At 64.4% G+C, this 112,152-nt stretch carries 102 protein-coding genes and 1 pseudogene; 61 read left to right on the top strand and 42 right to left on the bottom strand.

Annotated features, from left to right (window positions below; genetic code table 11):
• Window positions 1–36: 36 nt before the first annotated feature.
• Entirely contained in the window at window positions 37–669 is a 633-nt protein-coding gene (locus tag VC352_RS10540; protein ID WP_322979512.1) for a LysE family translocator, read from the top strand.
• Window positions 670–682: 13 nt separating this feature from the next.
• On the opposite strand, the gene VC352_RS10535 is transcribed toward VC352_RS10540, so the two are convergent.
• Window positions 683–1,534, bottom strand: coding sequence for a MurR/RpiR family transcriptional regulator (locus VC352_RS10535; RefSeq protein ID WP_322979511.1), 852 nt, complete (start codon window positions 1,532–1,534; stop codon window positions 683–685).
• 212 nt (window positions 1,535–1,746) lie between these two features.
• Here VC352_RS10535 and VC352_RS10530 point away from each other — a divergent pair, with 212 nt between their 5' ends.
• The 6 genes from VC352_RS10530 (at window position 1,747) to VC352_RS10505 (ending at window position 7,245) form a co-directional block, all read left to right on the top strand.
• The gene (locus VC352_RS10530) at window positions 1,747–2,784 is read left to right on the top strand and encodes a spermidine/putrescine ABC transporter substrate-binding protein (RefSeq protein WP_322979510.1); all 1,038 of its coding nucleotides are present in this window, start codon (window positions 1,747–1,749) and stop codon (window positions 2,782–2,784) included.
• A 74-nt stretch (window positions 2,785–2,858) separates the two neighbouring features.
• The gene (locus tag VC352_RS10525) at window positions 2,859–3,965 is read left to right on the top strand and encodes an ABC transporter ATP-binding protein (RefSeq protein WP_322979509.1); all 1,107 of its coding nucleotides are present in this window, start codon (window positions 2,859–2,861) and stop codon (window positions 3,963–3,965) included.
• Window positions 3,965–4,852 carry an ABC transporter permease gene (locus tag VC352_RS10520; protein WP_322979508.1) on the top strand — a complete coding sequence of 296 codons (888 nt, stop codon included), beginning with the start codon at window positions 3,965–3,967 and terminating at the stop codon, window positions 4,850–4,852. The genes VC352_RS10525 and VC352_RS10520 overlap by 1 nt, the downstream gene beginning before the upstream one ends.
• Complete coding sequence (locus VC352_RS10515; RefSeq protein WP_322979507.1) at window positions 4,849–5,709, top strand: ABC transporter permease; 861 nt, start codon at window positions 4,849–4,851, stop codon at window positions 5,707–5,709. Before VC352_RS10520 ends, VC352_RS10515 begins: the two co-directional genes overlap by 4 nt.
• Window positions 5,702–6,784, top strand: a complete 1,083-nt coding sequence (locus VC352_RS10510; protein ID WP_322979506.1) for a P1 family peptidase — start codon at window positions 5,702–5,704, stop codon at window positions 6,782–6,784. The genes VC352_RS10515 and VC352_RS10510 overlap by 8 nt, the downstream gene beginning before the upstream one ends.
• A gap of 155 nt (window positions 6,785–6,939) precedes the next feature.
• A complete protein-coding gene (locus tag VC352_RS10505; protein ID WP_322979505.1) occupies window positions 6,940–7,245 on the top strand; it encodes an NIPSNAP family protein in 306 nt (101 codons plus the stop codon).
• Window positions 7,246–7,394: 149 nt separating this feature from the next.
• Here VC352_RS10505 and VC352_RS10500 read toward each other — a convergent pair whose 3' ends face one another.
• Window positions 7,395–8,315, bottom strand: a complete 921-nt coding sequence (locus VC352_RS10500; protein ID WP_322979504.1) for a LysR family transcriptional regulator — start codon at window positions 8,313–8,315, stop codon at window positions 7,395–7,397.
• 464 nt (window positions 8,316–8,779) lie between these two features.
• On the opposite strand from VC352_RS10500, the gene VC352_RS10495 reads away from it, so the two are divergent.
• The 6 genes from VC352_RS10495 to VC352_RS10470 all read left to right on the top strand — a co-directional run bounded on the left by VC352_RS10495 (window position 8,780) and on the right by VC352_RS10470 (window position 16,284).
• On the top strand, window positions 8,780–10,273 hold the full coding sequence (locus tag VC352_RS10495; RefSeq protein ID WP_322979503.1) for an aldehyde dehydrogenase: 1,494 nt from the start codon (window positions 8,780–8,782) through the stop codon (window positions 10,271–10,273).
• 78 nt (window positions 10,274–10,351) lie between these two features.
• Window positions 10,352–11,725, top strand: coding sequence for an aspartate aminotransferase family protein (locus VC352_RS10490; protein WP_322979502.1), 1,374 nt, complete (start codon window positions 10,352–10,354; stop codon window positions 11,723–11,725).
• A gap of 183 nt (window positions 11,726–11,908) precedes the next feature.
• Window positions 11,909–12,895: an ABC transporter substrate-binding protein gene (locus VC352_RS10485; RefSeq protein ID WP_322979501.1), complete on the top strand. Its 987-nt coding sequence runs from the start codon at window positions 11,909–11,911 to the stop codon at window positions 12,893–12,895.
• A gap of 176 nt (window positions 12,896–13,071) precedes the next feature.
• Window positions 13,072–13,875, top strand: a complete 804-nt coding sequence (locus VC352_RS10480; RefSeq protein WP_119694039.1) for an ABC transporter permease — start codon at window positions 13,072–13,074, stop codon at window positions 13,873–13,875.
• Entirely contained in the window at window positions 13,863–14,696 is an 834-nt protein-coding gene (locus VC352_RS10475) for an ABC transporter ATP-binding protein (RefSeq protein WP_322979500.1), read from the top strand. The genes VC352_RS10480 and VC352_RS10475 overlap by 13 nt, the downstream gene beginning before the upstream one ends.
• Window position 14,697: 1 nt before the next feature.
• Complete coding sequence (locus VC352_RS10470) at window positions 14,698–16,284, top strand: GMC family oxidoreductase (RefSeq protein ID WP_322979499.1); 1,587 nt, start codon at window positions 14,698–14,700, stop codon at window positions 16,282–16,284.
• A 7-nt stretch (window positions 16,285–16,291) separates the two neighbouring features.
• Here VC352_RS10470 and VC352_RS10465 read toward each other — a convergent pair whose 3' ends face one another.
• Entirely contained in the window at window positions 16,292–17,221 is a 930-nt protein-coding gene (locus tag VC352_RS10465) for a DMT family transporter (RefSeq protein WP_322979498.1), read from the bottom strand.
• A gap of 103 nt (window positions 17,222–17,324) precedes the next feature.
• On the opposite strand from VC352_RS10465, the gene VC352_RS10460 reads away from it, so the two are divergent.
• Window positions 17,325–18,236: a LysR family transcriptional regulator gene (locus VC352_RS10460; protein WP_322979497.1), complete on the top strand. Its 912-nt coding sequence runs from the start codon at window positions 17,325–17,327 to the stop codon at window positions 18,234–18,236.
• Between the two features lie 273 nt (window positions 18,237–18,509).
• Here VC352_RS10460 and VC352_RS10455 read toward each other — a convergent pair whose 3' ends face one another.
• Window positions 18,510–19,283 carry a helix-turn-helix transcriptional regulator gene (locus tag VC352_RS10455; RefSeq protein ID WP_322979496.1) on the bottom strand — a complete coding sequence of 258 codons (774 nt, stop codon included), beginning with the start codon at window positions 19,281–19,283 and terminating at the stop codon, window positions 18,510–18,512.
• Window positions 19,284–19,387: 104 nt separating this feature from the next.
• Between VC352_RS10455 and VC352_RS10450 the strand changes: the two genes are divergently transcribed.
• From VC352_RS10450 to VC352_RS25410, 3 genes and pseudogenes are all read left to right on the top strand, one after another.
• The gene (locus VC352_RS10450) at window positions 19,388–20,605 is read left to right on the top strand and encodes an MFS transporter (RefSeq protein ID WP_322979495.1); all 1,218 of its coding nucleotides are present in this window, start codon (window positions 19,388–19,390) and stop codon (window positions 20,603–20,605) included.
• A 29-nt stretch (window positions 20,606–20,634) separates the two neighbouring features.
• Window positions 20,635–21,261 (top strand): DUF998 domain-containing protein, encoded by a 627-nt coding sequence (locus tag VC352_RS10445; RefSeq protein ID WP_322979494.1) that lies wholly within the window; start codon window positions 20,635–20,637, stop codon window positions 21,259–21,261.
• A 56-nt stretch (window positions 21,262–21,317) separates the two neighbouring features.
• Window positions 21,318–21,443 (top strand): annotated as a pseudogene (locus VC352_RS25410) (NIPSNAP family protein); the annotation flags it as partial.
• Window positions 21,444–21,459: 16 nt separating this feature from the next.
• Here the strand turns inward: VC352_RS25410 and VC352_RS10435 are convergent.
• Complete coding sequence (locus tag VC352_RS10435; RefSeq protein ID WP_322979493.1) at window positions 21,460–22,089, bottom strand: class I SAM-dependent methyltransferase; 630 nt, start codon at window positions 22,087–22,089, stop codon at window positions 21,460–21,462.
• Window positions 22,090–22,446: 357 nt separating this feature from the next.
• On the opposite strand from VC352_RS10435, the gene VC352_RS10430 reads away from it, so the two are divergent.
• A complete protein-coding gene (locus tag VC352_RS10430; RefSeq protein ID WP_322979492.1) occupies window positions 22,447–23,691 on the top strand; it encodes an MFS transporter in 1,245 nt (414 codons plus the stop codon).
• 618 nt (window positions 23,692–24,309) lie between these two features.
• On the opposite strand, the gene VC352_RS10425 is transcribed toward VC352_RS10430, so the two are convergent.
• Window positions 24,310–25,539, bottom strand: coding sequence for an acyl-CoA dehydrogenase family protein (locus tag VC352_RS10425; RefSeq protein WP_322979491.1), 1,230 nt, complete (start codon window positions 25,537–25,539; stop codon window positions 24,310–24,312).
• Window positions 25,536–26,495 carry an aliphatic sulfonate ABC transporter substrate-binding protein gene (locus VC352_RS10420; RefSeq protein WP_322979490.1) on the bottom strand — a complete coding sequence of 320 codons (960 nt, stop codon included), beginning with the start codon at window positions 26,493–26,495 and terminating at the stop codon, window positions 25,536–25,538. The genes VC352_RS10425 and VC352_RS10420 overlap by 4 nt, the downstream gene beginning before the upstream one ends.
• A 621-nt stretch (window positions 26,496–27,116) precedes the next feature.
• Between VC352_RS10420 and VC352_RS10415 the strand changes: the two genes are divergently transcribed.
• From VC352_RS10415 to VC352_RS10395, 5 genes are all read left to right on the top strand, one after another.
• Complete coding sequence (locus tag VC352_RS10415) at window positions 27,117–28,436, top strand: OprD family porin (protein ID WP_322979489.1); 1,320 nt, start codon at window positions 27,117–27,119, stop codon at window positions 28,434–28,436.
• Between the two features lie 214 nt (window positions 28,437–28,650).
• Window positions 28,651–29,643: an aliphatic sulfonate ABC transporter substrate-binding protein gene (locus tag VC352_RS10410; RefSeq protein ID WP_322979488.1), complete on the top strand. Its 993-nt coding sequence runs from the start codon at window positions 28,651–28,653 to the stop codon at window positions 29,641–29,643.
• A gap of 3 nt (window positions 29,644–29,646) precedes the next feature.
• A complete protein-coding gene (locus VC352_RS10405) occupies window positions 29,647–30,477 on the top strand; it encodes an ABC transporter permease (RefSeq protein ID WP_301406476.1) in 831 nt (276 codons plus the stop codon).
• Window positions 30,474–31,205, top strand: coding sequence for an ABC transporter ATP-binding protein (locus VC352_RS10400; protein WP_322979487.1), 732 nt, complete (start codon window positions 30,474–30,476; stop codon window positions 31,203–31,205). Before VC352_RS10405 ends, VC352_RS10400 begins: the two co-directional genes overlap by 4 nt.
• A gap of 394 nt (window positions 31,206–31,599) precedes the next feature.
• Window positions 31,600–31,974 carry a hypothetical protein gene (locus VC352_RS10395; protein ID WP_322979486.1) on the top strand — a complete coding sequence of 125 codons (375 nt, stop codon included), beginning with the start codon at window positions 31,600–31,602 and terminating at the stop codon, window positions 31,972–31,974.
• Window positions 31,975–32,341: 367 nt separating this feature from the next.
• Here the strand turns inward: VC352_RS10395 and VC352_RS10390 are convergent, their stop codons facing one another.
• Entirely contained in the window at window positions 32,342–33,679 is a 1,338-nt protein-coding gene (locus VC352_RS10390; protein ID WP_322979485.1) for a hypothetical protein, read from the bottom strand.
• Between the two features lie 728 nt (window positions 33,680–34,407).
• On the opposite strand from VC352_RS10390, the gene chrA reads away from it, so the two are divergent.
• From chrA to VC352_RS10355, 7 genes are all read left to right on the top strand, one after another.
• Window positions 34,408–35,742: a chromate efflux transporter gene (gene chrA / locus VC352_RS10385; protein WP_322979484.1), complete on the top strand. Its 1,335-nt coding sequence runs from the start codon at window positions 34,408–34,410 to the stop codon at window positions 35,740–35,742.
• Window positions 35,743–36,014: 272 nt separating this feature from the next.
• The gene (gene kdpF, locus VC352_RS10380; RefSeq protein ID WP_017676012.1) at window positions 36,015–36,104 is read left to right on the top strand and encodes a K(+)-transporting ATPase subunit F; all 90 of its coding nucleotides are present in this window, start codon (window positions 36,015–36,017) and stop codon (window positions 36,102–36,104) included.
• Window positions 36,105–36,114: 10 nt separating this feature from the next.
• On the top strand, window positions 36,115–37,803 hold the full coding sequence (gene kdpA / locus VC352_RS10375; protein ID WP_322979483.1) for a potassium-transporting ATPase subunit KdpA: 1,689 nt from the start codon (window positions 36,115–36,117) through the stop codon (window positions 37,801–37,803).
• A gap of 13 nt (window positions 37,804–37,816) precedes the next feature.
• The gene (gene kdpB / locus VC352_RS10370; RefSeq protein WP_322979482.1) at window positions 37,817–39,874 is read left to right on the top strand and encodes a potassium-transporting ATPase subunit KdpB; all 2,058 of its coding nucleotides are present in this window, start codon (window positions 37,817–37,819) and stop codon (window positions 39,872–39,874) included.
• Between the two features lie 120 nt (window positions 39,875–39,994).
• Entirely contained in the window at window positions 39,995–40,552 is a 558-nt protein-coding gene (gene kdpC / locus VC352_RS10365) for a potassium-transporting ATPase subunit KdpC (protein WP_322979481.1), read from the top strand.
• Between the two features lie 10 nt (window positions 40,553–40,562).
• Window positions 40,563–43,211, top strand: a complete 2,649-nt coding sequence (locus tag VC352_RS10360; protein WP_322979480.1) for a sensor histidine kinase KdpD — start codon at window positions 40,563–40,565, stop codon at window positions 43,209–43,211.
• Window positions 43,211–43,903: a response regulator gene (locus VC352_RS10355; protein ID WP_322979479.1), complete on the top strand. Its 693-nt coding sequence runs from the start codon at window positions 43,211–43,213 to the stop codon at window positions 43,901–43,903. Before VC352_RS10360 ends, VC352_RS10355 begins: the two co-directional genes overlap by 1 nt.
• A gap of 39 nt (window positions 43,904–43,942) precedes the next feature.
• Here the strand turns inward: VC352_RS10355 and xopAW are convergent, their stop codons facing one another.
• The 3 genes from xopAW to VC352_RS10340 all read right to left on the bottom strand — a co-directional run bounded on the left by xopAW (window position 43,943) and on the right by VC352_RS10340 (window position 46,651).
• Window positions 43,943–44,731 carry an EF-hand domain-containing protein gene (gene xopAW, locus VC352_RS10350; protein WP_322979478.1) on the bottom strand — a complete coding sequence of 263 codons (789 nt, stop codon included), beginning with the start codon at window positions 44,729–44,731 and terminating at the stop codon, window positions 43,943–43,945.
• Window positions 44,732–44,822: 91 nt separating this feature from the next.
• Window positions 44,823–45,908 (bottom strand): ATP-binding protein, encoded by a 1,086-nt coding sequence (locus VC352_RS10345; protein WP_322979618.1) that lies wholly within the window; start codon window positions 45,906–45,908, stop codon window positions 44,823–44,825.
• On the bottom strand, window positions 45,905–46,651 hold the full coding sequence (locus VC352_RS10340) for a response regulator (protein WP_416340137.1): 747 nt from the start codon (window positions 46,649–46,651) through the stop codon (window positions 45,905–45,907). Before VC352_RS10340 ends, VC352_RS10345 begins: the two co-directional genes overlap by 4 nt.
• A 284-nt stretch (window positions 46,652–46,935) precedes the next feature.
• On the opposite strand from VC352_RS10340, the gene VC352_RS10335 reads away from it, so the two are divergent.
• The 10 genes from VC352_RS10335 (at window position 46,936) to cysW (ending at window position 55,547) form a co-directional block, all read left to right on the top strand.
• A complete protein-coding gene (locus VC352_RS10335) occupies window positions 46,936–47,574 on the top strand; it encodes a peroxiredoxin (protein WP_037002297.1) in 639 nt (212 codons plus the stop codon).
• A 9-nt stretch (window positions 47,575–47,583) separates the two neighbouring features.
• Window positions 47,584–48,177: an NADPH-dependent FMN reductase gene (gene ssuE / locus VC352_RS10330; RefSeq protein ID WP_322979476.1), complete on the top strand. Its 594-nt coding sequence runs from the start codon at window positions 47,584–47,586 to the stop codon at window positions 48,175–48,177.
• A gap of 84 nt (window positions 48,178–48,261) precedes the next feature.
• Window positions 48,262–49,227: a sulfonate ABC transporter substrate-binding protein gene (locus VC352_RS10325; protein ID WP_322979475.1), complete on the top strand. Its 966-nt coding sequence runs from the start codon at window positions 48,262–48,264 to the stop codon at window positions 49,225–49,227.
• 58 nt (window positions 49,228–49,285) lie between these two features.
• Window positions 49,286–50,434, top strand: a complete 1,149-nt coding sequence (gene ssuD / locus VC352_RS10320; RefSeq protein WP_322979474.1) for an FMNH2-dependent alkanesulfonate monooxygenase — start codon at window positions 49,286–49,288, stop codon at window positions 50,432–50,434.
• Between the two features lie 226 nt (window positions 50,435–50,660).
• Window positions 50,661–51,455, top strand: coding sequence for an aliphatic sulfonate ABC transporter permease SsuC (gene ssuC / locus VC352_RS10315; RefSeq protein ID WP_322979473.1), 795 nt, complete (start codon window positions 50,661–50,663; stop codon window positions 51,453–51,455).
• On the top strand, window positions 51,452–52,267 hold the full coding sequence (gene ssuB / locus VC352_RS10310) for an aliphatic sulfonates ABC transporter ATP-binding protein (protein WP_322979472.1): 816 nt from the start codon (window positions 51,452–51,454) through the stop codon (window positions 52,265–52,267). The genes ssuC and ssuB overlap by 4 nt, the downstream gene beginning before the upstream one ends.
• Window positions 52,268–52,357: 90 nt before the next feature.
• Window positions 52,358–52,573 carry a TOBE domain-containing protein gene (locus VC352_RS10305; RefSeq protein ID WP_003242436.1) on the top strand — a complete coding sequence of 72 codons (216 nt, stop codon included), beginning with the start codon at window positions 52,358–52,360 and terminating at the stop codon, window positions 52,571–52,573.
• Window positions 52,574–52,751: 178 nt separating this feature from the next.
• Window positions 52,752–53,768 carry a thiosulfate ABC transporter substrate-binding protein CysP gene (gene cysP / locus VC352_RS10300; protein WP_322979471.1) on the top strand — a complete coding sequence of 339 codons (1,017 nt, stop codon included), beginning with the start codon at window positions 52,752–52,754 and terminating at the stop codon, window positions 53,766–53,768.
• A gap of 115 nt (window positions 53,769–53,883) precedes the next feature.
• On the top strand, window positions 53,884–54,723 hold the full coding sequence (cysT, locus tag VC352_RS10295; RefSeq protein WP_183892947.1) for a sulfate ABC transporter permease subunit CysT: 840 nt from the start codon (window positions 53,884–53,886) through the stop codon (window positions 54,721–54,723).
• A complete protein-coding gene (cysW, locus tag VC352_RS10290) occupies window positions 54,720–55,547 on the top strand; it encodes a sulfate ABC transporter permease subunit CysW (RefSeq protein ID WP_322979470.1) in 828 nt (275 codons plus the stop codon). Before cysT ends, cysW begins: the two co-directional genes overlap by 4 nt.
• A gap of 7 nt (window positions 55,548–55,554) precedes the next feature.
• Here cysW and VC352_RS10285 read toward each other — a convergent pair whose 3' ends face one another.
• Window positions 55,555–57,843: a putative bifunctional diguanylate cyclase/phosphodiesterase gene (locus tag VC352_RS10285; RefSeq protein ID WP_322979469.1), complete on the bottom strand. Its 2,289-nt coding sequence runs from the start codon at window positions 57,841–57,843 to the stop codon at window positions 55,555–55,557.
• Between the two features lie 171 nt (window positions 57,844–58,014).
• Between VC352_RS10285 and desA the strand changes: the two genes are divergently transcribed.
• The 3 genes from desA to VC352_RS10270 all read left to right on the top strand — a co-directional run bounded on the left by desA (window position 58,015) and on the right by VC352_RS10270 (window position 61,963).
• Window positions 58,015–59,205, top strand: a complete 1,191-nt coding sequence (gene desA / locus VC352_RS10280; protein ID WP_322979468.1) for a delta-9 fatty acid desaturase DesA — start codon at window positions 58,015–58,017, stop codon at window positions 59,203–59,205.
• A gap of 105 nt (window positions 59,206–59,310) precedes the next feature.
• Entirely contained in the window at window positions 59,311–60,282 is a 972-nt protein-coding gene (locus tag VC352_RS10275; protein WP_322979617.1) for a sensor domain-containing diguanylate cyclase, read from the top strand.
• 421 nt (window positions 60,283–60,703) lie between these two features.
• Window positions 60,704–61,963, top strand: a complete 1,260-nt coding sequence (locus tag VC352_RS10270) for an OprD family porin (protein WP_322979467.1) — start codon at window positions 60,704–60,706, stop codon at window positions 61,961–61,963.
• 73 nt (window positions 61,964–62,036) lie between these two features.
• Here VC352_RS10270 and VC352_RS10265 read toward each other — a convergent pair whose 3' ends face one another.
• On the bottom strand, window positions 62,037–62,372 hold the full coding sequence (locus VC352_RS10265; protein ID WP_322979466.1) for a DUF2388 domain-containing protein: 336 nt from the start codon (window positions 62,370–62,372) through the stop codon (window positions 62,037–62,039).
• Window positions 62,373–62,464: 92 nt separating this feature from the next.
• On the bottom strand, window positions 62,465–62,707 hold the full coding sequence (locus VC352_RS10260) for an NfeD family protein (protein WP_322979465.1): 243 nt from the start codon (window positions 62,705–62,707) through the stop codon (window positions 62,465–62,467).
• 199 nt (window positions 62,708–62,906) lie between these two features.
• Between VC352_RS10260 and VC352_RS10255 the strand changes: the two genes are divergently transcribed.
• Window positions 62,907–63,545, top strand: a complete 639-nt coding sequence (locus VC352_RS10255) for a murein L,D-transpeptidase catalytic domain family protein (protein WP_322979464.1) — start codon at window positions 62,907–62,909, stop codon at window positions 63,543–63,545.
• Here the strand turns inward: VC352_RS10255 and VC352_RS10250 are convergent.
• Both VC352_RS10250 and VC352_RS10245 read right to left on the bottom strand, forming a co-directional pair.
• A complete protein-coding gene (locus tag VC352_RS10250; RefSeq protein ID WP_322979463.1) occupies window positions 63,520–65,304 on the bottom strand; it encodes a GspE/PulE family protein in 1,785 nt (594 codons plus the stop codon). The two genes, VC352_RS10255 and VC352_RS10250, sit on opposite strands and share 26 nt — an antisense overlap.
• Window positions 65,305–65,400: 96 nt before the next feature.
• Window positions 65,401–65,727: a hypothetical protein gene (locus VC352_RS10245; protein ID WP_322979462.1), complete on the bottom strand. Its 327-nt coding sequence runs from the start codon at window positions 65,725–65,727 to the stop codon at window positions 65,401–65,403.
• Between the two features lie 127 nt (window positions 65,728–65,854).
• Here VC352_RS10245 and VC352_RS10240 point away from each other — a divergent pair, with 127 nt between their 5' ends.
• On the top strand, window positions 65,855–66,322 hold the full coding sequence (locus VC352_RS10240) for an Lrp/AsnC family transcriptional regulator (RefSeq protein ID WP_322979461.1): 468 nt from the start codon (window positions 65,855–65,857) through the stop codon (window positions 66,320–66,322).
• Here the strand turns inward: VC352_RS10240 and VC352_RS10235 are convergent.
• Both VC352_RS10235 and VC352_RS10230 read right to left on the bottom strand, forming a co-directional pair.
• Window positions 66,319–66,999, bottom strand: a complete 681-nt coding sequence (locus VC352_RS10235; protein WP_322979460.1) for a DUF502 domain-containing protein — start codon at window positions 66,997–66,999, stop codon at window positions 66,319–66,321. The genes VC352_RS10240 and VC352_RS10235 overlap by 4 nt on opposite strands.
• Window positions 67,000–67,078: 79 nt before the next feature.
• Complete coding sequence (locus VC352_RS10230; RefSeq protein WP_322979459.1) at window positions 67,079–68,434, bottom strand: inorganic triphosphatase; 1,356 nt, start codon at window positions 68,432–68,434, stop codon at window positions 67,079–67,081.
• A 113-nt stretch (window positions 68,435–68,547) separates the two neighbouring features.
• Between VC352_RS10230 and VC352_RS10225 the strand changes: the two genes are divergently transcribed.
• The 4 genes from VC352_RS10225 (at window position 68,548) to argA (ending at window position 73,149) form a co-directional block, all read left to right on the top strand.
• Window positions 68,548–69,225, top strand: coding sequence for a TIGR00153 family protein (locus VC352_RS10225; protein WP_322979458.1), 678 nt, complete (start codon window positions 68,548–68,550; stop codon window positions 69,223–69,225).
• A 39-nt stretch (window positions 69,226–69,264) separates the two neighbouring features.
• The gene (locus tag VC352_RS10220; RefSeq protein WP_322979457.1) at window positions 69,265–70,536 is read left to right on the top strand and encodes an inorganic phosphate transporter; all 1,272 of its coding nucleotides are present in this window, start codon (window positions 69,265–69,267) and stop codon (window positions 70,534–70,536) included.
• A gap of 68 nt (window positions 70,537–70,604) precedes the next feature.
• Window positions 70,605–71,771, top strand: a complete 1,167-nt coding sequence (argE, locus tag VC352_RS10215) for an acetylornithine deacetylase (RefSeq protein ID WP_322979456.1) — start codon at window positions 70,605–70,607, stop codon at window positions 71,769–71,771.
• 79 nt (window positions 71,772–71,850) lie between these two features.
• Window positions 71,851–73,149 carry an amino-acid N-acetyltransferase gene (gene argA, locus VC352_RS10210; protein WP_322979455.1) on the top strand — a complete coding sequence of 433 codons (1,299 nt, stop codon included), beginning with the start codon at window positions 71,851–71,853 and terminating at the stop codon, window positions 73,147–73,149.
• Between the two features lie 219 nt (window positions 73,150–73,368).
• Here the strand turns inward: argA and rmf are convergent, their stop codons facing one another.
• The 4 genes from rmf to VC352_RS10190 form a co-directional block, all read right to left on the bottom strand.
• Window positions 73,369–73,569, bottom strand: coding sequence for a ribosome modulation factor (gene rmf / locus VC352_RS10205; protein ID WP_322979454.1), 201 nt, complete (start codon window positions 73,567–73,569; stop codon window positions 73,369–73,371).
• Window positions 73,570–73,677: 108 nt separating this feature from the next.
• A complete protein-coding gene (gshA, locus tag VC352_RS10200) occupies window positions 73,678–75,258 on the bottom strand; it encodes a glutamate--cysteine ligase (RefSeq protein WP_322979453.1) in 1,581 nt (526 codons plus the stop codon).
• A gap of 102 nt (window positions 75,259–75,360) precedes the next feature.
• The gene (locus tag VC352_RS10195; RefSeq protein ID WP_322979452.1) at window positions 75,361–75,747 is read right to left on the bottom strand and encodes a PaaI family thioesterase; all 387 of its coding nucleotides are present in this window, start codon (window positions 75,745–75,747) and stop codon (window positions 75,361–75,363) included.
• Complete coding sequence (locus VC352_RS10190; RefSeq protein ID WP_322979451.1) at window positions 75,744–78,071, bottom strand: Tex family protein; 2,328 nt, start codon at window positions 78,069–78,071, stop codon at window positions 75,744–75,746. Before VC352_RS10190 ends, VC352_RS10195 begins: the two co-directional genes overlap by 4 nt.
• Window positions 78,072–78,274: 203 nt before the next feature.
• Here VC352_RS10190 and ompR point away from each other — a divergent pair, with 203 nt between their 5' ends.
• The 3 genes from ompR (at window position 78,275) to VC352_RS10175 (ending at window position 84,269) form a co-directional block, all read left to right on the top strand.
• Window positions 78,275–79,012 (top strand): two-component system response regulator OmpR, encoded by a 738-nt coding sequence (ompR, locus tag VC352_RS10185; RefSeq protein ID WP_322979450.1) that lies wholly within the window; start codon window positions 78,275–78,277, stop codon window positions 79,010–79,012.
• Between the two features lie 76 nt (window positions 79,013–79,088).
• Window positions 79,089–80,405 carry an ATP-binding protein gene (locus VC352_RS10180; protein ID WP_322979449.1) on the top strand — a complete coding sequence of 439 codons (1,317 nt, stop codon included), beginning with the start codon at window positions 79,089–79,091 and terminating at the stop codon, window positions 80,403–80,405.
• Between the two features lie 99 nt (window positions 80,406–80,504).
• The gene (locus tag VC352_RS10175) at window positions 80,505–84,269 is read left to right on the top strand and encodes an EAL domain-containing protein (protein ID WP_322979448.1); all 3,765 of its coding nucleotides are present in this window, start codon (window positions 80,505–80,507) and stop codon (window positions 84,267–84,269) included.
• Window positions 84,270–84,275: 6 nt separating this feature from the next.
• Here VC352_RS10175 and VC352_RS10170 read toward each other — a convergent pair whose 3' ends face one another.
• Genes VC352_RS10170 through VC352_RS10160 form a run of 3 tightly spaced genes read right to left on the bottom strand, consistent with a single transcriptional unit; the run spans window position 84,276 to window position 86,508 of the window.
• On the bottom strand, window positions 84,276–85,172 hold the full coding sequence (locus VC352_RS10170; protein WP_322979447.1) for an LD-carboxypeptidase: 897 nt from the start codon (window positions 85,170–85,172) through the stop codon (window positions 84,276–84,278).
• Window positions 85,169–86,074: a 30S ribosomal protein S6--L-glutamate ligase gene (gene rimK, locus VC352_RS10165; RefSeq protein ID WP_322979446.1), complete on the bottom strand. Its 906-nt coding sequence runs from the start codon at window positions 86,072–86,074 to the stop codon at window positions 85,169–85,171. The genes VC352_RS10170 and rimK overlap by 4 nt, the downstream gene beginning before the upstream one ends.
• Window positions 86,071–86,508 (bottom strand): ATP-dependent zinc protease, encoded by a 438-nt coding sequence (locus VC352_RS10160; RefSeq protein ID WP_322979616.1) that lies wholly within the window; start codon window positions 86,506–86,508, stop codon window positions 86,071–86,073. The genes rimK and VC352_RS10160 overlap by 4 nt, the downstream gene beginning before the upstream one ends.
• 136 nt (window positions 86,509–86,644) lie before the next feature.
• Here VC352_RS10160 and VC352_RS10155 point away from each other — a divergent pair, with 136 nt between their 5' ends.
• Window positions 86,645–87,073, top strand: a complete 429-nt coding sequence (locus VC352_RS10155) for an RNA-binding S4 domain-containing protein (protein WP_322979445.1) — start codon at window positions 86,645–86,647, stop codon at window positions 87,071–87,073.
• A 39-nt stretch (window positions 87,074–87,112) separates the two neighbouring features.
• Here the strand turns inward: VC352_RS10155 and VC352_RS10150 are convergent, their stop codons facing one another.
• Window positions 87,113–87,907, bottom strand: coding sequence for a phosphatase PAP2 family protein (locus VC352_RS10150; RefSeq protein WP_322979444.1), 795 nt, complete (start codon window positions 87,905–87,907; stop codon window positions 87,113–87,115).
• 216 nt (window positions 87,908–88,123) lie between these two features.
• Between VC352_RS10150 and hslO the strand changes: the two genes are divergently transcribed.
• The 3 genes from hslO to VC352_RS10135 all read left to right on the top strand — a co-directional run bounded on the left by hslO (window position 88,124) and on the right by VC352_RS10135 (window position 92,874).
• Window positions 88,124–89,011, top strand: a complete 888-nt coding sequence (gene hslO / locus VC352_RS10145; RefSeq protein ID WP_322979443.1) for an Hsp33 family molecular chaperone HslO — start codon at window positions 88,124–88,126, stop codon at window positions 89,009–89,011.
• Window positions 89,012–89,180: 169 nt separating this feature from the next.
• Entirely contained in the window at window positions 89,181–90,722 is a 1,542-nt protein-coding gene (locus VC352_RS10140) for a phosphoenolpyruvate carboxykinase (protein ID WP_322979442.1), read from the top strand.
• Window positions 90,723–90,951: 229 nt separating this feature from the next.
• Window positions 90,952–92,874, top strand: coding sequence for an ATP-dependent DNA helicase RecQ (locus VC352_RS10135; protein ID WP_322979441.1), 1,923 nt, complete (start codon window positions 90,952–90,954; stop codon window positions 92,872–92,874).
• A 55-nt stretch (window positions 92,875–92,929) separates the two neighbouring features.
• On the opposite strand, the gene VC352_RS10130 is transcribed toward VC352_RS10135, so the two are convergent.
• From VC352_RS10130 to VC352_RS10115, 4 genes are read right to left on the bottom strand one after another with little or no spacing between them, the layout of a single operon-like run.
• Window positions 92,930–93,526 (bottom strand): ABC-type transport auxiliary lipoprotein family protein, encoded by a 597-nt coding sequence (locus VC352_RS10130; RefSeq protein WP_322979440.1) that lies wholly within the window; start codon window positions 93,524–93,526, stop codon window positions 92,930–92,932.
• The gene (locus VC352_RS10125) at window positions 93,523–94,440 is read right to left on the bottom strand and encodes an MlaD family protein (RefSeq protein WP_322979439.1); all 918 of its coding nucleotides are present in this window, start codon (window positions 94,438–94,440) and stop codon (window positions 93,523–93,525) included. Before VC352_RS10125 ends, VC352_RS10130 begins: the two co-directional genes overlap by 4 nt.
• The gene (locus VC352_RS10120) at window positions 94,441–95,226 is read right to left on the bottom strand and encodes an ABC transporter ATP-binding protein (RefSeq protein WP_322979438.1); all 786 of its coding nucleotides are present in this window, start codon (window positions 95,224–95,226) and stop codon (window positions 94,441–94,443) included. It lies immediately after the preceding gene.
• Window positions 95,223–96,365, bottom strand: coding sequence for an ABC transporter permease (locus tag VC352_RS10115; RefSeq protein ID WP_322979437.1), 1,143 nt, complete (start codon window positions 96,363–96,365; stop codon window positions 95,223–95,225). Before VC352_RS10115 ends, VC352_RS10120 begins: the two co-directional genes overlap by 4 nt.
• Before the next feature lie 226 nt (window positions 96,366–96,591).
• Between VC352_RS10115 and VC352_RS10110 the strand changes: the two genes are divergently transcribed.
• Window positions 96,592–96,759, top strand: a complete 168-nt coding sequence (locus tag VC352_RS10110; protein WP_322979436.1) for a hypothetical protein — start codon at window positions 96,592–96,594, stop codon at window positions 96,757–96,759.
• A 223-nt stretch (window positions 96,760–96,982) separates the two neighbouring features.
• Here the strand turns inward: VC352_RS10110 and VC352_RS25405 are convergent, their stop codons facing one another.
• On the bottom strand, window positions 96,983–97,213 hold the full coding sequence (locus tag VC352_RS25405) for a hypothetical protein (protein WP_416340136.1): 231 nt from the start codon (window positions 97,211–97,213) through the stop codon (window positions 96,983–96,985).
• 188 nt (window positions 97,214–97,401) lie between these two features.
• On the opposite strand from VC352_RS25405, the gene VC352_RS10100 reads away from it, so the two are divergent.
• Window positions 97,402–98,565, top strand: a complete 1,164-nt coding sequence (locus VC352_RS10100; protein WP_322979435.1) for an iron-containing alcohol dehydrogenase — start codon at window positions 97,402–97,404, stop codon at window positions 98,563–98,565.
• A gap of 84 nt (window positions 98,566–98,649) precedes the next feature.
• Window positions 98,650–99,087 (top strand): thioesterase family protein, encoded by a 438-nt coding sequence (locus VC352_RS10095; protein WP_322979434.1) that lies wholly within the window; start codon window positions 98,650–98,652, stop codon window positions 99,085–99,087.
• A 39-nt stretch (window positions 99,088–99,126) separates the two neighbouring features.
• Here the strand turns inward: VC352_RS10095 and VC352_RS10090 are convergent, their stop codons facing one another.
• The 5 genes from VC352_RS10090 to yrfG all read right to left on the bottom strand — a co-directional run bounded on the left by VC352_RS10090 (window position 99,127) and on the right by yrfG (window position 104,448).
• A complete protein-coding gene (locus VC352_RS10090; protein ID WP_322979433.1) occupies window positions 99,127–99,564 on the bottom strand; it encodes a hypothetical protein in 438 nt (145 codons plus the stop codon).
• 77 nt (window positions 99,565–99,641) lie between these two features.
• A complete protein-coding gene (locus VC352_RS10085; RefSeq protein ID WP_322979432.1) occupies window positions 99,642–101,972 on the bottom strand; it encodes an FdhF/YdeP family oxidoreductase in 2,331 nt (776 codons plus the stop codon).
• Window positions 101,969–102,784, bottom strand: a complete 816-nt coding sequence (fdhD, locus tag VC352_RS10080) for a formate dehydrogenase accessory sulfurtransferase FdhD (RefSeq protein WP_322979431.1) — start codon at window positions 102,782–102,784, stop codon at window positions 101,969–101,971. Before fdhD ends, VC352_RS10085 begins: the two co-directional genes overlap by 4 nt.
• Before the next feature lie 93 nt (window positions 102,785–102,877).
• On the bottom strand, window positions 102,878–103,777 hold the full coding sequence (locus VC352_RS10075; protein ID WP_322979430.1) for a LysR family transcriptional regulator: 900 nt from the start codon (window positions 103,775–103,777) through the stop codon (window positions 102,878–102,880).
• 8 nt (window positions 103,778–103,785) lie between these two features.
• Window positions 103,786–104,448 (bottom strand): GMP/IMP nucleotidase, encoded by a 663-nt coding sequence (yrfG, locus tag VC352_RS10070; RefSeq protein ID WP_322979429.1) that lies wholly within the window; start codon window positions 104,446–104,448, stop codon window positions 103,786–103,788.
• A 126-nt stretch (window positions 104,449–104,574) separates the two neighbouring features.
• Here yrfG and nudE point away from each other — a divergent pair, with 126 nt between their 5' ends.
• Both nudE and cysQ read left to right on the top strand, forming a co-directional pair.
• The gene (nudE, locus tag VC352_RS10065; protein ID WP_322979428.1) at window positions 104,575–105,141 is read left to right on the top strand and encodes an ADP compounds hydrolase NudE; all 567 of its coding nucleotides are present in this window, start codon (window positions 104,575–104,577) and stop codon (window positions 105,139–105,141) included.
• Complete coding sequence (cysQ, locus tag VC352_RS10060) at window positions 105,138–105,956, top strand: 3'(2'),5'-bisphosphate nucleotidase CysQ (protein ID WP_322979427.1); 819 nt, start codon at window positions 105,138–105,140, stop codon at window positions 105,954–105,956. The genes nudE and cysQ overlap by 4 nt, the downstream gene beginning before the upstream one ends.
• A gap of 78 nt (window positions 105,957–106,034) precedes the next feature.
• Here the strand turns inward: cysQ and VC352_RS10055 are convergent, their stop codons facing one another.
• The 6 genes from VC352_RS10055 to VC352_RS10030 all read right to left on the bottom strand — a co-directional run bounded on the left by VC352_RS10055 (window position 106,035) and on the right by VC352_RS10030 (window position 112,151).
• Window positions 106,035–107,939 (bottom strand): beta-ketoacyl synthase, encoded by a 1,905-nt coding sequence (locus tag VC352_RS10055; protein ID WP_322979426.1) that lies wholly within the window; start codon window positions 107,937–107,939, stop codon window positions 106,035–106,037.
• A gap of 385 nt (window positions 107,940–108,324) precedes the next feature.
• The gene (locus VC352_RS10050; RefSeq protein WP_322979425.1) at window positions 108,325–109,596 is read right to left on the bottom strand and encodes a dihydroorotase; all 1,272 of its coding nucleotides are present in this window, start codon (window positions 109,594–109,596) and stop codon (window positions 108,325–108,327) included.
• A complete protein-coding gene (locus tag VC352_RS10045; RefSeq protein WP_011920651.1) occupies window positions 109,596–110,603 on the bottom strand; it encodes an aspartate carbamoyltransferase catalytic subunit in 1,008 nt (335 codons plus the stop codon). Before VC352_RS10045 ends, VC352_RS10050 begins: the two co-directional genes overlap by 1 nt.
• Before the next feature lie 10 nt (window positions 110,604–110,613).
• Window positions 110,614–111,117, bottom strand: a complete 504-nt coding sequence (gene pyrR, locus VC352_RS10040) for a bifunctional pyr operon transcriptional regulator/uracil phosphoribosyltransferase PyrR (RefSeq protein ID WP_322979424.1) — start codon at window positions 111,115–111,117, stop codon at window positions 110,614–110,616.
• A gap of 30 nt (window positions 111,118–111,147) precedes the next feature.
• A complete protein-coding gene (ruvX, locus tag VC352_RS10035; RefSeq protein ID WP_099522898.1) occupies window positions 111,148–111,585 on the bottom strand; it encodes a Holliday junction resolvase RuvX in 438 nt (145 codons plus the stop codon).
• Entirely contained in the window at window positions 111,582–112,151 is a 570-nt protein-coding gene (locus tag VC352_RS10030) for a YqgE/AlgH family protein (protein ID WP_322979423.1), read from the bottom strand. Before VC352_RS10030 ends, ruvX begins: the two co-directional genes overlap by 4 nt.
• Window position 112,152: the final 1 nt, after the last annotated feature.

Below are 112,152 nucleotides of genomic sequence, written 5' to 3'. Positions count from 1 at the left end.
AACACCAGGCATTCCTTCAACGACGGAAGGTGAACCATGCAGGAAATGATCGCGCTCGCGGGTATCGTGATGGCTCTGGGGTTGGGCGCTGCCAGCCCCGGGCCGAGCTTCGTGATGGTCGCCCGAGAGGCAGTGGCAACCTCACGCCTCAATGCGCTGGCGGCTGCACTGGGTATGGGCTTTGGCGGGTTGCTGTTCGCCACGGCGGCGCTGCTCGGGCTGCAGGCGTTGTTCCAGGCCGTGCCGCTGGCGTACCTGCTGCTCAAGGTGCTCGGTGGCCTCTACCTGGCCTACCTGGGCTACCGCATATTTCGTGGCGCGCGCGAGCCCCTGGCGCTCGCGGTCACGGACGAAACGACCAGCCGTCCGTTGCGGCGATCCTTTCTGCTGGGGTTGAGCACTCAGGTCAGCAACCCGAAAACGGCCATCGTCTATGCCAGCGTGTTCGCCTCCTTTCTCCCAGGAGCCGTGTCCTGGACACTGGCGCTGGGCTTGCTGCTCAGCGTGTTCCTGGTCGAGTTCGGCTGGTACGCCGTCGTCGCCACGCTGCTGTCGGCCAGCGCCCCACGCCGGGCCTACCTGCGCAGCAAGGTGTGGGTCGACCGGCTGGCAGGGGCGATCATGGTGGGCTTGGGCATTCGTCTTATCGCTGGCGCTGCCAGGCCTTAACCGAACGACCTTACTAACTGCGATACAGCTTGAGGCTCTCGACTCGCGCCCGGTAGGCGCCGAGGCGTTCCTTGAGCTGATCCTTGTGGGCGCTGGCGACACAGTGCAGCAGCACGTTCAGGGCGCTGGTCAGGCCGCCGGTGGATTCGAGGATCAGCCCGGTCTTGGTCTTCATGGTGACGATGTATGGCGTGTCGATATGCTTGGCGATGCCGTATTCGTCGGTGAACACCACCAGGTCGGTGTTCTGCTGCAGGCAGTTGTTGGCGAAGGCGATGCCGGCGTCGGCGTAGGGCGCGATGTCGATGAGGATCACGCAGCAGCGCTGGTTGTGGCTGTCCAGCCACTGGCCGAGCACGCCGCTGTAGAGGTCGAGAAATTCCACCCCCGAGCGCACCAGGGCCAGGCGGTTGGCGAAGTCCTCGGCCAGCCCACGAATGGTCTGGAAGCCGCAGACGAATACCCGTTCGGCATCGCCCACGCGCGCCACGATATCGCGCCAGTGCTGGCTGCCGAGCAGTTCGGCGAAGGCGCGCAGCGCTTCGATTTCCTCGTTGAGGTGGGCCACCAGGTCTTCCGGTTGCTCGACCCGCTCGATCAGCGCCGGGTTGAGCAGCGATTGCACGCGCACTTCGTCGCGCAGCTCGTCCTTCAGGCTCTTCAGGCCCTTGTAGCCGAGCCGGCGCAGGAAGCGGCTGACCGTATTGGGGCTGACCCCGCTCTTGGCTGCCAGAGTGGCGCCGTTCTCGAAGGCCAGGGTTTCCAGGTTGGCCTGGATGTAGACCCACAGGGTGCGCTCGGCCGGCGTCAGCTTGCCTTCCAGGTGTTGCATCTTGCCATCGAGCATGTCCGATTCCCCTGCCATGCCAAATCGTTCTGACATTTAAATGTCAGTATATTGATCTTTGGAAGAAATATATTCTACTCTGCAGTCGTAACGCAAAGAGCTGTCGATTGGCCGCTGTTTGGGTGAGAGAGCCAGCAGAAGTCTTTCCACCTCGTCGCCGACGCTCGCGCTTCCTGCCGCAACAAGCAAATGTCGCGCCCTGCGCGGCCACAACAGTGGAGAACAGGAACATGCCCATACTGCGTCATCTCGCCCTGTGCGTCGCGCTTGGCAGCGGCCTCGTCACCGGCGCCGCCCAGGCCGCCGAAGAACTGCGCCTGTACAACTGGGGCGACTACATCAACCCCGAGGTGTTGACCCGTTTCACCGCCGAGACCGGCATCAAGGTGTCGCTCGACACCTACGGCAGCAACGAAGAGATGCTGGCCAAGCTGCAGGCCGGCGCCAAAGGCTACGACATCGTCTTCCCCTCGGTGCACATGCACGACACCATGGCCGCCCTCGGGCTGCTGGAGAAGACCGACATCAACCAGGATGCCGCCTTCGCCAATATTGATCCGGCCTTCCTGCGTTCCAAGTCCGACCCCACGGGCGAATACTGCATGCCCTACGCCTGGGGCACGGTGGGCATCTTCTACAACAAGAACAAGGTCTCCAAGCCGATCGAGAGCTGGGACGACTTCTTCGCCGAGGCCAAGGCCGGCAAGAAGGTGATCATGCTCGATGATATGCGCGAGACCCTCGGCGTCGGCCTGATCAAGGACGGCAAGTCGGTCAACAGCACCGACCCGGCCGAGCTCAAGCAGGCCGCCGCCTGGCTGATCGAGCGCAAGCCGCTGATATCCGCGTTCACCTACGACAGCGTGCCGATGGTGCAATCCGGCGACGCCGCCGCCTCGCACTATTTCGTCGGCGCCATGATGTACGTGAAGCAGGATCCGCAGAACCTCGCCTACGTCATCCCCAAGGAAGGCGCGACCATGTACCAGGAGGACATGTGCGTGCTCAAGAGCGCGCCGAACAAGGCCAACGCCAAGCGCTTCATGAGCTTCTTCCTGCAGCCGGAGATCGCCGCGCTGAACACCGCGCAGCAGATGAACGGCACGCCGAACAAGGAAGCGCTGAAACTGCTGCCGGCCGAGTTGCGTGACAACCCGCAGGTCAACCCGCCGGCCGATGTCATGGCCAAGCTGCAGATCTTCCAGGATCTGGGCAAGGGCCTGAAGCAATACGACCGGGTGTGGACGCGGGTGCGTACCGCCAACTGAGCCCGCCAGGTCGCGGCTGAAGCCCTGTAGGAGCGGCTTCAGCCGCGATTACTCCGATATTGATGGAGCCCTCCATGACCGCTTTCACCCAAACCGCGCCGGTGGTCGAGATCCGGGGCGCGGTGAAGCACTACCGTGCGCCGGAAGGTCACCTGGTGCGTGCCCTCGATGGCCTCGACCTGGCTGTCGGCAGCAATGAATTCGTCACCCTGCTGGGGCCGTCCGGCTGCGGCAAGACCACCTTGCTGCGTACCATCAGCGGCTTCGAACAACTCGATGGCGGCGAGCTGCTGATCCAGGGTCAGCCGATGAATCTGGTGCCGCCGCATAGGCGCCCGGTGCATACGGTGTTCCAGAGCTACGCGCTGTTTCCGCACATGAGCATCGGCGACAACGTCGGCTATGCGCTGGACGTGCGCGGCGTCGCCAAGGCCGAGAAAATTCAGCGCGTCGGCGAGGCACTGGAAATGGTCGGCCTGGGCGGCATGGAGCGGCGCAAGCCCGGCCAGCTCTCCGGTGGCCAGCAGCAACGTGTGGCGCTGGCCCGTGCCATCGTCGACCGCCCGGCACTGCTGTTGCTCGACGAGCCGCTGTCGGCCCTCGACCGCCAGTTGCGCCAGGCCATGCAGCGCGAGCTGAAGAACCTGCAGCACGAGCTGGGCATCGCCTTCGTCTTCGTCACCCACGACCAGGAAGAAGCGCTGACCATGAGCGACCGCATCGTCGTGCTCAATGGCGGCCATATCCAGCAGATCGGCGCCCCGGCGGAGATCTACCACCGCCCGGCCAACGCCTTCGTCGCCGGTTTTATCGGCGAGAGCAACCTGTTCGACGTGCACGTCGGCTCGATCGACGACGGCATCGCCTACCTGCTCGACAGCCAGGGCGACCTGTTGCAGGCGCACCACCCCGACCTGTGCGTCGGCCAGTATGCCCAGCTCATACTGCGCCCCGAGCAATTCCACCTGCAGTGCCCCGGCGAGGGCTTCGCCGCGCTGGAAGGGCGCCTCGAGCAGCTGCTGTTCATCGGCAAGGACTTCGAATTGCTGCTGCGCACCAGCCACGGCCGCCTGGTCAAGGCGGTGCTGCGTGACGCCGCGCCGCAACGCCTGCGCACCGGCGACAACGTGCAGCTCTGGTACGGCCTGGAGGCCGCGCACCTGATCCCCGGAGGTGCCTGATGCTAATGCGCGAGCGCCTGCGCCTGGTCGGTCTGCTGACCCCGGTGACGCTGATCATCGGTGTGTTCTTTCTCGCCCCGCTGACCATCATGGCCGTCTACAGCCTGCTCGAACCGGGGCTCTACGGCGGCGTCGAGTGGAGCTTCTACCCGGACAACTTCGGCCGTGTGCTGGGCTGGGCCGATGGCACCAACGAGGAGTTCGATCCGGTCTACCTGGAGATCATCCTGCGCTCGTTCAAGCTGGCCGCGCTGACCGTGCTGGCGACCCTGGCGCTGTGCTACCCGGCAGCCTTCTGGGTGGCGCGCCAGCCTGAGCGGATGCGCAACTTCTGCCTGTTCCTGATCACCCTGCCGTTCTTCACCAGCCTGATCGTGCGCCTCTATGCCTGGCTGCTGATCCTGCGCCCTAGCGGCGTGATCAATACCGCGCTGGCGGCACTGGGCTTCTACAACCCGGTGGAGCTGATCTACACCGAGACGGCGGTGCTGATCGGCATGACCTACATCTTCATCCCGTTCATGTTCATGCCCGTCTACGCCAGCGTCGAGAAGCTCGACAAGCGTCTGCTGGAAGCCTCGGCGGATCTCGGCGCGAGCCGCTGGCAGAGTTTCTGGAAGGTGATCTTCCCGCTCACCCTGCCGGGCATCGCTGCCGGCTCGATCATCGTCTTCATCCCCAGCCTGGGTAACTTCATCGTGCCGTCACTGCTCGGCGGCGCGCGCGTGCTGATGATCGGCAGCCTGGTCGAGCAGCAGTTCCTCGCCGCGCGCAACTGGCCGTTCGGCGCCGCCCTGGCGATGCTGCTGATGGCCGCGGTGCTGGTGTGCCTGGTGCTCTACGTGCTGGCGCAGGGGCGCAACAGCGCACAGGAGGCCAGCCGATGAGCACCTTGTTCGCCAACCTCGGGCGCCGTCTGCTGGGCGGCTACAGCCTGGCCTTCTTCGTCTTCCTGTACCTGCCGATCGGCCTGATCGTCGCCTACTCGTTCAACAGCAACCCGATCAACATGATGATCTGGGACGGCTTCAGCCTGGACTGGTATCGCTCGCTGTTCGGCCTGTCCACCAACCTCAGCGAGAACGCGCTGTACGTCGAATCCACCGACCAGTTGCTGGCAGCGTTGCGCACCAGCCTGGTGGTGGCGCTGACCACCACGGCGATCTCCACGGTAATCGGCACGCTCACCGCGCTGGCGATTGCGCGCTATCGCTTCCGCTTGCAGACGTTCTACCGGGTGTTGCTGTTCATGCCGATGCTGATGCCCGACATCGTGCTCGGCATCGCCCTGCTGATCTTCTTCGTCGGCGTCGGCATGCCGCTGGGCAAGGGCTCGATCATCATCGGCCACTGCACCTTCCTGATCAGCTACGTGTTCCTGATCGTCAGCGCACGCCTTGCCGGTATGGACACGCGCCTGGAGGAGGCCTCGGCCGATCTCGGGGCCTCGCCCTGGACGACCTTCCGCCGGGTGACCCTGCCGCAGATCCTGCCCGGCGTGATCGGCGGTGCGCTGCTGGCGTTCATCATCTCGATGGACGACCTGGTGATCACCTACTTCATCGCCGGTGTGGACTCCACCACGCTGCCGGTCTTCATCTACGGCATGATCCGCCGCGGCATAAAGCCGGAGATCAACGCCATCGCCACCCTGCTACTGATCGCCTCGCTGCTGATCGCCGCCCTCGGCCTGTACCTGCGCAACCGCAAGCCTGCCACTTCCCAGGATGACTCCCATGGCTAAACCTCGCGCCCGCGAACTCGGCCTGCCGCTGCCCGGCACCCCCGGCCCTTGCAACGCCATCACCGACGTGCCCGGCGTGCTGGTCGGCTACCGCACCCTCGATGGCGTGGCCGACAACGGCCGGCGCATCCAGACCGGCGTCACCGCCATCCTGCCGCGCGGTCGCGATAGCGAGCCGCAGCCGGTGTGGGCGGGCTTCCATGCGCTCAACGGCAATGGCGAGATGACCGGTACGCACTGGATCGAACACGGCGGCTACTTCGTCGGCCCGCTGTGCATCACCAACTCGCACAGCGTCGGTATCGTCCACCACGCCGCCGCGCGCTGGACGATCCGCCAGTACGCCGATTCCTGGCAGCGCGAGCACCTGTGGGCCATGCCGGTGGTGGCCGAGACCTATGACGGGGTGATCAACGACATCAACGGCCAGCATGTCAGCGAGGCTGATGCCCTGGCTGCGCTCGATGCGGCAAAGGGCGGCGCCATCGCCGAAGGCAACGTCGGCGGCGGCAACGGCATGATCTGCTACGGCTACAAGGGCGGCACTGGCAGCGCCTCGCGCCTTGTCGAAATCGACGGCCAGACCTACACCCTCGGCGCCCTGGTGCAGGCCAACCATGGCCAACGCGCCTGGCTCAAGGTCTGTGGCGTGCCGGTCGGTGAGCGGTTGGAAGATGAACTGCCGGCCGGGCTGGAGCGCGAGCGTGGCTCGATCATCGTCATCCTCGCCACCGACGCGCCGCTGCTGCCGCACCAGCTCAAGCGCCTGGCGCAGCGCGCCGGCCTCGGTATCGCCCTGGCCGGCACGCCGGGTGGTAACAACTCCGGCGATATCTTCCTCGCCTTCAGCGTGGCCAACCCACGGCCCTTGCCGCAGGTGTCGCAGACGCGGCTGAACCTCGACTACCTCAACGACGAATGTTTCGACGCCCTGTACCTGGCCGCCGTGCAGGCTACCGACGAGGCGGTGCTCAATGCCATGCTCGCTGCTGAGGATTCGCCGATGCAGAAGCCCGAAGGGATGTGCCGGGCCATCGATGGCGAGCGTTTGCGCCAACTGGTGGTCGGGGCGTGATGCGTAGCCCGGATGCAATCCGGGGGACAGGCGATACCGAGTCCCTGGATTGCATCCGGGCTACGTGAAGCGCGCTCGCGCTTGAGCAGGTGCGCCGTTCGCCGCAGCGTGTTTAGATCGCGTGCTTATCGAACCTGCCTGCAAGGAAGGACAGCATGATCACCTGCTATCTGCGCTATATCGTCGATCCCTACAAACTCAAGGAATTCGAGCACTACGCCAAGCTGTGGATCCCCTTGGTAGAGCGCTTCGGCGGCACGCACCACGGTTACTTCCTGCCGTCCGAGGGCGCCAACGACGTGGCCCTGGCGCTGTTCAGCTTCCCCAGCCTGGCCGAATACGAACGTTATCGTCAGGACTCCTTCGCCGACGCCGAGTGTCAGGCGGCCTTCCGCTACGCCGAAGAGACGCGCTGCATCCTCAGCTACGAGCGCAGCTTCTTCCGGCCTGTGTTCGAGTAGGCGGGCTAGCAGGCTGTTGAAAAACTACCTGCGTTGGCAATACTGCGTTAAAAACAGCCTCAAAATGCTCATTTACAACACGTAAACTGCGCTTTTTCGGCTGTTTTTGCCTTGTCTTGCCTGCCTCGCCTACGTTTTTCAACGGCCTGCTAGGCTGCGACTTCGCGCTTCTCGCCCAGTTCCGCCTTGCAGTAATCGACGAACAGCTGCGCCGGCTTGGTCAGTTGCGCGCGCTTGAGCCAGGCGGCGACCAGGCCGGAGCCGGTGACGTCTTCGGTGATGCTCACGCACACCACCTGCTTGCCGTCATAGGTGGTGTTGCAGTGAGGGCGGGTGACCAGCACGGAGAAGCCGAAGCCCTGGCCGACCATGCCGCGCACCATCTCGATGGAGGGTGAACTGAACACGATGTTCGGCGACAGGCCCAGTTCCTCGAAGATGCTCACGAAGTAGTTCCGGCTCGGCAGCACGTCGAGCAGGATCATCGGGTCGAGCACCAGGTCGCGCAGCGACACCTGCGCCTGGGCAGCGAAGCGGTGGCCTTCAGGCAGCAGCGCGTAGGGCCGCTGTGGCGGCATCAGCGGTTCGGTCTCGATGGTGCCGTCCAGGTCGTGTTCGTAGAAGATCGCCAGGTCGAAGCGGCCGGCGGTCAGGCCCTGCACCAGCTCGTGCTGTTCGCCGTCGTGCAGGCGGATTTCCACGCCCGGGTAGCGCTGGCGAAAGCCGGCGATCAGGCGCGGCAGGTAAAGCGGGGCGACCGTCTCGAAGCAGCCGATATCGATCTGCCCGGCGACCACATCGTTGTCGGCCAGGGCGTTCTGTTCGAACTCGTGCGCCATGCGCAGCAGCTCCTGCGCCTTGCGGTAGAAGCGCGCGCCACTGGGGGTGAGCGACACGCCCTGGGCATGGTGGCGGATGAACAACTGCACGCCGAAGCTCTCTTCCAGGCCCTTGATCGCCGTGGAGATGGACGGCTGGGCGATGTACAGCTTGCGCGACGCCTCGGCGACGCTGCCGCACTCGACGGTGGTGACGAAATACTTGAGTTGACGCAGGGTGTAGGCAGCCACGCAAGGAACCTCGGACGATCTTCTTCTGGCTCTCACCATACCCGCAGATCAGGGGGCGGTAGGCGAGCATCTTGTTTGCCAGTGGCCATATTTTTTATGGCTCCGGGCGGGGGATGCCTTGCAAGAGTCGTACTCGGTGCGGGTAGTGGGCGTGTGAATCATTTGGTGGGCTGAAGCCCACCCTACGTGCTGAAGCGGATCGCCGCCCGGCCCACCCTACCGGGGTGTGGGGCGGGCTGAAATGGTGCGTGGTGTGGGGCGGTTTGGTGTGCTTCGCGTCAGGCGTGGCGCGGCCTGGCGGCGCGTCGTTGGGTATTTGCACAAGGAGTTGGCGGGCTGCACTGCCTTGGTGCGGGTGTGACCATCTTTTTCGTATGTCCCGGCGACATTTTTAATATTTTTCCTATCTTCGGGCTTGCGCCACCATCAGTTCCGCAACCGCCAAACGGTACAAGGGGACTGTGGTGTACGAACTCAGCGACTGGCAGCAACGCGCCCGGCAGCAAGCCTTCATCGAACAGGCCATCATCGGTGGTCGCCGTGTGGCGGCGCAGTCCGGCGCCACCTTCGCGGCCATCAACCCGGCCACCGGCCAGGTGCTGGCGCAGGTCGCCGCCTGTGGTGAGGCCGAGGTCGAACTGGCCGTGCGCAGCGCCCGCCAGGCCTTCGAGGCGGGCGTCTGGTCGCAGCGCACCCCGGGCGAACGCAAGCAGGTGCTGCTGCGCCTGGCCGAGCTGATCCTGGCCCATCGCGACGAACTGGCGCTGCTCGATTCGCTGAACATGGGCAAGCCGGTGATGGATGCCTGGAACATCGACGTGCCCGGCGCTGCCGGCGTGTTCCGCTGGTACGCCGAGAGCCTCGACAAGCTCTACGACGAGGTCGCGCCCAGTGCGCGCAACGTGCTGGCCACCATCACCCGCGAAGCGCTGGGCGTGGTCGCCGCCGTGGTGCCGTGGAATTTCCCCCTGGACATGGCCGCCTGGAAGCTGGCGCCGGCCCTGGCCGCCGGCAACTCGGTGGTGCTCAAGCCCGCCGAGCAGTCACCGTTCTCCGCCCTGCGTCTGGCCGAACTGGCGTTGCAGGCCGGTTTGCCGGAAGGCGTGCTGAACGTGGTGCCGGGCCTCGGCGAGAGCGCCGGCAAGGCCCTGGGCCTGCATATGGATGTCGACTGCCTGGCCTTCACCGGCTCCACCGAGGTGGGCAAATACTTCATGGGCTACTCGGCGCAGTCCAACCTCAAGCAGGTGTGGCTGGAGTGCGGCGGCAAGAGCGCCAATCTGGTGTTCGCCGATTGCCAGGATCTTGATCTGGCCGCCGAGAAGGCCGCCTTCGGCATCTTCTTCAATCAGGGCGAGGTGTGCTCGGCCAACTCGCGCCTGCTGGTGCAGCGTTCGATCCACGATGAGTTCGTCGAGCGCCTGCAGGCCAAGGCGCACGACTGGCTGCCCGGCGACCCGCTCGACCCGGCCAGCCGTGCCGGTGCCATCGTCGAGGCGCGGCAGACCGCGCGCATCATGGAGTTCATCAACGGCGCCCAGGCCGACGGTGCACGCCTGGTCTGCGGCGGCCAGCAACTGACCGTGGGCGGCTCGGATAACTTTATCGCGCCGACCATCTTCACCGGCGTTACGCCGAGCAGCCGCCTGGCCCGCGAGGAAGTCTTCGGCCCGGTGCTGGCGGTGCTGCCATTCGACAGCGAGGACGAAGCCGTGGCCCTGGCCAACGACAGCGTCTACGGCCTGGCCGCCTCGCTGTGGAGCGACGACCTCAACCGCGCCCACCGTGTCGCCCGCCGCCTCAAGGCCGGCACCGTGTCGGTCAACACCGTCGATGCGCTGGACGTCAGCACGCCGTTCGGTGGCGGCAAGCAGTCCGGCTTCGGCCGCGACCTGTCGCTGCATTCGTTCGACAAGTACACCCAACTGAAAACCACCTGGTTCCAGCTCCGTGGATAGCCGATGCGGCGTGGCGATGGCTATCGCTGCGCTGTACCCATCCTGCGAGTGATGACAAGAATCCACGGAGACCTTGCGATGACTGCCCCGAAGCACAGCACAGCCGAATACCAGGCACTGGATGCGGCGCACCATATCCATGCCTTCCTCGACCAGAAGGCGCTCAACGAAAAGGGCGCGCTGGTGATCGCCAAGGGTCGGGGTCTGAACCTCTGGGACACGGACGGCAAGCGCTATCTGGATGGCATGTCCGGCCTGTGGTGCACCGCGCTGGGCTATGGCCGCGCCGACCTGAATGCCGCCGCAACGCGCCAGCTCGAAGAGCTGCCGTACTACAACCTGTTCTTCCACACCACGCATCCGCGCGTGGTGGAGCTGTCCGAGCTGCTCTTCAGCCTGCTGCCCAAGCACTACAGCCACGCCATCTACACCAACTCCGGCTCCGAGGCCAACGAGGTGCTGATCCGCACCGTGCGCCGCTACTGGCAGGTGGTGGGCAAGCCGAGCAAGAGCATCATGATCGGCCGCTGGAACGGCTACCACGGCTCCACCCTGGGCAGCACCGCGCTCGGCGGCATGGGGTTCATGCACGAGATGGGTGGCATGCTGCCGGGCTTCGCCCATATCGGTGAGCCCTACTACTTCGCCGAGGGCGGTGAGCTGTCCGAAGAAGCCTTCGGCCTCAAGGCCGCCCGTGAGCTGGAAGCGAAGATCCTCGAACTGGGCGCCGAGAACGTCGCTGCCTTCGTTGCCGAACCCTTCCAGGGCGCTGGCGGCATGATCTTTCCGCCGGCCAGCTACTGGGCCGAGGTACAGCGCATCTGCCGCCAGTACGACGTGCTGCTCTGTGCCGACGAAGTGATCGGCGGCTTCGGCCGTACCGGCGAGTGGTTCGCCCACCAGCACTTCGGCTTCCAACCGGACACCCTGACCATCGCCAAGGGCCTGACCAGCGGCTACATCCCCATGGGCGGCCTGGTGCTCAGCGGCCGCATCGCCGACGCCCTGGTGCAGGAAGGTGGTGTGTTCGCCCACGGCCTGACCTACGCCGGCCACCCGGTGGCGGCTGCCGTGGCCATCGCCAACCTCACCGCGCTGCGCGACGAGAAGATCGTCGAGACGGTCAAGGCCGACACCGGGCCGTACCTGCAGAAATTGCTGCGCGAGACCTTCGCCGACCATCCGCTGATCGGCGATGTCCAGGGCAGCGGCCTGGTCGCCGCGCTGCAGTTTGCCGAAGACAAGGCCACGCGCAAGCGCTTCGCCAACGAGAACGACATCGCTTGGCACTGCCGCACGGTCGGCTTCGACGAGGGGCTGATCATTCGCTCCACCCTCGGCCGGATGATCATGGCGCCGGCGCTGGTGGCCACGCATGCCGAGCTGGACGAACTGGTGGAGAAGACCAAACGCGCGGTGGATCGCACCGGGCGCGAGCTGAACCTGATGTGAGCCGAAGGCTGTAGGAGCGGCTAAAGCCGCTCCCACGAAAAGCCCCTGAAACCGCCCCACAGAGGGCGGCGAAGAACCAGGCGCCGATCCAACGAGGTCGGCCCGTATACGTGTAATTCGGCCACTGGCCAATCCCTGCCCCACGCAAACCAATAACGAGCCAACAGGCTGTGGGAGTGCTACATGAAATCGTCCTTGCGCCACCGTATCGTCCGTTCCTTCGCGTGCACCGCACTGGCTGCCGGCATGGCTGCCACCGCCCAGGCCGGCACCCTATCCATCGGTCACACCACCTGGGTCGGCTACGGCACCCTGTACCTGGCCCGTGACCTCGGCTACTTCAAGGAAGCCGGCCTCGACCTGCAACTGACCACCATCGAGGAAGCCTCGATGTACATGGCCGCGCAGGCCTCGGGCAAACTGTCCGGCTCGGCCTCGACCATCGACGAAATCCTCAAGTACCGCTCCAAGGACTTCTGCTTCAAGGCGGTGGCGGCGCTGGACGAATCCCACGGCGGCGACGGCATCGTGGTGCAGAACGACATCGCCGACATGCAGGGCCTCAAGGGCAAGGCGGTAGCGGTCAACGAGGGCTCGGTGTCGCAGTTCTGGCTCAGCTACCTGCTGAAGAAGGCCGGTATGAGCATGAGCGACATCGAGGTGCAGAACATGACCGCCGATGATGCCGCCTCGGCCTTCATCGCCGGCCACGTACCGGCGGCGGTGACCTGGGAGCCGAACCTGACCATGGTCAAGCAGAAGGGCAGCGGCAAGGTGCTGGTCGACAGCAGCGCTACACCCGGCGTGATCGTCGACGTGGTGGCGCTGGACTGCGGCGTCATCGAGAAGCAGCCGGAAGACGTCAAGGCGCTGGTTGCCGGCCTGTACAAGGCGGTCGAGTACACCAAGCAGAACCCGGAGAAGGCCTACGAGATCATGGCCAAGGGTGTTGGCGGCTACCTGTCCGATCCCAAGGATCTGGCCGAAGCGGCCAAGGGCGTGAAGTTCTACGACCAGGCCATGAGCGAGAAGCTGCTCGGCACCCCCGGCAAGGCCGGCGACATCGCCGAGATCATCAAGCTGGCCAACGAGACCTGGAGCACCCTGCAGGGCAAGCCTTACGCGGTGAGCTATGAGGATCTGGTGGATACCTCGTTCGTCGCACCGTAAGTGCTCTGCTCCCCTCTCCCACTTGTGGGAGAGGGGCCGGGGGAGAGGGTTGGAAGCATGCGCATGAAGGTGTCTTCCCCTCTCCCTAGCCCTCTCCCCAAAGGGGCGAGGGGACTGACGGTGGTCACCTGCCGTTTTCCGTGCGTCTTCCCAATACCCGCAACACGAGGTGGTTAATGGCCACGCAAAAATCCTGGGTGCAGCGCTGCCTGACCCCGAAAGTCGACCTGCCTGGTCGTTTGGTGCTGGGCGCTAGCAGCCTGTGCTGGCTGCTGGTGCTCGGCCTGTGGGCGCTGCTGTCCTATGGCGGCGTGGTGCCGTCGATGTTCCTGCCGACGCCGGGCGACGTGATCGCCGCCGGCGTGCGCCTGGCCGGCGACGGCACCCTGAGCAAGCATGTGCTGGCCAGCCTGGAAGTGGTGCTGATCGGCTTCGTCGTGTCGTCCCTGGTGTCGGTGCCGCTGGGCCTTTTGATGGGCAGCTTTCGCATCGTCCAGGCCTTTCTCGAACCGCTGGTCAACTTCATCCGCTACCTGCCGGTGACCAGCTTCGTGCCGCTGTTCATTCTGTGGATCGGCATCGGCCTGGAACAGCGCGTGGCGGTGATCATCTTCGGCGTGTTCTTCCAGCAACTGGTGATGGTCGCCGACGTCTCCAAGGGCGTCTCGCGTGACCTGCTCAACGCCAGCTACACCCTCGGCGCCAGCCGCCGCGACGTGGTGCTGCACGTGCTCGGCCCGGCCTCGCTGCCCGGCATCCTCGACACCCTGCGGGTGACCATGGGCTGGGCCTGGACGTATCTGGTAGTGGCCGAACTGGTCGCCGCATCCAGTGGCCTGGGTTACATCAGCCTCAAGGCCATGCGCGGCTTCCAGGTGGATGTGATCTTCCTCGCCATCGCCATCATCGGCCTGCTCGGGCTGATCACCGATCAACTGTTCCGTCTGCTTCGACTGAGGATTGCCGCATGGGCGCAGTAGCCAAGAAACCCTACATCATGCCGCCGCTCAGCGCGTACGCCGAGGTCGCCGCGCGGCTCAAGGTGGACAACGTCAGCCTGCGCTACCAGTCGCCCAAGGGCGACACCTTCACCGCACTGGATCGCGTCTCCTTCGAGGTGCCGGATCAGCAGTTCGCGGTGATCGTCGGCCCGTCCGGCTGTGGCAAGTCGAGCCTGCTCTACCTCACCGCCGGCCTCAACGAGCCCACCGAGGGCGAGATCTACGTTGGCGGGCAGAAGGTCGACGGCCCCGGCGCCGACCGTGGCATGGTGTTCCAGGGCTACACCCTGTTCCCCTGGCTGACCGTGCGGCAGAACATCGAGTTCGGCCTCAAGCGGCGCAAGCTGCCGGCCAGCGAGATCCGCACCATCGTCGAGTTCTACCTCAACGAAGTGGGCCTGGCGAAGTTCGCCGAGCATTACCCTAAGCAGCTTTCCGGCGGCATGATGCAGCGCGTGGCCATCGCCCGTGCGCTGGCCAACGACCCGCAGATCCTGCTGATGGACGAACCCTTCGGCGCCCTCGACAGCCAGACCCGCCTGCAGATGCAGCAACTGCTGCTGCAGGTGTGGGGCAACAGCAAGAAGACCGTGGTGTTCGTCACCCACGACATCGACGAAGCCATCCTGCTCGCCGACCGCATCTACGTGATGGGCGCGCGCCCGGGGCGGATCAAGGAAATTCTCGACGTGCCCATCGAGCGCCCGCGCACCCTCGACGTGGTCATGGAGCCCGAGTTCATCCGCATGAAGCGGCATATCCTCGGCCTGCTGCACGATGACATGGAAGAGGTGCATTGAGATGGAAGGCAGCTTCGACTACCTCATCGTCGGTGCCGGCTCGGCTGGCTGCGTGCTGGCCAACCGCCTGAGTGCCGACCCGGCCGTGCGCGTGTGCCTGATCGAGGCCGGCGGCAGCGACGCCAGCCCGCGCGTGCAGGTACCGGCCGGTACCATCACCCTGTACAAGAGCAAGGTGTTCAGCTGGAACTACTTCTCCGCGCCGCAGAAGCACCTCGCCGGGCGTCGCCTGCACACACCGCGTGGTAAGGCCCTCGGCGGCTCCAGCTCGATGAACAGCATGATCTACATCCGTGGCGATGCCAGCGACTACGACCGCTGGGAAGCTGCCGGCTGCCCCGGTTGGGGCTGGAACGACGTGCTGCCGTATTTCAAGAAATCCGAAGGCAACTGCCTGGGCCAGTCGCTGCACTACCACGGCACCCAGGGCGAGCTGCTGGTGGACAAACCGCGCGACCCCAACCCGCTGTCCGAGCGCTACATCCGCGCTGCCGAGCAGATCGGCCTCAAGCGCAACGACGACTTCAACGGTGGCAGCCTGGAAGGCGTAGGCCTCTACAACGTCACCCAGAAGAACGCCCGGCGCCTGTCCAGCTACCGCGCCTTCGTCGCCCCGGTGCGTAAACGCGACAACCTCGTCGTGCTGACCGGCTGCGAAGTCGAGCGCCTGCTGCTCGATGGCGAGCGCGTCACGGGTCTGGAGCTGCGCCAGAACGGCCAGTGGCGCACCCTGCAGTGCACCCGCGAGACCATCCTCTGCGCCGGCGCGCTGGGCTCGGCGCATATCCTGCTGAAATCCGGCATCGGCCCGAAGGCCGAGCTTGAGGCGGCCGGCGTGGCCTGCAAGGTCGACCTGCGCGGCGTCGGCAAGAACCTGCAGGATCATATCGACGGCACCCTCACCGTGCGCTCGAAGAGCCCGCTGTCTCTGGGCTTCTCCATCGGCGCGCTGCCGAAGATCATCGCCTCGCCGTTCAAGTACCTGGCGCAGAAGATGGGCTGGCTGACCACCAACTACGTCGAAGCTGGCGGCTTCGCCCGCACGCCGTTGGCAGGCGACCTGCCCGACGTGCAGATGCACTTCGTGCCCGGCTACCGCAGCCATCGCGGCCGTCTGTTCGAGTGGGGCCACGGCTACGCCATCCACACCTGCGTGCTGCGCCCGAAGAGCATTGGCGAAGTGCGCCTAGGCGAGGGCCGCAGCCTGAGCATCGACTTCAACTTCTTCAGCGACGAGCAGGACGCCCGCGTGCTGGTGGAAGGGGTCAAGCTGGCGCGCAGCATTCTCGCCCAACCACAGTTCGCCGATATCCGTGGCGAGGAGATGCTGCCCGGCCCGCAGGTGCAAAGCGACGAGGAACTGCTGGCGCACCTGCGTGAGAAGGCCGCCACCGTGTTCCACCCGGTGGGCACCTGCAAGATGGGTAGCGACGACGCAGCAGTGGTCACGCCCGAGCTGAAGGTGCGCGGCGTGGCCAACCTGCGCGTGGCCGACGCCTCGATCATGCCGACGCTGATCAGCGGCAACACCAACGCGCCGTGCATCATGATCGGCGAGAAGGCGGCCGACCTGATCCGCCAGGGCTGAGCTTGGCTCAGCCCGTCTTGCGCTTGCCCGTCGACAGGCGCGAGACGCCCAGCAGCACCAGCGCCAGGCCGGCGATCTGGTACAGGGTGATGGCCTCGCCGAGCAGCACCCAGGCGGCGAACAGCGTCAGCACCGGGCCCAGGTTGCCGAACAGGGCGGCATGGCTGGCGCCCATGCGCTGCACGGCCAGGGCCAGCCAGTAGATCGGCAGCACCGTCGACAGCAGCGCCATCAGCGCGCCGTACAGCCACACTTCGCCCGGCAGGCTCGCCAGTTGCGTCGGGTCACCGCTGATGGCGTAGTGGGTCAACACCATGATCGCCGAGGAACCGCCGGCCAGCCCCGCCAGGCGCATCGAGCCGACCCGCCGAATCACCACGCCGGTGCCCAGGTAGTACAGGGCGTAGGTCACCGCGCTGGCGAACACCCAGGCAGCGCCCAGCAGGATCTGCTCGCTGTCGCCCTCGACGCGGATGTCATGCACCAGGGCGATGCTCAGGCCCAGGTAGCACAGACCCAGGGCGAGGAAGGTGCGCGGGCCCGGTCGCTCGCCCATCGCCAGCATCTGCAACAGCAGCACCAGCGTCGGATAGGTGAACAGGATCAGCCGCTCCAACCCGGCGCTGATGTACTGCAGGCCGTAGAAGTCGAACAGGCTCGACAGGTAGTAGCCGAGCATCCCCAGCAGCAGAACGTGCGCCCAGTCCTTGGCTGACAAGCGAGCTTGCCCGGTGCCCCGGCTCAGCCACAGCAGCCAGGCGAACAGCGGCAGCGCCAGGCCCATGCGCAGACTCAGCACGGTGATGGCGTCCACCGGCGCGGCGGCATAGCTGAGTTTGACGAAGATGGCTTTCAGGCTGAAACCGGTGGCCGAGAGCACGGCGAACAGCACGCCGTTATCCAGGCTGCGGCGGTACGAGGCGGTCATGGCATTCATGGACAGAGCTGCGACAGTGGAGTGAGCTGTTATTCTGGATGGAAAACAAATTGGCCAGAATCGCAAATTCACGAAGATGGCGTTCTGATTTGGAGAAAGCTCTATGCATTTCGACCTGCCCGACCTGCGCCTGATCGTGGCGATTGCCGCCACTGGCAGCCTGAGCAAGGCGGCGGCGACCTTTCCCGTCGCGGTGTCGGCAGCCAGCACCCGCCTGCGCCTGTTCGAGGAGCGCTGCGGCCTGACGCTGTTCGTGCGCAGCAGCGACGGCATGACTCTGACGCCGGCCGGGCGCCTGGTATTGGAAGCCTGCCAGGGCGTGCTGAGGGAAGCCCGTTTGCTCACCCAGGCCGTCGAGGAGCTCAGGGGCGAGCGGCGCATCACCCTGCGCCTGGGTGCGTCCACCGTGGCCAACAGCACCTTCCTGCCGGCGGCGCTCGGCCCCTTCCTGGCCGACTACCCGGAAGTGGATCTGCAATTGGCCGAGCAGGGCAGCAAGGCCGTGCTGAGATCGGTGCGGGAGGGCGCCATCGACATCGGTGTGTACGACGGCAACCTGCCTACCGATGAACTCCTGTCGCTGCCGTTTCGCAACGACCGTCTGGTGATGCTGGTACCGCACGGGCATGCGCTGATCGGCCAGCGCGCGGCCTCGCTACGCGATGCGCTCAACTACCCCTTCGTCTGCCTGCCGGCGGAGCGGGCGATGCAGCGCTTCGTCGAGTACATGGCGGTGCGTAATGCCTTGCCGCTCAAGGTACGGGTGCGTGCGCCGAGCTTCGACGCCATCGCCCAACTGGTGGCGCAGGGCGTTGGCGTATCCATGCTGCCCGAGGTCGCCGCGACCCGCTTCGCCCAGGAACTGCCGGTGGCGGTGGTGATGCTGGAGGACGTCTGGGCCACCCGCGAATTGCGTCTGTGCGTGCGCAGTTGGGAGGCGCTGTCATCCCATGCGCGGCAACTGGTCAGCTACCTCTCCCCCGAGCCGCCATCCGGCGACAGCCTGGGCACGTGACGTAGGAGCGGCTTCAGCCGCGATAGAACCGCTCGCCGCTAAAGCGCCTCCCACGGTGTGTTGCCTGACCGGCTGCGCTCCGATGTTGACGCATGCAGTGTGGGAGGGGCTTTCGGCTCTGGCCATGCTACCTCCTGTATCCATCGACAAAAGCTCGCCGCTGAAGCGGCTCCTACGGTGCGTGGTTGAACGGCTGCACTCCGATGTTGACGCGTGCAGTGTGGGAGCGGCTTCAGCCGCGATAATCGCCGCTCAAGAACCGCCCACCGCGCATCACTTGAAAAACTGGCTAGGCGTCAGGCCGAACTGCTTCTTGAACATGGTGGTGAAGGCACTGGGGCTTTCGTAGCCCAACTCCCCGGCGATATCGATGATCTTCTCACCCAGGGCGATGCGCTCCAGTGCCAGCAGCAGGCGCGCCTGCTGGCGCCACTGGCCGAAGGTCATGCCGGTACCTTTCTGGAACAGGCGCTGGATGGTCTTCTCGTCCAGGCCCAGGCGAGTGCTCCAGTCGGCCAGGGTGGAGGCGTCGCCGGGATCGTCCTGCAGCGTCGTGCAGATCGGCAGCAGGCGCGGGTCGGCCGGTTGCGGCAGGTGCAGCGGCAGGGTGGGCAGGATGCGCAGCTCATCGATGATCAGGCGCATCACCCGCGCCTCGCGCGAGTCCTCGGCGTAGGGCTGGGTGATGTCCACGGCGGCGCGGATCAGCTCGCTCAATAGCGGCGAAATGGCCACGGCGCGGCATTCGGCGGGCATGTCCGGCAGACTGTCGGGGCGCACGAACATGCTGCGCATCTTCACGCTGCCGACGCAGCGGATCGCATGCACCTGGCCGCAAGGCATCCAGATGCCGCGGCTCGGCGGCACCGTCCACTGGTTCATCGCCGAAGTCACCACCATCACCCCGGAAATGGCGTAGATCAGCTGGTGCTTGTTGCGGTGCGAGTGCGGCTCGATGACGGCATTGACCGGGTAATCGGTGGCGCTGCTGCTGACCAGCCAGGGCGATGCATCGATCTCGGCCAACAGTTTGTCAGGTAAGCGCATGGGGATGCCTTTTTTGCGAGGGTTGTTTCCCGATCTTCGTGAGACAGGCGATTGGGCGCAGCCTAGCATAGCGGCGTTCCTCACCTCGTTCGGAAGCTTCAAGCATGTCCAGCAGCCCTGCCGCTACCTCCCTGGCCGGCGCCTCGCCCGTCAGCCAGGCCAACACTCTGGTGATGCGCGTGATCGGCGCCTGTGCCCTGGCGCACCTGATCAACGACCTGATCCAGGCGGTGTTGCCCGCCATCTACCCGATGCTCAAGCTCAATTACGGCCTGAGCTTCGCCCAGATCGGCCTGATCACCCTGACCTTCCAGCTCACCGCCTCGCTGCTGCAGCCGTGGGTGGGCTACCACACCGACCGCCATCCCAAGCCCTGGCTGCTGCCGGCCGGCTCGCTGTGCACCCTGGTCGGTATCCTCATGCTGGCCTTCGTCGGCAGCTTCCCGGCGATCCTCATGGCTTCAGCGCTGGTAGGCGTCGGCTCCTCGACCTTCCACCCCGAGGCGTCGCGCATCGCCCGTCTGGCCTCGGGCGGTCGTTATGGCCTGGCGCAGTCCACCTTTCAGGTCGGTGGCAATGCCGGTACCGCCTTCGGCCCGCTGCTGGCGGCGGCCATCATCATTCCCTACGGCCAGGGCAACGTCGCCTGGTTCGGCCTGTTCGCCGCCTTCGCCATCATCGTGTTGTACGGCCTGAGCCGCTGGTATCGCCACCACCTGACGTTGTTCAAGCTCAAGCAGGGCGGCGTGGCTACCCATGGTCTATCGGCCGGGCGGGTGAAGTTCGCTTTGCTGATCCTGGCGCTGCTGGTGTTCTCCAAGTACTTCTACATGGCCAGCTTCACCAGCTACTTCACCTTCTTTCTGATCGAGAAGTTCGATCTGTCGGTGGCCACCTCGCAGCTCTACCTGTTCCTGTTCCTCGGCGCGGTGGCCGCTGGCACCTTCTTCGGTGGGCCGATCGGCGACCGCATCGGACGCAAGCGGGTGATCTGGTTCTCCATCCTCGGCGTGGCACCGTTCTCCCTGCTGCTGCCGCACGTCGACCTGTTCTGGACGGGCGTGCTGAGCATGCTGATCGGCTTCATCCTAGCCTCGGCATTCTCCGCCATCGTGGTCTTCGCCCAGGAGCTGATGCCGGGCAATGTCGGCATGATCGCCGGGCTGTTCTTCGGCCTGATGTTCGGCTTCGGCGGCATCGGCGGCGCGCTGCTCGGTTACCTGGCGGACATCCACGGCATCGAGGAGGTGTTCCTGATCTGCTCCTTCCTGCCGCTGCTGGGCATCCTCACCGCGCTGCTGCCGTCGCTGAAAGCGCATTAATTACTCGTAAGGAAAAGGAACAGGGACCTATGAAAGACATGGATCGGATGTTGCTCGGCGTGGGCGTGTTGATACCGCTCTGGCTATTTTTCGGGGTGTTGCTGACCGCGCTGGCATATCCCGGTTACAGCCACCTGGATCAGGCCATGAGCCAACTAGGGGCGCAGGGCTCACCCACTCAGGGCTTCTCGGCCTGGGTCAACAACCTGCCACTGGGCGTGTTCTTCGTGCTCTTTGCCGTTGGCGTCATGCGCCAGGTGCGAGGCTCGCGGCTGGCGTTGTGCAGTGCGCTGCTGATCTTCGCCCATGGATTAGCCAGCTTCGCCACTGGCTACTTCGCCTGCGATCAGGGTTGCGCCCCCGCCCAGCCATCTTTCTCGCAGCAGATGCACAACCTGGCTGGTCTGGTGATGTTCCTCTCGCTGACCCTGGGCAGCCTGCTTTGGGCCTTTGCCAGCAGACGTCTGCTGGGGTCGCGTGGTTTCGGCTTGTTCTCCCTCGCCTGCACCGTGCTGGCTGTGGCCACTGTGGTGCTGATGGCTCAGGCGGTCGAGGCCGGGCATTCGTTCGGCCTGTATCAGCGCATCAATTACGGTATCTCGGTGATCTGGGTCGCAGGCCTGGCGCTGATGTTGTGGCGAGGTCGTGCCACTTAGTCACCGCCTGGAGTGTTGCCAGGCACGCCCAACAGCCGGGCTGCGTCGGCGATACCGACTACGAGCGCTATCGTCAGGACTCATTCGCCGACGCCGAATGCCAGGCGGCCTTCCGCTACGCCGAAGAGACGCGCTGCATCCTCAGTTACGAACGCAGCTTCTTCCGTCCCGTATTCGACTAGGGCGAGGCGCGGTGAGCTAACCGACACGCCGCCACACGCTGGCCAGCCAGGGTTGCTGGTCGCGTGGCAGGCCGGTGGGGCGGTAGTAGTGTTCCAGCTCGACGAAGCCGGCCGCCGTGAGCCGCGCGCGCCAGCGTTCGAGATCGTGATAGCTGCCGTAGCGCGGGCCGTTCCAGCCTTCCTGGTTCTCGCCGCGCGGGTTGGAGCTGAACAGCACGCTGCCGGGCTTGAGCGCCGTATGCAACTGGCCGAGTACACGCGGCAGTTCCTGATCCGGCACATGGAACAGGCTGGCGTTTGCGAAGATGCCGTCGAAATGCCCGGCCGGCAGATCCAGTTCGAGAAAGCTCTGCTGCCACACCTCGCAGCCGCTGTCGGCACGCGCCATGGCGACGAACTCGGCGCAGCCATCCAGGCCGATAGCTTCGTGGCCCAGGCCACTGAAGGTGCGCAGGTCGCGCCCCGGCCCGCAGCCGAAATCGAGAATGCGCCAGGGCTTCTCGCCCTCGATATGCCGCAGCAGCGCGGCGATGTTCTGGCTCACGTCATGGTCGCGCGTCCCCTCGCGAAAATCCTCGGCACTGTTCTGGTAGTGGGCCAGGGTGAGGGCGCTGATCTGCGCGAGTTCGTCGGGGGTGAGCGGCATGGCGAGGCTTCCGTAAAAAACGTTCGGACAAGGCTACCAAAGTCGTCTGCCCCCTGCGCTGGCACGCTATGCCCGTAGGAGCGGCTTCAGCCGCGATGGTACGGCTCGCCGCCAAATCACCTCCCACCGGAGCGAGGCCTGAACCATACCGCTCGCAACCGCACGGAGCGTGGGAGGGGCTTCAGCCGCGACTGCACAAGATTCGTCGACCCTGCCCAAAATATTTCGGTCGCTATCTCGCAACGGAGCAACCCGCGCAACAACCTGTTCACTGGTTTGCCCCAGGCCGGAGCTTTGCCGTAGATTGGCCGGCCCACCTCGACCGGAACCGACCGGTCATGCCTCGAGGTTTGCACCGTGTCCGCTGCTGCTCCCGCTTCTGTTTATCGCCTTCCCGGTTTTCTGGCGTTTCTCATCGCCCGCATCGTCGTGGTCTTCGCTGTACAGATCCAGGCCATCGTCGTCGCCTGGCAGGTCTATGACCTGACCCGCGATCCGCTGTCGCTGGCCTATGTCGGCCTGGCCCAGTTCATCCCCATGCTGCTGCTGTTGATGCCGGCTGGCGACCTGATCGACCGCTACGACCGCAAGCTGATCCTGATGCTCAGTTGGCTGGTCGAGGCTGTGTGTGCCGGGTCGCTACTGTGGTTGTCGCTGAGCGGCGCGCCGGTCGTCTGGTACTACGCGGTGCTGGTGCTGTACGGCTGCGGCCGTGCCTTTACCGGGCCGGCGCTGTCGAGCCTGCTGCCGCAGATCGTGCCGCGCGAGCGCCTGGCCGCCGCTATCGCCGCCAACAGCATGATCATGCGCGGCGCGACCATTTCCGGGCCGGTGATCGGTGGTGGCCTCTACGCCATCGGTGGCGGCGGGCTGACCTACTCGGTGTGCCTGGCCTGCTTCCTCGCCGGCTGCGTGCTGCTGCAGCGGGTGCCGGTGCTCTATGCGGAGAAGATGCAGGCGCTGGAGGCTGGCGCCTGGGCGCGCTTCACCGCCGGCATCCACTTCATCCGCACGCGACCGATCATCCTCGGCACCATCTCGCTGGATCTGTTTGCCGTACTGCTTGGCGGCGTGGTGGCGCTGCTGCCGATCTACGCCCAGGAAGTGCTGGAAGTCGGCCCAACCGGCCTCGGCCTGTTGCGCAGCGCCATGGCCATCGGTGAGGTGTCGGTGGGCCTGTACCTGAGCATGAAACCCTTCAACCGCCATGTCGGCCTGGTGATGTTCGGCGCGGTGGCGTTGTTCGGCGTGGCCAACCTGGTGTTCGCCCTATCCAGCCTGTTCTGGCTGTCCTTCGCCGCGCTGGTGGTGGCTGGCGGTGCAGACATGGTGAGCATGTATATCCGCTCCTCGCTGGTGCAGTTCTCCACCCCGGACGCCATGCGTGGTCGGGTCAACGCCGTGAACATGCTGTTCATCGGCTCCTCCAACGAACTGGGCGAATTCCGCGCCGGCACCAGTGCTGCCTGGTTCGGCGTGGTACCGGCCGCGCTGCTCGGCTGCGCCTGCACCCTGACGGTCACCGGCGGCTGGATGCTCGGCTTCAAGAGCCTGCGCAAGGTGAATCGCTTCGAGGATGCTTCGCCAAGCAAGGAAGCCTGACGTAGGGCGGCCAGGGACGCCGGCCGCTCGTCGCGAAGCGAACAGCCCATCACAGCGCGCGGATGTACGCAGATCAACGACCATAGGATGGCGCGAAACCCATCACCGCAATTGCCTCGGCTCTCGCTTGGCTCTATCCAGGCTACTTGGTGTTGGAGAAATGGCGATCAAGACCTTCCCAAACCCACCCACAAATTCTGTTAACAGTGCTGTGGATAACCTTTGCAAAAGCCCGCCGCACCTAGCATCCAGGCGGGTCACGGCGGGCCGCTCATTTTTTGCTCAATGACGCTTTGCTGGCGTTATCACCAGACGGAATATCGCTTTTAATCAATAACTTGGCTTGGGTTTTCAACAGTCGAGCAGGGCAGGTGCGCCTTGGTGGGCGTCGTGCACAGAATCTGGGGAAAGCACTGTGGATAAGATGCGGGAAAACTCGCCCAGGCCAGGTGGAGCAAGGGCTGAGCGAGGTTGATGCTTTTTCGCCCGGTCGCTTTGGCTGTCGGGGCGGAAGGCCGCCCGGATGCAAGCCGGGGCAATCCCGCCACAGGCACCGGTTTGCATCCACTACAGGGTCGCGGCTAAAGCCCCTCCTACAATACCTGCTGGCTCCCCCGATCAGCCGTATAGCGATGGCTGCGGGCCCTGGCCGCTGAGCAGCCAGTGGCCGAGGTCGCGTACTTTGTAGTCGATGGGATCGTGCAGGCTGTGCACGCGCACGTTGCGCCAGAAGCGGTCGAAGCCGTAGCGCGAGCTGGTGGCGCGGGCGCCCATGGCCTCGAATATCTGGCTGGTGATCTCCAATGCAGCACGCACCGCCACCACCTTGGCCTCGCTGATGGCCAGCGCCACCTCAGCGCGTTCGGCTGCGGTCAGCGCCGGTTTTTCCCAGGCGGCTTGCAGGCGCTGGGCGGCGTGTTCGGCCAGGGGCAGGGCGCTGCGATAACGCAGCCATAGCTCGCCATAGCGCTGCTGGATAAAGGGATCTTCGCAGGCGTTGTTCACGCCCGATGCGAGCCAGGGGCGGCTCTGTTCGCGGGTGTAGCGTCGAGCGGCGTCCAGCGCACCCTGGGCATTGCCCAGGTAGAGCTGGGTGAGGATCAGTTGCGACAGGCAGGCGCGCAGGGTGGTACGCGGGCTGGGGCCGACCGGGCCGAGCAGCTCGCTGGCGTCGACGAATACCTGCTCGAACTGCACCGTGCCGCTGTCGGTCTGGCGTTGGCCGAAACCGTCCCAGTCGCTGTTCACCGCCAGCCCTTCGCGTTGGCTGGGCAGCACGATGAAGACGCGGTCTTCCGGCTTCTTGCTGCGTTGCACGCCGACCACCAGTGCGTCGGCGCCGAGTGCACCGGAGCAGAACGATTTGCTGCCGTTGAGCTCGAAATGTTCCTCGCGCGGGGCGAGCGTGAGGCCGGTGTCTCGACCGTTGGTGGCGTTGCCCCAGAACCAGCGCTCCTGCACGGTGCGCGTCAGCCAGTGGCGCTGCTGATCGGGGTTGCCGAACAGCAGGAGGGTCGCCACCTGCAGGTGCTGGAAGGCGAAAAGGTGGGCCAGCGAGCTGTCCACCGCCGCCAGGTAGCGCACGATGCGGTAGATCTCCGGCCAGGCCACGCCCTGGCCGCCGTGCTGCTGCGGCACGGCCAGAGTCAGCAGACCGCTGTCGCGCAACAATTCGCGCTCGGCTTGGGCGCTTCCGCCAGCACGATCACGCTCCACCGCGCTGGCCGCCAGGCGCCGGGCCAGGCGCTCGACCTTGGCCGTGTGGTTGCCGAAATCCACGGGGAACAGGTGCGCGGCGAACAGCGGCTCGTCACGCAGACTGGGATGCAGGCGGGCCTCGGCGCTCATTTTGGGCTCCAGATGCTCACTTGGCGTGCATCCACCGATTTCGGCAGCAGGCCGGCGCCAAAGAAGGCATCGGCAATCTTCTGCTGCTCGGCGAGGCTGTCCGGCTGCACCAGGCGTACCTGGTAGCTGCGCCTGGCGTTGGCCTTCTCGACGATGGCCGGGTCTAGGTTGCCCCACAGCGGGCCGAGAATTTCAGCCGCCTGGCGCGGGTTGGCGCGCAGCCAGTCGCCGGTCTTCACCAGTTCGGCGAACACGGTCTGCAGCACTTGCGGGTGGCTTTTGGCGAAGGTGGCGCTGGTCAGGTAATAGCGCTGGTAGTCGGCCAGGCCCTTGCCGTCGGCCAGGATGCGCGTCGGCAATTGTTGCTGTGCGCCGCTCAAGAAAGGCTCCCAGGTGACCCAGGCATCGACCTTGCGGTTCTCGAAGGCCGCGCGGCCATCGGCTGGGGTGAGGTAGGCGGGTTCGATGTCGCTGAATTTCAGGCCGGCCTTGTGCAGCGCGGCGATCAGCAGGTAATGCACGCCGGCTGCCTTGGTCACGGCGACCTTCTTGCCCTTGAGGTCGGCCAGGGTTTCGATCGGCGAATCCTCGCGCACGATGATCGCCTGGGCGCTGGGGGAGGGCGCTTCCTGGGCGAAGTAGGCGAGGTCGGCACCGGCGGCCTGGGCGAACACCGGCACGGTGTCGGCGACATCGGCGGAGAGGTCGATATTGCCGACGTTGAGTGCCTCCAGCAGCGGCTGGCCGTTGGGGAATTCGTGCCAGCTGACGCTGATGTTCTGATCTGCCAGGGCTTTTTCCAGGGTGCCCTGGCTCTTCAGCAGGCTGATCAGTGTGGAGGATTTCTGGTAGCCGATGCGCAGGTGCTCGGCGGCTTCGGTGAGCGGAGCGACGAGCAGGCCGATGGCCAGCGAGGCGGCGATCAGTGTGCTGCGCTTGGAATGAGTGTTGGGCATGGCGGCTCTCGATACGAACACGTGCCGGCCATGGGGTGCGGCAGATCACGCGTACTTCAGTGTTTAGGGAAAGAAGTCCGGTGATCCGGTGGAGAGAAGCTAGACGATCTAAAAAATACTCATCAAATAATTTTTGGGAATTAGCTTAGGTGCATATCGGCCCGAAACATCGGTCATTCGGGCGACCGGAGCGCGGCCCGGGACGCCGGCTGTTTGGTACGCCCTACGAGCGTCAATCTATTTCCATATATTCTTTTTTGTTACTACAAAGTGAAAAATAATTCTTTTTAGGGATTAACGCTCGTCTCGTAGATTAGCCACTAGCCGACAGCGGACCACCGCATCGGGCCCGAATCAGGGGCTCTTAGAACCTGTTCCCGATCTCGCGAGCTAGAGTCAGGCAAGGCGAAATCAGGCGAAAAAGCGCAGTTTACGAGTTGTAAATGAGCATTTTGATCGGACTCGCGCCCGAGCCTGGTTTCAACGCAGCATGGCCGACGCGCAGCAGATCGTGACCAGGTTCGTATGCCAATCCGCCGAGACCAGCGCCATGTCCGCTGTCCTGCCGAGCCCCTGTGCAGTGCCAAACCCGAACAGCACACAGCATCTGGAGCATCGAGCATGAACAAGTCCAATCTGGCGCTGGCCGTCGCCCTGGCCGCTCTGGCCATCGAAGCGACTGCCGCCGGTTTCATCGAAGACAGCAAGGCCAGCCTCGGCCTGCGCAATTTCTATTACGACCTCAACACCAAGAACACCGCCAACAACAACGGCGAGGCGCAGGAGTGGGGCCAGGGCTTCATCTTCAACTACACCTCCGGGTTCACCGAAGGCACCGTCGGCTTCGGCCTCGACGCCATCGGCCTGCTGGGCGTCAAACTGGACTCCGGCGGCACCGCGAGCAAGACCGGTCGTGATCGCACCCCCGGTCAACTCTTCCCGCTGGAGCGCGACGGCAGCGCCGTGGACGACTACAGCAAGGCCGGTGTGACCGCCAAAGTGCGCCTGTCCAAGACCGAGGCGCGTATCGGCACCCTGCTGCCGAAGCTGCCGGTGGTGACCTTCAACGACGGCCGCCTGCTGCCGCAGACCTTCGAGGGTGGGCAGATCACTTCCAACGAGATCGACGGCCTGACCCTGACCGCCGGCCAGCTGGAAAGCACCAAGACCCGCAGCTCCACCGACGACATCGCGCTGCGTATCGCCGGCGCTACCGGTGACGCCGACACCAACAAGTTCTACTTCGCCGGTGGTGACTACAAGCTGACCAAGGATCTGACGCTGCAGTACTACTACGGCAACCTGGAAGACTTCTACAAACAGCACTTCCTTGGCCTGGTGCACAACTGGGCCATCGGCCCGGGCTCGCTGAAGACCGACCTGCGTTACTTCGACAGCAACTCCGACGGCAAGAACGGCAGCGCCTCCGGCCGTGCCGATGGCTACCGCAGCGCCGGCTACTGGCGTGCCGGCGACAGCAGCACCGGCGAGGTCGACAACCAGACCTGGAGCGCGCTGTTCACCTACACCCTGGGCAGCCACTTCGCCAGCCTGGGCTACCAGCAGGTCGAAGGCGACAGCGCCTTCCCGTTCCTCAACCAGGGTGGCGGCTCCTCGTCCTACCTGATCACCGACCGCCAGATCGGCAAGTTCCAGAACGCCGGCGAGCGCACCTGGCTGGCCGAGTACGGCTATGACTTCGCCAAGCTCGGCGTACCGGGCCTGAAGGCTAGCGTCGCTTACCTCAAGGGCGACAACGTCGACTCCGCCAACGGTGACCTGAAGGAGTGGGAGCGCGACTTCCGCCTCGACTACACCCTGCAGGATGGGCCGCTGAAAGGCCTTGGCGTGTCCTGGCGCAACGCGACCCAGCGCGGCAACGTCGCCACCGACGCCGACGAAAACCGCCTGATCCTGAGTTACACCCTGACCCTGCTGTAACCCACGAACCTGCCCAAAGTCTGCTGCGCGTCGGCACTGCTGCGTTAAAAACAGGCTCGGAATGCTCATGTACAAAAGTACACTCCGCTTCCTCGCCTCTTTTTGCCTTGCATCGCTCTAGCTCGCGATCCTTTGGGCAGGTTCTAACCCCAGTGACATCTCCTGACCGGCCCGCCAACGGGCCGGAAGGCCATTTATCCATGAGGAGATGACCATGAAAAAGAATGCCTTGCACGTTGGCCTGGCGGCCCTGTTTGCCGCCTGGTTGCCCACCGTTGTTCACGCTGCACCGCCAAAAGAAGTCCGCCTGGACTACGCCTACTACGCCCCTACCAGTCTGGTGCTCAAGCAACAGGGCCTGCTGGAAAAAGCCCTCGCGCCGCAGGGCATCGCCGTCAAATGGGTATTCAGCCAGGGCAGCAACCGCTCGCTGGAATACCTCAACGGCGGTAGCACCGATTTCGCCTCCACTGCCGGCCTGGCCGCCGTGCTCAGCCGCGCCAACGGCGCGCCGATCAACACCGTCTACGTCGCCAGCCGCCCGGAGTGGACAGCGCTGGTGGTGCCCAAGGACTCGCCCATCCAGTCGCTGGCCGACCTCAAGGGCAAGAAGATCGCCGCCACCAAGGGCACCGACCCTTTCCTGTTCCTCCTGCAAAGCCTGCAGAAGGCCGGGCTGGACAAGAACGATGTGGAAATCGTCCACCTGCAACACCCGGACGGTCGCGTCGCCCTTGAGCGTGGCGATGTGCAGGCCTGGGCCGGGCTCGACCCGCTGATGGCGGCTAGCGAGCTGCAGGCTGGTTCGCGCCTGCTGTACCGCAACCGCGACTTCAACAGCTACAGCGTGCTCAGCGTCACCGAGACCTTCGCCAAGGAGCAGCCTGAGCTGATCAAGCAGGTGATCGCCGCCTACGAGCAGGCGCGCCAGTGGGCCATCGCCAACCCTGATGCCCTGGCCCAGTTGCTCGCCGACGAAGCCAAACTGCCGCTGGAAGTGGCCAAGCTGCAACTGTCGCGCACCGACTTCAGCAACCCGCAGCCGGGCGCCGAACACATCAAGGCGCTGAAAGCTGCCGCGCCCATCCTGCTCGACGAGCAACTGGTGCGTCCGGGCACCGATGTAGCCCAGGTGGTCGACCAACTGATCCAGCCGCAACTGGCCGCTCAGGTGATCGGCAGCAACGTGGCCAAGGCGGGGAACTGACCGATGGGCGCGCTCAACCTCGTCATCGGCCGCTGGGCCGAACGGCTTCCGGGCTGGCGGCCGGCACTGACCGACCTGCGTGGTTGGGTGGTGCCCCTGCTGATTCTGGCTCTGCTGGAAACCCTGGTGCGCAGCGGCGTATTACCCGCGCACCAGATGCCCGCGCCGAGCCAGGTGGCGCAAACCCTGTACCTGCTGGCGCAGAGCGGCGAGCTGTGGCGGCATCTGAACGCCAGCCTGCTGCGCGTCGGCGCCGGTTTTGCCATCGGCGCCGCGCTAGCCATCGTCATCGGCACCTGGGTGGGCCTCAGCCGCCGCGCCGAAGCCTATCTGGAACCGACCTTCCAGGCGCTGCGGGCGATTCCCAGCTTGGCCTGGGTGCCGTTGCTGCTGCTCTGGTTGGGCATCGACGAAACGCCGAAGATCGTCCTGATCGCCCTCGGCGCCTTCTTCCCGGTGTACCTGGCGCTGCTCGCCGGCATCCGCAACATCGACCGCAAACTGGTGGAAGTGGGCCGGCTCTACGGCCTGTCGTCCCTGGCGCTGGTGCGCCGCATCCTCCTGCCCGCTGCGCTGCCGAGCCTGTTCACCGGCCTGCGCGGCGCGCTCAGCCTGAGCTGGATGTTCCTCGTCGCTGCCGAACTGATCGCCGCCACCCGTGGCCTCGGCTACCTGCTCAGCGACGGCCGGGAAACCTCGCGGCCGGATCTGGTGATCGCCGCGATCCTGCTGCTGGCGCTGCTCGGCAAACTCAGCGACAGCCTGCTCAAGGCCTGGGAAACCCGCGCCCTGCGCTGGCGCGACAGCTATCAGGGCGGGGAGGGCGGAGCATGAGTGCGCTGCTGAAATTGCAGAATATCCACAAGGCCTTCGCTGACGTACGTGTGCTCGAAGACGTCAGCCTGAGCCTGGCTGCTGGCGAAGTGGTCAGCCTGCTCGGCCCCTCCGGCTGCGGCAAGAGCACCCTGCTGCGCATCGCTGCCGGGCTGGATCAGGACTATCAGGGCGGGCTGGAACTCAACCCGCTGCTCAACTTCGGTCGCGGCAGCGGCATCGGCGTGGTGTTCCAGGAACCCCGGCTGATGCCCTGGCTCAGCGTGGCGCAGAACGTCGGCTTCGCCGATGGCTGGGTGGCTGACGACCAGTGGGTTGAACAACTGCTGCGTGACGTCGGCCTGCACGGACGCGGCGAGGCGCTGCCCAAACACCTCTCCGGCGGCCAGGCCCAACGTGTGGCCATCGCCCGTGCGCTGTACGGCAAACCGCAGGTGCTGCTGCTGGATGAGCCCTTCAGTGCGGTGGACGCCTTCACCCGCATGAAGCTGCAGGATCTGGTGGTGGAGCTGGCCGCCCGCTACGAGATCGCCGTGCTGCTGGTCACCCATGACCTCGACGAAGCCTTCTATCTAAGCGACCGCGTGCTGATCCTCGGCGGCACGCCAAGCCGCCTGCAACGCGAACTGGCCGTCCCCCTGGCCCGCCCCCGCGACCGCCGCTCGGCGGAGCTGGCCTACCTGCGTGGCGAGGCGCTGACCGAGCTGTACCAGTCGCACGCGCTGTAAACGAACTCTTCAAGGTGGAGTACTTTCTCGGGCCGTCAGGCCCGATTTTTTTGTTCGCGTCGGGTGCACCTGTTCGGCGTGGTCCAGATGCAATCCGGGGGCCTCGTTTGCGAGAGATAGCGGGCATGAAGCCAATGCGTTCATTCGCGGGAAAGGGGGAATTTCCGCCGTAGGGTGCGCCATGCGCGCCGGGCTTCTGGCGGTTGCAACGACCGTCAAGGAATCTCCCCTTTCACTCGCCGATGTGGCACAGGGCTATTAGGTCATCTGTGTTATGGCTGACTGTCCTGCACGTCCCTATCCTCCTTTTTTCACGCTTCTGTCCGTGGCTTCTCTCTTGCAACGAAAAGGATCCCGTTTGCGCTATGGACGGATCGAATCAAGGATATCCATCATGAACAAGACAACTCTCACTGCCGTGGCAGCCCTTTCTCTGATCCTGCTGGCAGGGTGTGGTGGGCGTACGCCGCTGGACTATGAGACGGGCACCTACATCGCCCCTGAAACGGTGCAGCAACTGAAGAGCGCCAGTGCCTCTCAGGATGAAGTCGTCAAGCAGATTGGCTACCCGAACGCCAAGTCGGAGTTGAGCGGTAAAGAAATATGGAAATACGACTACAGCCTGATCACCGCTCTGCCGGGCGCTCCCAACAAGAATGAGTCGACCGTGTTCGAGTGGAGCAAGGCCGGCAAACTGCTGGACGCCTACAAGACCAATGGTGGTGCCGGTTCCAACGGCAATCCCCTGCTGAAAGCGGCTGGCATGTAAGCGACACATACCGCCCCATGAAAAACGCCCGATTTATCGGGCGTTTTTCATGGGGCGCAGAACGGTCGGGAGAGGAGGCAAATTTATTTTGCGGTTCGATCCTGATACTCCCCGCATTCTCACTATGGGGGCGCTGTTTTGAACATTCACAGGTTGCAAAGGCCGTCGACAAATCTGTTCCCTTCTCTTCTGAGCAGCAATTGCGTTGGCTCGACGGGGAATCATCCAGAGGAAACGAAACGTCTGGGCTCCCGCCTTCGCGGGCGTGACGATTACTCGGAAAGTGGGGATTTATTTTCGGCTGGGAGACCGTTAAATAAATCTATCCCCTTTTCTGTCCTCAGTAATTTGTTCGGCCCGGATGCGATTAATTGGACGCGGCTTTTCCAAGCGCGGTTGCGTATGAAGAAATAACTTTGTCACAATTGTCTTCTGCATCTGCTAGCTTTTTGTTACCCTCGTTGATTGCTTCATTCTTTAGTTGAGTTGCGGCTGTAGAAGTTAGATTTTTTGTGGAAAATTGAGGGCTCTCAAATAGCTTCAATTGAACAGGCCCAGTAGCATTTTTCAGGTCTTCTAATAATTTGCTAGCGTTGACTGTTCCATTGTGGATCTGTGGCTGAATATTCTTAATGTTTTCAATTTTTTTCTCAATGGTTGAAACTTTAGCCGTGCAAGATTGGATGAAGTCATCCATGTAAACCATGGAGACTAAAGCTTGAACGGTGTTTGCAACGTGTTGGCTAACTTCTGAGGATTGCTGAGCGCCTTTTAAATTGTAGGAGGTTGAAGCTGTTGCTTTAATTGATAGGTTAGGGTCATTGTTGATTTTTTCAAACATAGATTGTAATTGCTTTTTGACAGCTTGCTCATTGCTTAAGGTGTCTTCAGCGAGTTTTTGTTTTGTCGTGAGATTTGAATATTCATTGCAATGCTCATTGTTCTTTTCAGAGTCGCTATCACATATGGCCTTTGCCTCATCAAAATTAGCAGGTGCAGAGCCATCAGGTTTTTTTACCTTATCCTTTAGTATCTCTTTTGAGTCAGACAAATTTTTATCTGCCTCCTCTTTCTTCGCTTGAAGCTCAGCTACACTAGCTGAAGACTTATCTATCATCTTTTTCAGCTCTACAATATTTTGTGAAGCCGTTCTGTCTGCTGTTGTATTTATCGTGACTTGTCCAGGTGCAACTGCACGAGCCAATTGCTCTATAGCTACAAGAGTTACCATGGACTTCTGATAGCTTTTTTGTAATGCAGTGAAGTCAGGCTTTGATATTGCGCCGGCGAGATAGGCTTCACAGTTTCTATACATGGCATCACGCAATAGCTGAATAGATTGAGTACGAATGCCAATAGTCGCTGCGGATTCTCCAAAAGCTCCTTTGAGGGCGGCTTCAGCAACTTCTGGCTTTACTGCAGAGAGGTCGAAAGAAGCAGTAAAAGCTGAAAGCGCATCGGGACTTGGTTCGGCACAATAAATAAGTCTTTCTCCTTTTGTTTCAGTAAGCTGTCCATCAATATATTTCTTTATGACAGTTGTTTCAGGGGCGCTTCCATATATCAAAAAACGCTGTTTTGCATCTACAGATGTATTTCCGGGAGATGAGATATTATCCTGGTTGTGGTATGTATTGAAGAACGCGCAGCTCGATAAAATCATTGGGGCGGAGATAAGGGCTAAAGATTTAAATAAATATTTCATGCAGTACGCTCCCTGTCTTATGTGCGGTTAGTGCTCAATCAATATTTTTCTTTCTAGGGTCTAACTATTAATTGGTCGATATCTATTTCGTGTTTCCACACAAGATCTGTCGCATAACATCCCTTGTCGTCCTGTAAGCCTTTACCCTGTGCATGGGAGCGGGCGCGGCAAAACGCAACAAGCACAGAGAGAAAATGGGATATGGGTGACGGCAAATCCGAGCTGCTGAACCGGCGAAGCAGCAGCGTTCAGTCCAAAACCTAGTCCATCCCTAGCCGCTTTGTCCACGTCAAGCAGGCAAAATGCCAGGCAGGTGGTTTGCCGTTAGAGAAACGCCGCTCCAGACCTGCCCAAACCCACCCACAAATTCTGTTAACAGCGTTGTGGATAACCTTTGCAAAAGCCCTCTGCGTCTAGCATTCAAGCGGGTCTCGTGAGGGCGTTCAGTTTTTACCCACTGACGCTTTGCTGGCGTTATCGCCAAGCGGAATATCACTTTTAATCAATCACTTGGCTCGGGTTTTCAACAGCAGAGCAGCGCAGAAGCGTATTGCCGGGCGTCGTGCACAGAATCTGGGGAAAGCACTGTGGATAAGATGCGGGAAAACTCGTCCAGGCCAGGTGGGGCAAGGGCTACATGGGGCTGGTTGTTTTTCGTGCGGTGTCGCGCGGCTGTCATCTTTCGTGGCTATAGTGGCCGGTCGATTTGCAGTCGCTGGAGCCCTTTAATGTCCGAATTGTCTGAACGTCACGCCCCGGTCAGTTTGCTGCAGGCCTTCTGGTTCTGGTTGAAGCTGGGGTTGATCAGTTTCGGCGGGCCGGCGGGGCAGATTTCGATCATGCATCAGGAGTTGGTGGAGAAACGCCGCTGGTTGTCTGAGCGGCGCTTTCTGCATGCGCTGAACTACTGCATGTTACTGCCCGGGCCGGAGGCGCAGCAGTTGGCCACCTACATCGGCTGGCTGATGCACCGCACCTGGGGCGGGGTGATCGCCGGGGCACTGTTCGTGCTGCCGTCGCTGCTGATCCTGATCGCGCTGTCCTGGGTCTACCTGGTGTTTGGCGATGTGCCGCTGGTGGCCGGGATCTTCTATGGCATCAAGCCGGCGGTGACGGTCATCGTGGTGCAGGCGGCCTGGCGCATCGGCGGGCGGGTGTTGAAGAACGCCTGGCTGTGGGCTATCGCGGCGGCGGCATTCGTCGCCATTTTCGCGTTGCAGTTGCCGTTCCCGCTGATCGTGCTCGGCGCGGCGCTGGTGGGGTACATCGGCGGGCGGCTGGCGCCTCAGCACTTCGCGGTCGGCGCCGGGCATGGCGAGGCTGGCGGGGCGCATGCGCCGGCATTGATCGATGATGAGACGCGCCTGGCGCACACGCATTTTCGCTCCAGCCGGCTGGCGCTGATTCTGCTGGTCGGCGCAGTGCTTTGGCTGCTGCCGATGGGCCTGCTGACCCTGGCGTTCGGCTGGCAGGGCACGCTGACGCAGATGGGCTGGTTCTTCACCAAGGCGGCGTTGCTGACCTTTGGCGGCGCTTATGCGGTGCTGCCTTATGTGTACCAGGGCGCCATCGAGCACTACGGCTGGCTGTCGCCCCGGCAGATGATCGATGGCCTGGCGCTGGGTGAAACCACGCCGGGGCCGTTGATCATGGTGGTGGCGTTCGTCGCCTTCGTCGGCGCCTACGGCCAGCCGCTGTTCGGGGGCGATTCGGCCTTCGCCAGTGGCGCGCTGGCGGCGGCGTTGGTCACCTGGTTCACCTTTCTGCCGTCGTTTCTGTTCATCCTCGCTGGTGGGCCGCTGGTGGAGTCGACCCACGGCCAGTTGAAGTTCACCGCGCCACTGACCGGCATCACCGCCGCCGTGGTCGGGGTGATTCTCAACCTGGCGCTGTTCTTTGGTTATCACGTGCTTTGGCCGCAGGGCTTTGCTGGTGAGTTCGATGGGGTGTCGGCGTTGATTACCCTGGGTGCGGGTGTGGCGTTGCTGGGCTTCAAGCGTGGGGTGATCGAGACGTTGATGGCCTGTGCGCTGGTGGGGTTGGTGGTTCGCTTGTTGGGTTGAGTGTCTGGCTTGGCATCGCTTGGTGGGTTACGCGGCGCGTTGAGTGGGGGCGTGGCTGTTAGTGAGGATTTTTGCGCCGCTAACCCACCCTACGGGTGCCATGTGCATGCCGCGTAGCTGCCCTGTTGCCGCTGAAGCGCCTCCCACAGGGCTGATCTCTGTGCATCCATACGATTTCTTTACGCCCTGGCGGCGGGGCGGCAATCGAATTTTTACGGGCAGCCTTTCGACAATGCTCGCGAGCGGATTCCCCGCATCGTGGAGCTTTGCACATGAACGCAATCGATGGTGTGTCGCTGATCCTGGTGGTCGGCCTCTTCGCCTATCTGCTGGTGGCGCTGCTCACCGCAGGGCGTGGTTGAGGAGACGGCCATGCATGACTACGACTGGCTGCTGCTGGCGGCTTTCTCTGTGCTGGTGTTGGCACCGGCCCCTTTTCTCGGGCGCTATTTCTACCGCGTGATGGAGGGCCAGCGCACCTGGCTCAGCCCCGTGCTGCAGCCGGTGGAGCGCCTGTGCTACCGCGTGGCCGGCATTGATCCGGAGCAGGAGCAGAGCTGGCGCGGTTACGCTCTGGCGCTGCTGGCCTTCACCCTGGTCTGCCTGCTGGCGCTGATGGGCATTCTGCTGCTGCAGGGCGGCTTGCCGCTCAACCCGCAGCAGCTCGCCGGGCTGAGCTTGCCGCTGGCGTTCAACACGGCGGTGAGCTTCGTCACCAACACCAACTGGCAGGCCTACAGCGGTGAGGTGCAGCTGAGTTACTTCAGCCAGATGCTCGGCCTCGGCGTGCAGAATTTCGTCAGCCCGGCAGTGGGTTTGGCGGTGCTGGTGGTGCTGTGCCGAGGTTTGGCGCGGCAGTCCAGCGACCGCCTGGGCAACTTCTGGGTCGATATCACCCGCGCCGTGCTCTACGGCCTGCTGCCGCTGTGCCTGGTGCTGGCGGTGCTGCTGGTGTGGCAGGGCGTGCCGCAGAACTTCAGCGATTACATCTCCGCCACCACCCTGCAGGGCAGTCAGCAGACCTTGCCGATGGGGCCGGCGGCCAGCCAGATCGCCATCAAGCAACTGGGCACCAATGGCGGCGGCTTCTTCGGCGTCAACTCGGCGCATCCGTTCGAGAACCCCACGGCGCTGAGCAACCTGCTGGAGCTGGCGTCGATTCTGCTGATCCCGGCGGCGCTGGTGTTCACCTTCGGTCATTACGTGCGTGACCTGCGCCAGAGCCGGGCGATCCTGGCCAGCATGCTGGTGCTGTTCGCCATCGGCCTGGGGGTGTGCGCCTGGGCGGAGTTGCAGCCGAACCCGGCGCTGGCGGGGTTGCCGATCGAGCAGGTCGGCTCGCTGGAGGGTAAGGAGGCGCGCTTCGGCAGCTTCGCCTCGGCGCTCTGGGCTGCGGCCACCACGGCGGCGTCCAACGGCTCGGTGAACGCGATGCACGACAGCTTCAGCGCCCTCGGTGGGCTGGTGCCGCTGGTCAATATGCTGCTCGGCGAGATCGTCTTCGGCGGCGTCGGCGCGGGCCTCTACGGCATGCTGCTGTTCGTGCTGATCGCGGTGTTCCTCGCCGGCCTGATGATCGGCCGCACCCCGGCCTACCTGGGCAAGAAGCTGGAAGCGCGCGAGGTGCGCCTGATGGTCGCCACGCTGCTGGTGATGCCGGTCGGCGTGCTGATATTCGGTGCCCTGGCGGTGAGTTTTGCCGGCCCGGCGGCGTCCATCGGCAACACCGGCCCGCATGGCTTCAGCCAGGCGCTGTATGCCTACGGCTCGGCCACCGCCAACAACGGCTCGGCCTTCGCCGGCTTCACCGCCGACACCCCCTACCACGACCTGATGCTTGGCCTGGCCATGCTGCTCGGGCGCTTCGGCTACATCCTGCCGGTGCTGGCGATTGCCGGCAGCCTGGCGGCCAAGCGCGCCGCGCCGCAGGGGCAGAACAGTTTTCCCACCCATGGGCCGCTGTTCGTCGTGCTGCTGACCTTGACCATCCTCCTGGTGGGTGGCCTGACCTTCATGCCGGCGCTGGCCCTGGGCCCGCTGGCCGAACACCTGGCGTTCTGAAGGAGAAACCGTGATGAATGCCCCCGTAACGGCGCAACGCAGCGCCAAATCGTCCAGCAGCCAGCCGCAGACCGGCCTCGGCGCGCTGTGGCGCCCGGCCCTCAAGCAGGCCTTCGTCAAGCTCGACCCACGGCAACTGGTGCGCTCGCCGGTGATGCTGGTGGTGGAGCTGACGGCGCTGGTCACCAGCGTGCTGTGCTTCGTCCCCAGCCCTGCCGTGAGCACTGCCCTGGGTGTGCAGATCGCCCTGTGGCTGTGGTTCACCGTGCTCTTCGCCAACTTCGCCGAGGCTTTGGCCGAAGGCCGTGGCAAGGCCCGCGCCGACAGCCTCAAGTCCGGCAGTCAGGGCTTGATGGCGAACAAACAGGTCGGCGCGCAGTTCCAGTCTGTCCCGGCCAGCAGCCTGCGCAAGGGCGATGTGGTGCGGGTCGAGGCCGGTGAGCTGATCCCTGGCGACGGCGAGGTGATCGAAGGCGTCGCGGCGGTCAATGAGGCGGCGATTACCGGCGAGTCCGCGCCAGTGATCCGCGAGTCCGGCGGCGACCGCTCGGCGGTCACCGGCAACACCCGTTTGGTGTCGGACTGGCTGCTGGTGCGGATCAGCGCCAACCCCGGCGAGTCCACCCTCGACCGTATGATCGCCCTGGTCGAAGGCGCGCGCCGGCAGAAGACGCCCAACGAGGTGGCGCTGGATATCCTGCTGATCGGCCTGACCCTGATCTTCCTGCTGGTGGTGGCCACGCTGCAGCCGTTCGCCCGTTTCGCCGGTGGCGACCTGCCGCTGATCTACCTGGCGGCGCTGCTGGTGACGCTGATCCCGACCACCATCGGCGGCCTGCTCTCGGCCATTGGCATCGCCGGCATGGATCGCCTGGTGCGCCTCAACGTCATCGCCAAGTCCGGCCGCGCCGTGGAGGCGGCCGGCGACGTACACACCCTGCTGCTGGACAAGACCGGCACCATCACCTTCGGCAACCGCCGCTGCAGCGCCATGGTCAAGGCGCCGGGCGTGGCCACGCCGGAGCTGGCTGAAGCGGCGCTGCTGGCCTCACAGGGCGACGACACGCCGGAGGGCAAGTCCATCGTCGAATACCTGGCCTCGTTGCACCCGATGGAGGTGCCCGAGCGCAGCGGCATGACGCTGATCGCCTTCAGCGCCGAGACGCGCCTGTCCGGCGCCGATGTGAACGGCGTGGCCTATCGCAAGGGCGCGGTGGATGCCGTGCTGGCCTACCTCGGCCAGGGCCGTACCGATCTGTCGGCACCGCTGGCGCGCGAGGTGGAGAAGATCGCCCAGAGCGGCGGCACGCCGCTGCTGGTGGCCGGTAATGGGCGCCTGCTCGGCGCCATCCACCTCAAGGACGTCGTCAAGCCGGGCATCCGCGAGCGTTTCGCCGAGCTGCGCGCCATGGGCATCCGCACCGTGATGGTGACCGGCGACAACCCGCTGACCGCCGCCGCCATCGCCGCCGAGGCGGGTGTCGACGATGTGATCGCCGAGGCCACGCCGGAGAAGAAGCTCGCGCGCATCCGCGCCGAGCAGGCCGAAGGCAAGCTGGTGGCGATGTGTGGCGACGGCGCCAACGACGCCCCGGCGCTGGCCCAGGCCGACGTCGGCCTGGCCATGAACGACGGCACCCAGGCCGCCCGCGAGGCTGCCAACCTGGTGGATCTGGACAGCGACCCGACCAAGCTGATCGACGTGGTGCAGGTGGGCAAGGAGCTGCTGGTGACCCGTGGCGCGCTGACCACCTTCTCGGTGGCCAACGACGTGGCCAAGTATTTCGCCATCCTCCCGGCGCTGTTCGCTGGCATCTACCCGCAGCTTGGCACGCTCAACCTGATGCAGTTGCACAGCCCGCAGAGCGCGATCCTCTCGGCCATCGTGTTCAACGCCCTGATCATCGTCGCGCTGATTCCGCTGGCGCTGCGCGGCGTGCGCATCCAGGCGCTGGATGCCGGCCAGTTGCTGCGGCGCAACCTGCTGATCTACGGCCTCGGCGGGCTGCTCGCGCCCTTCGTCGGGATCAAACTGCTCGACCTGCTGCTGGTGGGGTTGGGCTGGGTTTAACAGTGCTGTCTGAAGGTGCTGTAGGAGCGGATTTATCCGCGAAATGGCTGGCACGGCGCCAAGACCATCGCGAATGAATTCGCGCCTACACCAGCAAAGAATCGATATCGGAGATTCATCATGCTCGACTCTATCCGCCCCGCCATCGCCACTCTGGCGCTGATGACCCTGCTCACCGGCGTGGCCTATCCGCTGGTGGTCACCGGTGTGGCCCAGCTGACATTCCCCGATCAGGCCGCCGGCAGCCTGGTGCGTGACGATGCCGGCCAGGTGCGCGGCAGCCGCCTGATCGCCCAGGCCTTCGACGGCGATCAGTGGTTCCAGCCACGCCCCTCGGCTGGCGACTACGCCACCGTGGCCAGCGCCGCCAGCAACCTGGCGCCGAGCAACCCGAAGCTGCGCGAGCGCATCGAGCAGGCCAGTGCCGGACTGAGCAGCCAGGCGCCAGTGCCGATGCAACTGGTGACCACCTCGGGCAGCGGCCTCGACCCGCAGCTATCGCCCGAGGCCGCCGCCTGGCAGATTCCGCGCATCGCCAAGGCCCGTGGCCTGGCCGAGGCCGAGTTGCTGCGCCTGGTCGAGGCGCATACCGAGCGCCCGCTGTTTGGCCCGGCTGTGGTCAATGTGCTGGCTCTGAACCTGGCACTGGCCGACAATCCGCCCATCGCTTCCCGTTGATGAGCCCAGCATGAACGACAGCCTGCGCGCCGAAGCGCTGCTCGCCGACCTGCCCCGCGAAGGGCGGGGCCGGCTCAAGGTATTCCTCGGCGCTGCGCCGGGGGTGGGTAAGACCTACGCCATGCTCCAGGCCGCCCACGCGCAACTGCGCCAGGGCGTGGCGTTGCGCGCCGGGGTGGTGGAAAGCCATGGCCGCAGCGAGACCGAGGCGCTGCTGGTGGGGCTGCCGCAGCAACCGCCATTGCGCTTGCCGTATCGCGGTCTGGAACTGAGCGAGATGGATCTCGACGGGCTGCTCGCCGACCCGCCCAAGCTGGCGCTGGTCGACGAGCTGGCGCACAGCAACGCCCCCGGCAGCCGCCACGCCAAGCGCTGGCAGGACGTGCAGGAACTGCTCGCCGCCGGCATCGACGTCTACACCACGGTCAACGTGCAGCATCTGGAAAGCCTCAACGACCGCGTCCGCGACATCACCGGCGTGCAGGTGCGCGAGACGGTGCCCGACTGGGTGCTGCAGGAAGCCGACGAGATCCAGCTGGTCGACCTGCCGCCGCGCGAACTGCTCGAACGCCTGCGCGACGGCAAGGTGTACATGCCCGAACAGGCGCGCGCGGCCATCGACGCCTTCTTCTCGCCGACCAACCTCACCGCGCTGCGTGAGCTGGCCATGCAGACCGCCGCCGCGCGGGTTGATGCCGACCTCGACCAGCGTTATCGCCAGCTCGGCCAGGCTGCGCCCAGCCTGCTCGGACGCCTGCTGGTCGGGGTGGACGGTGATGGCGAGGCCGAGCGCCTGGTGCGTCACGCCTGCGCGGTGGCGGAGCGGCGTCATTTGCCCTGGTCGGTGGTGCATGTGGACAGCCGCGCAGCCATGGACGAAGAGCAACGGGCACGACTACAAGCGGCGCAGCGCCTGGCCGAACGCCTCGGTGGCGAGGTGGTGACGCTGCACGGTGACTCGGTGGCGCGCACGCTGCTCGATCATGCCCGCGAGCGTCGCGCCAGCCTGATCCTGGTCGGCGGCAGCACGCGGCGCCTGCGTCGGCGCTGGTTCGGGCGTGGCCTCGGCGAGCGCCTTCTGGCCGCTGGCGCCGGGCTGGAGGTAAGCGTGCTGGATGCGACCGGTGCGCAGACTCCGGCTGGCCGGCGCACGCGCATCGCCCCGCGCTGGCGTGACTACCTGCTGGCTACCCTGGCTGCCGCTTGTGCCACGCTGATCTCCCTCGGCCTGGCGCGGGTGCTGGAGCTGCCGAACATCTCTCTGGTGTTCCTCGCCGCCGTGCTGCTGGTGGCCGTGCGCAGCAGTCTCGGGCCAGCGCTGGCGTGCTCGGGGCTGTCGTTCCTGGCTTACAACTTCCTTTTCATTCCGCCGACCCTGACCCTGCGCATCCAGCGTCAGGAAGACGTGCTGACCCTGCTGTTCTTCCTGCTCATGGCCGGGCTGACCGGCAACCTGGCCAGCCGTCAGCGCCGCCAGGTGCAGGCGCTGCGTCAGGCGCAGGGCGAGACCACGGCGTTGCTGGAGCTGTCGCGCAGGCTCACCGTCGCCGCCGACCGCCAGGCCGTGCTGGCAGTGGCCGAGCAGCAACTGGGCGGTTGGGCGGAGATGCAATTGACCCTGCTGTCGCGCAACGCGGAGGGTCAGTGGCAGCACGAGGGTGGCCTGCACGCCGAGCTGGCCGATGCCGAGCGCGCCGCCGCCGACTGGGCCTGGCAGCATGAGCAGCCCGCCGGGCGCGGTACCGATACCCTGCCCGGCAGCCGTTGGTGGTGGTGGCCGCTGTGCGCGGAGGAGGGCGCGTTGTTGCTGATCGGCTTGCAGCATGTCGATGGCGCGCCACTGGCCGACGAGCGCCGGCGCCTGGTCGCTGCGCTGGGCCAACCGCTGGCGCAGGCTCTGGCTCGTGCGCAACTGGCCGAGGAGCTGGAGGCGGCGCGCCTGCACGGGCAGACCGAGGAGCTGCGCAGCGCGCTGCTGGCCTCGGTGTCGCACGACCTGCGCACCCCGCTGACTGCCATGCGTGGTTCCATCGACAGCCTGCTAGCGCTGGGCGAGGCGATCCCGCTGGCGGATCGCCGGGAACTGCTCGAAGGTACCCGCGACGAGGCCGAGCGCCTCGACCGCTATATCCAGAACCTGCTCGACATGACCCGTCTCGGCCATGGCGGGCTCAAGCTGGCACGCGATTGGGTGGCGCCCAGCGACATCGTCGCCAGTGCCTTGCAGCACCTGCGTGCGGTGCTCGCGCCGCTGCAGGTCGAATGCCGGCTGCCGCCCGAGCCGCCGCTGCTGCACGTGCACGCGGCGCTGATCGAGCAGGCCCTGGTCAACGTGCTGGAAAATGCCGCGCGCTTCTCGCCGCCGGCCGGGCGCCTGCGTGTGGCGCTGGAATATGACGAACGGGAGCTGCGCTTCATCGTCGCCGACCAGGGCCCTGGCATTCCAGAGGCGGAACGGGCGAAGATCTTCGACATGTTCTATACCGCTGCGCGCGGGGATCGTGGCGGCCAGGGTACTGGCCTGGGCCTGGCGATCTGCCAGGGCATGGTTGGCGCCCATGGTGGTCGCGTCACGGTCGGCGAAGGCCTTGATGGCCGTGGCGCCAGCCTGACACTGCACCTGCCGCTGACCACGCAACCGCAAGCCGAGGACGACTGATGACGCAAGGGCCGAGCATTCTGCTGATCGACGACGAAGCGCAGATCCGCAAGTTCCTGCGTATCGCCCTCAGCGCCCAGGGCCACCGGGTGCTGGAGGCGGCCAACGGCGAAGACGGTCTGGCCCAGGCGGCGCTGCACAACCCCGATCTGGTCGTGCTCGACCTCGGCCTGCCCGATCTCGACGGCCAGCAGGTGCTGCGCGGCCTGCGCGAATGGAGCCAGGTGCCGGTGCTGGTGCTCTCGGTGCGTGCCAGCGAGGGCGAGAAAGTGCTGGCACTGGACGGCGGCGCCAATGACTACGTGACCAAACCGTTCGGCATCCAGGAATTCCTCGCCCGCGTGCGCGTGCTGCTGCGCCAGGGGCAGGGGCGCGAAGCACTGCCGGCGAGCATCGCCTGTGGCGCGCTGAACATCGACCTGGCCTACCGCCGGGTCAGCCTCGACAGCACCGAAATCGCCCTGACACCCAAGGAATACGCCGTGCTGGCGCTGCTTGCCCAACATCTCGGGCGAGTGGTGACCCAGCAACAACTGCTGCGCGATATCTGGGGGCCGAGCCATGTCGGTGACAGCCACTACCTGCGCGTGGTGGTCGGCCATCTGCGGCAGAAGCTCGGCGACGACCCGGCCGCGCCGCGCTACCTGATCACCGAGGCCGGTGTCGGTTACCGCCTGCGCAGCGAAAACTGAAAGCCTTCAGCGCCGGGCGGTGAGCCCGGCGCTGATCCATCAGGCGCTGATGTTGAGCTGACTGCCGAGGCTGCTCTGCACGCTCATGCTGCTCTGGTACTGCTGAACCAGCTTGGCGATCATCGCGGAGAAGTCGGTTTCCGTGCTACTGCTACTGGACGTGCTACTGCTGTTGAGCAGGGCGCTCAGATCCAGCTGTGCATCGCTGAGGTTGGTGTCCAGGTTGAGGCTCAGGCTGTCGCTGCTCTCACTGTCGCTATCGTCCGTCTCGCTGCTGGCCTGTGCAGACGGAGGAGGGGGCGGTGGCGGTGCCAGGGCGCTAAGTTCGTCGATGTTGAGGCTGCCGTCGCCGTCGCTGTCCAGCGCGCTCATCAGTTCGCTGGAGTCGCTGTCGCCACTGCCGCTCAGGGCCGACAGTTCGTCGCTGTCGATGGTGCCGTCACCGTCTGCATCGAGTTGCGAGAACATCTCTTCGGTGTTCATGCCGCCGCCTTGAGGGGGCGGTGGCGGCGGTGCCAGAGCTGCGACTTCGTCGCTGTCGAGGCTGCCATCGCTGTTGGCGTCGAGCATGCTCAGCAGCTCGTCGATATCGATATCGCTGCTTTCGCTATCGCTGGTGTCGCTGCTTTCGCTTGAGGTGAGCGCACTGCTCAGCTCGCTCTTGGTGACGCTGCCGTCGCCATCGCTGTCGAGCAGGCTGAACAGCTCTTCCTTCATCGGGTTGCTGCCCTCGGCACTGCCAGCACTGGAACTGGAGCTGGTGCGTTGGGTGTTGGTATACGCCGAGCCGTACGTATAGCTCGAGTAACCACTGACTCCACTGATCATGAGCGTTACTCCCATGGTTGGCTGGCCGGAGGGACTTCTCCAGCCATGCCAGAGTGCACGGGCTGTGTAAGCAGGGTATGTGGGCTTTGTATCAGGCCGGGTACGCAGGCGTGCGTGGCAGGCGCAGCACGGCTGTCAGGCCGCCGCCCTGGGTTTCCTCCAGGTGGATGTCACCACCCTGGCGCCGTGCGGCCTCGCGGGCGATGGTCAGGCCGAGGCCGACACCGCCGGAGTTGCGGTTGCGCGAGCCCTCCACGCGGTAGAAGGCTTCGAACACGCTCTCGCGCAGCGCCGGGGCGATGCCTGGGCCATAGTCGATCACGCGGATTTCGACCCACTCGGCGCTGTCGCGCAGTTCCACTTCGGCATGCTCGGCGTAGCGCAGCGCGTTCTCCACCAGGTTGTTGATGCACGAACGCAGGGCCACCGGCCTGGCCTGCAGCGGCGCGCACTGGCCGCGTACGCCGACATCCTCGCCACGTTCGCAGGCATCCTCGGCCAGCGCTTCCACCAGCGCCTGTACGTCCAGTTGCTGAAGCGCTTCGACGCTCTGCTGCTGGCTCAGGTAGCCGAGCGTGGCATCGAGCATCTCGGTCATATCACGCAGGTCTTCGGCCATGCGTTCGCGCAGCTGCGTATTGGGTATCTGCTCCAGACGCAGCTTCAGACGCGACAGCGGGGTGCGCAGGTCGTGCGAGACCGCTGCCAGCATGCGCGTGCGTTGCTGCACCTGGCCGCGAATGCGTTGCTGCATCTGGTTGAAGGCCTGGGCGGCCTGGCGTGCTTCCTGCGGCCCGGTCAGCGGCAGGGGCGGGTTGTCCAGATCCTCGGCCAGTTGTTCGGCGGCTTCGGCCAGGTGGCGGATCGGTCGGCTCAGCAGGCGTGCGCCGTACCAGGCGGCCAGCAGCAGGGTGGCCAACTGGAAGCCTAAGACGATCAGCGGGCCGTCCAGCCTTGGCGGCGGTGGGCCGGCTTCGTGAGGGGGGAAGTCCCTGGTGTCTGGCGGTGGGGGGGCGCCCAGGCCGTCCTCCTGCGCATAGACAGGGGGCGGTGGAGGTGGCTGATGGGGGCCGCCATAGCGGCTGAACCAGGCGAATGCCAGTGCATGGGCAAGCACGATGGCGGCCAGGAAGACGCCGAACAGGCGCGCGAACAGGCTGTCGGAACGTGGCATCAGCGAATCTCGGCTACGTCGAGCAGGTAGCCTTCGCCGCGTACTGTCTTGATCAGGCTGGGATTGCGTGAGTCGTCACCGAGCTTCTGGCGCAGCCGCGAGACCAGCAGGTCGATGCTGCGGTCGAAGGCCTCGATGGCCCGGCCACGGGCGGCATCGAGCAACTGTTCGCGGCTGAGTACGCGGCGTGGGCGTTCGAGAAAGGCCCAGAGCAGGCGGAACTCGGCGTTCGACAGCGGCACCACCAGCCCGTTTGGTGCCTGCAGTTGGCGCAGCACGCTGTCCAGCGTCCAGTCGGCGAAGCGCAGTTGCGAAGGTGGCTCGTCGCGTGCCGTCGATTCGCGGCCATCGCGCACGCGGCGCAGGATGCTCTGGATGCGTGCGACCAACTCGCGGGGCTCGAATGGCTTGGCCATGTAGTCGTCGGCGCCCAGTTCCAGGCCGATGATGCGGTCGGCCGGTTCGCACCGGGCGGTGAGCATGAGGATCGGGATGTCCGAGGTGGCGCGCAGTTCGCGGCACAGGCTCAGGCCATCCTCGCCGGGCAGCATCAGGTCGAGGATCACCGCGTCGAAATGTGCGCTGGCCAGCGCCAGGCGCATGGCGGCGCCATTACCGACGGCTTCGCTGGTGATGTTGAAACGGGTCAGGTAACCGCCGAGCAGCTCGCGCAGCTCTTCGTTGTCGTCGACGAGCAGGACGCGTGTGCTGCGGGGCAAGGCTTCGGTCTGGATCAGGTCGTGCACCGGGGCGGCTCCATCGGCAACGGAAAATACCGGGGCGCCAATGCCCCGCGAAAGTCTCGGTGATCGGCGTATCCGGAACATGTCGGCAATGTATCCATGATGATACATGTCTGGCGACCTCGTTCTTATTGGCTGTTTGGCTGCTTCGATAGGTAAGGAGAACTGAATCCTGGATGAGGCCTTATAGTCAAAAAAGAATAAATAAATCATTATTTATTCTTTTTATTTCTTTTCGTTCCTGAGCATAGTGAGCACCACGCAAGCCACTGCCAAGGAGCACGATCATGACCATCCGCCTGGGCGACATCGCCCCTGACTTCGAACAGGATTCCAGCGAAGGCCGCATTCGTTTCCACGAGTGGCTGGGCGACAGCTGGGGCATTCTCTTCTCCCACCCGGCTGACTTCACCCCGGTGTGCACCACCGAACTGGGCTTCACCGCCAAGCTCAAGGACGAATTCGCCAAGCGCGGCGTCAAGGCCATCGCCCTGTCCGTCGACCCGGTGGATTCGCACATCAAGTGGATCGACGACATCAACGAGACGCAGAACACCGCGGTCAATTTCCCGATCATCGCCGATGCCGACCGCAAGGTGTCCGACCTCTACGACCTGATCCACCCGAACGCCAACGATACCCTGACCGTGCGTTCGCTGTTCGTCATCGACCCGAACAAGAAGGTGCGCCTGACCATCACCTATCCGGCCAGTACCGGGCGCAATTTCAACGAGATCCTGCGCGTGGTCGACTCGCTGCAGCTGACCGACAACTACAAGGTGGCCACGCCAGCCAACTGGCAGGACGGTGAAGAGGTGGTGATCGTGCCGTCGCTGAAGGACGAAGCCGAAATCGCCCAGCGCTTCCCGAAAGGCTATCGCGCGGTGAAACCCTATCTGCGCCTGACCCCGCAGCCGAATAAATAAGGAACCAGCATGCACGTCGTGTTGCTCTCCGGCAGCCCCGCAGCGCGTTCGCGCACCGAGCTGCTGCTGGATTACGTACGCCAACGCCTGGAGGCGCAGCAGGTGGAAGTGAGCCTGCTCAAGGTGCGCGACTTCCCGGCCGAGGATCTGCTGCATGCGCGCTTCGACAGCCCGGCTATCCAGCAACTGCAGGCCGTGGTGGCCAGCGCCGATGGCCTGGTGGTCGGTACGCCGGTATACAAGGCGTCGTTCACTGGCGCGCTGAAGGTGCTGCTGGATCTGCTGCCCGAGCGCGCTCTGGCGCACAAGGTGGTACTGCCCCTGGCCAGTGGCGGCAGCCCGGCGCATCTGCTGGCGGTGGACTATGCGCTCAAGCCGGTGCTGGCCGCGCTGAAGGCGCAGGAGATGCTCTCCGGTGTGTTCGCCGTGGACAAACAGATTGCCTACCCGGAAGGGGGCAGGCCCGCGAAGATCGACGACGAGTTGCGCGAACGCCTCGACGAGGCACTGGAACAACTGGGCGCAGCCCTGGCGCGACGGCCGAAGCCGATCGATCCGAACGTATTGAACGACCGGCTGGTAAACGCCCGCTGGAGTATTTGATTCACCCCGTAACCCCCCGCCTTACTCGCCCGCCAACGGGCAAGCAGGTAGCCAACCAAGACATCACCGCAAAGGGAGAGCGCCATGCGCACCATTACTTTGCGTCGAAGCCTGGTCGCCCTGTTTGCTGCGGCCATTTCCTTCGGCGCCATCACTCACGTACAAGCCGAGACATTGCGTATCGGCTATCAGAAATACGGCACCCTTGTGCTGCTCAAGGCCAAGGGCACCCTGGAAAAACGCCTGGCCGAGCAGGGTGTTGAGGTCAAGTGGACGGAGTTCCCGGGCGGCCCGCAACTGCTCGAAGGCCTCAATGTCGGCTCCGTGGACTTTGGCGTCACCGGGGAAACTCCGCCGGTGTTCGCTCAAGCGGCGGGTGCTGACCTGCTCTATGTCGCCCATGAGCCGCCGGCACCGAGCGGTGAGGCGATCCTCGTGCCGAAAGACTCGCCGATCAAATCGGTAGCCGAGCTCAAGGGCAAGAAAGTCGTCCTGAACAAGGGTTCCAACGTGCACTACCTGCTGGTGCGCGCGCTGGAAGACGCCGGTCTCAAGTACAGCGACATCACCCCGGTCTACCTGCCGCCGGCCGATGCCCGCGCCGCCTTCGAGCGTGGCAGCGTCGATGCCTGGGTGATCTGGGATCCGTTCCAGTCCGCCGCCGAGAAGCAACTGCAGGCCCGCAGCCTGCGTGATGGCACTGGCCTGGTCGACAACCACCAGTTCTATCTGGCGACCCGCACCTATGCCGAGCAGCACCCACAGGTGATTGGCACGCTGGTCGAGGAAATTCGCGGTGTCGGCGAGTGGGTCAAGGGCAACCTCGACGAAGCCACCCGCCAGGTCGCGCCGCTGATCGGCCTGTCCCCGGAGATCACTCGCCAGGCCGTTGAGCGCCAGGGTTACGGCGCGCAGTTCATCACCCCGGATGTGGTCGAGGCGCAGCAGAAAATCGCCGACACCTTCACCGAGCTGAAGCTGATCCCCAAGCAACTGACCATCAAGGATGTGATCTGGAATCCGCCGGCCAAGGTCGCGCAGGCCCAGTAATTTCCCGGCCCGGATGCGTCCGGGCCATGCCGACGATTTCCTGAAAGGAGACAACTCCATGAGCCTCAATATCTTCTGGTTCCTGCCTACCCACGGTGATGGCAAGTACCTGGGCACCGCCGAAGGCGCGCGCGCTGTCGACCACGGCTACCTGGCGCAGGTCGCCCAGGCGGCTGACCGCCTTGGTTATGGCGGCGTGCTGATTCCCACCGGGCGTTCCTGCGAGGATTCCTGGCTGGTGGCGGCTTCGCTGATCCCGCTCACGCAGAACCTGAAGTTCCTGGTCGCCCTGCGCCCGGGGATCATTTCGCCGACCGTGGCCGCGCGCCAGGCGGCGACCCTGGATCGCCTGTCGAACGGCCGTGCGCTGTTCAACCTGGTGACCGGTGGCGACCCGGACGAGCTGGCCGGCGATGGCCTGCATCTATCCCATGCCGAACGCTATGAGGCGTCCGTCGAATTCACCCGCATCTGGCGCCGCGTGCTGGAAGGCGAAACCGTCGACTACGACGGCAAGCACATCCAGGTGAAGGGCGCCAAGCTGCTCTACCCGCCGATCCAGCAGCCGCGTCCGCCACTGTATTTCGGTGGTTCTTCGGATGCGGCGCAGGATCTGGCCGCCGAGCAGGTCGAGTTGTACCTGACCTGGGGCGAGCCGCCGGCTGCGGTGGCCGAGAAAATCGCTCAGGTGCGCGAGAAGGCGGCCAAGCAGGGCCGTGAAGTGCGCTTCGGCATTCGCCTGCACGTGATCGTGCGCGAGACCAATGAGGAAGCCTGGGCCGCGGCGGATCGTCTGATCAGCCACCTGGATCAGGCCACCATCGACCGCGCCCAGGCGTCGCTGGCGCGCTTTGACTCCGTTGGCCAACAGCGCATGGCTGCGCTGCACGGCGGCAAGACCGACAACCTGGAAGTGTCGCCGAACCTCTGGGCCGGTGTCGGCCTGGTGCGCGGCGGCGCCGGCACCGCCCTGGTCGGCGATGGCCCGACCGTGGCGGCGCGGGTCAAGGAATACGCCGACCTCGGCATCGATACCTTCATCTTCTCCGGCTACCCGCATCTGGAAGAGTCGTACCGGGTCGCCGAGCTGCTGTTCCCGCACCTGGACGTGGCCCAGCCGCAGCGCCCGGAGAGCCGGGGGTATGTCAGCCCGTTCGGCGAAATGATCTCCAGCGACATCCTGCCGAAGGCGGCTTCGGCGAGTTGAAAAGCGCCCTCTCCCCCAGCCCCTCTCCCATGAATGGGAGAGGGGAGGCAAAGCGTGCCGCTGGGTATTCCGACGGCACCTGATAGCTCCCTCGCCCCTTTGGGGAGAGGGTAGGGGAGAGGGGGCAGGCGCACGACTTTCCCGGATTGCATCCGGGCTACATCAAGCGCCGTAGCCCGGATGCAATCCGGGAAATACAGACGCTACACAAGGTTCCGAGGCAACCATGAGCAACACGACTCTTCACAAACTGGCCCTGCGCGCTGCGCCCTGGGCCTTGCCGCTGGGGCTGCTGGCCGCCTGGCAACTGGCAGTGGCCAGTGGCTGGCTGTCCAGCCGCATCCTGCCGGCGCCCAGCGCCGTGCTCGCCGCTGGCTGGCAGTTGCTGGCCTCCGGCGAAATCTGGCAGCACCTGGCGATCAGTGGCCAGCGCGCCGGCATCGGTTTCGCCATCGGCGGCGGTATCGGTCTGCTGCTGGGCTTTATCACCGGACTGTCGAAATGGGGTGAGCGCTTTCTCGACAGCTCGGTGCAGATGATCCGCAACGTGCCTCACCTGGCGCTGATCCCGCTGGTGATCCTCTGGTTCGGCATCGATGAGGCGGCCAAGGTGTTTTTGGTCGCGCTCGGCACGCTGTTCCCGATCTACCTCAACACCTACCACGGCATCCGTAACGTCGATCCGGCGCTGGTGGAGATGGCGCGCAGCTACGGCCTGTCCGGCTTCGCCCTGTTCCGTCAGGTGATCCTGCCCGGCGCATTGCCGTCGATCCTGGTCGGCGTGCGTTTCGCCCTCGGCTTCATGTGGCTGACGCTGATCGTCGCGGAAACCATCTCGGCCAGCAGCGGCATCGGCTACCTGGCGATGAACGCCCGCGAGTTTCTGCAGACCGACGTGGTGGTGCTGGCGATCCTGCTTTACGCGGTGCTCGGCAAGCTGGCCGACGTCGCCGCCCGTGGTCTTGAGCGCGTGTGGCTACGCTGGCACCCGGCCTATCAGGCCAAGGCAGGTGAGCAATGACCGCACTGCACAGCATTCGTCAGGACGTCCCTGCGGGCGGCGTTCCGTTGGCCATCGAGAACATCGAGAAATCCTTCGGTGAGCGTCAGGTGCTCAAGGGTATCGACCTGCATATCCCGGCCGGGCAGTTCGTGGCCGTGGTCGGTCGCAGTGGCTGCGGCAAGAGCACCTTGCTGCGTCTGCTGGCCGGGTTGGATCAACCCAGCGGCGGCCAGTTGCTGGCCGGCAGCGGCTCGCTCAACGCGGTGCGTGAAGACATTCGCCTGATGTTCCAGGACTCGCGTCTGCTGCCCTGGAAGCGAGTGATCGACAACGTCGGTCTGGGCCTTTCCGGCAACTGGCGCAAGCAGGCCGAGGAAGCATTGGCGGCGGTCGGCCTGGCGGATCGCGCCAATGAGTGGCCGGCAGCACTGTCCGGCGGACAAAAGCAGCGCGTGGCTCTGGCCCGTGCGCTGATCCATCGTCCGCGCCTGCTGCTGCTCGACGAGCCGCTGGGCGCGCTGGATGCACTGACCCGCATCGAGATGCAGCGCCTGATCGAACGCCTGTGGCAGCAGCATGGCTTCACCGTACTGCTGGTCACCCACGACGTGGCCGAAGCGGTCGCCGTGGCGGATCGGGTGATCCTCATCGAGGACGGCCAGATCGGCCTCGACCTCGACGTGCAACTGGTACGCCCGCGCCCACATGGCTCGCCGCTGCTGGCTGCACTGGAAGCGCGCGTGCTCGACCGGGTACTGGCGCAGCCGGAATTACCGACACCGCCGGAGCCCGTATCACCCCTGCCCACGCAATTGCGCTGGGCGCTTTGACGCCGTAGCCCGGAAGCAATCCGGGAGCGGTTATGCAATTTCCCCGGATTGCATCCGGGCTACCTGTAAAACGACCCGAGGAGAAACACCATGACCATCAAAGCCATCAACGTACGTAACCAGTTCAAGGGCAGCATCAAGGAAATCGTCATCGGCGACGTACTGTCGGAAATCGACGTACAGACCGCCGCCGGCATCGTCACCTCGGTGATCACCACCCGCTCCGTGCGCGAGCTGGAACTGCAGGTGGGCAGCGAAGTGATTGCCTTCGTCAAATCCACCGAAGTGTCCATCGCCAAGCTGTAAGAAGTGAGTGCCTGAGCAGCCCTCGGAGACGAGGGTTGCAGGGCGTTTTCGCAGGGAAAAAGAGACTGGTTATAAAGCGAAAAGAAAAAGATATTTTTCAGCTATATGATTTTTCTGCAGAATCGCGCCATTAAATAGCCTGCCTGCAGGCTCCTCTCTCGAAAGAAGGACGCCCTAGATGCTGAAGAAGATCGTTCTGGCCACCGTGGCCAGCGCCACCCTGCTCACTGGCTCGCTGAGCCATGCCGCGGCCGACACGCCATTCCACAACGCCTCCTACGATGTCGCCCGCGAACTGTTCGGCGAGATCAACCCGCTGTTCGTCGAGCACTGGAAACAGCAGAGCGGCAAGGAAGTGAAGATCATCCAGTCGTTCGCCGGCACCTCGCGTCAGGCGCAGGACATCATCCAGGGCAAGAAGGTCGACGTGGTCACCTTCAACCAGGTAACCGACGTGGACATCCTGGCCAAGCGTGGCCTGCTGAACAAGGATTGGGCCAAGCAGTTCCCCAACAATGCCTCGCCCTACTACAGCACCACCGCCTTCTTGGTACGCGAAGGCAACCCGAAGAACATCAAGGGCTGGGACGACCTGATTCGCGATGACGTGAAGCTGGTATTCCCCAACCCGAAAACCTCCGGCAACGCCCGCTACAGCTACCTGGGCGCCTGGCTGTTCGCCAACGAGAAATTCAATGGCGACCAGGAGAAGGTGAAAGCCTTCGTCGGCAAGGTGCTGAAGAACGTCGAGAACTTCCCCACCGGCGGCCGCGGCGCCACCGTGGCCTTCGCCCAGAACGGCCAGGGCGACGTGCTGCTGACCTTCGAGTCGGAAGTGATCAACATCGCCAAGGGTGACGAGTTCAAGTCCGCCAACCTGCAGGTGGTGGTGCCGGAAGTCAGCGTGCTGGCTGAATTCCCGGTAGCCATCGTCGACAAGGTGGCCGATGAGCGCGGCACCCGCGAGCAGGCCAAGGCCTTCCTCGACTTCCAGTACAGCAAGGACATCCAGCAACTGCTGGCCCGCTACAACTACCGTGTGCACAACCCGGAAGTGGTCGAGGCGACCAAGGCGCAGTTCGCCCCGGTGCGCCTGATCAACCCGACCGAGGTGCTGGGCACCTGGGACGAGATCACCGCCAAGCATTTCGACAACGGTGGTATCCTCGACCAGCTTCTCGCAGAGGGTCGCTGACAGCGACGGTCTGGCGTAGGGCGGGTGCAGCCCGCCAGCCCTGAATGCGAGCATCGTAATGGTCAATTGGCCGCCTTATTGGCGGCCAACTGCATTTGTAGAGCCGAGCTTTTTCGTGAGTAAACCGACGCTGTTCTTCCGACAGACCCCGCTGCTGCCCGGCTTCGGCCTGAGCTTTGGCGTGAGCGTGCTGTACCTGTCGCTGGTGATCCTGCTGCCGCTTTCGGCGCTGCTGCTGTACGTCAGCGACATGACCTGGGCGCAGTACTGGTTCGCCATCAGCGATCCGCGAGTTGTACAAACCTATAAGGTGACGATCTCGGCGGCGTTCTACTCGACGATAGCGGTACTGCTGATCGGTCTGCTGCTGGCCTGGATCATCACCCGCTACGACTTCCCCGGCCGGCGTATCGTCGATGCGCTGATCGACCTGCCTTTTGCCCTGCCGACCTCGGTGGCTGGCCTGACCCTGGCTGCGCTGCTGGTGCCCAACGGCTGGATCGGCCAGTGGCTGGGCTTCAAGGTGGCCTACGCCTATGCCGGTATCGTGGTGGCGATGGTGTTCACCAGCATTCCCTTCGTGGTGCGCACTGTGCAGCCGGTGCTGCAGGATCTCGGCTCGGAATACGAGGAAGCCGCGCGCACCCTCGGCGCCAGCCGCGTACAGACCTTCCGCAAGGTGATCCTGCCGACCCTGGCGCCGGCACTGGTCACCGGTGGCTCGCAGGCATTCATTCGCAGCCTCGGCGAGTTCGGCGCGGTGATCATGATCGCCGGCAACATCCCCTATCAGACGGAGGTCAGCTCGCTGATGATTTTCGTTCGTCTGCAGGAGTTCAATTACCCGGCGGCGGCAGCCATCGCTTCGGTGATCCTGCTCGCGTCGCTGACGCTTCTATTCCTCCTGCAGGTCGTGCAGGGGCGTCTGTTCGCATGGCAACGGCAAGGTCGATGAAAAAGCCCCAAGATTGGCGCCAGTGGGCGCTGGTAATCCTCGGTCTGCTGTTCGTGGCGCTGATTCTATTGGTGCCGCTGGCGCTGATCTTCACCAAGGCGCTGGCCGGCGGGCTCGACCTGCTGTGGAGTAATCTCGGCGAGGACTACATGCTCCACGCCATTGGGCTGACCCTGCTGGTGGCGGCGATCACCGTGCCGCTGAACCTGTGCTTCGGTATCTGCCTGGCCTGGTGCGTGACCCACTACGATTTCCACGGGCGCAAGCTGCTGACCACGCTGATCGACATCCCTTACGCGGTGTCGCCTGTGGTCGCCGGCCTCTGCTACCTGGTGGTCTATGGGCTGGAAAGCTTTATCGGCCGCTGGTTCTACGATAACGGCATGCAACTGATGTTCGCCTGGCCGGGCATCGTCATGGTCACGGTGTTCGTCACCGCGCCCTACGTGGCGCGCATCCTGATTCCGGTGATGCAGGCCCAGGGGCAGGACGAGGAAACCGCCGCCATGTGCCTGGGCGCCAGCGGCTGGCAGATTTTCCGCCGCATCAGCCTGCCTAAGATCAAATGGGCGCTGCTGTACGGCGTGGTGGTGACCAACGCCCGTGCAGTGGGTGAGTTCGGCGCGGTTTCGGTCGTCTCCGGCACCATCATCAACCAGACCCTGACCCTGCCGTTGCTGGTCGATCAGCTCAACAACGACTACAAGCCGGCAGCGGCCTTCACTGCCGCCGGCCTGCTGGCCTGCATGGCGCTGCTCACGCTGTTTCTCAAGACCTTCATGGAGTGGCGCCAGCGTCGCCTGATGCAGCGCGCCGAGGCCTGACCCACGTTCAATCTTCGGGCGAGAGGGGCAACTGCTGTGCTTCCGGCTTCGGCGATACCGGTGAGGTTGCCGGTTGCGGGCGGCCAAAGTGGTAGCCCTGGCCGTAGTCGCAATCGAGATTACGCAGGAAGTCCCCTTGCTCGGCGGTCTCGATCCCTTCCGCCAGCACCTTGAGCCCCAGGTTGTGGCCGAGGGCGATGACTGCGCGGGCAATGGCGGCGTCTTCCGCGTCGTTGGGCAGGCCTCGTACGAAGCTCTGGTCGAGCTTGAGCTTGTGTACCGGCAGGCGCTTGAGGCGCGCCAGCGAGCTGTAGCCGGTGCCGAAATCGTCGATGGCCAGGCGCACTCCCAGCGCGCGCAGGCGCTTGAGCAGTGAAAGAGCTGCCGCCGGATCCTCCATCACCGCGCTTTCCGTGACTTCGAGTTCCAGCTGAGAGGGATCGAGGCCGGTTTCAGCCAGCACCTGGGCCACCCGCAAATCCAGTTCGCCACGGCCGAACAGGCGGCTGGAGACGTTCACCGCAACGAAACCGGGCTCATCCTGCTCCTGATTCCAGCGCACCATCTGGCGGCAGGCCTGCTCCAGCACCCAGAGATCGATGGCGGCGATCATGCCGTTATCTTCGGCGATCGGGATGAAATCTGCCGGCGGCAGCAGGCCTCGTTCGGGGTGCTGCCAGCGCACCAGCGCTTCCTGGCCGACTTTTTTACCATCGCGCAGGTCATGCAGCGGTTGGTAGAAGACGCGCAGCTCCTCGTTCTCGAAGGCATGCCGCAGGCTGCTGGCCAGCTCCACGCGCTGGCGGGCGTAGTCGGTCAGTTCCTGTTCGTAGAAGGCGAAACTCTCGCGGCCGCTGCTCTTGGCCTTGAACAGCGCGGAGTCGGCGTTGCGCAGCACCTGCTCGACGCTGTCGGCATCGTGCGGGAACAGGCTGATGCCGATGCTGGCGCTGATGTACAGCTCGTGGCCATCGAGGCGGAAGGGCGCTTCCAGGCTATGCAGCAGTTGTTGGGCCAGCTCGGCAGCCAGCGCTGCTTCGCCACATTGATCATGGAGCAGGCCGAACTCGTCACCGCCCAGGCGGGCCAGGGTACAGCCGCTGGGGATGACCTGTTGCAGGCGCTCGCCGATGGCCTTGAGCAGCAGGTCGCCGACATTGTGGCCGAGACTTTCGTTGATGTGCTTGAAGTGATCCAGGTCGATCAGCAGCACGGCTCCTGGTTGTTCTTCGCTGCTGCGTTCCAGGGCATGGGCGACGCGCTCGGTGAACAAGAGTCGATTGGGCAGATTGCTCAGCGGGTCATGGTGGGCCAGGTAGTCCAGCTCGCGTTGCGAGCGCTTGAGCGCGGTGATGTCGGAGAACACCGCGACGTAATGGCTGACGCGTCCCTGCGTGTCGTGGATGACACGGATGCACTGCCACTGCGGGTAGATTTCACCACCCTTGCGCCGGTTCCACACTTCGCCGGCCCAGGCGCCGCGTTGCTGCAGGGCCTGCCACATGTTGTGGTAGAAGACCTCGTCATGCCGGCCTGATTTGAGCAGGGTGGGCATCTGCCCGAGGATTTCTTCGCTGGCATAGCCTGTGATGCGCGAGAAGGCCGGGTTGACGTGCACGATGCGTTGCTCGGCATCGGTCACCAGCACGCCTTCCTGGGTGGCATCGAATACCGCAGCGGCCTGACGCAGGCTGTCTTCGTCGGCGCGACGCTGGGTGATGTCACTGGCGATGCCGATGAAGCGCATGGGTTTGCCGGCGGCGTTGTACAGCAGAGAGCCGCGCGAGTGGATCCAGCGATAACTGCCGTCGGCATGACGCATGCGGTAGGTGTTCTGGTAGTCCGCGCGTTGCAGGTTGACTTCGATCTTCTGCAGCACGCGTTCGCGATCCTCGGGGTGCACGTACTCGATCCATTGTTCGCGGGTGTCGCCGAGGGCCGCTCTGTCGATGCCGAGCAGCGCGGCATAGCTGTCCGAGAAGAAGACGCGCTGGCTGGCCATGTCCAGATCCCACAGGCCGTTGTGGGTGGCTTCCAGCGCCAGACGCAGGCGCTCTTCACTGGTGGTTATTACCCGTTGCTTCTCGCGGTAACGGACGGCATGTCGGTAGAGGATGGCGTAGAGCAAGGTTGCCGTCAGCGTGACGAACAGCAGGCCCTTGAGCGATTGCAGGCGTGTGTGCAGGTCTTCGGGCAGTCCCAGGGCGATCAGAGCCTGATCGCTGAGCAGCACCCACAGCGCAGCCGCCAGCAGGTAAGCCAGAGTTAAACGCAAGGCAGTGGTATCGATACGCATGGCTGAGCGGTAACGCTCCTTATAGTAATGCTGGCCATTATATGGGCGGGCCAGGCTGAAACATTCTTATCTAAAAGACCAACTGGTTTTCTGAGTTGCGTCAGGGATAATGCAGTGAGGTTCGTCCTTGTAGGACAAACCGCGTTCCCCCTTCAAGAGGCAACAGCGCCCATGTGGTACAACGGTTTACTCGACCTGTCGGTCTGGCAGTTGGTGGTGGCGACTCTGGTGATGACCCACGTGACCATTGTCAGCGTCACGGTCTATCTGCACCGCTACTCCGCGCACCGTGCACTGGAACTGCACCCCGCGCTCAAACATTTCTTCCGTTTCTGGCTGTGGCTGACCACGGGCCAGAACACCCGCGAATGGACCGCGATCCATCGCAAGCACCACGCCAAGTGCGAGACCGAGGACGATCCGCACAGCCCGGTGATCAAAGGGCTCGGCACGGTCATGCGCAAGGGCGCCGAACTCTACCAGGCCGAGGCCAAGAACCAGGAAACGCTGCGCATCTACGGCAAGAATTGCCCGGATGACTGGATCGAGCGCAACCTCTACAGCCGTTTTCCGATAGGCGGTGTCACCCTCATGGCGATCATCGACCTGGCGCTGTTTGGCGTACTCGGCATGACCGTCTGGGCTATCCAGATGATCTGGATTCCGTTCTGGGCTGCCGGGGTGATCAACGGTCTGGGCCATGCCGTCGGCTATCGCAACTTCGAGTGCCGCGACGCCGCGACCAACCTGGTGCCCTGGGGCATCATCATCGGTGGCGAGGAGTTGCACAACAACCATCACACTTATCCCAACAGCGCCAAACTGTCGGTGAAGAAGTGGGAGTTCGATATGGGCTGGGCCTGGATCAAGCTGTTCAGCTTCCTGGGTCTGGCGCAGGTGCAGCGCGTCGCGCCCATCGCTCATCGCGTCGAAGGCAAGCGCAGCCTGGACATGGACACCGCCATGGCCATCCTCAATAACCGCTTCCAGATCATGGCGCAGTACCGCAAGCTGGTTATCGCGCCGCTGGTCAAGCAGGAAGTGGCGAAGGCCGACGAGTCCGTTCGTCACCTTTTCCGCCGCGCCAAGCGCCTGCTGTCGCGTGAGCCGAGCCTGCTGCAGGATCAGCATCATGCGCACATCGCCGACATGCTCGCGCAAAGTCAGGCACTCAAGGTGATTTACGAGAAGCGTCTGGCCCTGCAGCAGATCTGGGTGAAAACCAGCAGCAACGGCCATGACATGCTCGAAGCGATGAAGCAGTGGGTGCATGACGCCGAAGCCAGTGGCATCCAGTCGCTGCGCGAATTCGCCGAGCAGCTCAAGACCTATTCGCTACGCCCTGCCGCTGCCACCGCCTAAGGGCGTAAAAGCTGGCAAAAGGCCTGCCGAACGGCAGGCCTTTGTGTTTGTCCAAGCCCTCAACGATGTCATCTCGAGTGCTAGAGGGGCTGTATGGCCGCGGTAATGGACGAACACGACAATGCGGTAACCCAAAGGGAAGAACTGACGCTGGCGCTGCTGCACAGCCGTGGTGAAGTAGAGCGCCTGCGCGAGCGCGAACAACTGTTCAGCAGCCTGCTGGGTAGCGTCAATGCGGTACTCTGGGCCTTCGATTGGGACGAGCAGCGGATCATCTACGTCAGTCCCGCTTACGAGCGAGTTTTCGGTCGCTCAGCGGCGCTGCTGATGGCCAGCTACGACGAATGGCGCAATAGCATCTATCCCGATGATCTCGATTACGCGGCCGAAAGTCTGGCCCAGGTGCTGGAAACCGGTGCTGTGGAGCAGCGCGAGTACCGCATCATCCGCAGCGATGGGCAGTTGCGCTGGCTCAGCGACAAATGCTTCATCAGCTCCCGGCAGGCGTCAGGGCGCGGCACGGTAATCGTCGGTATCGCCGAGGACATCACTGACAAGAAGCGCCTGGAGGGTGAGTTGCACCGCCTGGCGACCACGGACGTGCTGACCGAAAGCAGCAACCGTCGACACTTTTTCGACTGCGCGCGACGCGAATTCGATCAGGCGCGCCAGTACGGCGGCTCGATGGCCCTGCTGCTGCTGGATCTGGACGACTTCAAGAAGATCAACGACCGCTATGGCCACCAGATGGGTGACCAGGTGCTGCAGCGTCTGGCTCATTGCGGCGCCACGGCATTGCGTCGTGACGATCTGTTCGGGCGTATCGGCGGTGAAGAGTTCGCGGCCCTGTTCCCCGGTTGCGAGCCGGACGTCGCGCTGCAGGTGGCCGAGCGGCTGCAGCGCGAAGTGCAGCGTCTGAGCTTCCAGTACGAGGGCGAGACCTTCGGCATCACTGTCAGCCAGGGCCTGACGGTGCTGCGTACGGGGGATGCCAATCTTGAGGCGTTGTATGCCCGCGCCGATGCGGCGATGTATCAGGCCAAGCGCCAGGGCAAGAATCAAATCGTGATTGGTTGATGTGGCGGTTTCCCGCCAAAAAACGATCCTTGCTGGGCGGAAACTTGCCGGTCATGGTGCTTTCACCGAAGCGTCATTACAACGCAAAAGAAGTGTAACCTTGCGTGCTAGAGGGGTTTCCTCTCTATGAGAGGGAGCTGGCACGCTATCTGCCTTGGCCCAATGTTATAGGGCCGGCTTCATGGACGCTGGCACACAATAAAAACGATGTGAGTGCCGACTATGAACCCAACAAGCTGCCTGTCCCTGCCTTTGGGCCTCCCACTGCGTTCCCCTTCCTGATTTCAAGCGTACCGCCAGCCATGCGTATCCGTAGCGATCGCCCGCGTGTGTGCGCACCTTATTCGTCCCAGGCCTGCCTCTTCGTGCCGAAGTCTGCGCCGGGCGATGCGTCACCTTAAACACACTGGAGAGAAACATAATGAGAAAGACCTCCCTGGCACTGGCCGTAGCCGCCAGCACCTTGGGCCTGAGCCAAATGGCCTTCGCTGACCTGGTCGGCGATACCAAAGCTAGCCTGGAAGCTCGTAACTTCTACTTCAATCGTGACTTTCGCGAGGATGCAGGCCAGTCCAAGCAAGAAGAATGGGCGCAGGGCTTCATTTTTCGTTTGAACTCCGGCTTCACCGAAGGAACCGTGGGCTTCGGCGCCGATGCCATCGGTATGTTCGGCTTCAAACTGGATTCGGGAGATGGTACTGCCGGCAGTGGCCTGCTGGTTCCTGATCGCTCGTCGGGTGGTTCTCAGGATAACTATTCTGATCTGGCCGTTGCTGCCAAGGTGAAAGTCTCCAATAGCACCCTGCGTGTTGGTCAGATGCAGTTTAAGAACCCTGCCATCGCTTCCAGCGACGGTCGTCTGCTGCCTCAGGTCTTTCAAGCCGGCCATATCGTCTCTCAAGAAATCGATGGTCTGATGCTTGAGGCTGCGCATGTTCGTGAGGTAAACCACCGTAACTCTGGCGATTATGAAGACATCGCTATTGCTCGCGGCGGTGCTGCCAGTCGTGGCATTACCACCACTGGCGGTACTACCACCGATTCTTTCGATTTCATCGGTGGCACCTACAAACTGACCAAAGAGCTGACCGCCGGTTACTACTATTCCAATCTGGACGAGCTCTATAAGCAGCACTCCTTCAACCTCGTGCATGTCCTGCCGCTGGGCGACAAGCAGAGTCTGAAGACCGATGTACGATTTGCTCGTTCTACCGACGACGGCAACCGCAGCAACGTCGACAACAAAGCTTTCGGTGCCATGATCACCTACGGTTTGGATGGCCATTCTTTCGGCCTGGGTTATCAGAAGATGAGTGGTGATACCGGTTATGCCTTTATCGATGGCACTGACCCGTTCTTGGTCAACTTCGTTCAGATTCGTGATTTCGGCAACAAGGACGAGAAATCCTACCAGGCGCGTTACGACTTCAACTTTGCTTCCATCGGTATTCCGGGGCTGACTTTCATGACCCGTTATCTGACGGGTGACAACATTGATCGTGGTGCAGGGCTGTCCGAAGGTCGTGAGTGGGAACGCAACACCGAACTGATGTACGTGTTCCAGGAAGGCGCACTGAAGAATCTCGGTGTTCGCTGGCGCAACGCGACTGTGCGTGACAACTTCAGCCGCAACGTCGACGAAAACCGTCTGATCGTCAGCTACACCCTGCCGCTGATGTAATCGCCAGGGCAGAGCTACCGCTTCTGCCAATGGTATGAAAAAAGGCCCGCCTCCTTTGGAGTCGGGCCTTTTTTCATTCTGCCGCCAGGCGCTGTGGCTCGCTTGCCGAAGAGGCCAATATGGCGCTGGCCAGCTCCATATCATCGGCCTGCTGCAGTTGCGGATTGCCTGCGCGCAGTTTCTGCAGGGCGGCCTCCAGATGTGGGCCGCGGATCTCACCAGCGCTGGCGACGAAGCTGCTGGCATCTTCCTCGGCCGCTGCGACCAGCTTGCGATCCTTGAAGGTGAGGTAGGTGGACGCTGTGGTAGCGCCCGACGAGAGGATGTCACGCAGCATCCCGTCGGCTGACGCTGCTTGAACGATCATGCAACCGCCCAGCACGAGGGCGGCTCGGCTCAGTACTCGCATGGTGGCACTCCTGTGCGTTGATAGGTATTGCTAGGAGTGGCAAATGAACGTCTGGGTTCCCGCGAGGCGATGGCCGGTTGCCAGGCCGGATGTCAGCGTACGCGCTGCTGATGGCGCCGCCAGCTCAGCATGGTGAGCAGACCCAGAGTCACAAACAGCAGGAACTGCCAACGCCAGGGTAGATTGGGGATGAGGAACGTCAATGTGCCTACCGTGACTGCGCTTAAGCCGGCCCAGAGCAGGTAGCCGCCCGTACCGAACACTTCGAGAACCAGAAGGGCTGTGGCCAGGCCTAGCCAGTCCCAGAAAGCCAGTTGTTGCAGATAGGCAATCATGCAGGCGTTCGTCCATCGGTCATGGCACGGCCGGCTTCGTGATTCCCTCTGCTGAACATCGTTGCACTCCCTGTTTAAGATCGTTGTATCTAAGCATAGGCGTGTCTGGTATGCCGCCGACCTCTTCGCAGGGTGTGCAGGTTCGTCAATTCTTTTGGAGGTGGGCATGTTCTCCGCTCACAGGTTTCGCCGATGGCTCATGCTGCTGGCGCTGTTGGCCTCCACAGCCCATGCAGACAGGTTCGATAAGCTGCAAGAGCAGGCGCCGCAGCTCGCGCCACAGGCATTGCGGGCTGCACTGGCCGCGCTGGACTGTGCCGGCTCTGGCGGTGCGCACCCCGCGCGCAGGCTGGCGCTGATCGACTATTCACTGCCTTCGGCGCAGCAGCGGTTATGGCTGTTCGATCTGCAGGCGGAGCGTCTGTTGCTGCGGGATTTCGTCGCTCATGGTCGAGCTTCCGGCGAGTTCATCGCCGAGCATTTTTCCAATCTGACGGGTAGTCATCAGTCCAGCCTCGGCCTGTTTATCGGTGCCGAGAGCTATGTCGGCCGGCACGGCTATGCACTGCGTCTGGACGGCCTGGAACCAGGGCTCAACGACCAGGCGCGCAGTCGCGCACTGGTGCTGCATGGCGCCGATTATGTGGCGCCTGAGCTGGTCGCCAGTCAGGGGCGCATGGGACGCAGCCAGGGTTGCCCGGCCGTGCGGAAAGAGATCAGCCGCTGGCTGGTGAATCAGCTCAAGGATGGCCAGTATCTGTTCGCCTGGCATCCACAGCTTGGAACCACGCGTTATCAGCGTTGTGAGCCGTTCAGCGTTGCTCGCTCTGCGGAGTGACGCGCAGCACTTCCTCGATGGTGGTCAGGCCGGCGGCGACCTTCTGCGCCCCGGACAGCCGCAGGCTGCGCATGCCGTCCTTGAAGGCGGCGCGGCGTAGCGCCGTCAGGTCTGTATCGGCAGTGATCAGCGGCTTGATCGCATCGTTGAGCAGCATGATCTCGTACACGCCGGCACGGCCCCGATAACCGGTTTCGCGGCATTCCAGGCAGCCGACGGCATGATGCGCCTGGGTTGGCAGGGGGGAACTCCAGGGGCGGGTCAGGCCGCTCCAGGTGTCTTCGTCCAGTTGCACCGGCGCCTTGCAGTGTGGGCACAGGGTGCGCACCAGGCGTTGCGCCATGACGCCAAGGATGGTGGCCTTGAGCAGGTAGTGCGGCACGCCCAGTTCGAGCAGGCGAGTGATGGCGCTGGGGGCGTCGTTGGTGTGTAGGGTGGAGAGCACCAGGTGGCCGGTCAGCGCCGCCTGGATGGCCATTTCTGCGGTTTCCAGGTCGCGGATCTCGCCGACCATGATGATGTCCGGATCCTGGCGCATCAGCGCGCGCACGCCACTGGCGAAGGTCAGGTCGATGTTGTGCTGCACCTGCATCTGGTTGAAGGCGCCCTCGATCATCTCGATGGGGTCTTCGATGGTGCAGACGTTCACTTCCGGCGTGGCCAGCTGCTTGAGCGTGGTGTACAGCGTGGTGGTCTTGCCCGAACCGGTGGGGCCTGTGACCAGGATGATGCCGTTGGGCTGGCTGGTCATGCTCGCCCAGCGGCGCAGATCTTCGGGAGAGAAGCCCAGCTGATCCGGGCTTTTCAGCAGCACTTCCGGGTCGAAGATACGCATCACCATCTTCTCACCGAAGGCGGTGGGCAGTGTGGACAGGCGCAGTTCCACCTCGTTGCCATCGGGCGTCTTGGTCTTGACCCGGCCGTCCTGCGGTTTGCGCTTCTCGGCGATGTTCATGCGGCCGAGGTTCTTCAGGCGGCTGACCACCGCCATGGTGACCTGCGCCGGGAACTGGTAGACGGTGTGCAGCACGCCGTCGATGCGAAAACGCACCGTGCCCTGTTCGCGACGCGGCTCGATGTGGATATCGCTGGCGCGCTGCTGGAAGGCGTACTGGAACAGCCAGTCGACGATGTTGACGATGTGCGCGTCGTTGGCGTCCGGCTCCTGATCCTGCGCGCCGAGGCTCAGCAGTTGCTCGAAGTTGCCGACCCCGCTGATCTTCTGGTCAGTGGCATTGGCACCGCTGACCGAGCGGGCCAGGCGGTAGAACTCGGTAGTGAAGCGCTGGATGTCCGCCGGGTTGGCTACCACCCGTTTGATCGGGCGCTTGAGCACGTGGATCAGGTTGGCTTCCCAGCTGTGCACCAGCGGCTGGCCGCTGGCGATGGTGACGCTCTCGCTGTCCACCGCGACGGCAAGGATCTTGTGGCGTTGGGCGAAGGCGTAGGACATCAGCGGGGTGATGGCCGGCACGTCGATCTTCAGCGGGTCGATGCGCAGGTAGGGCTGGCCGACGTACTTGGCCAGCCAGACGGTGAGGGTTTCCAGGTCGAGCTTCTTGCCGGGCCGGGTCAGATCGTCCAACTGCTGCGCGGCGAGAAACTCCAGCGGGTGCTGCTGGTTGTTCACCGCGCTACGGCGGATCGCCAGGCACTGTTCAGCGACGTCCTGTTCCACACGCCCTTCGCTGACCAACTCACGCAGCAGATCGCCGAGATCCAGTACGCGGTCCGGGGTGGTGGTGTGGATAGCAGACATGCGGGCTCCTCGGGGTCGGCCTGAACAAGGGTAGCCGAACTAGGATGCCCGAAAAGCATGAGCAGGGCGAAGGGCGGGCGTGAGTCAGTGCCCGCTTCAGGCCACTTCGCTGCTCAGGCTGTGATCCAGGTGGCGCCAGTCCACCTCCCAGACGCACACCAGGCCACGCAGCTTCTGCGCCAGGACGCCGGCGCGGTGCGACGAAAGGCCCTGGATCTGCAGATCGATGTGTAGGTCGTCTTGCCGGCGGGCGACCTGCAGGGATTCGGGCAGCAGGTGCAACTGGGCGAAAAGTCCGAGCAGGCGGCACAGCACGTCCGCTTCGGCATCGGTGCGCAGGCGATAGTGCACGCAGGCGTCCGGGCGTTCCTGCCAGGGATCACGACGCTGCTGGAGGGTGGCAAGGGGAGTGGTAGCGGGCATGGCGGCGACTCAGGTTGGTTTTGCTCAAGTTTCTGCCTTGTTGCGGCAAAAGTTCTGCCTCGTTTTCTGTGTTTTGCGGTTATTGTTGGATAACTGTTCCGGCTATCGTCTTTTTAAAGGAATTTTTATGTCCGTCACCCTGGATGCCTACGATCAACGCATTCTCGCCCTGCTGCAGGAAGATGCCGGTCTGTCCACCGCCGAGATCGCCGAGCGTGTCGGGCTGTCGCAGTCACCCTCCTGGCGGCGCATCCAGCGCCTCAAGGACGAGGGGGTGATTCGCAAGCAGGTGACCCTGCTCGATCGCAAGCGTGTGGGTCTGCACACCCAGGTGTTCGCTCAGGTCAAACTCAACGCTCATGGCCGCTCCAATCTCACCGAATTCGCCGAGGCCATGCGCGAGTTTCCCGAGGTGCTGGAATGCCATGTGCTGATGGGCGCGGTGGATTTCATGCTGCGTATCGTCACCCGCGATATCGAGGCTTACGAACGTTTCTTCTTCGAGAAGCTGTCGCTGGTGCCGGGCATCCAGGAGGTGAACTCCATCGTTGCCCTGTCGGAGATCAAGTCGACCACCAGCCTGCCGCTGGGCTAATCGTTCTGCGCCCGCTCCTGGCCGGGTGATGGACTGCCTTGGGCTGGCTTGCCGGGAGGTGTCAGGCCCATGGAGACGTAGATGCTGGTCAGTTGTTCGACGCCCATATCGGCCGGGCGTACCCAGTCCACCGGCACGTAGAGCAGGCCACCGCCGATGGGAATGGGTGCGGTGGGCACGAGAATGGCGCAGTACGCGCGGCCTTCCAGTTCGATGCTTTCCGAGCTAGGACGCAGCGCCAGTACGGCTGCGCCGTCGCCGCCGAAGAAGCACCAGACCGGCGCCATGGTGGCGATGTCCGGGTTCTTGCTCTTGTCCAGCAGGCCGACGAAACGGTCGGCCAGGTCGTACAGGTTGCCCAGTATCGGCGTGCGCCGCAGGGTGCGGTCGAGCAGCCAGGTCAGCGGTTTGCGCAGGCCCAGTTGCACGGCCAGGCCCAGGGGATAAAGGCTGGCGACCAGCACCTGACTCCCCAGTAGCCAGGCGGTGTAGCCGTTGCTGGAAAAGGGTTGGCCGAGGGCGGCAAAGAATTGGCCGGCCAGGGTGGCCGGGCCGATCAGGCGATTGAGCAGGCTGACGATCCAGCCCAGCAAGGCCAGGGTCAAGGCCAGTGGCAGCAGAGCCAGCAGGCCGGTCAGCCAGGTGGTAAGGAGCGATTTCAGGCTACGTCGCAACATGGCAGGTGATTCCATGAGGGCGGCGTCCTGCCGCCTGACTCAGGCCGGACGACAGCGTCGCCGGCCAGGTTTTGCCGGATCAGCGCAGCAAGGCCTTCCAGGCGCGCAACTGCTGCACCTTGATGCACTGCTCGGTGATGGCCTCGGCCTCGGCGTTCTGCAGCGTGAGGTCGCTCAGTTTGCTCAGCTCGCCATACAGACGATCGACTTCGTCCACCTCGAGTACCTGGCGCGCCAGGCGCAGCCAGACCAGCATGCGCTCCAGGCGCGGCTGTTGCTCGACCAGGCGCAGCGGCAGCGCCTGATAGCCACGCAGGTTGAGCTGGGCGGCTTCGTCGGCGAGCTGTGTGCTCAGCCAGTTGACCAATGCCGCCTCGCCCTGGCGCTGGCCACGGGTGTTACGGCCTTCGCGCCAGCCGCCGGCCAGCAGCCAGCGTGCCAGTTGCAGCGACAGCAGGCCCCAGCGCGGCGAATCCAGTTCGCTGGCGAACAGGGCGGGCGCCGCCTGACGCATCGACTCGTCATCCTGGCCGGCCAGCAGACGCGGACGCCAGTCGTCGAGCAGAGCGTCCAGGCCCTGGCGCAGCTCGCGGCTGCTGGCGCGCGGCACGGCCTGGCCGAGGCTGCCGAGCAGAGCGCGCAATTCGCCCAGACGTTCGACCCATTCGGCCAGCAGCCGCCAGTGGCCATTCCAGCGATATTGCTCGGCCAGGCGCTGGCTGGCGCCAAGCAGGTGCCAGGCCAGTGCGGCGAAGCCATCGTCCAGGCTCATTTCGCCGCTCAGCGTGGGTGTCGGCAGGCTCAGGCTGTAGCTGCCGGCATCGAACAGGCGATAGCCGCGTTCGGCCTTGCTGATGTCGCAGGGCATCAGTGGCAGGCCTTCGGCCAGTTCGCAGGCCAGTTCCAGCAGGGCTGCCGGTTCACCCTGGCGCAGCTCCAGTTCCAGCTCGCAGATTTCTTCCTCGCCTTCGCCGGCAATCACCTTGCCCAAGTCCAGGGCGGCTTCGATCACCACCTTGGCCTTGCCGCGACCCCAGGCAATCTCGGCCTTCTCGCGCACGAAATCGGTGGTGAACAGCGGCATCAGGCTGGTTTTGTCGAGATCGGCGAGGCTGGCCGGCCAGCACTGGTCGTCGAGTTTGCCGAGGTCGAGTTCAGGCGTGTCCAGGTACCAGTCCCATTCGTTGCGCTCGGACAGCCCGGCCACGCTCTGACCGCGGCTTTTCAGGGTCTGGATGAACTGCTCGCCGTCGCGGCGCAGGCGCAGGGCGACCTTGGCCCCGGCCAGGTCACGCGCGGGCGTGTCGTAGTACTGGTTGAACAGCGGTGTGTGCTGCCAGCCGCTCTTGTTGCGCTTCTTCAGCAGTGGGTGTTCGCGCAGCGCGGCCAGTGTGGCGCGGCTGGCGCGCAGTTTGATTTCGGTTTCTTTGACCATGGTCAGCAGGTATGACGCCTAGATATGAAATTGTGACAGTCCGATGACGCGCGCTGGCGGCCGGCGAAGTCGATCCCTATACTTGCGCCCTTCTCAAAACAGGGGTTTACCCTATGCCTATCAATCCTTTTGTCAGCCTGTTCGGCCGTTCTCCCATCGGCCCCATGCAGCAGCACATCGCCAAGGCGCATGAGTGCGCAGCGAACCTGGTGCCCTTCTTCGAAGCCGTGATGGTCGAGGATTGGGCCAGGGTCGAACAGGTACAACAGGACATGTCCCGGCTGGAGCATGAAGCGGACAAACTGAAGAAAAGCGTCCGTCTGCACCTGCCCAAGAGCCTGTTCCTGCCAGTTCCGCGCTCGGATCTGCTCGAGCTGCTCAGTGTACAGGACAAAGTCGCCAACCGTGCCAAGGACATCGCCGGCCTGATGCTCGGCCGTCAGATGGCCATTCCGCAGGCACTGCAACCGCTGATGCGCACCTACGTGCAGCGCAGTGTGGATGCCAGCGCGCAGGCGCTGAAGGCGATGAACGAACTCGACGAGCTGCTCGAGACCGGTTTTGCCGGCCGCGAGGCCGTGCTGGTGGAGACGCTGATCGAAGAGCTCGGTGTGATCGAGCACGATACCGACCGCCTGCAGATCGAAGTGCGTCGGACGCTGTTCAAGCTGGAGAAGGATCTTCCCCCGGTCGATGTGATGTTCCTCTATCAGATCATCGACTGGATCGGCGACGTCGCCGACCGTGCCCAACGAGTGGGCAACCGACTGGAACAACTGCTGGCGCGCTAAGCGCCAGTGTCCTTTCTGGGATCTACGGAAACTTACTTTATGTCTCTGATTGCGGACTACGGGCTGGTTCTGCTCGTGCTTGCCTGCCTTTTCGGTTTTTTCATGGCCTGGGGTGTCGGGGCCAACGATGTAGCCAACGCCATGGGTACATCCGTTGGCTCGCGTGCATTGACCATCCGGCAGGCGATCATCATTGCCATGGTCTTCGAATTCTGCGGTGCCTACCTGGCCGGCGGTGAGGTGACCGAAACCATCAAGAACGGCATCGTCGATGCCAATCTGATCAGTCCCAACCTCATGGTGTTGGGCATGATGTCGGCCTTGCTGGCCGCCGGTTCCTGGCTGTTGGTCGCGTCGATGCGTGGCTGGCCGGTGTCCACCACCCACACCATCGTCGGTGCGGTGATCGGCTTCGCGGCTGTCGGCGTGTCGGTCGACGCGGTGCATTGGAGTGGCGTCGGTCCCATCGTCGCCAGTTGGGTGGTCACGCCCATGCTCGCCGGGATCATTTCCTTCTGCCTGTTCGTTAGCGTGCAGAAGCTGATCATCGACACCGACGAGCCGTTCAAGAACGCCAAGCGCTTCGTGCCGCTGTACATGTTCATCACCGGTTTCATGATCTCGCTGATGACCCTGAGCAAGGGCCTCAAGCACGTCGGCCTGGATCTCACCAGCACCGAGGGTTTCATGCTCTCGCTGGGCATCGGCGTGCTGGTCATGTTGATCGGTATCGCCCTGCTCAGCCGCATCCACGTCGATGCCGAAGCGGACAAGGCCTTCCACTTCTCCAGCGTGGAGAAGGTGTTCGCCATCCTGATGATCTTCACTGCCTGCTCCATGGCCTTCGCCCACGGTTCCAACGACGTGGCCAACGCCGTCGGCCCGCTGGCGGCCATCGTCGGCGTGATCCAGAGTGGTGGTGACCTGGCCGCTGGGGAGAAATCCATCGTGCCGGGCTGGATCCTGCTGCTGGGCGCACTGGGCATCGTCGTGGGTCTGGCCACCTATGGCTACAAGGTGATCGCCACCATCGGCAAGGAAATCACCGAGCTGACCCCCAGCCGTGGTTTTGCCGCCGAACTGGCTGCTGCCACCACCGTGGTCAGCGCGTCGGGTCTGGGCCTGCCGGTATCCACCACCCACACCCTGGTCGGCGCCATTCTTGGTGTCGGCCTGGCACGCGGCATCGGTGCGCTGAACCTGGGCATGATCGGCAAGATCTTCCTGTCCTGGATCATCACTCTGCCGGCTGGTGCGGTGCTGTCGATCATCTTCTTCTTCATCCTGCGCGGGCTGTTCGGCGGCGTCTGATTCCGCTCTGGCGGTTTCACCGACAAGACGATGTCCCTATGATGGGGCATCGTCTCAGGAGAGCGCCCATGCCCCTGCCGTCCTTTCAAGAGCAGTTCGCCGCGCTGATCGCCGCGCCCTCGGTGAGCTGTACCCAGCCCAACTGGGATCAGAGCAACGCGCCCGTCATCGACCTGCTCGCCGCCTGGCTCGGTGATCTGGGTTTTACCTGCGAAACCCAGCAGATTTCCCCCGGCAAGTTCAACCTGCTCGCCAGTTATGGCTCCGGCCCCGGTGGCCTGGTGCTGGCTGGGCACAGCGATACCGTGCCCTTCGACGCCGCCCTGTGGCAGACCGACCCGCTCAAGCTGACCGAGGTGGGCGACCGCTGGGTGGGCCTGGGCAGTTGCGATATGAAGGGCTTCTTCGCCCTGGTCATCGAAGCGGTGCGGCCGCTGCTCGATCAGCCCTTTCAGCAGCCGCTTCTGATTCTCGCCACCTGCGATGAGGAAAGCTCGATGGCCGGCGCGCGTGCGCTGGCCGATGCCGGCCGGCCGTTGGGACGTGCGGCGGTGATCGGCGAGCCGACCGGCCTCAAGCCCATCCGCCTGCACAAGGGCGTGATGATGGAGCGCATCGACATTCTCGGCCGTAGCGGCCATTCCTCGAATCCCGCCCTCGGCCACAGTGCGCTCGAAGCCATGCAGGATGTGATGGGCGAACTGCGTGGGCTGCGTGCGCAATGGCAGCGCGAGTTCAATAACCCGCAGTTCAGCGTGCCGCAACCGACGCTCAACCTCGGCTGCATCCATGGTGGTGACAACCCCAACCGTATTTGCGGCCAGTGCGCCCTGGAGTTCGACCTGCGGCCTTTGCCGGGTATGGATCCGGAGCAATTGCGTGCGGCCATTCGCAGCAAGTTGCAGCCGCTGGCACTCAAGCACGAGGTGCGCATCGACTATGGCCCGCTGTTCCCGGCCGTACCGCCCTTCGAACAAAGCGCCGATGCCGAGCTGGTACGCCTGGCTGAACGCCTGACCGGGCACAGCGCGCAAGCGGTGGCGTTCGGCACCGAAGCGCCTTATCTTCAGCGCCTTGGCTGCGAGACGCTGGTGCTCGGCCCTGGCGACATCGATTGCGCGCATCAGCCTGGGGAACACCTGGAGCTGGCCCGTATCGAACCTACGGTGACGCTACTGCGCGAACTGATCCAACACTATTGCCTGACCCGGAGTGAAGACGTGCTGCGACGATGAGAGGTAGGGCGGGTGTAACCCGCCAAATGGCCATGGCGGGTTGCACCCGCCCTACGTTTCGACGCTCACGGATCTTTACATGCACGACTACGTCAACTGGTTACGCCATGCTTCGCCCTACATCAATGCCCACCGCGACTGCACCTTCGTGGTCATGTTGCCGGGGGAGGGCGTCGCCCATCCCAATTTCGCCAATATCGTCCATGACCTGGTGCTGCTGCACAGCCTCGGCGTGCGTCTGGTGCTGGTGCATGGCTCGCGCCCGCAGATCGAGGCGCGTCTGGCGACGCGCGGTCTGACCCCGCACTACCATCGCGGCCTGCGCATCACCGACGCGCAGACCCTGGAATGCGTGATCGATGCGGTGGGGCAACTGCGTATCGCCATCGAAGCGCGTCTGTCGATGGACATGGCTGCGTCGCCGATGCAGGGCTCGCGTCTGCGCCTGACCAGCGGCAACTTCGTCACCGCTCGGCCGATTGGTGTGGTCGACGGCGTCGATTATCACCATACCGGCGAAGTGCGGCGTATCGACCGCAAGGGCATCAATCGCCAGCTCGACGAGCGCAGCATCGTGCTGCTGTCGCCACTGGGCTATTCGCCCACCGGGGAAATCTTCAACCTGGCTTGCGAGGATGTCGCCACGCGTGCGGCCATCGACCTGGCGGCGGACAAGCTGCTGCTGTTCGGCGCCGAAGACGGCCTGCTCGACGAGAGTGGCAAGCTGGTGCGCGAGCTGCGTCCGCAGCAGGTGCCGGCGCACCTGGCGCGCCTGGGCTGCAACTACCAGGGCGAATTGCTCGACGCTGCTGCTCAGGCTTGCCGGGGCGGGGTCAAACGCAGCCATATCGTCAGCTATGCCACCGATGGTGCATTGCTCAGCGAGCTGTTCACCCGCACCGGTAACGGCACCCTGGTGGCGCAGGAGCAGTTCGAATCGCTGCGCGAGGCGACCATCGAGGATGTCGGCGGCCTGATCGAGCTGATCCGCCCGCTGGAAGAGCAGGGCATTCTGGTGCGCCGTTCGCGCGAGGTGCTGGAGCGCGAAATCGAGCAGTTCAGTATCGTCGAGCGCGAGGGGCTGATCATTGCCTGCGCCGCGCTTTATCCCATCGCCGAATCGGACTGCGGTGAACTGGCCTGCCTGGCGGTCAATCCTGACTACCGGCATGGCGGCCGTGGCGACGAATTGCTCGAACGTATCGAAGCCAGGGCGCGGGCGCAGGGCATCAAGACCCTGTTCGTGCTTACCACCCGCACGGCTCACTGGTTCCGTGAGCGCGGTTTCGAGCCCAGCAGCGTCGAGCGCATGCCCGCGGCGCGTGCCTCGCTGTACAACTATCAGCGTAATTCCAAGGTGTTCGAGAAGGCTCTGTAGAGGGTGACGGATCCTTTGCCTGTTGGGTGTCGGTGAAGGGATCACGGCATGCTGAATCGGTGGGCTAAAGCCCACCCTACAGCGCTTGGCATGGCACAGCGGACTGTTCGCTGGCGCTACGAGCGGCCGGCGTTCCAGTTCGCCCTTCGCGCTGTGGAGCGAGCTGTAGGAGCGGATTTATCCGCGAGCTTCGCGGCTTAAGCCGCTCCTACGCCAAGGTCAGGCGCTGCGCTGATGCAGGCGCCACTGCTCGCGACCGTCGTCCCAGCCGGCCTCCCAGGCTGCTGCCGGTACTTCGGCGGGGTAGGGTTGGCGCGTGCGGGGCAGGCCGGTGAGCCCGGCCATGTAACCTTGCTGGTACGCTTTGGTGAGGCCTTCCAGGCTCCATTGGGGCGAGGCATCGTGTCGCTCGGGCGCCATCTGGCGTGCTCCCATTCAGTCCGTTGAACTCATGCTAGCTGCCCGTTCGAGCGGCCGTATGGCCGCTCGTCCGCCCTTTGGCTCCGCTGGCTGGCTTTGTGACGAGTCTCACACCGCCACGGCGAGGATGCTGGCCTGGTAAGCCGCGACAAAGGCGTCGAAATCACCTTCCGGCTGGGCTTCCAGTTCGGCCTGCTCGGCCAGCGATTGGCCCGCAACCTGTTCCAGAACAGCCTGCTGCTCGGCATCCAGCGGCTGGCCCTGGAAGTACTCGGCGTGCTGGCGGCTCTGCTGCAGTGCGAACTCGGTGAAGCTCATGCCCTGGCGTAGTGTGGCCAACACCTGAGCGGAAGGCGTGCGCTCGACATCGGCTACCTTGGCCTGCTGCTGTGCCAGCGCTTCGACATGGGCATTACCGCCCTGGGCGCGGTCGAGCAACTCGGCCAGCGGCAGGATGCGCGTGAGTAGGTCATCAGCCCAGGCCTTGAGTTCCACCTGTTGCGCGCCCTTCTGCAGATGCAAACCAGGACGACGGCCTTCCTTGACCACCTTGAGGAAGTTGCTGGTGCAGTTGCTGCACTCGCCGTTTTCCAGCAACGGGCTGTCATCCAGGGCGCAGAACAGCAGGAAGGCGTCGATGAAGCGTGCCTGCGCCAGGTCGATGCCTAGCGGCAGGAAGGGATTGATGTCCAGGCAGCGTACTTCCACGTACTGCACGCCACGGCTCATCAGTGCCTGGATTGGCCGCTCGCCACTGCGGGTGACGCGTTTCGGGCGGATGCTCGAGTAGTACTCGTTCTCGATCTGCAGGATGTTGGTGTTCAGTTGCAGCCACTCGTCGCCACGCTTGGTGCCGGCTTCGACATAGGGCGGGTAGGGCGTGCCGACGGCCAGGCGCAGGCTGTCGGTGTAGCTGGACAGGTCGTTGTAGCAGGGGGTCAGGCCGGACTGCGCGCTGCTCTGGTAGCCCAGGTCGCTCATGCGCAGGCTGGTGGCGTACGGCAGGTACAGGGTGCTGGCATCCAGCTCCTGCAACTGGTGCGGGCGGCCGCGCATGAACCCTTTGTCCAGCGCCGGCGAGGCGCCGAACAGGTACATCAGCAGCCAGCTGTAGCGGCGGAAATTGCGGATCAGCGAGATATAGCGCGCCGACTGGTAGTCGCGTGCACTCTGCTCGCTGCCTTCGCTCTGCTGCTGCAGCTGCCAGAGTTTCTCCGGCAGGGAGAAGTTGTAGTGGATGCCGGCGATGCACTGCATGGTCTTGCCGTAACGCAGCGCCAGACCCTTGCGGTACACGTACTTGAGGCGACCGATGTTGGAGCTGCCGTAGCGGGCGATGGGAATGGTCTCCTCATCCGGCAACTGGCAGGGCATCGACGGGCTCCACAGCAGTTCGCCGTCGAGCTTGGTGTAGGTGAAACGGTGGATGCGCTCGAGTTCATCCAGGGTGGCCGCGGCGTCGGTGGCCGTACCGGTGATGAATTCCAGCAGCGATTCGGAGTAGTCGGTGGTGATCTGCGCGTGCGTCAGTGCCGAGCCCAGTCCTTGCGGATGCGGGGTCAGGGCCAGTTGGCCGTCGCGATCGACGCGCAGGCATTCGCGCTCGATGCCGTGCAGGCATTCACCCAGCAGGGACAGGTTGGCCGGCTCGCCGAGCTGGGCCAGGCGGCGTGAGAGAAGGTCGCTCAAGATGCAATTCCTAACTGGGCAGTCGCCACAATATGGGGATCGCCCCCGCACTCTGCAAGGGGCGACGATGCAGCCACATTAGACGACTTCGCGCCCGGTCGATTACACGCAGGCGAAGGTGCCTTGTGCCTTGGCGACCAGCTTGTCTCCCTGCAGCACTTCGGCTTCCACCACCTGGGTGCGGCGACCAGCGTGCAGCACCTTGGCGTGGCACAGCACGCTGCCCTCGGATACCGGGCGGATATAGTTGATCTTGCACTCCAGGGTCACGCTGCTCGGGCCGCCATCGCCCAGGCTGTGGTTGGCCTGGCCCATGGCGGTATCGATCAGCGAGAACAGCGCGCCGCCGTGCAGCTTGCCGTGCAGGTTGCGCAGCTCGTCGGTGAGGGTCAGGCGCACGCGCGCCTCGCCACCGCCGACCTGGAGGATCTCCAGGCCGAGCAGGCGGGAAAAGGCGCTGCTGGCGCCGACGTTGTCAGTCGTACTCATTTCTTCAACTGCTTGGCGTTGGCGAACAGTGCAGCCATGCCGCCGGTGGCGGGCGCCGGCTTGTCCTGGCTGGAGTGGCGCTCGCTGCGCGGCGTGTTGCCGCCACGGTTGCCATTGCCGCGCTGACCTCCGCGCGCGCCCTCGACTTTCTCGCCGGGGGTATCGCCCATGCGCATGGACAGGGCGATGCGGTTACGCGGGATGTCCACTTCCATCACCTTGACCTTGACCACGTCGCCGGCCTTGACCGCCTCGTGCGGATCCTTGATGAACTTCTCCGACAGCGCGCTGATGTGCACCAGACCGTCCTGGTGCACGCCGATGTCGACGAATGCACCGAAGTTGGTGACGTTGGTCACCACGCCTTCGAGCACCATGCCTAGCTTGAGGTCGTTCAGGGTTTCCACGCCTTCCTGGAACTCGGCGGTCTTGAACTCCGGGCGCGGGTCGCGGCCGGGCTTGTCCAGTTCCTTGAGGATGTCGCCGACGGTGACCAGGCCGAAGCGCTCGTCAGTGAACTTGGCCGGATCGAGACGCTTGAGGAAGCCCGAATCTCCGATCAGCGAGCGGATGTCGCGGCCGGTGTCCTGGGCGATGCGCTCGACCAGCGGGTAGGTTTCCGGGTGCACGGCGGAGGCGTCCAGCGGGTTGTCGCCGCTCATCACGCGGAGGAAGCCGGCGGCCTGCTCGAAGGTCTTCTCGCCCAGGCGCGGCACCTTCTTCAGCTCGGCGCGCGAGGCGAAGGCACCGTTGGCGTCGCGGTATTGCACGATGTTCTGCGCCAGGGTGGCGTTGAGGCCGGAGATGCGCGCCAGCAGGGCGGCAGAGGCGGTGTTCACGTCCACGCCGACGGCGTTCACGCAGTCCTCGACCACGGCGTCCAGGCTGCGCGCCAGCTTGAGCTGGGAGACGTCGTGCTGGTACTGACCGACGCCAATGGACTTCGGGTCGATCTTCACCAGCTCGGCCAGCGGATCCTGCAGGCGGCGGGCGATGGAGACTGCGCCGCGCAGTGACACGTCGAGATCGGGGAATTCACGGGCGGCCAGCTCCGAGGCCGAGTACACCGAGGCGCCGGCTTCGGAAACCATCACCTTGGTCAGCTTGAGGCCCGGCACCTTCTTGATCAGCTCGGCGGCCAGCTTGTCGGTTTCGCGGCTGGCGGTGCCGTTGCCAATGGAGATGAGGTCGACGCCATGCTTGGCACAGAGCTTGGCGAGGATGGCCAGGGTGCCGTCCCAGTCGTTGCGCGGGGCGTGCGGGTAGACGGTGGCGGTTTCCAGCACCTTGCCGGTGGCATCGACCACGGCCACCTTGCAGCCGGTGCGCAGGCCCGGGTCGAGCGCCAGGGTGGCGCGCGGACCGGCCGGGGCGGCCAGCAGCAGGTCATGCAGGTTGCGGGCGAAAACGCTGATCGCCTCGTCCTCGGCCTTCTCGCGCAGCTCGCCGAGCAGGTCGGTTTCCAGGTGGTTGTACAGCTTGACCTTCCAGGTCCAGCGCACCACCTCGGCCAGCCATTTGTCGGCGGCACGGCCTTGCGCGCTGATGCCGAAGCGTTCGCCGATCATCACCTCGCACGGATGCATGCTGCCCGGCAGTTCTTCGCCGACCTTGAGGCTGGCGCTGAGAATACCTTCGTTGCGGCCACGGAAGATCGCCAGCGCACGGTGCGACGGCACGCCTTTGAGCGCTTCGTCATGCTCGAAGTAGTCGCTGAACTTGGCGCCTTCGTTTTCCTTGCCCGGCACCAGGCGGGCGCTGAGGGTGGCGTTGTCCTTGAGGAAGCTGCGCAGCTTGTCGAGCAGGGCGGCGTCTTCGGCGAAGCGTTCCATGAGGATGTACTTGGCGCCTTCGAGCACGGCTTTCACGTCGGCGAAGCCCTTTTCGGCGTCGATGAAACGCTCGGCTTCCTGCTCGGGTGTCAGGCTCGGATCGCTGAACAGCGCATCGGCCAGTTCGCCGAGGCCGGCTTCCAGGGCGATCTGGCCCTTGGTGCGGCGCTTTTGCTTGTACGGCAGATAAAGGTCTTCGAGGCGCGTCTTGGTGTCGGCCAGGTCGATCTCGCGCTTGAGTTCCGGGGTGAGCTTGCCTTGCTCCTCGATGCTGGCGAGGATCGCCATGCGGCGCTCGTCCAGTTCGCGCAGGTAGCGCAGGCGCTCTTCCAGGTGGCGCAGCTGGGTGTCGTCGAGACTGCCGGTCACTTCTTTACGGTAACGGGCGATGAAGGGCACGGTAGAGCCTTCGTCGAGCAGGGCCACGGCGGCGGCGACTTGCTGCGGGCGCACGCCCAGTTCTTCGGCGATGCGGTTGTTGATGCTGTCCATAAATAAAGCTACCCACTGGGACGACAGGGTGGCCGCAGAAATGCGGGCCGGATACGAAAGCGGCGCATTATAAACACCGCACTCGCGCACGCTGCGAACCATTCGGGGAAAAATCTGCTAACAATGGTCGAAGCGCCCGGCTCAGTGCCTGAGCGATAATGCCGCCACTTGCCGTCCATCGTACGGCTGTCCAAGGAGACACCATGACCCAGTCCGCTATCCCTGCTGCCGAAGGCGAGAAGATTCTCATCGTCGACGACGACGCCCGCCTGCGTCGCCTGCTCGAGCGTTTCTTCGATGAGCAGGGCTATCGGGTACGCGCGGTGGAGAACGTCGAACAGATGGATCGTCTGCTGGCGCGCGAGCTGTTCAATCTGGTGGTGCTCGACCTGATGCTGCCCGGCGAGGATGGCCTTTCCGCCTGCCGCCGCCTGCGTGAGTCGAACAACCAGATCCCGATCATCATGCTCACCGCCAAGGGTGACGAAGGCAGCCGCATCCAGGGCCTGGAGCTGGGCGCCGACGATTACCTGGCCAAACCCTTCAACCCGCGCGAGCTGCTGGCGCGGATCAAGGCTGTGCTGCGTCGCCAGGCGCCGGTGGTGCCAGGGGCGCCGGGTACCGAGGACGAGAGCGTCACCTTCGGCGAATACGAGCTGTCGCTGGCTACCCGCGAGCTGAAGAAGGGCGAGGAAGTGCACATGCTTACTACCGGCGAGTTCGCCGTGCTCAAGGCACTGGTGCAGCACGCGCGCGAGCCGCTGACACGCGACAAGCTGATGAACCTGGCCCGTGGCCGCGAGTGGGATGCGCTGGAACGCTCCATCGACGTGCAGATCAGCCGTCTGCGTCGCCTGATCGAGCCGGATCCGTCCAAGCCGCGCTATATCCAGACCGTCTGGGGTGTGGGTTACGTGTTCGTGCCGGATGGCAATAAGTGATGTGTAGGAGCGAGCTCTGCTCGCGAATCGAAGTTGCGTTTTCGCGAGCAGAGCTCGCTCCTACGGTTTTGCGCTCGTGAAAGCCCCCGTCTGGTTCCCGCAGAGTTTTTTTGCCCGCACCCTCTGGCTGGTGCTCGTCGTCGTGCTGTTCTCCAAGGCGCTGACCCTGGTGTACCTGATGATGAACGAGGACGTGCTGGTCGACCGTCAGTACAGTCACGGCGCGGCGCTGACCCTGCGCGCCTACTGGGCGACCGACCCGAGTGACCGCGAGCGTGTCGCGCAGGCCGCCGGGCTCAAGCGCACGCCCAGCGATCAGGTGCCGCCCAACGAGCAGCACTGGCCGTACAGCGAGATATTCCAGCGGCAGATGCAGACCGAACTTGGCCCCGACACCGAAACGCGGGTGCGCGCGACCACGCCGCCTGCGCTCTGGGTGCGCGCGCCGAGCCTCGGCGATGGTTGGGTGCGGGTGCCGATGTATCCGCACCCGCTGCGTGGGCAACGCATCTGGAGCGTGCTGGGCTGGTTCCTCGGGATCGGCCTGATTTCCACCGCTGCGGCCTGGATCTTCGTGCGTCAGCTCAACGCGCCACTCAAACGCCTGGTCTATGCCGCTCGCCAGCTCGGTCAGGGGCGCAGCGTGCGCCTGCCGATCAGCGATACACCGAGCGAGATGACCGAGGTGTACCGCGCCTTCAACCAGATGGCCGAGGACGTGGAGCAGGCCGCGCGCGAGCGCGAGCTGATGCTCGCCGGGGTTTCCCATGACCTGCGCACGCCGCTGACGCGTCTGCGCCTGGCCCTGGAGTTCATGGATACCGACACCGAGCTGACCGACGACATGGTGCGCGATATCGAGGACATGGACGCCATCCTCGACCAGTTCCTCGCCTTCATCCGCGATGGCCGCGGCGAGCCGGTGGAGGAAGCCGACTTCCCCGAGCTGGTGCGGGAAACCCTGGCGCCCTACAACCAGGGCAGCGAGCGTGTGCGCCTGTGCCTGGAGAGCATTCCGCCCTTCCCGCTGCGCCGCGTGTCGATCAAGCGCCTGCTCACCAACCTGGTGGAGAACGCTCTCAACCACGGCGGTGGCGATGCGGTGGAGGTGGTCGCCAGTCTGGCTGGGGATCAGAGCGCGCCTTATGTGGTGCTGAGCGTGCTGGATCGTGGAGCCGGTATCGATCCGGCTGAGCTCGACAGCATCTTCAACCCCTTCATCCGCGGGGATCGTGCGCGCGGCGGTCGTGGTACCGGCCTGGGCCTGGCCATCGTCAAGCGCATCGCGGCCCTGCATGGTGGCAGTGTCGAGCTGCGCAATCGCAGCGGCGGTGGGCTGGAGGCGCGGGTGCGTTTGCCGCTGGGGCTGCTCCTGCCGCGCGACGCGGTATAACCACCCTGGGTCAGCCGCGCCGTTATCGGCGTGTGCTGGCCAATGGCTGCCCGGGATCGCCCTGGCTATGCTGTGCCGGCGTTCCGCTGAGAGGCCAGCATGTCCACCTCCCCGTTCCCCCGTCTACCCCTGTGGACCTGGTGGCTGCCGCTGCCGCTCTTCCATCTGGGCACCTGGCTGTCGCTGATCACTCGCATGGATGATGGCGTGGCGTTGTGCTACCTGCCGCTGGTCATGGGTTTGGCATTCTTCATCTGGTGGGGGCCGCGGGTGCTGCCGGCTCTCTACCTGAATGCGGTCGTCACCGGCCCACTCTGGGGGCTGCCGTGGGAATGGGGGCTGCTCTACGGCCTTCCCGAGGTCATCGGTGTGGCGCTGGGCGGCTGGTTGCTCAGGCGCCAGACCTTCGACCCAGCCTTGGTGTCGCTGAGTGACCTGCTGCGCTTCATGGCGTTCGGTGTGTTGCTGCCCGCCAGCGTTCTGGCGCTGGGCCTGCACGCCAATCTGTGGCTGACGGGTTTGCTGCAGCGCGAGCTGTGGGCGTTTTCCAGCCTCAATGCCTGGTTGGTGTGCATCGGCAGCCTGTTGGCCCTGGCCACGCCGCTGCTGGCCTTCGCCAGCGCGCCCCTGCGTGCGCGGGGCTGGCTGTTGGCAGGTACCACGCAGCGGGACGCCCCTGCCCTGGAGGTGAGCCATTCGCCCAGAGGTTGGCTGTTCACCCTGGCTGGTTTCAGCCTGCTGACGGGGGTGATCACCAGCCTGCCGACCCTGATCGCCGTACCGCTGCTGGGGGCTACTCTACTGGTGCTAGCGCTGCGTCATGCCTTTGCCGGCGCGCTGTTCGGCGCGCTACTGGGGCTGGTGACCATGCAGCTTTGGCCCATGCTGCGTGACGGCACGCGTTTCGACACGCCGGCAGGCGGCTACCCGTTGCAGTTGAACTTGCTCCTGCTGATGGGGGCGGCCCTGCTGGTCGGGCGGGTCTTGAGCGATCTGCGCCAATCGTTGGCACACAGCACGCAGATGCAGCACCAACTGACGCGCAGCAAGCTGGCGATGGAGGCCAGCCCGCTGGGTATTACCATCGCCGATGCGCGCCATGCGGACATGCCGTTGGTCTACAGCAACCCGGCATTCAGCCGGATTACCGGTTACCGCGCCGAGGAGGTGCTGGGGCGCAACTGCCGTTTTCTTTCCGGCGCGGCACGCAATCAGCGTGGCCTGGAGATCCTGCGCGCCGCCATGCGTGAAGGGCGTACCGGCCGTGCGGTGTTGCGCAACTTTCGCAAGGACGGCACAGCGTTCTGGAACGAGGTGGTGCTGGCGCCGATGCGTGACGAGCAGGGCATCAGTCACTTCGTCGGCCTGCAGCACGATGTCACCGAGCGCGAGGAACTGGCCGCCCGGGTGGAGCAGCAACGTGCCGCCATGCTGCGGCAGAGCCACCTGTTCAGCCAGACCGAGGACATCGCCAACCTCGGTGGCTGGGTGCTGGAAGTCAGTGACTCCAGCATGTTCTGGAGCGACGGCTGCTACCGCATCGTCGACCGCGACATCCACCTCGGTTCGCCCGATCTGGAGCAGACGCTCGACTACTACGACACCCCGAGCCAGGTGCTGATCCGGCAGACGCTGCAGGCGGCGCATGCCGGGCTGGATGACCTGGATATCGAGGTGCGCCTGTGCGCCCGTCTGGGTGGCCGTCTGGTGCGCCTGCGCGGTATGGCCGAGCGCGACGACGATGGCAGCCTGCTGCGTATCTACGGCGTGGTGCAGGACATCAACGAGCGCCGCCGTACCGAGTCGCAACTGCGTGACCGTGACGAGCGCCTGCGCCTGTTCTTCGAGGCCCCGCTGATCGGCATGGCGCTGACCTCGCAGAGCTTCGCTTGGGAGGAGGTCAACCCCAAGCTGTGCAGCATGCTCGGCCGCAGTCGCGAGGAACTGCTGGCCAGCAGTTGGCGCGAGCTATCGCACCCCGACGATTTGCTCGCCGAGCGGAGTCGATTGGAACCGGTGCTGTTGGGTGAAAGCGATGGCTTCGAAATGGACAAGCGCTTTCTGCGTGCCGACGGGCAGGTCGTCTTCACCCGCGTCAGCTTGCGTGTGGTGCGGCCGGGGGCGACGCATCCGCTGATGTTCATGCTGCTGGTGGAGGACATCAGCGCTCGCCGCCAGGCCGAGGCGCGTTATCACACCCTGGTCGAACATGCGCCCGAGGCGATCCTGCTGTTCAATCCGGACGGCGGCATCGTCGAACTCAACGAAAACGCCTTGCGTCTGTTCCGCTACCGCCGCGAAGCCCTGCTGGGCCGCAGCATCCAGAGCATCAGTCCGGCTCGTCAGGCGGACGGCCAACTCTCGACCAAGGCAGGCAAGCAGCACTTGCAGCGTGCCATCGCGGGCGACACGCCGGTCTTCGAATGGCTGCACCGTGACAGCGCCGGGCGCCAGCTGCCGTGCGAGGTGCGCCTGCTGCGGATGCCGGGCGAGGACATCCTGATTCGTGCCAGCATCATCGACATTTCCGAGCGTCAGCGTTACCAGCGCGAGATCGAGCGCCTGGCCTACAGCGACGAACTGACCGGCCTGCCGAACCGCCGCCTGTTGCTCGACCGCTTGCAGCACGCCATGGATCGCGAGAGCCGCGAAGGCAGCCTGGGCGCCCTGCTGTTCATCGACCTGGATCACTTCAAGACGGTCAACGACAGCCTCGGGCACCCGGTCGGCGACGCCTTGCTGTGCGAGGTCACCCAGCGCCTGGCGGCGGAACTGCGCACCGAAGATACCCTGGCCCGGCTGGGCGGTGACGAGTTCGTGGTGCTGCTCGAAGCCCTCGATCACGAACCGAGCCTGGCCGCCGAGCAGGCCGCGGCGGTTGGTGAGAAGCTGCTGCGTGGCCTGCAGGGCAGCTGCCTGATCGAGGGCCATGAGCTGTCGATCAGCGCCAGCATCGGCATCGCCCTGCACCCGATGGGTTTGCAGCAGGCGGCCGACGTGCTCAAGCAGGCCGACACCGCCATGTACCGCGCCAAGCACGCCGGGCGTAACGCGCTGCATTTCTTCGCCCCGGAAATGCAGGCGGCCATCGACCAGCGCCTGCTGCTGCAGGGGGAGCTGCGCCAGGCCATTGCGCGCGGGCAGTTGCAACTGATGTTCCAGCCGCAACTCTTGCTGGCCGATGATTCGGTGGCCGGTGCCGAGGTGCTGCTGCGCTGGCAGCATCCGGAGCGCGGCGAGATTGCGCCCGATCAGTTCGTGCCGTTGGCCGAGGAGACTGGCCTGATCCAGGACATCGGCCAATGGGTGCTGGAGCAGGCCTGTGCCGCCCTGGCGCGCTGGCAGACGCAGTGGCCGCAGTTGGTACTGGCGGTCAATCTGAGCCCGCGCGAGTTGCGCCAGGCCGGTTGCGTCAGCCGCGTCGAGCAGTGCCTGCAGCACCATGGCGTGCCGGCGCAGTCGCTGGAGCTGGAGATCACCGAAGGCGTGCTGCTCGAAGACGTCGACCGCTGCATCGACCATATGCACCAGCTCAAGGCACAGGGCGTGCGCTTCGCCATCGACGACTTCGGCACTGGTTATTCCTCGCTCACCTACCTCAAGCGTCTGCCGCTGGATCGCCTGAAGATCGATCGCAGCTTCGTCGCCGATCTGGATGGCGACAGCAGCGGCCGCATGCTGGTGCAGACCATCTTGATGATCGCCCGCAACCTGGGGCTGGAATGCGTGGCCGAGGGCATCGAGCGTGACAGCCAGTTGGCGCTGCTGCGTGAGCAGGACTGCACCCTCGGCCAGGGTTATCTGATCAGCAGGCCCATGGCCGAGGCCGAATTCCTTGCCTGGATGCAGGCCCGCTCGCGTTGAACGGGCTTACCAGTTCAGGCTGTCGCCGCCGAGCCGGGCTGATTGGCCGTAGGGCCAGGGATAGTTGGAGTCGCCATGGCCGCTGGGCAGTTCGCCGTACAGCGGGATGCCCAGCGGCGCCAGGTACTCGGCGAAGATCTCCTCGAGGCTGTGATGCACGCCGCGCCGTGGACAGTCGGTGAAGCTGCCCAGGCAGACGGCGCGCGGGCGCCGGCCGGCAAAGCTGTGCAGCAGTTGCCAGAGGCTGCGCTCGAGGCGGTAGTAGGGTTCGCCGACGTCTTCGAGGATCAGGATCGAGTCCTCGCCCAACTGCATTTGCGCGGGTGTGCCGCAGGCGCTGGCCAGCGCCGTCAGGTTGCCGCCTTGCAAGGTGCCGCTGATGCTGTGCTGCGGCCCGCTGATGTGGCGCACCGGCAATTGCCGATGCTGCGCCGCGAGCAGGCTCCACAGGGCCTGTACCGAGGCCAGTCGTTCGCGCTGGCCGCCTGGTGCTGCCAGTGCCTGCTGGCCCAGCACCGTGGCTACCGGGCCATGAATGGCAGGCAGGCCATGACACTGGAAGGCTTCGAGCAGGATCGACAGATCGGAAAAGCCGATCAGTGGGCGTGAGCTGGCCTGTTGCAGCAGGGCCCAGTCGATATCCGCGATGAGTTGCGCGCTGCCGTAACCACCGCGCAGGCACCAGACCGCATCGATGCCAGGCAGGCTGAAGGCCTGGTGCAGGTCGTCCAGGCGTTGTTCGGGCGTACCAGCCAGGTAACGGTGACGAGCGCGTACGTGCTGGCCCAGGTGGTAGCGAATGCCCTGCACTTCAAGTTGCGCCAGGGTCGCTTCGAGCACGTCTTCGGCGATGGCAGCGGCCGGCGCGATCAGCGCCAGGTGCCCGTTGAACGCTGGGTTCATCCGCGCCCCTTGGTGCGCGTTTGCCCGGGTTCGGCGTGCTTTTCCAGATGCTCGATGATCATCCCCGCGACGTCCTTGCCGGTGGTGGTCTCGATGCCTTCCAGGCCGGGCGAGGAGTTCACTTCCATCACCAGCGGGCCGTGGTTGGAACGCAGGATGTCCACCCCAGCAACGTTCAGGCCCATGACCTTGGCTGCGCGCACGGCGGTCATGCGTTCTTCCGGGGTGATCTTGATCAGGCTGGCGCTGCCACCACGGTGCAGATTGGAGCGGAACTCGCCGGCTTTGGCCTGGCGCTTCATAGCCGCGATCACCTTGTCGCCGACCACGAAGCAGCGGATGTCGGCGCCGCCCGCTTCCTGAATGTATTCCTGCACCATGATGTCCTGCTTGAGGCCGAGGAAGGCCTCGATCACTGACTCGGCGGCCTTGTGCGTTTCCGCCAGCACCACGCCCATGCCCTGGGTGCCTTCCAGCACCTTGATCACCAGTGGCGCGCCGCCCACCATCTGGATCAGGTCGGGAATGTCGTCCGGCGAGTGAGCGAAGCCGGTCACCGGCAGGCCGATACCCTTGCGCGACAGCAGTTGCAGGGCGCGCAGCTTGTCGCGCGAACGGCTGATGGCTACCGATTCGTTGAGCGGGTAGACGCCCATCATCTCGAACTGGCGCAATACCGCGCAGCCGTAGAAAGTCACCGAGGCACCGATGCGCGGTATCACTGCATCGAAGCCCTCCATGGCCTGGCCACGGTAGTGGATCTGCGGCTTGTGGCTGGCGATGTTCATGTACGCACGCAGGGTGTCGATCACCTGCATTTCGTGGCCCCGCTGCTGACCGGCCTCCACCAGGCGACGGGTGGAATACAGACGCGGGTTGCGCGACAGCACGGCGATCTTCATGGGGCACCTGAAAGGGATGAGGGCAGGGCGGGTTTGTCTTGGACGTAGCTCAGCGCCGGGTTGACCAGCAGGTGGCCGGTGACCAGCGCCTTGGAGCCGAGCAGCACGCGATAACGCATGGTCTTGCGGCAGGCCAGGGTGAATTCCACTGGCCACAGGCGATCACCGAGCGCCAGCTCGGTACGGATCACGTAGCGATTCTGCGCCTGGCCGTTGGAACTCTTGATGCGCCGCACCGATACCAGCGGCGCTTCGCAGCGGTGGCGGCGTTGAACCTGGGTGCCGAGGTAGGCGGTAAAGCGCACCCAGTCCTCGCCATCACGCTGGAATGGCTGGATATCGCTGGCGTGCAGGCTCGAGGTGCTGGCACCGGTGTCGATCTTGGCGCGCAAACCAACGATGCCGAGTTGCGGCAAGTTGATCCATTCGCGCAGGCCGATCACGCTGAGAGAGTCGATGCTTTTCAAAACGACGGTGTTCCCCCGTGACTGACGGGCCTATAGTTCCGCGCATTCTAGATGCGCCATGTGACAACTGCATCAGGCAGCGTAGAACCAACAAGAGTAAGAGATGAGCGAGAAAGACGACGACAAGGTACGCCTGGACAAGTGGCTATGGGCGGCACGCTTCTACAAGACCCGCGCCCTGGCCAAGGCGGCGATAGAAGGAGGCAAGGTGCATCACCGAGGGGATCGCTGCAAGCCCGGCAAGGAACCTAAGGTTGGCGATGAATATGTGCTGCGCACCGGCTTCGATGAGCGCACGGTCGTCGTGCTGGCCCTTTCTGCGGTGCGTCGTGGTGCGCCCGAGGCGCAGTTGCTCTATCGCGAGACGGAAGAAAGTATCGCCCGCCGCGAGCAGGCCGCGGCGATGCGCAAGGCCGGTGCCCTCGGTGTGCAGAGCGACGGCCGGCCGAGCAAGAAGCAGCGCCGGCAGATCCATCAGTTCAACGAGCAACAGCAAGGTGGCCTGCGCCACCCATGGGCCGACGAAGATTAGGCGCCAGCTTAGTCGGAGCGAGCTCCTGGGGCGCGTACCTCAGCGCCCGCTGACCACGCTTATGCTGCCCAGCAGCGGCAGCCTGGCCAGGCGCGAAGTGATCGGCAGGGTGACTTTCTCCAGCCACTCGCTGGCACGGTAGCCCAGTGGCGTGAAGCAGCCCCAGGCCATGCCGGTCAGGCTCAACAGCACGCCGCCGACGAAGGCATCCGAGCCCCAGTGCGCACCGGCCACCAGGCGCGGCAATATGCCGATCACGGCAATCGCCCAGACCAGCGCCAGGCGCCAGCCGCGTGCGAAGAAACTGAGGAAGTAGGCCCAGATCATCAGTACCGAGGCATGATCCCCCGGGAAGCTGCGGCTGGCGCTGTCCTTGAGATCCCAGCGCTCTTCCCAGGCCGGGAACATTTCGGTCAGGCGCGCGCTGCCCTCGACAGCCAGCGAGGCGCTCTGGTGTTGCCAGCCCATGTAGTCGACCAGATCGGAAAACAACACGCGGATCAGCAGCATCACCACCAGCATGGTCAGGAAGGCGAAGAGCGCACGGCGCACCTGCGTGCCTTCGAAGACCAGGCCGGCCTTGAGCATCACTGCCAGCATCACCACACCGACGCCAGCATCCACCGGGCGCATGCTGCCGATGGCCCAGATATGCGCCCACAGCCCACCGGCGTGCACCGGGTCGTTGAGCAGATGGAACAGCCACAGATCGAAGGCGTCCCAGAACTGGCGCGTGGGTTGCCACAGCCAACTGGCGAGCAACAGCAGGCTGACCACATGGCAGATCAGCAGCGGCCGCAGGCGCCACTGTGTATTGAGAAAGACGGTCGACATGAAAAGTCCCTTTGCAGAAATATGACGGCTCTACCCTAAGCGCGCGCATCTTAGACGCTTGCCTTGGGCATGCAATGTGACCTGATGCTCGGTTCAGGTCTTGTTCAGACGTGCCGGCGCATGGCCATTAGCGTTCGTTCGGCGCCTGGCGCTTGGTTGAACCTGCGTTTGTGCATAAAATCGCCAGCCTTTTTGGTAGACCCTGGGCATATCGCTATGAACGACTTCAGCCAACGCTTCCTGTTCGATGACACCGATGTACGCGGTGAGCTGGTCGCCCTGCGTGAGAGCTATGCCCACGTATTGGCCAAGCACGCCTACCCGCAGCCGGTGGCCCAGTTGCTCGGCGAGATGATGGCCGCTGCTGCGTTGTTGGTCGGCACCCTCAAGTTCGACGGCCTGCTGGTGCTGCAGGCGCGCGCCGAAGGCCCGTTGTCACTGCTGATGGTCGAATGCTCCAGCGCCCGTGAGCTGCGCGGCATTGCCCGCTACGACGCTGAGCAGATCGGCGCCGATGCCGATCTGCAAAGCCTGATGCCCAGCGGCGTACTGGCCATCACCATCGACCCGACCCGCGGCCAGCGCTACCAGGGCATCGTCGACCTGGATGGCGCTGACCTGGCCGAGTGCCTGTCCAACTACTTCGCCAGCTCCGAGCAGTTGCCGACCCGTTTCTGGCTCAAGGCCGATGGCCAGCGTGCCCGTGGCCTGCTGCTGCAGCAACTGCCGCCGCACCACCAGACCGAGCCGGAAGAACGCGCCGAAAGCTGGAACCACGTGCTGACCCTGGCCGACACCCTGACCGCCGAAGAGCTGCTGGGTTTGGACAACCCGACTCTGCTGCATCGCCTCTACCACGAAGAGAACGTGCGCCTGTTCGACGAACAGCCGCTGCAGTTCCGCTGCAGTTGCTCACGCGAGCGCTCGGCCAGTGCCCTGGCCAGCCTCGGCCAGGCCGATGCCGAGCTGTTGCTGGCCGAACAGGGCGGCAGCGTGGTGATCGATTGCCAGTTCTGTAACGAGCGTTATGCCTTCGACGCCGCCGACATCGCCCAGCTGTTTGCCGGGGCCGGCAGCGAAGCGCCGTCGCAGACCCGGCACTGATGAACCTCTCGCGCCAATAGACTGTCACTATTGGCGCTGTATCGGATTGGAGGCTGCCAAGCAGTTCGCTTTTCTGGCATACTCCCGCGACTTTTTTACCGTGTAGCGCAGTTGCCCCTGTAACTACACAACGTTCGGAAGACTCGGCCAGCGGCCGACGGGGATCCTCATGACGCAAGCCAACAACGCCGTGTACACCGACATCAGCGCCGCGCAACTGGTCGAAGAAGCCATTCGCCGTGGTGAAGGGGAACTGGCCGCCAACGGCGCGCTGGTCGTTCGTACCGGTCATCGCACTGGCCGCTCGCCGGCTGATCGCTTCATCGTTCAGGAGCCGAGCACCGAGGCGCAAATTGCCTGGGGCAACATCAACCGTCCGTTCCCGGCCGACAAGTTCGACGCACTGTGGGATCGCGTCGAGGCGTTCAACGCCGCTCAGGATCACTTCGTTTCCCATGTGCACGTCGGCTCGGCCGAAGAGCACTACCTGCCGGTCAAGATGACCACCGCGACCGCCTGGCAAAACCTGTTCGGCCGTCAGCTGTTCATCAACCCGCACGCCTACAACCCGGCTGGCCGTGGCGAGTGGCAAGTGCTCAACGTCGCCAACTTCGAGTGCGTGCCCGAGCGTGACGGCACCAACTCCGATGGCTGCGTGATCATCAACTTCGCGGCCAAGAAAGTGCTGATCGCCGGCATGCGTTACGCCGGTGAAATGAAGAAGGCCATGTTCTCCGTGCAGAACTTCCTGCTGCCGGAAAAAGACGTGCTGCCGATGCACTGCGCCGCCAACATCGGCGAAGAGGGCGACGTCACCCTGTTCTTCGGCCTGTCCGGCACCGGCAAGACCACCCTGTCCGCCGACGAGTCGCGTTACCTGATCGGTGACGACGAGCACGGCTGGGGCGAAGGCGTGGTGTTCAACGTCGAAGGCGGTTGCTACGCCAAGTGCATCGACCTGTCCGAGAAGAACGAGCCGGTGATCTGGAAAGCCATCCAGTTCGGCACCGTGCTGGAAAACGTCGTGCTCGACGACAGCCGCACCCCGGATTACGCCGACGACAGCCTGACCCAGAACAGCCGCGCGGCCTACCCGCTGGAGTACGTCGAGAAGCGCAGCGAGAAGAACCTGGGTGGCGAGCCGAATGCGGTGATCTTCCTGACCTGCGACCTGACCGGCGTTCTGCCGCCGGTGTCGATCCTCAACAACGAGCAGGCGGCCTACCACTTCCTGTCCGGCTACACCGCGCTGGTCGGTTCCACAGAAATGGGTTCGGGCGGCGGCATCAAGTCGACCTTCTCCACCTGCTTCGGCGCGCCGTTCTTCCCGCGTCCGGCTGGCGTCTACGCCGAGCTGCTGATCAAGCGCATCAATGCCTTCGGCTCCAAGGTCTACCTGGTCAACACCGGCTGGACCGGCGGCGGCTACGGCGTCGGCAAGCGTTTCAACATCCCCACCACCCGTGGTGTGATCGCGGCCATCCAGAGTGGTGCGCTGATCGGTGCCGAGACCGAGCACCTGCCGATCATCAACCTGGATGTGCCGAAGTCGGTTCCGGGCGTCGAAACCAACCTGCTCAACCCGCGCAACACCTGGGCAGACAAGAACGCCTACGACGAAGCCGCCAAGGGCCTGGCCAAGCTGTTCATCGACAACTTCCAGAAGTTCGACGTTAGCGACGCCATCAAGAACGCCGGCCCGCAGCTGTAAGCGCTGGGCAGAGCAAAAGAAACCGCCTTCGGGCGGTTTCTTTTTTGGGGCGAAAGGTTAGAGCCGCCGTCGTAGGGCGGGTGAAACCCGCCGTGGTCAGAAGTGGCGGGTTTCACCCGCCCTACAATCTTCGCTAGGCTTGTGGCTCTTCAACGGAGAGCCGTAGGGCGGGTGCAACCCGCCATGGCCTTACGCTCTGACCTTCAAGCGGTCAAAGGAGTGACAGCGCATGTCCACCCTCAAACGCGTCTTCGGTTTCGCCAAGCTGCGCCCCGGCCAGGAAACGGTGATCAGCGCCGTGCTGGCCGGTCGTTCGGCGGCGGCGATCTTTCCCACCGGTTCCGGCAAGTCGCTGTGCTACCAGTTGCCGGCCCTGCACCTTCCGCATCTGACCTTGGTGATCTCGCCCCTGCTGGCGCTGATGCAGGACCAGTTGGCGTTCCTGCATGCCCACGGTATCGCGGCGGCCAGCATCGATTCGGCGCAGAGCCGCGAGCAGACGATGGATGTGATGAACCGGGCGCGTAGCGGCGAACTGAAGATCCTGATGATCTCGGTGGAGCGCCTGAAGAACGAGCGCTTTCGCAACTTCATCGCCCAGGTGCCGATCTCCCTACTGGTGGTCGACGAAGCGCACTGTATCTCCGAGTGGGGCCACAATTTCCGCCCGGACTACCTCAAGTTGCCCGACTACCAGCGCCAGTTCGGCATCAATCAGGTGCTGCTGCTCACCGCCACGGCAACGCCCAAGGTCATCGCCGATATGCGCGAGAAATTCGCCATCGCCGAGGCGGATGTGGTCACCACCGGTTTCTACCGGCCCAACCTCAACCTGCTGGTCGAGTCCGTGCCTGGCGGTGCCAAGCAGCAACGCCTGCAGCAATGGCTGGCACCGCGACGCGGCCAGGCGAGCATCGTCTACGTCACCCAGCAGAAGACCGCCGAGCAGGTGGCCGAGCGTCTGCAGGGCCAGGGCCTGGCGGTCAGCGCGTACCACGCCGGTATGGCGCACGAGGTACGCGAGTCGATTCAGCGTCGCTTCATGGCCGGCGAGCTGGAATGCATCGTCGCCACCATCGCCTTCGGCATGGGCATCGACAAGCGCGACATCCGCAACGTGGTGCACTTCGATCTACCCAAGTCGGTGGAGAACTACAGCCAGGAGATCGGCCGCGCCGGGCGTGACGGCCAGGCTTCCGATTGCCTGGTGCTGGCCAGCCGCGACGGCCTCAGCGTGCTGGAGAACTTCGTCTACGGCGACACGCCAGAGCTCTCTGGCATCCGCGCGGTGCTCGATGATTTGCGCGCAGTCGGCACGGGCGGGCAGTGGGAGCTGATGCTCAATCAGCTATCGGAGCTGAGCAATATCCGTGCGCTGCCCCTGAAGACCTTGCTGGTGCAGCTAGAACTACGTGGCATCATCGCGCCGCGTTACGCGTATTTCGCCGAGTATCGCTTCAAGCTCTTGCTGGAAGACGACGTGCTGCTGGCGCAGTTCGAGGGCGAGCGGCGCCAGTTCGTCGAGGCCATCCTGGCCTGCTCGAAACGGGCGCGTACCTGGTCGACCTTGGATTTCGACGCCTTGTATCAGCAGTACGGCGCCGAGCGCGCGCGGGTGGTCAAGGCGCTGGATTACTTTCAGGAAAAGGGCTGGCTGGAGCTGGAAAGCAAGCAGATGACCGAGGTGTATGCCGTGCTCGATGGCGACTTCGATGTCGATGCTCTGGCCAATGAACTGCATACACACTTTCGTGCCCACGAGGCCAGCGAGATCGCTCGCATTCAGGCCATGCTCGGTTTGTTCGAGAGCCGCGAGTGCCTAAGTCGGCGCCTGGCTTTGTACTTTGGTGACGAACAGGCGCCCGAGCGGTGCGGGCATTGTTCGGTGTGCCGGGGCCAGGTCGCGACCTTGCCGCAGCCGCCGGAATTACCGCCCCTTAGCGGCCGTGATGGCGAAGCGCTGTGCGCCGCCTTCATCGAGAAGCACCAGCAGCACGCTGGCTGCAGGCCGAGTCACGAATGCCTGACGCGTTTTCTCTGTGGCGTGACCACGCCCCTGTTCACCAAGCTCAAGGCGCGACAGCTGGCCGGTTTCGCCGCGCTGGAGGATTACCCCTACGCCGCGGTGCGCGACTGGTTGCAGGGCGCCTAACCAGGACGCTTCACCGAGGCGCCCGTCGCCGCTAAAGCGCCTCCCACGGCGTCAATCAGCGGCTGCGTTGCCCTTCGTGCAGCGTCCAATCCACCAGCTCACGCGAGAGCTGGTCACCCGCCTGGCCGAACGCGGCGACCACGGCCGCAACCGAGGTATCACCAGCCGCCTGGCTGACGCTGAAGCGACGGCTGGCGAGGATGCGCTGGGCGCGCACATCCACCAGCCGCACGTCGAGCTGGATCAGCGCCTCGGGGCGGCCGTCGCGGTACTGGCTCTGGAAGCTGCGCAGTTCGCTGACCAGTTCCAGATCAGCCTGCAGGTGTTGATCCTCGGTACTCAACGCCTTGACCCTGGCGTCATCCTGGAAGGCATCGAGCAGGCGCTGGCGCACGAGCTGGGGTGTGCGCTCGCTCCAGCGTGCGCCCTGGTAGGTATTGATGCGGCCGGGTTCGGGCAGCACGACGATGCGCGTACCGTCGAGCAACTCGCCGCTGCTCGGTGTGCTGATGCGCAGCGACCAGTCGACCGCTTGTGTCCGGGCCGGCAGTGCGGCGGCGGGCAGCAGGTAGATGTCCAGCGGTTCGCTCTGCGGCAGGATCGAGCAGGCGCCGAGCAGGCCGGCAGCCAGCAGCAGGGACAGGCGCTTCATGGTTGGAACTCCTTGATGCTGTCGTTGCGCAGCAGATAGCCGGCGGGATCGCGCTCCAAGCGTTGCGAGAAGCTGCGCAGCGAACCGAGTGTTTCGCGCAGTTCGCCGATGGCCGGGCCGAGTTCGCCCAATCCCTGCATGCCGCTATCGAGAGCCTGGCGGTTGCTGTCCAGCAACTGTTCGAGGGTGCGGCTGCTGCGTTCCAGTGAGGCGGTGAGGCGTGCGGTGTTTTCCAGCGTCTGGCTACCCTGGCCGTCGAGCAGGCGGTTGGCGGTGCGCAGCAGTTCGCCGGCTTCACGGGTGGCGTCGGCGACCTGCTGCAGGGCCTTGCCGAGATCCTGGCGTTGCTCGCTCAGGCCGCTCGTGGCCTGCTCCAGATTGGCCAGGGTACGGCTGATATGCCGGGTGTTGTCGTCCGAAAGCAGACGGTTGGCCTGGTCGAGCAGGCGGGTGATGCTCAGCACCAGATCCTCGCCGTTGGACATCAGCCGCGACAGGGGTGAGGGGTCGGCGATGATTACCCCCGGCTGGCCATCCTTGCCTTCCAGCAGCGGACTGTTCGGCGTACCGCTGTACAACTGGATCACCGCCAGGCCGGTGACCCCGGTGATGGCCAGGCGCGCACGGGTGTCCGCCTTGATCGGCGTATTGCCGCTGACGCGGATGCGCGCCCGCACGGTTCGCGGATCCTTGGGATCGAGGCCGAGGGCGACGACATCGCCGATGCGGATGCCGCTGTATTGCACGGCGCTGCCTTGCGACAGGCCGGTGACGGCTTCGTGGAAGATCACCTCGTAGTCGGTAAAGGCCTTGTCCGCGCCGACCTTGCCCAGCCACAGGGCGAACAGCAAGGCGGCTCCGACCGTGACCACGGTGAACAGGCCGATCAGGACATGATGGGCTCTGGGTTCCATTCAATCGCTCCCGACTGCATTGGCAGCCTGTGCAGCCGCGCGTCCACGCGGGCCGTGAAAATACGCCTGAATCCAGGCATCGTCGGTGGCCGACACCACCTCCAGGCGGTCGGCGACCAGCACCTTCTTCTGTGCCAGCACCGCGACCCGGTCGCAGATGCTGTAGAGCGTATCCAGATCGTGGGTCACCAGAAAAACACTCAGACCCAGGCTGTCGCAGAGGGTGCGAATCAACTGATCGAAGGCCGCCGCGCCGATGGGATCGAGGCCGGCGGTGGGCTCGTCGAGGAACAGGATATCCGGGTCGAGCGCCAGGGCCCGCGCCAGGGCGGCGCGTTTGACCATGCCGCCCGACAGCTCGCTGGGGTACTTGTCACCGGCATTCTGCGGCAGGCCGGCGAGGGCGATCTTGACCTGCGCCAGGCGCTCGGCGCTGGCGCGCGGCAGGCCGGCATGCTCGATCAGCGGCAGGGCGATGTTCTCGGTCACGGTCAGCGACGAGAACAGAGCCCCGCGCTGGAACAGGACGCCGAAGCGCCGTTCGAGCTGCGAGCGCTGTTCGCCGGGCAGATTCAGCAACTGCTGGCCGAACACCCGGATGGTGCCCGAAGTGGGCTGGCGCAGGCCGACGATGCTGCGCAACAGCACCGACTTGCCGGTACCCGAGCCGCCGACCACGCCGAGGATCTCGCCACGGTAGAGGTCGAAGTCCAGGTGCTGGTGCACGACCTGCGCGCCGAAGCGATTGCACAGGTCGCGCACCTCGATCACCGCCTCGCGCTTCACCAGCCCATCTCCATCAGGAACAGCGCAGCCAGGGCGTCGAGCAGGATGACGAGGAAGATCGACTGCACCACCGCCGAGGTGGTGTGTTCGCCAACCGACTGCGCGCTGCCGCTGACCTTGAAGCCTTCCAGGCAGCCGATCAGGGCGATCAGGAAGGCGAAGATCGGCGCCTTGAGGATGCCCACCAGGAAATGCCGCAATTCGACGCTGTCATGCAGGATCGACAGGTACATCACCGGTGGAATGTTCAGCGAGAGGGCGCAGACCAGACCGCCACCGAGTATGCCGCTGAGCATGGCGACGAAGGTGAGCATGGGCAGGGCGATCAGCATGGCCAGCAGGCGCGGCAGCACCAGCAGCTCGATCGGGTTGAGGCCGAGGGTGCGGATCGCGTCGATCTCCTCGTTGGCCTTCATCGAGCCGATCTGCGCGGTGAAGGCGCTGGCGGTGCGGCCAGCCATGAGGATGGCGGTGAGCAGCACGCCGAATTCGCGCAGGAAGGAGAAGGCGACCAGGTTCACCGTGTAGATGCTGGCGCCGAAGTCGGCGAGGATGGTGGCGCCGAGAAAGGCCACCACGGCACCGACCAGGAAGGTCAGCAGCGCGACGATGGGCACGGCATTCAGGCCGCACTGTTCCAGATTGGCGACCAGCGAGGTGAGGCGCCAGCGCCGCGGACGCAGCAGCGTGACCAGCAGGCTGCTCAGGGTCAGCCCCATGAAACCGAGCAGCTCCTTGAGCTGACACCACATTTCCTCCATTTCCACGCCGATATGGCCGAGCACTTCGCGTAGGGCCGAGGGCGTGGCGTGTGGCGGTGGTGGTTCCTCCTCGGCCGTGGCATTGGCTACGGCCAGCAGCAGGGCGCGGCGTTCATCGCTCAGGTCATGGGTCTGCTGGACGATCTCGCGCAGGCGCTGGCTGCCGAGCAGTTCCTGAAGCAGCGCCGCCCCAGCGGTATCCAGCGCGGCCAGGGCTTGCAGATCCAGCTGCATGGCGTCGCTCAGATGCTCGCGCAGCCTGTGCACCTGGACTTCCAGCTGCGCATAGTGGGCCAGCGTCCAGTCGCCACCGATCTGCAGCGCTGGGCCGGCCTGGCCAGTGTCGAGCGAGCGGATGAAGGGGGCGGTCGAGGTCATGGCCACAGCTTAGCCTTGGGCTAGCGCCAGCCGCCAGCCTTGGTTGTGATCGATGCTCCTGCAGAAGCGCAGCAGGCGGCGGTGCGGCATAGCGATTTTCCTACACGTCTTTACACGGAGTAGGCGTTTCTAGGTCTGGCACGGCGCCACTATACTTTCGCCAACTGTGTCACCAATAAGACAAAAGATGCCTGGAAGCATCCCCTTCTCCCTTGAGGAAATGGCAATGAAGGAACAGCGCCACCTGCCCGCTCTGCGTGCCCATATCGAACAACTGTTGAGCAAGGGTTGGATCATCTCCAACCGCAGCCCGCTGACCTTGCAGAATGGTCACCGCTGCTATCTGGTGTCTCACGGCATGTTGATCAGCGAATCACCCTCGCGCGCCGCCTGATCCGCTTCCCCATGCCGCTGCGCCGTCCCCGCCTTGGCGCAGTGGTGTTTTTGGTAAATCCTCGGGTGCACCCGCCAACGTCGGTACATTGCCGGATTTATTGCCCTGCCTCCCAGGCTCGTACATCTTTCTAGCAGCAATCTCTCTCCTTCCCTTGGTTGGCATCCTCTCTCAGCCATTGCAGCGCGGCGTCACGCCGTCCTTGAGCCAGGCTGACCTTCTTCTAAATGGATCGAGCCGAGGTGAGCGGCAGGTCGACCAGCGGCAGCCACCAGCCGGCTGCCTGCCTATATGCGCCGCCTGTGATTACTGTCGTTTGGCTCAGGGCCAGACGGTCAGCGGCGCGCGCAACGTTCTGTTCGCGCTGCATACCATCCAGCATCCGCAACAGGTTGAGGGCGAAGGTGCTGAAATTCATCGGCTGAATAGGAAGTATCACGAGACTAAATTTCAAAAATGGTAGCGGTGTGCTTATCGTGACTCGAGCTTTCCGCTTCGTGCGCCAGCGGAACAGGTAGGAGCGTTATCGTTTCAACCGAGTCGCCCTAGGTGAGTGAAGGCGCCGCTTTGCTGGGCGCAAGCCTGACGCGATGCAGGCCGTTGGCCGGGTCCGGAAAACACTACAACAAGAGGAGCACACCAATGCATCCCTTCAGCTTCGCCACCACCGCGCAGATCCTCTGCGAATCCGGCGCCAGCCTACGTCTGGCCGAACTGTGCCGCGAACGCGGCGCCCGGCGCGTGCTGATCGTCACCGACCCGGGTATCACCCGTCTGGGTCTGCTCGAAGCGCTGCTGCCGGGCTTCGCTCGCGCGGGTATGAGCGTGCAGGTGTTCGACCAGGTGCTGGCCGACCCGCCCGAGGCCGTGGTGCTGGCGGCCGTGGATCAGGCTCGGGAGTTGCGGGCCGAGTTGATCGTCGGCTTCGGTGGCGGTAGTTCGATGGATGTAGCCAAGCTCGTAGCGCTGCTGGCGCATCCTGACGGCGATCAGGCGTTGAGCGATATCTATGGCGTCGGCAATGCTAGCGGCCGGCGCCTGCCGCTGATACAGGTACCGACCACCGCCGGTACCGGCTCCGAGGTCACCCCGATCGCCATCGTGACCACCGGCGAGACAACCAAGATGGGCGTGGTTTCGCCACTGCTGCTGCCGGATCTGGCTCTGCTCGATGCCGACCTGACCCTCGGCCTACCGGGTGCGGTCACTGCCGCCACCGGTATCGACGCCATGGTGCATGCCATCGAGGCCTACACCAGCGCACTGAAGAAAAACCCACTCTCCGACCTCCTGGCGCGTGAGGCGTTGCGCCTGCTGGCGGCCAACCTGGATGAAGTGGTGCGCAACGGCAGCAACCGCGAGGCGCGCCAGGCCATGCTGCTTGGCGCCTGTCTGGCCGGGCAGGCCTTTGCCAATGCCCCGGTGGCGGCGGTGCACGCGCTGGCCTATCCGCTGGGCGGGCATTTCCATATTCCCCACGGATTGTCCAACGCCCTGGTGCTGCCGCAGGTGCTGGCGTTCAACGCGTCGGTGGCTGCGCCGCTCTACGCCGAGCTGGCGCCGCTGGTATTGGGCGAGCGTCTGCGGCCGGGCAGTGCAGCGGCGCAGACCGAGCAATTGATCGATGCCCTGGCCGGCTTCAGCCAGCGCAGCGGCCTGCCGACGCGGCTGCGCGATGCTGGCGTGAGCGAGGCGATGTTGCCCACGCTGGCAGCGGACGCCATGCTGCAGCAACGGCTGCTGGTGAACAATCCGCGCGAGATGAACGAGCAGCAGGCCCTGGCCATTTACCAGGCCGCTTACTGATTCAGGTCGCGACCCAGGCACTTCCCGCAAAGCTTGCGGATTTGTGGGAGGGGCTTTAGCCGCGATTCCAACCCAAGGATCATCATGAGCCAACCTCAACACCTGCGTGGCGATTACCGCCACTTCCAGCCGATTACCACGCGCTGGCACGACAACGACATCTATGGCCACGTCAACAACGTGACCTACTACAGCTACTTCGACAGTGCGGTGAATGCCTATCTGATCGCCGAGGGTGGGCTGGATATCCATGGCGGCGAGGTGGTCGGTTTCGTGGTCAGCTCGTCGTGCGATTACTTCGCCTCCATCGCGTTTCCCGATGCCATCGAGGTCGGCCTGCGCGTCGGCAAGCTGGGCAACAGTTCGGTGCAGTACGAGCTGGCGATCTTCCGGGCGGGAGAGGAGCAGGCCTGTGCGGCCGGGCGTTTCGTCCACGTGTTCGTGGATCGGGTGAGCAACCGTCCGGTGAACATACCGGCGAGCCTGAGAGCGGCGTTGTTGGGTCTGCTCAGCGAGGGATAAGCGTGGGCCGGCATTGGGCTGCCGGCCCGAGCCAGCACATCAGCGGCGATGCCAATGTTTCTTGCCGTGGCGATGCTTCTTGCCATGATGGCGCCTGTCGCGGCGGTCGTCTTCATAGCTGGCATTGCCCATGTGGTTGCCCAGCGCGCCGCCAGCACCACCGCCAACCGCGGCGCCGACCACGCCACCGGTATTGCCACCCACCTGCTGGCCGAGCACGTTACCGCCCGCTGCGCCCAGGCCGGCGCCGATGGCCGCTTCGGTGCGGCTGCGCCGATCCGCGCCGACCATACCACCGGCGGCACCGCCGAGACCGGCACCGACGGCCGCGCCGGTATTGCCACCGACCTGCTGGCCAACCATCGCACCGACCGCGCCACCCAGGGCGCCGCCCAGGCCTGCTTCGGTATTGCCGGCAAAGGCGTAGCCGCCACTGGTGATGCCCAGGGACAGGAAGAAGAGTTGCAGTGACTTCATGAAAACCTCGTCAGGGAGCCGCGGTTCGGCGTTATGCCATTGACCCGTGGGCCCTGATCGAGGTTCCTGGCCTTTCGTCAGCCTGCTGCCAGCAGCGTGGTGTTCTGCGCCGGCAGAACGCGAATGGCGACGAACTTGCTGGTCGGGGTAAAGCTGCCGACACCGTAGCTGTCCAGCGGCACCAGGGGGTTGGTCTCCGGATAGTAGGCTGCGGCCTGGCCAGCCGGGATGTCGAAGGCGAGGAGGGTGAAGCCCTCGACCTTGCGCTCGATGCCGTCGTCCCACAGCGAGACCATGTCCACTTTCTGCCCCGGCGTCAGGCCCAGGCGGCGAATGTCGGCCTCGTTGGCGAAGACCACGTGGCGCTGGCCGCGTACGCCGCGATAGCGGTCGTCGAGGCCGTAGATGGTGGTGTTGTACTGGTCGTGCGAGCGCAGCGTCTGCAGGATCAGATCCGGCTGCTGGCCGCTGCCACGGATGCGCTCGTGCACCAGGCTCTGCGGTAGCGCGTGGTTCATGAAGCGGGCGTGCCCGTTGCTGGTCTTCCAGCTGCGCGCGCCGGCCGAGTTGCCGAGGTAGAACCCGCCTGGGTTGGCGACGCGCTGGTTGAAGTCGTGGAAGCCCGCGATGGTATCGGCGATCAGGTCGCGGATGCGGTCGTAGTCGGCGATCAGCGCATCCCATTCCACCGGATGATCGCCCAGGGTGGCCTTGGCGATGCCGGCGACGATGGCCGGTTCCGAACGCATGTCGCTGCCCGACAGCGGTTCCAACTGGCCATAGGACGCGTGGATCATGCTGAACGAGTCTTCCACCGTCACCGCCTGCGGGCCCGTGGCCTGACGGTCGATGTCGGTACGACCGAAGCAGGGCAGGATCAGGGCATCGCGGCCGACGGTGAGGTGGCTGCGGTTGAGCTTGGTGCTGATCTGCACGGTCAGTGCGCAATTCATCAGCGCCTGGTGCGTGCGGGGGCTGTCCGGGGTGGCCTGGGCGAAGTTTCCGCCGAGGCCGATGAACACCTTGGCCTGGCCATCGAGCATGGCGTTGATCGCCTCGACGGTGTTGTGACCGTTGGCGCGCGGCACGCTAAAGCCAAAGCGCTTTTCGAGGGCATCGAGCAGAGCCGCCGGCGGACGGTCATTGATGCCCATGGTGCGGTCGCCCTGCACGTTGCTGTGGCCGCGTACCGGGCACAGGCCGGCGCCGGGGCGGCCGATCTGGCCGCGTAACAGTTGCAGGTTGACCACTTCCTGAATGGTCGGTACCGAGTGGTGGTGCTGGGTCAGGCCCATGGCCCAGCAGATGATCACCCGCTCGGCGCGACGGTACATGCGCGCGGCCTGCTCGATCTCGGCCAGGGACAGCCCGGACTGTTGCTCGATGTGCTGCCAGTCGGTGGCGTCTACCACGTCCAGGTACGCTTGCAGGCCGTCGGTGTGTTCTGCGATGAAGGCATGGTCGAACACGGCGGGCTCGCCCTTGGCCTGGGCTTCACGCTCCCACAGCAGAAGGAATTTGGCGATGCCGCGTATGGCGGCCATGTCGCCACCCAATGCCGGGCGGAAGAAGGCGGTATTCAGCGGCTCGGAACCGTTGGTGAGCATCTCCAGCGCGTTCTGCGGATGCTGGAAGCGCTCCAGACCGCGCTCCTTCAGCGGGTTGAAGCAGACCACTTGAGCGCCGCGTTTCACCGCCTCGCGCAGCGGTTCGAGCATGCGCGGATGGTTGGTGCCGGGGTTCTGGCCAAAGACGAAGATCGCATCGGCATGCTCGAAGTCGTCGAAGGTGACGGTGCCCTTGCCGATACCGATGCTTTCGATCAGCGCCGCGCCACTGGCCTCGTGGCACATGTTCGAGCAGTCGGGGAAGTTGTTGGTGCCGTAGGCGCGGACGAATAACTGGTAGAGGAAGGCCGCCTCGTTACTGGCTCGGCCGGAGGTGTAGAACTCGGCCTGGTTGGGGCTTTCGAGCGCCTTGAGGTGCTGTGCGACCAAGGCGAAGGCATCGTCCCAACTGACCGGCAGATAGCGGTCGGTGCTGGCGTCATAGCGCATCGGCTGGGTCAGGCGGCCCTGATACTCGAGCCAGTAATCGCTCTGCTCGCGCAGTTGGCTGACCGTATAGCGGGCGAAGAAAGAGGCGTCCACACGGCGTTTGGTGGCTTCCCAGTTGACCGCTTTGGCGCCGTTCTCGCAGAACTTGATGCGTCCGTCCTCGGGCGAATCGCCCCAGGCGCAGCCGGGGCAGTCGAAGCCGCCGTTCTGGTTGGTCTTGAGCAGTGCGCGCAGGTTCTTGAACGGCTGTTTGCTGTCCAGCCAGAAGCGGGTGACGCTCTTCAGCGCGCCCCAGCCGGCGGCCGGGCCACTGTAGGGTTTGTAACGCGGGTCGACGGGTTGCAGGCTCATGCGGATTCTTCGTTGACGGGCGCCGGGCTGTAGACGCGCGGCGAACTGTGATGAGGGAGATGAATCAGGTTGAGGCGGTGGCGGCGTGCCCACTCCACGGTCAGGGCGGTCGGCGCCGACAGGCTGACGAGCGTGGCGATACCGGCGCGCACGGCCTTGTGCAGCAGCTCCAGGCTGCAGCGGCTGGTCACCAGGGCGAAACCGCCGTGGCTGTCGATGCGTTCGCGGGCCAGTGCGCCAATCAGCTTGTCCAGCGCGTTGTGGCGGCCAATGTCCTCGCGGCACAGGCGGATGTCGCCCTGCGCATCGATAAACAGCGCGGCGTGCAAGGCGCCGCTGTTGCGGGCCAACTGCTGCTGTTCGCCGATGCGGTCACGCAGCCCTTGCAGGTGCTCCAGAGGCGGTAGCGGTGCGCCGGGCAGCGCATCGAGAACCGGCAGCGCCTGATCCAGTGCGTCGACGCCACACAGTCCACAACCGCTGTTGCCGGCCAGTTGCCGACGCTGCTGCTTGATCGCCCAAAAGCAGCGGCTGCTGACTTCGAGGCGCGCCTCGCGGCTCGAAGCGAGGCCGCGGATGTCAATGTCATAGATATCGTCGATGGAGTTGATCCAGCCATTGCCCAAGCTGAAACCGACGGCGAAATCCTGCAGATGATGGGGCGAAACCATCATCACGGCCTGGTTCAGATCGTTGTAACTGATGGCCAGGGCGCACTCTTCTGCCAGCTCGGCCTGATGGGCGTGCTGTGAACCGAGTTCGACATAGCTGTAGGCGCTGGACGCGGCCGGGGAGGCTTTGCGCTCGGGCATTGGGAGGCCCCCTGAGACAATTTGACTCAGCTAGCCTAAGCCCTTGTGGAGGTGTCGTCTAATCGTCTGCTTCGATACGCTGATCGATGGCGTTTATCGGTCGAGCGCGTGATGTGCCAGCCACTGCTCGGCAGCGCTGAAGCAGGCCTGTGCAAGTGGCGAATCGGGCGCGCCACGGCGACGGATCAGGCCCATGGGCGCGAGGGTGTGGGCATCTTCGATCGGCAGCAGGCGCAGATGCGGGGCGGCCGGCCAGTCACCGCTCTGCAGCGGCATGATGCTACAGCACAGACCGGCGCTGACGGCGCGGGTCAACTGATGCACGGCATCGGTCTGCAGCCGAACCCGTGGGCTCAGTCCGCGCGCGCGAAAGCTGTGGTCGATGGATTGACGAAAGTGCATGCCGCTCGATAGCAGGCCCAGCGGTACCGTGGCCAGTTCTTCCCAGCTCAGGCTGTTGCTGCTGAAGGGGAAGTGGCGGGGCGAGAATAGCAGCCCCATGCGCGCCTCGCCCAGCTCCAGGCAGGCGAAATGCTGCCGATCCAGACGGTCGAGGTAGGACAGGCCAAGGTCGAGCTGATTGCGTCCCAGGCCTTCGATGATCTGTTCGCTGCTCAGCGCATGCAGCTGAAAATTCAGGCTGGGATGGTGCTCGGCGAACAGGCTGACCAGATGCATCGGGTCGAAGGCCGCCAGCGGTACCACGCCCAGGCGCAGGGTACCCACCAGTTGCCCCCGGCACGCGGCGGCTTCGGCGAGCAGGCCATCTTCGGCGGCGAGCAGGCTGCGTGCCCAGGCGAGAATACGCTCACCTTCGGCGCTGAAGCCCTCGAAGCGCTGGCCGCGACGCACCAGCTCCAGGCCCAGTTCCTCCTCCAGTTGGCGCAGACGCATGGACAGCGTCGGCTGGGTCACGTGGCAGCGTGCGGCGGCCTGGCCGAAGTGGCGGGTTTCGTCGAGGGCGACGAGGAACTTCAGCTGTTTGATGTCCATGGCTGCTCTCAGAGGCCGGCAATCAGGGCGCGGTAATCTTCCACCGCTGCGAACTCTTCGGTGTCCTTGACACCGGCCTGGCTATCGGGCTGGCGCACGGCGAGCAGGTGGACGACGCCGAAGCGCCCGGCGCTACGCAGGATCGGCAGGCTGTCGTCGATGAACAGGCTGCGCGCCGGGTCGAAATCGACGTCCTGGCGCAGGGCGAACCAGAACTGCTGGTCTTCCTTGGGAAAGCCATAGTCGTGGGAGCTGATCAGGCGCTCGAACCAGGGCGCCAGCTCGACCCGTTCCATCTTCAACGACAACGAATCGCGGTGCGCGTTGGTGATCAGCACCACACGCTTGCCGGCCTCGCGCAGTGCACGCAGAAAGACCTCGGCATCCGCGCGCAGGGCGATCAGGTGCGCGACCTCGCGCTTGAGCTCGCGGATCGGCAGCTTCAGTTCGCGGCTCCAGAAATCCGTGCAGTACCAGTTCAGCGTACCGGCATGTTGGCGAAACAGCGGCAGCAGCTCGGCTTCGGCCAGTGCCAGGCTGAGGCCATGGTGCTCGGCGTAGCGCTGCGGCAGATGCGTGAGCCAGAAGTGATTGTCGAAGTGCAGATCGAGCAGGGTGCCGTCCATGTCCAGCAGGACGGTGTCGATCTGGTGCCAGGGCAGTGGAGGCATGGGCGCGTCTGATGAGTATTGGGTCGTGAATCTGCCAGAGTGCGTCGTGAACGCGCAATCTGTGCCGGGGATAATGACGAAAGCCGCTGTATGATAACCCGCCAGGTTCCGCCAAGGAGTTGTTCCATGCGCCAAAAACCCACGGTTCTCGCTCGCGAGATCGTCGCCAGCAGCCGCCTGTTCCGCGTCGAGGAGGTGCAGCTGCGTTTTTCCAACGGCGCCGAGCGCACCTATGAGCGGCTGGTCGGCAAGGGCCCGGGCTACGGTGCGGTGATGGTGGTGGCGATGCTCGACGCTGAACATGCCGTGCTGATCGAGGAATACTGCGGCGGCACCGATGACTATCAGCTGTCGTTGCCCAAGGGGCTGGTCGAACCGGGGGAAGACGTGCTGGTGGCAGCCAACCGCGAGCTCAAGGAAGAGGCCGGGTTCGGTGCGCACGAGCTGGAGTACATCACCGAGCTGAGCCTGTCGCCCGGTTACATGAGCCAGAAGATTCAGGTGGTGCTGGCGCGCGATCTGTATGAAGAGCGCCTGCCGGGGGACGAACCCGAGCCGATGCGCGTCGACCGTATCAGCCTGCGCGAGCTCTCCAGCCTGGCCCGCCACGAGCAATTCAGCGAGGGGCGTGCACTGGCCGCTTTGTATCTGGTGCGTGATCTGCTGACCGAGCGTGGGGAGTTCAGCCTGTGAGCCATCTCTACATTCCCCGTGTGATCGAACTGGTGCGCGCGGCGGGTGCGGCCACTCTGCCTTACTGGCGCAGCGGTGTGGCGGTGACGGAAAAGGCTGATGCCTCGCCGGTGACCGCCGCCGATCTGGCTGCGCACCATATCCTGCTCGACGGTCTGCGCGCCCTGGCACCGGAGGTGCCTGTTTTGTCGGAAGAGGCCGCCGACATCCCGCTGGCCGAGCGCGCCGCCTGGACACGTTGGTGGCTGGTCGATCCACTCGATGGCACCAAGGAATTTATCGCCGGATCGGAGGAGTTCACCGTCAATGTCGCGCTGATCGAGCAGGGCCGCGTGGTTTTCGGCGTGGTCGGCATTCCGGCCAGCGGCCGTTGCTATTACGGCGGTGCCGGCATGGGGGCCTGGTGCAGCGATGCACCGGGTCGCGAGCAACCGATTCGCGTGCGTGTGGCTCAGGCTCAAGGCATCACTCTGGTGGCCAGCAAGCGTCACTCGAGTCCGGCGCAGGAAACCCTGCTGGCCGGTCTGATCCAGCGTTTCGGCGAGCCCGCGCTGGCCAATATCGGCAGTTCGCTGAAGTTCTGCCTGTTGGCCGAAGGCAATGCCGACTGCTATCCGCGTCTGGCGCCCACCTCGCAGTGGGACACCGCAGCGGCGCAGGGCGTGCTGGAAGGGGCGGGTGGCGAAGTGCTGGATCTGAGCGGTGCACCGCTGACCTATGAGACGCGCGAGTCCTTTCTCAATCCGTCTTTCCTGGCGCTGCCGGCTGCCGCCGAATGGCGTGGCGAGCTGATCGAGCTGGCGCGCGGTCTGTAGGGCGGGTGAAACCCGCCACATCGACCATGGCGGGTTGCACCCGCCCTACGGTTCTGAAGCCCTTCCCGCCGTGACCGCTCAATCGAGCATGTCGCTGTAACGCTCGTCCTTCTTGAACACCAGCGGCTGCTCGAAGCCCGGCACCTTGATCTCCTCGGTGGTGATGGAGATCGCCTGGTCGTCGATCATGTCGTTGCCAAAGTTGTAGATGATGTCCAGCTTGCCCTGCAGCGCCTGCTGGTCGTAGGCCGCTGCGGCGCTACGAGTGCTCTCGCGGCGTGCCAGGTAGGCCTCGAAGGCGGCCTGGCCATGGCGCTTGCGCAGCATACGTTCGGCCACGTGCGGGGCGAGGATCACGGCGCTGGCGTTGTTGCCACCGAAACCCTTAGAGTTGATGAAGGCCACGTCCAGCGCCTGCTCACCCAGCTTACGGTCTTCCGTGGACAGGCTCAGGTGATTCTGATGCACGTCACCGGCCACCGCATCGATGGTCTTGATGCCCGGCACGATGCCGTACTTGAAGGCGCCGAGGGCCGCGATCACCTGATCACCACTGGCGGTGGCCAGGGAGTGACCGACGAAGGCCTTCACCGCGGTGACTGGCCATTGCTGGATGCCGAAGGCCGCGGCGACACGGTCGAGAATCTCCGACTCGGTCACCCGGTTGGCTGGGGTGCTGGAGCCGTGGGCATGGACGAAGCTGCGGCTGCGCACGGCGTCCAGGCCCAGCAGTTGCACGGCGCTGGCCACGGCCTTGGCTACGGTCAGGTAGTTGCCCGGGCCAGGGGCGGAAATGGATTTCTTGAAGCCGTCGGCGTTGATGAACACGTCAGGCACCGCTGCATGGATATCGGCGCCCAGTTCCAGGGCCAGTTCGTCGTCCATCAGCACCACGAACTGGCAGGCTTCTGCCAGGGTAAAGCCGCAGTTGTCGCCGAACGGGCGGCTGGCGCGGCGGAAGTCGACTTCATCCTTGCCCTCGATCTGGCGCAGGCCTTCCTCGGTGGCCAGTGCACCCATGGCGCCGTAGCCCTCGATGCATTCCTGAGTAATTGGCGCTTCACTGTTGCCGACGATGACCACACGGGCCTTGCCACTGGCAATCTGCTCGATGCCCTTCTGCAGGTTGTAGAGGAAGGTGGCGCAGGCGCCCGTGACACTGCCTGAGGTGCCGACACTGCCGAGCACGTAGGCGTTGATGAAGTCCGCCGGCATGGTGTTCAGGCCCAGGGCCAGTTGCTTGGCGGTGACGCGGCCACCCTTGAGGCGCGACTGCATCATGCCGCCGTAGCCGTTGTCATCCAGCTGGCTCATTACGCTGCCAGCGAATACCGCCACTTCATCCGGGCGCACGTGCTGGATGATGCGCTGCCACTCGATGCCCACCGAGCGCAGGGCATCGGTGACGCCGACCACGGTCATGGCCAGGCCGCGAGGGTGGAAGCGGGCGTTGTACAGCTCGTTCGGCTCGAAGCCGGTGGGCAACTGGCCTGCGGACTTCACTGCCAGCGGGCGATAACTGTCGACCTTGAATTCGCAGCTGTCATGCAGGGTGACACGCACTTCGTTACCGTCGAGTTCTTCCAGCGACCAGTTGGCTGGCAGCGGTTCGGGCAGTTGTTTGCGCGAAGTGGTGAAGGTCAGCGGCTGCTGGCCAGCATCCAGGGTGATGCTTTTCTGCCAATGGGCGGCATCGGGATCCAGGTGCTGGCGTTCGATGCGGCGCACCAGGGTGCCGGCGAGAATCTCGTTGGCGAAGCGGGCCTCGATCTCGGCATGGCTCAGCGATTGGCCATCCTGGTCGCGGTATTGACCCTCGACCACCTGCACCAGCTTCATCATTTGCGCCAGGCCGGCCAGGGTTTCCTGGCGTGCCTTGGGCTCGAGCGATTCCAGCACGGTGCGGCGGAAACCATGGTGGAAGGAGCTGCGCCCGGCTGCGTTGTAACCCCCGAAACCCACGATCACAGGTAAGCGCGACATAACTCAAAAGCTCCTGAACAAGGCCAGCGCGACACCGGGCCGGCGCCTGGATGCGCGGGCAGGGTCATAGGGCGGTGGCGTTTGGAAAGATTTGGCTGCCTAACCTGACGTGGATGATGACCGTCGAGTCACTCATTCGTCCAATATCGCCACCAATCCGCAGCAGAACGCTGAGGTAGAGGCGCGGGCGTTGTAGATAGCAGAAAAAGGCGAGCCCGCCGGATGGCGGGCTCGGAGTGCTTGCTGAAGCGCGGGCTTTAAGGGGCGTAGGGCGGACTCAGGAGCCTAAGCGAACAGTCCGCCGGCCCATGCAGCGCTCGGCACCACCGCTCACGGCCAATACTCCCGGCAAAGGCGTACTGCTTCGCGAGTACGCCCGACTCATTCAAGCCTGATAGCTGATATGCCCGTCGACCAGCGTGTAACGCACTGCGCCGGGCAGGCAATGGCCGATGAAGGGGCAGTTGCTGCCCTTGGAGTACCACTGCTCGCCAGCGACGGTAGAAGCCTGCGCATCGAACAGCACGACATCGGCAGCGCCGCCGACGCTCAGCTTGCCGGCCGGCAGACGCAACGCCGCAGCCGGGCCACTGGACAGACGCGCCAGCAGGGTCGGCAGATCCAGCAGGCCGTCCTGCACCAGGCTCATGGCCAGCGGCAGCTGCAGTTGTACGCTGCTGATACCCGGCTCGGTGGCGGCGAAAGGCGCCAGCTTGGCATCACGCTCGTGCGGCTGGTGGTGGCTGGCGATGGCCGAGATCACTCCGGCCTTCACCGCTTCGCGCAGGCCGTCGCGGTCGGCCCGCGAGCGCAGTGGCGGCTGCACGTGATAGAGGCTGGAGAAGTCGATCAGTGCCTCGTCGGTGAGGATCAGCTGGTACAACGCGACATCGGCGGTTACCGGCAGGCCACGGGCTTGAGCGTTGGCGATCAGCTCGGCGCCACGGGCGCTGGTGATCTGGCTGAAGTGCGCGCGTACGCCGCTCTGTTCCACCAGCAACAGGTCGCGGGCCAGGGCCACGGTTTCGGCGGTTTCCGGAATGCCGGCCAGGCCGAGGAAGCTGGCGGTCGGGCCCTCATGCGCCAGGCCGCCTTCGGCCAGGTCGGCGTCCTGCGAATGGAAGATCACCTGCAGGTCGAAGGTGGCCGCATATTCCAGCGCACGACGCAGGGTGCGGCTGCTGCGGAAGTTATCCAGGCCGTTGCCGAAGGCGACGCAACCAGCGTCACGCAGCGCAACCAGTTCAGCCAGTTGTTCGCCAGCCAGGCCCTTGCTCAACGCGCCAATGGGGAAGACCTTGGTGTGTCCGGCTTCGCGGGCGCGATCAAGGATCAGCTCGGCCACCGCCGGAGTGTCCAGCACCGGCTTGGTCAGCGGCGGGCAGCACAGGCTGGTGACGCCGCCTGCGGCTGCAGCCAGGGTTTCCGTGGCGATGCTGCCCTTGCGGCTGTAACCCGGCTCGCGCAGGGCCGCCGACAGGTCGACCAGGCCGGGGGCGGCGATCAGGCCCTGGGCGTCGAGCGTCTTGTCGGCGACGAAGCCAGCAGGCGCCTGGCCGATGGCGACCAGCTTGCCGCCTTCTATATAGAGGTCGGTGACCTGATCGAGGCCGCTGGCTGGGTCGATCACGCGGGCGCCGAGGATTGCGGTACGCATCAGTTGGCCTCCTCGGCGTTGAGTTGACGTTGGGCGTTCTGCCCGCTCATGGCCATCGACAGCACGGCCATACGGATGGCGATGCCGTAGGTGACCTGGTTGAGGATCACCGACTGCGGGCCGTCGGCTACTGCCGACTCGATTTCCACGCCGCGGTTGATCGGTCCCGGGTGCATCACCAGGGCGTCCGGCTTGGCCAGCTTGAGGCGCTGCTCGGTGAGCCCGAACAGACGATAGAACTCACCCTCACTGGGCAGCAGGCCGCCCTGCATGCGCTCGCGTTGCAGGCGCAGCATGATCACCACGTCGACATCCTTGAGGCCCTCGTTGGCGTCGCTGAACACGCGCACGCCGTAGCTTTCCTCCAGGCCGATGGGCAGCAGGGTCTTCGGCGCAATGACGCGGATGTCCGGGCAGCCCAGGGTCTTCAGCGCCAACATGTTCGAGCGTGCCACCCGCGAGTGCAGGATGTCGCCGACGATGGCCACCGAGAGATTCTCGAAGTCGCCCTTGTGGCGGCGGATGGTGAGCATGTCGAGCATGCCCTGGGTCGGGTGCGCGTGGCGGCCGTCACCACCGTTGATGATCGCCAGGTTCGGGCAGACGTGCTCGGCGATGAAGTGCGCGGCGCCGGAGTCGGCATGGCGCACGACGAAGATATCGGCAGCCATGGCCTCGAGATTGCGCAGGGTGTCGAACAGCGTCTCGCCCTTGCTGGTGGAACTGGTCGAGACGTTGAGGCTGATGACGTCGGCCGACAGGCGCTGGGCGGCCAGCTCGAAGGTGGTGCGGGTGCGCGTGGAGTTCTCGAAGAACACGTTGCACACGGTCTTGCCGCGCAGCAGCGGGACTTTCTTCACCGCCCGCGCGCCGACTTCGAGGAAGGAGTCGGCGGTGTCGAGGATTTCGGTCAACAGCTCGCGGGGCAGGCCGTCGAGTGAGAGGAAATGGCGCAGCTGACCTTGGTCATTGAGCTGCAGCGGGCGCTTGGCGGCGAGTGGCGTCATCGCGGGGGTCTCAGTTGGCGAGCGTCTGGAGTTCGAGGGTCAGCGGCGTGGGGCCGGACAATTTTACCCGCTCGTTGGCGGCCAGCGACAGGGTCGCGCCAACCACATCGGGGCGAATCGGCAGCTCGCGGGCGTTGAGGTCGAGCAGGCTGACCAGGGTCACGCTGGCCGGGCGGCCGTAATCGAACAGTTCATTCAGCGCGGCGCGGATGGTACGCCCGCTCATCAGTACGTCGTCGATCAGCACCAGGTGCTGGCCTTCGATCTCGAACGGCAGCTCGGACGGCTGCACCTGCGGGTGCAGGCCATTCTGGGTGAAATCATCGCGGTAGAAGGACACGTCGAGCACGCCCAGCGCGTCGTCGCGATCCAGGGCGGCGAGCAGGGCTTGAGCGACCCAGACGCCGCCGGTACGGATGCCAATGAAACGCGGCCCGCTGATCTGGCGTTGGTTGAGGTGCTGGGTCAGGGCGCTGGCCATGGCCGGCAGCAGGTCGTTGGGGTTCGGTAGCATGGCGAAACTCCTTGGTGCGGGCCGATTCGCTCAGCCCGTGCAGTTTTCCTCTAGCCAGCCCTGTAGCAACAAGGCTGCGGCAATGGCGTCGACCGGGCGCTCGCGGTAGCCGCCACTCTGGCCTTCTCGCAGGCGCTGGCCCTTGGCCTCGAAGGTGGTCAGGCGTTCGTCGTGGGTGTAGGCCGGCAGGTTGAAGCGACCGTTGAGGCGGCGTGCGAACTTCTCCGCGCGGGCGCTCATCTCGCTGGGCGTGCCGTCCATGTTCAGCGGCAGACCGACCACCACGGCATCCGGCTGCCACTCCTTGATCAGTGCTTCGACACGGCTCCAGTCCGGTACGCCGTTCTGCGCCTTGAGCACGCACAGCTCGCGGGCCTGGCCGGTGATCACCTGGCCGACGGCGACGCCGATCTGCTTGGTGCCGTAGTCGAAGCCCAGTAGCAGGCGCAGTGGCTTGTCACTCATCAGGCGTGCCCAGCCTGTGAGGTGAGCAGGCTGAGGTTGATGCCAAGGCTGGCGGCAGCGGCGTTCAGGCGCTGGTCGAAGGGCAGGTCGAACAAGATTGCGCTGTCGGCGGGGCAGGTCAGCCAGGCGTTGTCGGCCAGTTCTGCCTCCAGTTGCCCGGCGTCCCAGCCGGCGTAGCCGAGAGTGATCAGGTATTTGTCCGGGCCGCTGCCATCGGCGATGGCGAACAGCACATCCTGCGACGTGGACAGACCCAGCTCGCCGAGCTCCAGGGTGGCCTGGAATTGCTGGCCGGCCGGGTGCAGGACGAAGCCGCGGTCGGTCTGTACCGGGCCGCCGGCGAAGATTGGCAGGCTGTGGCACAGCACGGCCGGCTCCTCATCCGGGCGCAGCTGTTCCAGAACATCGGCCAGGTTCAGCCCGTTGGGCTTGTTGATCACCAGGCCCATTGCCCCCTGTTCGTTGTGCTCGACCAGGTAGGTCACGGTCTGCGCGAAATTCGGATCGGCCATGTGCGGCATGGCGATCAGGAAATGGTGCTTGAGCGAGGTGGGGGCTGAATTCTTCATG

The sequence above is a fragment of the Pseudomonas sp. C11 genome, from assembly GCF_034683865.1.
GTDB lineage: Bacteria > Pseudomonadota > Gammaproteobacteria > Pseudomonadales > Pseudomonadaceae > Aquipseudomonas.
The sequence above is the reverse complement of the archived record's forward strand: the minus strand, read 5'-3'. Positions and strand labels throughout refer to the sequence as shown.

What these genes read in the sequence shown, in the direction of transcription:
- VC352_RS10445 (WP_322979494.1), top strand. Translation starts at nt 20,635, where the DNA reads ATGAAAGACATGGATCGGATGTTGCTCGGCGTGGGCGTGTTGATACCG.
- argE (WP_322979456.1), top strand. Translation starts at nt 70,605, where the DNA reads ATGCCCCTGCCGTCCTTTCAAGAGCAGTTCGCCGCGCTGATCGCCGCG.
- kdpA (WP_322979483.1), top strand. Translation starts at nt 36,115, where the DNA reads ATGCATGACTACGACTGGCTGCTGCTGGCGGCTTTCTCTGTGCTGGTG.
- VC352_RS10535 (WP_322979511.1), bottom strand. Translation starts at nt 1,534, where the DNA reads ATGGCAGGGGAATCGGACATGCTCGATGGCAAGATGCAACACCTGGAA.
- VC352_RS10505 (WP_322979505.1), top strand. Translation starts at nt 6,940, where the DNA reads ATGATCACCTGCTATCTGCGCTATATCGTCGATCCCTACAAACTCAAG.
- VC352_RS10110 (WP_322979436.1), top strand. Translation starts at nt 96,592, where the DNA reads ATGAAGGAACAGCGCCACCTGCCCGCTCTGCGTGCCCATATCGAACAA.
- fdhD (WP_322979431.1), bottom strand. Translation starts at nt 102,784, where the DNA reads ATGCCCGAGCGCAAAGCCTCCCCGGCCGCGTCCAGCGCCTACAGCTAT.
- VC352_RS10140 (WP_322979442.1), top strand. Translation starts at nt 89,181, where the DNA reads ATGACGCAAGCCAACAACGCCGTGTACACCGACATCAGCGCCGCGCAA.
- VC352_RS10085 (WP_322979432.1), bottom strand. Translation starts at nt 101,972, where the DNA reads ATGAGCCTGCAACCCGTCGACCCGCGTTACAAACCCTACAGTGGCCCG.
- cysP (WP_322979471.1), top strand. Translation starts at nt 52,752, where the DNA reads ATGCTGAAGAAGATCGTTCTGGCCACCGTGGCCAGCGCCACCCTGCTC.
- VC352_RS10115 (WP_322979437.1), bottom strand. Translation starts at nt 96,365, where the DNA reads ATGACCTCGACCGCCCCCTTCATCCGCTCGCTCGACACTGGCCAGGCC.
- VC352_RS10435 (WP_322979493.1), bottom strand. Translation starts at nt 22,089, where the DNA reads ATGCCGCTCACCCCCGACGAACTCGCGCAGATCAGCGCCCTCACCCTG.
- xopAW (WP_322979478.1), bottom strand. Translation starts at nt 44,731, where the DNA reads ATGATCAGTGGAGTCAGTGGTTACTCGAGCTATACGTACGGCTCGGCG.
- rimK (WP_322979446.1), bottom strand. Translation starts at nt 86,074, where the DNA reads ATGAAGATCGCCGTGCTGTCGCGCAACCCGCGTCTGTATTCCACCCGT.
- VC352_RS10490 (WP_322979502.1), top strand. Translation starts at nt 10,352, where the DNA reads ATGACTGCCCCGAAGCACAGCACAGCCGAATACCAGGCACTGGATGCG.
- nudE (WP_322979428.1), top strand. Translation starts at nt 104,575, where the DNA reads ATGCGCCAAAAACCCACGGTTCTCGCTCGCGAGATCGTCGCCAGCAGC.
- VC352_RS10480 (WP_119694039.1), top strand. Translation starts at nt 13,072, where the DNA reads ATGGCCACGCAAAAATCCTGGGTGCAGCGCTGCCTGACCCCGAAAGTC.
- VC352_RS10150 (WP_322979444.1), bottom strand. Translation starts at nt 87,907, where the DNA reads ATGTCGACCGTCTTTCTCAATACACAGTGGCGCCTGCGGCCGCTGCTG.
- argA (WP_322979455.1), top strand. Translation starts at nt 71,851, where the DNA reads ATGCACGACTACGTCAACTGGTTACGCCATGCTTCGCCCTACATCAAT.
- VC352_RS10390 (WP_322979485.1), bottom strand. Translation starts at nt 33,679, where the DNA reads ATGAAATATTTATTTAAATCTTTAGCCCTTATCTCCGCCCCAATGATT.
- VC352_RS10255 (WP_322979464.1), top strand. Translation starts at nt 62,907, where the DNA reads ATGCTGCTGGCGCTGTTGGCCTCCACAGCCCATGCAGACAGGTTCGAT.
- VC352_RS10250 (WP_322979463.1), bottom strand. Translation starts at nt 65,304, where the DNA reads ATGTCTGCTATCCACACCACCACCCCGGACCGCGTACTGGATCTCGGC.
- VC352_RS10095 (WP_322979434.1), top strand. Translation starts at nt 98,650, where the DNA reads ATGAGCCAACCTCAACACCTGCGTGGCGATTACCGCCACTTCCAGCCG.
- VC352_RS10470 (WP_322979499.1), top strand. Translation starts at nt 14,698, where the DNA reads ATGGAAGGCAGCTTCGACTACCTCATCGTCGGTGCCGGCTCGGCTGGC.
- VC352_RS10425 (WP_322979491.1), bottom strand. Translation starts at nt 25,539, where the DNA reads ATGAGCGCCGAGGCCCGCCTGCATCCCAGTCTGCGTGACGAGCCGCTG.
- VC352_RS10465 (WP_322979498.1), bottom strand. Translation starts at nt 17,221, where the DNA reads ATGAATGCCATGACCGCCTCGTACCGCCGCAGCCTGGATAACGGCGTG.
- VC352_RS10135 (WP_322979441.1), top strand. Translation starts at nt 90,952, where the DNA reads ATGTCCACCCTCAAACGCGTCTTCGGTTTCGCCAAGCTGCGCCCCGGC.
- VC352_RS10235 (WP_322979460.1), bottom strand. Translation starts at nt 66,999, where the DNA reads ATGTTGCGACGTAGCCTGAAATCGCTCCTTACCACCTGGCTGACCGGC.
- VC352_RS10055 (WP_322979426.1), bottom strand. Translation starts at nt 107,939, where the DNA reads ATGTCGCGCTTACCTGTGATCGTGGGTTTCGGGGGTTACAACGCAGCC.
- VC352_RS10030 (WP_322979423.1), bottom strand. Translation starts at nt 112,151, where the DNA reads ATGAAGAATTCAGCCCCCACCTCGCTCAAGCACCATTTCCTGATCGCC.
- VC352_RS10305 (WP_003242436.1), top strand. Translation starts at nt 52,358, where the DNA reads ATGACCATCAAAGCCATCAACGTACGTAACCAGTTCAAGGGCAGCATC.
- VC352_RS10520 (WP_322979508.1), top strand. Translation starts at nt 3,965, where the DNA reads ATGCTAATGCGCGAGCGCCTGCGCCTGGTCGGTCTGCTGACCCCGGTG.
- VC352_RS10325 (WP_322979475.1), top strand. Translation starts at nt 48,262, where the DNA reads ATGCGCACCATTACTTTGCGTCGAAGCCTGGTCGCCCTGTTTGCTGCG.
- VC352_RS10285 (WP_322979469.1), bottom strand. Translation starts at nt 57,843, where the DNA reads ATGCGTATCGATACCACTGCCTTGCGTTTAACTCTGGCTTACCTGCTG.
- kdpB (WP_322979482.1), top strand. Translation starts at nt 37,817, where the DNA reads ATGAATGCCCCCGTAACGGCGCAACGCAGCGCCAAATCGTCCAGCAGC.
- VC352_RS10195 (WP_322979452.1), bottom strand. Translation starts at nt 75,747, where the DNA reads ATGAGTACGACTGACAACGTCGGCGCCAGCAGCGCCTTTTCCCGCCTG.
- VC352_RS10455 (WP_322979496.1), bottom strand. Translation starts at nt 19,283, where the DNA reads ATGCGCTTACCTGACAAACTGTTGGCCGAGATCGATGCATCGCCCTGG.
- VC352_RS10405 (WP_301406476.1), top strand. Translation starts at nt 29,647, where the DNA reads ATGGGCGCGCTCAACCTCGTCATCGGCCGCTGGGCCGAACGGCTTCCG.
- VC352_RS10360 (WP_322979480.1), top strand. Translation starts at nt 40,563, where the DNA reads ATGAACGACAGCCTGCGCGCCGAAGCGCTGCTCGCCGACCTGCCCCGC.
- VC352_RS10400 (WP_322979487.1), top strand. Translation starts at nt 30,474, where the DNA reads ATGAGTGCGCTGCTGAAATTGCAGAATATCCACAAGGCCTTCGCTGAC.
- rmf (WP_322979454.1), bottom strand. Translation starts at nt 73,569, where the DNA reads ATGGCGCCCGAGCGACACGATGCCTCGCCCCAATGGAGCCTGGAAGGC.
- kdpF (WP_017676012.1), top strand. Translation starts at nt 36,015, where the DNA reads ATGAACGCAATCGATGGTGTGTCGCTGATCCTGGTGGTCGGCCTCTTC.
- VC352_RS10170 (WP_322979447.1), bottom strand. Translation starts at nt 85,172, where the DNA reads ATGAACCCAGCGTTCAACGGGCACCTGGCGCTGATCGCGCCGGCCGCT.
- pyrR (WP_322979424.1), bottom strand. Translation starts at nt 111,117, where the DNA reads ATGCTACCGAACCCCAACGACCTGCTGCCGGCCATGGCCAGCGCCCTG.
- VC352_RS10155 (WP_322979445.1), top strand. Translation starts at nt 86,645, where the DNA reads ATGAGCGAGAAAGACGACGACAAGGTACGCCTGGACAAGTGGCTATGG.
- kdpC (WP_322979481.1), top strand. Translation starts at nt 39,995, where the DNA reads ATGCTCGACTCTATCCGCCCCGCCATCGCCACTCTGGCGCTGATGACC.
- desA (WP_322979468.1), top strand. Translation starts at nt 58,015, where the DNA reads ATGTGGTACAACGGTTTACTCGACCTGTCGGTCTGGCAGTTGGTGGTG.
- VC352_RS10100 (WP_322979435.1), top strand. Translation starts at nt 97,402, where the DNA reads ATGCATCCCTTCAGCTTCGCCACCACCGCGCAGATCCTCTGCGAATCC.
- VC352_RS10275 (WP_322979617.1), top strand. Translation starts at nt 59,311, where the DNA reads ATGGACGAACACGACAATGCGGTAACCCAAAGGGAAGAACTGACGCTG.
- VC352_RS10230 (WP_322979459.1), bottom strand. Translation starts at nt 68,434, where the DNA reads ATGGTCAAAGAAACCGAAATCAAACTGCGCGCCAGCCGCGCCACACTG.
- VC352_RS10240 (WP_322979461.1), top strand. Translation starts at nt 65,855, where the DNA reads ATGTCCGTCACCCTGGATGCCTACGATCAACGCATTCTCGCCCTGCTG.
- VC352_RS10530 (WP_322979510.1), top strand. Translation starts at nt 1,747, where the DNA reads ATGCCCATACTGCGTCATCTCGCCCTGTGCGTCGCGCTTGGCAGCGGC.
- VC352_RS10090 (WP_322979433.1), bottom strand. Translation starts at nt 99,564, where the DNA reads ATGAAGTCACTGCAACTCTTCTTCCTGTCCCTGGGCATCACCAGTGGC.
- VC352_RS10540 (WP_322979512.1), top strand. Translation starts at nt 37, where the DNA reads ATGCAGGAAATGATCGCGCTCGCGGGTATCGTGATGGCTCTGGGGTTG.
- ssuC (WP_322979473.1), top strand. Translation starts at nt 50,661, where the DNA reads ATGAGCAACACGACTCTTCACAAACTGGCCCTGCGCGCTGCGCCCTGG.
- ssuB (WP_322979472.1), top strand. Translation starts at nt 51,452, where the DNA reads ATGACCGCACTGCACAGCATTCGTCAGGACGTCCCTGCGGGCGGCGTT.
- VC352_RS10450 (WP_322979495.1), top strand. Translation starts at nt 19,388, where the DNA reads ATGTCCAGCAGCCCTGCCGCTACCTCCCTGGCCGGCGCCTCGCCCGTC.
- hslO (WP_322979443.1), top strand. Translation starts at nt 88,124, where the DNA reads ATGAACGACTTCAGCCAACGCTTCCTGTTCGATGACACCGATGTACGC.
- VC352_RS10050 (WP_322979425.1), bottom strand. Translation starts at nt 109,596, where the DNA reads ATGCGTACCGCAATCCTCGGCGCCCGCGTGATCGACCCAGCCAGCGGC.
- VC352_RS10260 (WP_322979465.1), bottom strand. Translation starts at nt 62,707, where the DNA reads ATGATTGCCTATCTGCAACAACTGGCTTTCTGGGACTGGCTAGGCCTG.
- VC352_RS10190 (WP_322979451.1), bottom strand. Translation starts at nt 78,071, where the DNA reads ATGGACAGCATCAACAACCGCATCGCCGAAGAACTGGGCGTGCGCCCG.
- VC352_RS10475 (WP_322979500.1), top strand. Translation starts at nt 13,863, where the DNA reads ATGGGCGCAGTAGCCAAGAAACCCTACATCATGCCGCCGCTCAGCGCG.
- VC352_RS10410 (WP_322979488.1), top strand. Translation starts at nt 28,651, where the DNA reads ATGAAAAAGAATGCCTTGCACGTTGGCCTGGCGGCCCTGTTTGCCGCC.
- VC352_RS10415 (WP_322979489.1), top strand. Translation starts at nt 27,117, where the DNA reads ATGAACAAGTCCAATCTGGCGCTGGCCGTCGCCCTGGCCGCTCTGGCC.
- VC352_RS10335 (WP_037002297.1), top strand. Translation starts at nt 46,936, where the DNA reads ATGACCATCCGCCTGGGCGACATCGCCCCTGACTTCGAACAGGATTCC.
- cysW (WP_322979470.1), top strand. Translation starts at nt 54,720, where the DNA reads ATGAAAAAGCCCCAAGATTGGCGCCAGTGGGCGCTGGTAATCCTCGGT.
- ssuD (WP_322979474.1), top strand. Translation starts at nt 49,286, where the DNA reads ATGAGCCTCAATATCTTCTGGTTCCTGCCTACCCACGGTGATGGCAAG.
- VC352_RS10270 (WP_322979467.1), top strand. Translation starts at nt 60,704, where the DNA reads ATGAGAAAGACCTCCCTGGCACTGGCCGTAGCCGCCAGCACCTTGGGC.
- VC352_RS10265 (WP_322979466.1), bottom strand. Translation starts at nt 62,372, where the DNA reads ATGCGAGTACTGAGCCGAGCCGCCCTCGTGCTGGGCGGTTGCATGATC.
- VC352_RS10460 (WP_322979497.1), top strand. Translation starts at nt 17,325, where the DNA reads ATGCATTTCGACCTGCCCGACCTGCGCCTGATCGTGGCGATTGCCGCC.
- VC352_RS10225 (WP_322979458.1), top strand. Translation starts at nt 68,548, where the DNA reads ATGCCTATCAATCCTTTTGTCAGCCTGTTCGGCCGTTCTCCCATCGGC.
- VC352_RS10515 (WP_322979507.1), top strand. Translation starts at nt 4,849, where the DNA reads ATGAGCACCTTGTTCGCCAACCTCGGGCGCCGTCTGCTGGGCGGCTAC.
- ssuE (WP_322979476.1), top strand. Translation starts at nt 47,584, where the DNA reads ATGCACGTCGTGTTGCTCTCCGGCAGCCCCGCAGCGCGTTCGCGCACC.
- VC352_RS10395 (WP_322979486.1), top strand. Translation starts at nt 31,600, where the DNA reads ATGAACAAGACAACTCTCACTGCCGTGGCAGCCCTTTCTCTGATCCTG.
- yrfG (WP_322979429.1), bottom strand. Translation starts at nt 104,448, where the DNA reads ATGCCTCCACTGCCCTGGCACCAGATCGACACCGTCCTGCTGGACATG.
- VC352_RS10045 (WP_011920651.1), bottom strand. Translation starts at nt 110,603, where the DNA reads ATGACGCCACTCGCCGCCAAGCGCCCGCTGCAGCTCAATGACCAAGGT.
- VC352_RS10510 (WP_322979506.1), top strand. Translation starts at nt 5,702, where the DNA reads ATGGCTAAACCTCGCGCCCGCGAACTCGGCCTGCCGCTGCCCGGCACC.
- VC352_RS10485 (WP_322979501.1), top strand. Translation starts at nt 11,909, where the DNA reads ATGAAATCGTCCTTGCGCCACCGTATCGTCCGTTCCTTCGCGTGCACC.
- VC352_RS10175 (WP_322979448.1), top strand. Translation starts at nt 80,505, where the DNA reads ATGTCCACCTCCCCGTTCCCCCGTCTACCCCTGTGGACCTGGTGGCTG.
- VC352_RS10125 (WP_322979439.1), bottom strand. Translation starts at nt 94,440, where the DNA reads ATGGAACCCAGAGCCCATCATGTCCTGATCGGCCTGTTCACCGTGGTC.
- chrA (WP_322979484.1), top strand. Translation starts at nt 34,408, where the DNA reads ATGTCCGAATTGTCTGAACGTCACGCCCCGGTCAGTTTGCTGCAGGCC.
- VC352_RS10245 (WP_322979462.1), bottom strand. Translation starts at nt 65,727, where the DNA reads ATGCCCGCTACCACTCCCCTTGCCACCCTCCAGCAGCGTCGTGATCCC.
- VC352_RS10075 (WP_322979430.1), bottom strand. Translation starts at nt 103,777, where the DNA reads ATGGACATCAAACAGCTGAAGTTCCTCGTCGCCCTCGACGAAACCCGC.
- VC352_RS10420 (WP_322979490.1), bottom strand. Translation starts at nt 26,495, where the DNA reads ATGCCCAACACTCATTCCAAGCGCAGCACACTGATCGCCGCCTCGCTG.
- VC352_RS10355 (WP_322979479.1), top strand. Translation starts at nt 43,211, where the DNA reads ATGACGCAAGGGCCGAGCATTCTGCTGATCGACGACGAAGCGCAGATC.
- VC352_RS10220 (WP_322979457.1), top strand. Translation starts at nt 69,265, where the DNA reads ATGTCTCTGATTGCGGACTACGGGCTGGTTCTGCTCGTGCTTGCCTGC.
- ompR (WP_322979450.1), top strand. Translation starts at nt 78,275, where the DNA reads ATGACCCAGTCCGCTATCCCTGCTGCCGAAGGCGAGAAGATTCTCATC.
- VC352_RS10130 (WP_322979440.1), bottom strand. Translation starts at nt 93,526, where the DNA reads ATGAAGCGCCTGTCCCTGCTGCTGGCTGCCGGCCTGCTCGGCGCCTGC.
- VC352_RS10525 (WP_322979509.1), top strand. Translation starts at nt 2,859, where the DNA reads ATGACCGCTTTCACCCAAACCGCGCCGGTGGTCGAGATCCGGGGCGCG.